This is a genomic window from Streptomyces corynorhini (genome assembly GCF_003346515.1).
Classification (GTDB): Bacteria; Actinomycetota; Actinomycetes; order Streptomycetales; family Streptomycetaceae; genus Streptomyces; species Streptomyces corynorhini.
On the sequence record NZ_QQNA01000035.1, the window covers coordinates 1 to 83,068 of the forward strand.

General features: G+C 71.1%; 75 protein-coding genes, 1 tRNA gene and 4 pseudogenes. 40 read left to right on the forward strand and 40 right to left on the reverse strand.

Annotation, left to right across the window (positions count from 1 at the left end; genetic code table 11):
- Positions 1 to 471: 471 nt before the first annotated feature.
- Complete coding sequence (locus DVH02_RS06140) at positions 472 to 1,398, forward strand: peptidoglycan-binding domain-containing protein (protein WP_147286012.1); 927 nt, start codon at positions 472 to 474, stop codon at positions 1,396 to 1,398.
- Positions 1,399 to 1,438: 40 nt separating this feature from the next.
- Here the strand turns inward: DVH02_RS06140 and DVH02_RS06145 are convergent, their stop codons facing one another.
- On the reverse strand, positions 1,439 to 2,215 hold the full coding sequence (locus DVH02_RS06145) for a class I SAM-dependent methyltransferase (RefSeq protein WP_114622668.1): 777 nt from the start codon (positions 2,213 to 2,215) through the stop codon (positions 1,439 to 1,441).
- A 472-nt stretch (positions 2,216 to 2,687) separates the two neighbouring features.
- On the opposite strand from DVH02_RS06145, the gene DVH02_RS06155 reads away from it, so the two are divergent.
- A complete protein-coding gene (locus tag DVH02_RS06155; protein ID WP_267899050.1) occupies positions 2,688 to 3,317 on the forward strand; it encodes an HAD-IA family hydrolase in 630 nt (209 codons plus the stop codon).
- Between the two features lie 131 nt (positions 3,318 to 3,448).
- Here the strand turns inward: DVH02_RS06155 and DVH02_RS06160 are convergent, their stop codons facing one another.
- Positions 3,449 to 4,186: an ABC transporter permease gene (locus tag DVH02_RS06160; RefSeq protein ID WP_114622669.1), complete on the reverse strand. Its 738-nt coding sequence runs from the start codon at positions 4,184 to 4,186 to the stop codon at positions 3,449 to 3,451.
- Positions 4,187 to 4,761: 575 nt separating this feature from the next.
- Between DVH02_RS06160 and DVH02_RS06165 the strand changes: the two genes are divergently transcribed.
- From DVH02_RS06165 to DVH02_RS06180, 4 genes are all read left to right on the forward strand, one after another.
- On the forward strand, positions 4,762 to 5,415 hold the full coding sequence (locus DVH02_RS06165; RefSeq protein WP_114622670.1) for an HNH endonuclease family protein: 654 nt from the start codon (positions 4,762 to 4,764) through the stop codon (positions 5,413 to 5,415).
- Positions 5,416 to 5,763: 348 nt separating this feature from the next.
- On the forward strand, positions 5,764 to 7,890 hold the full coding sequence (locus DVH02_RS06170) for an FAD/NAD(P)-binding protein (RefSeq protein ID WP_114622671.1): 2,127 nt from the start codon (positions 5,764 to 5,766) through the stop codon (positions 7,888 to 7,890).
- 67 nt (positions 7,891 to 7,957) lie between these two features.
- Complete coding sequence (locus tag DVH02_RS06175; protein ID WP_114622672.1) at positions 7,958 to 8,401, forward strand: DoxX family protein; 444 nt, start codon at positions 7,958 to 7,960, stop codon at positions 8,399 to 8,401.
- A 284-nt stretch (positions 8,402 to 8,685) separates the two neighbouring features.
- Positions 8,686 to 9,333: a DedA family protein gene (locus tag DVH02_RS06180; RefSeq protein WP_114622673.1), complete on the forward strand. Its 648-nt coding sequence runs from the start codon at positions 8,686 to 8,688 to the stop codon at positions 9,331 to 9,333.
- Positions 9,334 to 9,356: 23 nt separating this feature from the next.
- Here DVH02_RS06180 and DVH02_RS06185 read toward each other — a convergent pair whose 3' ends face one another.
- On the reverse strand, positions 9,357 to 9,842 hold the full coding sequence (locus DVH02_RS06185; RefSeq protein WP_114622674.1) for an Lrp/AsnC family transcriptional regulator: 486 nt from the start codon (positions 9,840 to 9,842) through the stop codon (positions 9,357 to 9,359).
- 202 nt (positions 9,843 to 10,044) lie between these two features.
- Between DVH02_RS06185 and DVH02_RS06190 the strand changes: the two genes are divergently transcribed.
- On the forward strand, positions 10,045 to 10,533 hold the full coding sequence (locus DVH02_RS06190) for a DUF2000 domain-containing protein (protein ID WP_114622675.1): 489 nt from the start codon (positions 10,045 to 10,047) through the stop codon (positions 10,531 to 10,533).
- A gap of 51 nt (positions 10,534 to 10,584) precedes the next feature.
- Here DVH02_RS06190 and DVH02_RS06195 read toward each other — a convergent pair whose 3' ends face one another.
- Complete coding sequence (locus tag DVH02_RS06195) at positions 10,585 to 10,827, reverse strand: DUF2277 domain-containing protein (RefSeq protein WP_114622676.1); 243 nt, start codon at positions 10,825 to 10,827, stop codon at positions 10,585 to 10,587.
- A gap of 26 nt (positions 10,828 to 10,853) precedes the next feature.
- Entirely contained in the window at positions 10,854 to 11,612 is a 759-nt protein-coding gene (locus DVH02_RS06200) for a GntR family transcriptional regulator (protein ID WP_114622677.1), read from the reverse strand.
- 303 nt (positions 11,613 to 11,915) lie between these two features.
- Here DVH02_RS06200 and DVH02_RS06205 point away from each other — a divergent pair, with 303 nt between their 5' ends.
- Positions 11,916 to 12,512 carry a hypothetical protein gene (locus DVH02_RS06205; protein ID WP_114622678.1) on the forward strand — a complete coding sequence of 199 codons (597 nt, stop codon included), beginning with the start codon at positions 11,916 to 11,918 and terminating at the stop codon, positions 12,510 to 12,512.
- Positions 12,513 to 12,644: 132 nt separating this feature from the next.
- On the opposite strand, the gene DVH02_RS06210 is transcribed toward DVH02_RS06205, so the two are convergent.
- Entirely contained in the window at positions 12,645 to 13,703 is a 1,059-nt protein-coding gene (locus DVH02_RS06210) for a LacI family DNA-binding transcriptional regulator (protein ID WP_114622679.1), read from the reverse strand.
- Positions 13,704 to 13,859: 156 nt separating this feature from the next.
- On the opposite strand from DVH02_RS06210, the gene DVH02_RS06215 reads away from it, so the two are divergent.
- The 6 genes from DVH02_RS06215 to DVH02_RS06240 all read left to right on the forward strand — a co-directional run bounded on the left by DVH02_RS06215 (position 13,860) and on the right by DVH02_RS06240 (position 22,041).
- Positions 13,860 to 15,158 carry an extracellular solute-binding protein gene (locus DVH02_RS06215; protein ID WP_114622680.1) on the forward strand — a complete coding sequence of 433 codons (1,299 nt, stop codon included), beginning with the start codon at positions 13,860 to 13,862 and terminating at the stop codon, positions 15,156 to 15,158.
- A 14-nt stretch (positions 15,159 to 15,172) separates the two neighbouring features.
- Entirely contained in the window at positions 15,173 to 16,120 is a 948-nt protein-coding gene (locus tag DVH02_RS06220; protein ID WP_114622733.1) for a carbohydrate ABC transporter permease, read from the forward strand.
- Between the two features lie 146 nt (positions 16,121 to 16,266).
- On the forward strand, positions 16,267 to 17,046 hold the full coding sequence (locus DVH02_RS06225; protein WP_114622734.1) for a carbohydrate ABC transporter permease: 780 nt from the start codon (positions 16,267 to 16,269) through the stop codon (positions 17,044 to 17,046).
- A gap of 224 nt (positions 17,047 to 17,270) precedes the next feature.
- A complete protein-coding gene (locus DVH02_RS06230) occupies positions 17,271 to 19,574 on the forward strand; it encodes a beta-xylosidase/alpha-l-arabinosidase (protein ID WP_233518069.1) in 2,304 nt (767 codons plus the stop codon).
- A gap of 324 nt (positions 19,575 to 19,898) precedes the next feature.
- Positions 19,899 to 21,611 carry a hypothetical protein gene (locus DVH02_RS06235; protein ID WP_114622681.1) on the forward strand — a complete coding sequence of 571 codons (1,713 nt, stop codon included), beginning with the start codon at positions 19,899 to 19,901 and terminating at the stop codon, positions 21,609 to 21,611.
- Positions 21,612 to 21,645: 34 nt separating this feature from the next.
- Entirely contained in the window at positions 21,646 to 22,041 is a 396-nt protein-coding gene (locus tag DVH02_RS06240) for a hypothetical protein (protein WP_114622682.1), read from the forward strand.
- 45 nt (positions 22,042 to 22,086) lie between these two features.
- Here DVH02_RS06240 and DVH02_RS06245 read toward each other — a convergent pair whose 3' ends face one another.
- Positions 22,087 to 22,452, reverse strand: a complete 366-nt coding sequence (locus DVH02_RS06245) for a hypothetical protein (RefSeq protein WP_147286013.1) — start codon at positions 22,450 to 22,452, stop codon at positions 22,087 to 22,089.
- A gap of 530 nt (positions 22,453 to 22,982) precedes the next feature.
- Between DVH02_RS06245 and DVH02_RS06250 the strand changes: the two genes are divergently transcribed.
- Positions 22,983 to 23,297, forward strand: coding sequence for a hypothetical protein (locus DVH02_RS06250; RefSeq protein WP_114622684.1), 315 nt, complete (start codon positions 22,983 to 22,985; stop codon positions 23,295 to 23,297).
- A 606-nt stretch (positions 23,298 to 23,903) separates the two neighbouring features.
- Here the strand turns inward: DVH02_RS06250 and DVH02_RS06255 are convergent.
- From DVH02_RS06255 to DVH02_RS06265, 3 genes are all read right to left on the reverse strand, one after another.
- Positions 23,904 to 24,368, reverse strand: coding sequence for a hypothetical protein (locus DVH02_RS06255; RefSeq protein WP_233518063.1), 465 nt, complete (start codon positions 24,366 to 24,368; stop codon positions 23,904 to 23,906).
- A gap of 134 nt (positions 24,369 to 24,502) precedes the next feature.
- A complete protein-coding gene (locus DVH02_RS06260) occupies positions 24,503 to 25,672 on the reverse strand; it encodes a DUF262 domain-containing protein (RefSeq protein ID WP_114622685.1) in 1,170 nt (389 codons plus the stop codon).
- A 446-nt stretch (positions 25,673 to 26,118) separates the two neighbouring features.
- Complete coding sequence (locus tag DVH02_RS06265) at positions 26,119 to 26,778, reverse strand: hypothetical protein (RefSeq protein ID WP_114622686.1); 660 nt, start codon at positions 26,776 to 26,778, stop codon at positions 26,119 to 26,121.
- Positions 26,779 to 26,804: 26 nt separating this feature from the next.
- On the opposite strand from DVH02_RS06265, the pseudogene DVH02_RS06270 reads away from it, so the two are divergent.
- A pseudogene (locus tag DVH02_RS06270) lies at positions 26,805 to 27,576 on the forward strand (GntR family transcriptional regulator).
- A 173-nt stretch (positions 27,577 to 27,749) separates the two neighbouring features.
- Positions 27,750 to 27,845 (forward strand): annotated as a pseudogene (locus DVH02_RS37245) (tyrosine-type recombinase/integrase); the annotation flags it as partial.
- A gap of 68 nt (positions 27,846 to 27,913) precedes the next feature.
- On the opposite strand, the gene DVH02_RS06275 reads toward DVH02_RS37245, so the two are convergent.
- A tRNA-Val gene (locus DVH02_RS06275) sits at positions 27,914 to 27,988 on the reverse strand.
- Positions 27,989 to 28,217: 229 nt separating this feature from the next.
- Between DVH02_RS06275 and DVH02_RS06280 the strand changes: the two genes are divergently transcribed.
- The 3 genes from DVH02_RS06280 to DVH02_RS06290 all read left to right on the forward strand — a co-directional run bounded on the left by DVH02_RS06280 (position 28,218) and on the right by DVH02_RS06290 (position 31,338).
- Positions 28,218 to 29,036: a DUF4097 family beta strand repeat-containing protein gene (locus DVH02_RS06280; protein ID WP_233518064.1), complete on the forward strand. Its 819-nt coding sequence runs from the start codon at positions 28,218 to 28,220 to the stop codon at positions 29,034 to 29,036.
- A 113-nt stretch (positions 29,037 to 29,149) separates the two neighbouring features.
- Positions 29,150 to 30,505: a hypothetical protein gene (locus DVH02_RS06285; RefSeq protein ID WP_114622687.1), complete on the forward strand. Its 1,356-nt coding sequence runs from the start codon at positions 29,150 to 29,152 to the stop codon at positions 30,503 to 30,505.
- Positions 30,506 to 30,708: 203 nt separating this feature from the next.
- Positions 30,709 to 31,338: a DUF4383 domain-containing protein gene (locus DVH02_RS06290; RefSeq protein WP_114622688.1), complete on the forward strand. Its 630-nt coding sequence runs from the start codon at positions 30,709 to 30,711 to the stop codon at positions 31,336 to 31,338.
- 264 nt (positions 31,339 to 31,602) lie between these two features.
- Here DVH02_RS06290 and DVH02_RS37090 read toward each other — a convergent pair.
- A pseudogene (locus tag DVH02_RS37090) lies at positions 31,603 to 32,235 on the reverse strand (LysR family transcriptional regulator); the annotation flags it as partial.
- A 282-nt stretch (positions 32,236 to 32,517) separates the two neighbouring features.
- Here DVH02_RS37090 and DVH02_RS06300 point away from each other — a divergent pair.
- The gene (locus DVH02_RS06300; RefSeq protein ID WP_114622689.1) at positions 32,518 to 32,742 is read left to right on the forward strand and encodes an FmdB family zinc ribbon protein; all 225 of its coding nucleotides are present in this window, start codon (positions 32,518 to 32,520) and stop codon (positions 32,740 to 32,742) included.
- Here DVH02_RS06300 and DVH02_RS06305 read toward each other — a convergent pair whose 3' ends face one another.
- The 3 genes from DVH02_RS06305 to DVH02_RS06315 form a co-directional block, all read right to left on the reverse strand.
- Positions 32,743 to 33,570 (reverse strand): HAD family hydrolase, encoded by an 828-nt coding sequence (locus DVH02_RS06305; protein ID WP_114622690.1) that lies wholly within the window; start codon positions 33,568 to 33,570, stop codon positions 32,743 to 32,745.
- Positions 33,567 to 36,101, reverse strand: coding sequence for a phosphoribosyltransferase (locus DVH02_RS06310; RefSeq protein ID WP_199566179.1), 2,535 nt, complete (start codon positions 36,099 to 36,101; stop codon positions 33,567 to 33,569). The genes DVH02_RS06305 and DVH02_RS06310 overlap by 4 nt, the downstream gene beginning before the upstream one ends.
- 68 nt (positions 36,102 to 36,169) lie before the next feature.
- A complete protein-coding gene (locus DVH02_RS06315) occupies positions 36,170 to 37,333 on the reverse strand; it encodes an HpcH/HpaI aldolase/citrate lyase family protein (RefSeq protein ID WP_114622692.1) in 1,164 nt (387 codons plus the stop codon).
- Positions 37,334 to 37,569: 236 nt separating this feature from the next.
- Between DVH02_RS06315 and DVH02_RS06320 the strand changes: the two genes are divergently transcribed.
- Positions 37,570 to 38,433: a TerD family protein gene (locus tag DVH02_RS06320; protein WP_114622693.1), complete on the forward strand. Its 864-nt coding sequence runs from the start codon at positions 37,570 to 37,572 to the stop codon at positions 38,431 to 38,433.
- Positions 38,434 to 38,467: 34 nt separating this feature from the next.
- Here the strand turns inward: DVH02_RS06320 and DVH02_RS06325 are convergent, their stop codons facing one another.
- The 6 genes from DVH02_RS06325 to DVH02_RS06350 all read right to left on the reverse strand — a co-directional run bounded on the left by DVH02_RS06325 (position 38,468) and on the right by DVH02_RS06350 (position 43,391).
- Positions 38,468 to 39,208, reverse strand: coding sequence for a TerD family protein (locus DVH02_RS06325; RefSeq protein WP_114622694.1), 741 nt, complete (start codon positions 39,206 to 39,208; stop codon positions 38,468 to 38,470).
- A gap of 164 nt (positions 39,209 to 39,372) precedes the next feature.
- Positions 39,373 to 40,512, reverse strand: coding sequence for a DUF475 domain-containing protein (locus DVH02_RS06330; RefSeq protein ID WP_114622695.1), 1,140 nt, complete (start codon positions 40,510 to 40,512; stop codon positions 39,373 to 39,375).
- A gap of 51 nt (positions 40,513 to 40,563) precedes the next feature.
- Positions 40,564 to 41,139 carry a TerD family protein gene (locus tag DVH02_RS06335; RefSeq protein WP_114622696.1) on the reverse strand — a complete coding sequence of 192 codons (576 nt, stop codon included), beginning with the start codon at positions 41,137 to 41,139 and terminating at the stop codon, positions 40,564 to 40,566.
- Positions 41,140 to 41,360: 221 nt separating this feature from the next.
- Positions 41,361 to 41,936, reverse strand: a complete 576-nt coding sequence (locus DVH02_RS06340; RefSeq protein ID WP_114622697.1) for a TerD family protein — start codon at positions 41,934 to 41,936, stop codon at positions 41,361 to 41,363.
- A 294-nt stretch (positions 41,937 to 42,230) separates the two neighbouring features.
- Complete coding sequence (locus DVH02_RS06345) at positions 42,231 to 42,698, reverse strand: peroxiredoxin (RefSeq protein ID WP_114622698.1); 468 nt, start codon at positions 42,696 to 42,698, stop codon at positions 42,231 to 42,233.
- Between the two features lie 255 nt (positions 42,699 to 42,953).
- A complete protein-coding gene (locus tag DVH02_RS06350; protein ID WP_114622699.1) occupies positions 42,954 to 43,391 on the reverse strand; it encodes a DUF3052 domain-containing protein in 438 nt (145 codons plus the stop codon).
- A gap of 399 nt (positions 43,392 to 43,790) precedes the next feature.
- Here DVH02_RS06350 and aceE point away from each other — a divergent pair, with 399 nt between their 5' ends.
- Complete coding sequence (gene aceE / locus DVH02_RS06360; RefSeq protein WP_114622701.1) at positions 43,791 to 46,523, forward strand: pyruvate dehydrogenase (acetyl-transferring), homodimeric type; 2,733 nt, start codon at positions 43,791 to 43,793, stop codon at positions 46,521 to 46,523.
- A gap of 128 nt (positions 46,524 to 46,651) precedes the next feature.
- On the opposite strand, the gene DVH02_RS06365 is transcribed toward aceE, so the two are convergent.
- Entirely contained in the window at positions 46,652 to 47,107 is a 456-nt protein-coding gene (locus DVH02_RS06365; protein WP_407697594.1) for a peptidase inhibitor family I36 protein, read from the reverse strand.
- Positions 47,108 to 47,741: 634 nt separating this feature from the next.
- Here DVH02_RS06365 and DVH02_RS06370 point away from each other — a divergent pair.
- The 6 genes from DVH02_RS06370 (at position 47,742) to DVH02_RS06400 (ending at position 54,757) form a co-directional block, all read left to right on the forward strand.
- Positions 47,742 to 48,947 (forward strand): alpha/beta hydrolase, encoded by a 1,206-nt coding sequence (locus tag DVH02_RS06370; protein ID WP_114622703.1) that lies wholly within the window; start codon positions 47,742 to 47,744, stop codon positions 48,945 to 48,947.
- A gap of 97 nt (positions 48,948 to 49,044) precedes the next feature.
- Positions 49,045 to 49,977 carry a DUF4429 domain-containing protein gene (locus DVH02_RS06375; protein ID WP_114622704.1) on the forward strand — a complete coding sequence of 311 codons (933 nt, stop codon included), beginning with the start codon at positions 49,045 to 49,047 and terminating at the stop codon, positions 49,975 to 49,977.
- A gap of 289 nt (positions 49,978 to 50,266) precedes the next feature.
- Complete coding sequence (locus DVH02_RS06385) at positions 50,267 to 51,577, forward strand: sensor histidine kinase (protein ID WP_114622705.1); 1,311 nt, start codon at positions 50,267 to 50,269, stop codon at positions 51,575 to 51,577.
- Positions 51,574 to 52,257 carry a response regulator gene (locus tag DVH02_RS06390; RefSeq protein WP_114622706.1) on the forward strand — a complete coding sequence of 228 codons (684 nt, stop codon included), beginning with the start codon at positions 51,574 to 51,576 and terminating at the stop codon, positions 52,255 to 52,257. Before DVH02_RS06385 ends, DVH02_RS06390 begins: the two co-directional genes overlap by 4 nt.
- 173 nt (positions 52,258 to 52,430) lie before the next feature.
- Positions 52,431 to 53,474: an alpha/beta hydrolase gene (locus DVH02_RS06395; protein WP_114622707.1), complete on the forward strand. Its 1,044-nt coding sequence runs from the start codon at positions 52,431 to 52,433 to the stop codon at positions 53,472 to 53,474.
- Entirely contained in the window at positions 53,471 to 54,757 is a 1,287-nt protein-coding gene (locus tag DVH02_RS06400) for an acyltransferase family protein (RefSeq protein WP_233518065.1), read from the forward strand. Before DVH02_RS06395 ends, DVH02_RS06400 begins: the two co-directional genes overlap by 4 nt.
- A gap of 100 nt (positions 54,758 to 54,857) precedes the next feature.
- Here DVH02_RS06400 and DVH02_RS06405 read toward each other — a convergent pair whose 3' ends face one another.
- On the reverse strand, positions 54,858 to 55,886 hold the full coding sequence (locus tag DVH02_RS06405) for an aldo/keto reductase (RefSeq protein WP_114622708.1): 1,029 nt from the start codon (positions 55,884 to 55,886) through the stop codon (positions 54,858 to 54,860).
- A 6-nt stretch (positions 55,887 to 55,892) separates the two neighbouring features.
- Complete coding sequence (locus tag DVH02_RS06410) at positions 55,893 to 56,357, reverse strand: MerR family transcriptional regulator (RefSeq protein ID WP_114622738.1); 465 nt, start codon at positions 56,355 to 56,357, stop codon at positions 55,893 to 55,895.
- Positions 56,358 to 56,526: 169 nt separating this feature from the next.
- Between DVH02_RS06410 and DVH02_RS06415 the strand changes: the two genes are divergently transcribed.
- Positions 56,527 to 57,351 carry a serine hydrolase domain-containing protein gene (locus DVH02_RS06415; protein ID WP_114622709.1) on the forward strand — a complete coding sequence of 275 codons (825 nt, stop codon included), beginning with the start codon at positions 56,527 to 56,529 and terminating at the stop codon, positions 57,349 to 57,351.
- A gap of 159 nt (positions 57,352 to 57,510) precedes the next feature.
- Here DVH02_RS06415 and DVH02_RS06425 read toward each other — a convergent pair whose 3' ends face one another.
- Positions 57,511 to 58,167 (reverse strand): pirin family protein, encoded by a 657-nt coding sequence (locus tag DVH02_RS06425; RefSeq protein ID WP_456113487.1) that lies wholly within the window; start codon positions 58,165 to 58,167, stop codon positions 57,511 to 57,513.
- A 42-nt stretch (positions 58,168 to 58,209) separates the two neighbouring features.
- Here DVH02_RS06425 and DVH02_RS06430 point away from each other — a divergent pair, with 42 nt between their 5' ends.
- The 8 genes from DVH02_RS06430 (at position 58,210) to DVH02_RS06465 (ending at position 66,159) form a co-directional block, all read left to right on the forward strand.
- On the forward strand, positions 58,210 to 59,415 hold the full coding sequence (locus DVH02_RS06430) for a PucR family transcriptional regulator (RefSeq protein WP_114622712.1): 1,206 nt from the start codon (positions 58,210 to 58,212) through the stop codon (positions 59,413 to 59,415).
- A gap of 90 nt (positions 59,416 to 59,505) precedes the next feature.
- The gene (locus DVH02_RS06435) at positions 59,506 to 60,447 is read left to right on the forward strand and encodes an ACP S-malonyltransferase (protein WP_199566182.1); all 942 of its coding nucleotides are present in this window, start codon (positions 59,506 to 59,508) and stop codon (positions 60,445 to 60,447) included.
- 13 nt (positions 60,448 to 60,460) lie between these two features.
- On the forward strand, positions 60,461 to 61,462 hold the full coding sequence (locus DVH02_RS06440) for a ketoacyl-ACP synthase III (protein WP_114622714.1): 1,002 nt from the start codon (positions 60,461 to 60,463) through the stop codon (positions 61,460 to 61,462).
- 78 nt (positions 61,463 to 61,540) lie between these two features.
- Positions 61,541 to 61,789 (forward strand): acyl carrier protein, encoded by a 249-nt coding sequence (locus DVH02_RS06445; protein ID WP_114622715.1) that lies wholly within the window; start codon positions 61,541 to 61,543, stop codon positions 61,787 to 61,789.
- 76 nt (positions 61,790 to 61,865) lie between these two features.
- Positions 61,866 to 63,128 (forward strand): beta-ketoacyl-ACP synthase II, encoded by a 1,263-nt coding sequence (fabF, locus tag DVH02_RS06450; RefSeq protein WP_114622716.1) that lies wholly within the window; start codon positions 61,866 to 61,868, stop codon positions 63,126 to 63,128.
- A gap of 201 nt (positions 63,129 to 63,329) precedes the next feature.
- Positions 63,330 to 63,851 carry a hypothetical protein gene (locus tag DVH02_RS06455; RefSeq protein WP_114622717.1) on the forward strand — a complete coding sequence of 174 codons (522 nt, stop codon included), beginning with the start codon at positions 63,330 to 63,332 and terminating at the stop codon, positions 63,849 to 63,851.
- Between the two features lie 15 nt (positions 63,852 to 63,866).
- Positions 63,867 to 65,660, forward strand: coding sequence for an alpha/beta hydrolase (locus DVH02_RS06460; protein ID WP_114622718.1), 1,794 nt, complete (start codon positions 63,867 to 63,869; stop codon positions 65,658 to 65,660).
- Positions 65,661 to 65,721: 61 nt separating this feature from the next.
- Positions 65,722 to 66,159: a hypothetical protein gene (locus tag DVH02_RS06465; protein ID WP_114622719.1), complete on the forward strand. Its 438-nt coding sequence runs from the start codon at positions 65,722 to 65,724 to the stop codon at positions 66,157 to 66,159.
- A gap of 38 nt (positions 66,160 to 66,197) precedes the next feature.
- Here DVH02_RS06465 and DVH02_RS06470 read toward each other — a convergent pair whose 3' ends face one another.
- Both DVH02_RS06470 and ltrA read right to left on the reverse strand, forming a co-directional pair.
- Positions 66,198 to 67,073, reverse strand: a complete 876-nt coding sequence (locus DVH02_RS06470) for an NAD(P)-dependent oxidoreductase (RefSeq protein ID WP_114622720.1) — start codon at positions 67,071 to 67,073, stop codon at positions 66,198 to 66,200.
- Positions 67,074 to 67,180: 107 nt separating this feature from the next.
- The gene (gene ltrA / locus DVH02_RS06475; RefSeq protein WP_199566180.1) at positions 67,181 to 68,548 is read right to left on the reverse strand and encodes a group II intron reverse transcriptase/maturase; all 1,368 of its coding nucleotides are present in this window, start codon (positions 68,546 to 68,548) and stop codon (positions 67,181 to 67,183) included.
- Between the two features lie 604 nt (positions 68,549 to 69,152).
- Here ltrA and DVH02_RS06480 point away from each other — a divergent pair.
- A complete protein-coding gene (locus DVH02_RS06480) occupies positions 69,153 to 70,838 on the forward strand; it encodes an FAD-dependent oxidoreductase (RefSeq protein WP_233518067.1) in 1,686 nt (561 codons plus the stop codon).
- 62 nt (positions 70,839 to 70,900) lie between these two features.
- Here the strand turns inward: DVH02_RS06480 and DVH02_RS06485 are convergent, their stop codons facing one another.
- A complete protein-coding gene (locus tag DVH02_RS06485) occupies positions 70,901 to 71,380 on the reverse strand; it encodes a GNAT family N-acetyltransferase (protein ID WP_114622722.1) in 480 nt (159 codons plus the stop codon).
- 242 nt (positions 71,381 to 71,622) lie between these two features.
- Here DVH02_RS06485 and DVH02_RS06490 point away from each other — a divergent pair.
- A pseudogene (locus DVH02_RS06490) lies at positions 71,623 to 72,225 on the forward strand (rhomboid-like protein); the annotation flags it as partial.
- Between the two features lie 161 nt (positions 72,226 to 72,386).
- On the opposite strand, the gene DVH02_RS06495 reads toward DVH02_RS06490, so the two are convergent.
- From DVH02_RS06495 to DVH02_RS06555, 12 genes are all read right to left on the reverse strand, one after another.
- Positions 72,387 to 73,034, reverse strand: coding sequence for a TetR/AcrR family transcriptional regulator (locus tag DVH02_RS06495; RefSeq protein WP_114622723.1), 648 nt, complete (start codon positions 73,032 to 73,034; stop codon positions 72,387 to 72,389).
- A gap of 396 nt (positions 73,035 to 73,430) precedes the next feature.
- The gene (locus DVH02_RS06500; protein ID WP_114622724.1) at positions 73,431 to 74,390 is read right to left on the reverse strand and encodes a hypothetical protein; all 960 of its coding nucleotides are present in this window, start codon (positions 74,388 to 74,390) and stop codon (positions 73,431 to 73,433) included.
- Positions 74,387 to 74,728, reverse strand: coding sequence for a PadR family transcriptional regulator (locus DVH02_RS06505; protein ID WP_114622725.1), 342 nt, complete (start codon positions 74,726 to 74,728; stop codon positions 74,387 to 74,389). The genes DVH02_RS06500 and DVH02_RS06505 overlap by 4 nt, the downstream gene beginning before the upstream one ends.
- Positions 74,729 to 74,866: 138 nt before the next feature.
- Positions 74,867 to 75,421, reverse strand: coding sequence for a PT domain-containing protein (locus DVH02_RS06515; RefSeq protein WP_325051332.1), 555 nt, complete (start codon positions 75,419 to 75,421; stop codon positions 74,867 to 74,869).
- 194 nt (positions 75,422 to 75,615) lie between these two features.
- Positions 75,616 to 76,863 carry a glycosyltransferase family 39 protein gene (locus tag DVH02_RS06520; protein WP_233518068.1) on the reverse strand — a complete coding sequence of 416 codons (1,248 nt, stop codon included), beginning with the start codon at positions 76,861 to 76,863 and terminating at the stop codon, positions 75,616 to 75,618.
- Between the two features lie 143 nt (positions 76,864 to 77,006).
- A complete protein-coding gene (locus DVH02_RS06525) occupies positions 77,007 to 77,675 on the reverse strand; it encodes a response regulator (protein WP_114622727.1) in 669 nt (222 codons plus the stop codon).
- The gene (locus DVH02_RS06530) at positions 77,663 to 78,826 is read right to left on the reverse strand and encodes a sensor histidine kinase (RefSeq protein ID WP_114622741.1); all 1,164 of its coding nucleotides are present in this window, start codon (positions 78,824 to 78,826) and stop codon (positions 77,663 to 77,665) included. Before DVH02_RS06530 ends, DVH02_RS06525 begins: the two co-directional genes overlap by 13 nt.
- 200 nt (positions 78,827 to 79,026) lie before the next feature.
- Positions 79,027 to 79,224 (reverse strand): ferredoxin, encoded by a 198-nt coding sequence (locus tag DVH02_RS06535; protein ID WP_114622742.1) that lies wholly within the window; start codon positions 79,222 to 79,224, stop codon positions 79,027 to 79,029.
- A 259-nt stretch (positions 79,225 to 79,483) separates the two neighbouring features.
- Positions 79,484 to 80,248: a response regulator transcription factor gene (locus DVH02_RS06540; protein WP_114622728.1), complete on the reverse strand. Its 765-nt coding sequence runs from the start codon at positions 80,246 to 80,248 to the stop codon at positions 79,484 to 79,486.
- Between the two features lie 53 nt (positions 80,249 to 80,301).
- Complete coding sequence (locus DVH02_RS06545; RefSeq protein ID WP_114622729.1) at positions 80,302 to 80,835, reverse strand: MarR family winged helix-turn-helix transcriptional regulator; 534 nt, start codon at positions 80,833 to 80,835, stop codon at positions 80,302 to 80,304.
- A 260-nt stretch (positions 80,836 to 81,095) separates the two neighbouring features.
- A complete protein-coding gene (locus DVH02_RS06550; protein ID WP_199566181.1) occupies positions 81,096 to 81,755 on the reverse strand; it encodes a TetR/AcrR family transcriptional regulator in 660 nt (219 codons plus the stop codon).
- 2 nt (positions 81,756 to 81,757) lie between these two features.
- On the reverse strand, positions 81,758 to 82,990 hold the full coding sequence (locus DVH02_RS06555; RefSeq protein WP_114622731.1) for a cytochrome P450: 1,233 nt from the start codon (positions 82,988 to 82,990) through the stop codon (positions 81,758 to 81,760).
- Positions 82,991 to 83,068: the final 78 nt, after the last annotated feature.

Here is an 83,068-nt window from a genome sequence, read left to right on the forward strand (position 1 = left end):
GCCCGTACTGCCCGTACTGCCCCTGCCATTCATAGCGTCCGTGCCATTCATGGCGTCCGTGCTGTTCGTACCGTCCGTGCTGCTCACTTCCTGAGCCATCGGGCATCGCTCGCTTCCTGCGGCCATCGGACGCCGACGTCGCTCGCCTGCCGAGTCGCGGGACGTCTCCTCGGGTCCGCCGGATTCCATCCTGGCCGCTGAGCCGGGTTATGGCCTGTCGAGGGGCGGGGCCGCGTGTGACCGGAGTTGGCCGGACGGTCACCCGTGTTTCGAACACACACTGCATAATCGTCGGCAGCCCGGTCGGCGGGCCAAGGGAGGGGACCCACGGTGACCGGACAGCTCTGTTCCGCCTGCGGCGTGCCACGGGCCGCGGAGGGCGGACCCGGCTGCGACTGCGCGGAGCAGGCGGCGCGGTCGTTACGGGCCGAGCGCTCCGCACAGGCCGCGGCGACCGAGGACTTCGACCCGTTGCGCGTACGGCCGTACGTACGGCTGCCCGCGGACGAGGGCCCGGACAGCGGCAGGCCGGTGCCCAAGGGGCTCCGCGCGACGGGCCCGCGGTCCTCGCTCACCCCGGAGAGACGGGGCGTCTCCGCCAAGCCCCCGGCCCCCGACCTGCACACGCCGCGGCCCAACCCGGCGCCGCTCAGGGCGGTGGTCATCGGCGCGGCGGCCGTGGTGATCGGGGTGGCGGCGATGGCCGTGGGCCTGTTCTCGGGCGACGACCGGGAGCCATGGGTGGCGCTGCCGGAGGAGACGAGCACCTGGCTGCCGTCGGGGGACGACGGGGAGAGCGACGGCTCGTCGTCCCCGGCCGTACCGCCGTCGGGCGTGTCCGGCGGGCAGGGCAGGGACACCACGGCGGGCGCGGCGGCCTCGCGGCCGGGGACGGGCGCGGCGGAGAAGTCCCCGGCCGCCTCTTCGTCGCCCGGCCGCCCCTCGCCCGCCTCCCCCGCCTCCGGGAAGCCGTCCGCCACAGCGGCCATCCCCGCGGCGACGGACACCGGCACACCGCGGTCCGCCCCGTTGGAGGACACCGTTCTGCGGGTCGGAGACTCGGGGCCGGAGGTCACGGGGCTTCAGCAGCGGCTGACGCGGCTGTGGCTGTTCACCGGGGAGGCCACCGGGCTGTACGACCAGGCCCTGGAGAGCGCCGTACGCGTCTACCAGTGGTCCCGGCAGCTCAGCGGCGACGCTCTGGGCGAGTACGGCCCTGATACGCGGCGCGCTTTGGAGGCGGAGACGGAACAGGGACAAGGGCAGGGACAAGGGCAGGGACAGGTGCAGGGACAGGTGCGGGAAAAGGACCAGGAAAAGGGGCGGGGGCAGGCGCAGGGACAGGTGCGGGACACGTTCCGGGCCGGACCCCAGGACCCCGGGTCCGGCCGCGCCTGAGCCGCTTTGTACAATGCTGAAACAAAGTGGCTCCGTCCGTTCACCCCTGACCGGCGGGCGGGGCCGCTTCTGTACGCGGTGACCGGACGACAGGGCGGCGGAACAGCGCCGCCCACAGGAACGCCGCACCGAAGAGCGGGGATCCGGCGGGCTCGTCACGCATCCGGCGCAGCTCGATCTCCGTCAGATCCGAGAAGATCCAGCGCAGCGACTCCGCCGTGTAGGCGAGACCGCCGACCGGGCCGGTCTCGCGGTAGAAATCCGCGTCCGGCGCCTCGTACCCCATGCCACCGGCCGCGAAGCAGGTGAGGGCGAGGTGGCCGCCGGGGGCGAGGAGGCGGTCGACGAGCGCGAGGTGGCTGACCCGGCGGTGCGGCGGCAGATGGTGGAAGCAGCCGGAGTCGCAGATCAGGTCGTACGGGCCGCCCAACTCCTCGGCGGTGAGGGCGAAGGCGTCGCGCCGCAGGAAGCGGACCTCGACCCCCGCCGCCCGCGCGCGCTCCCGCCCCCACGCGAGGGCGGTGGACGACAGATCCACGGCGTCCACCGCGAAACCCAGGGATGCGAGAGGGATGGCGTTGCGCCCGGGACCGCAGCCGAGGTCGAGGGCGCGGCCCGGGGCGATCAGGCCGCGTTCGACGTACGAGACGAGGCTCTCGTCGGGCTTGGCCACGAAGAACGGGACGGATTTGGCGCGGTCCGCGTAGAAGTCGTCCCACCAGGTTGCCGCGCCCGCCGACGACCGGTCGGCCGCCGGCGCGGACAAGCCGTCCAAAAGGTTCAGCACATCGTCGACGGTCCGTATTCTGCGGTCCATCCGGCCCCCTTCTCCGTAGGCTGGAATTTTATCCTGCGACAGAAGAAAAGAGCAGGCCAGAGGGGTTACGGACAGATCGAGGACGGCGGTGTGACCACTCGGTACACACGGGTCGACATCCACCCCCGCGACCAGGCCGCCGGGCCGCCGGTACCCCCGCCCGAGGCCGTCAGGGGGCCATTCCCGCTTCCGCCGGGCGCGGTTTTCCGTCCGAACTGGCGGAAGCCCCCTTTATTTTGTACCGTGACGGAACAAACACGCACGGGCCGCCGCGCACCCGGCCGTCCGGTCCCGACTGAAGGCGGTCACTTTGTCCAGCTCGACGAGTTCAGAGACCGTCGGCGCGCTCGGCGCACCCGGCACGTCCAGCACGTCCAGCACGTCCGGCGCGCTCGGCACGTCCAGCACGTCCGGCGCGCTCGGCACGTCCAGCGCACCTGGCACGTCCGGCGCGCTCGGCACATTCCGGGCCCTGCTCCTCGACATGGACGGCACCCTCGTCAACTCGGACGCCGCCGTGGAGCGCTCGTGGCGCGTCTGGGCGGACGAGCACGGCTTCACCATGGACGACGTCATGAAGGTCTCGCACGGTCGCCAGGCGCACGCCACCATGGCCGTACTCCTCCCGGACCGCCCGGTGGAACAGAACCTCGCCGACAACCGCGCCATGCTCGCCCGGGAGATCGCCGACACCGAGGGCGTGGTCCCGGTCCCCGGCGCCCCGGACTTCATGGCCGCCGTCGCGGACCTCCCGCACGCGCTCGTCACCTCGGCGGATGTCGCCCTGGCCGACGCCCGGATGCGCGCGGCGGACCTCCGCATGCCGAAGATCCGGGTCACGGCGGAGGACGTCGGCGCGAGCAAGCCCGACCCGGAGGGGTTCCTGCTCGGGGCGGCGACGCTGGGCGTCGATCCGCGCGACTGCGTGGTGTTCGAGGACTCCGAGGCGGGCATCCTGGCGGGGCGCGCGGCGGGGATGCGGGTGGTGGGCGTGGGAGCGCGCGCGGCGGCGATGTCCCCGGACGTCCACGTACCGGATCTCACGCACCTGCGCGTGGAGGCCCTGCCGACGGGCGAGATGGTGCTGCGCGTCCCGGCCTGACGCGCACGGCGGGCGGGCCGCTCCCCACCCGCCGCTCATTCCTCACCTCAACGCCCGCGCCTCACCCCACCGCTCACCCCTCACCTCAACGTCCACCCCTCACTCCTCACCCCTCCACGCCCCCTCACGCGTCACTCCTCGCGGTGCAGGCGTCCGCGCGCCACCAGCTCCAGCACCACGCTGACCGCCACCGCCTGCACCGCCATCAGCGCCACCAGCACGAACAGCTGCACCGCGCCCGCGAGTACGGGTGACGCGCCGCCCAGCAGCATCCCGACGAACGCCCCCGGCAGCGTCACGAGCCCCACCGTCCTGGTCTGGTCGAGCCCCGGCAGCAGCGCGTCCGAGGCGGCGGGCCTGGCCACCTCCATGCGGGCCTCGCGGTCCAGCAGTCCGAGCGCCATGCCCGCCTCGACCTCGCCCCGGCGCGCGTGCAGTTCGTCGAGGGCCCGGCGCCCGCTCAGTACGGTCGCGGTGAGCGCGCCGCCGATGAGGATGCCCGTGGTGGGGATCACGGCGATGCCCTTGGCCGGTACGACGCCGGTGAGCAGCAGGGCGGCCATCACCGGCGCCACACCCGCCGCGATCGGTACGGCCGCCCACCACCAGGTGCGGTTCGGCGTGACGCGCCGCCCGGCGGTCCGTACGGCGACGGCGTACATCAGCGCGACGAAGCCGAGCAGCGGCGGTACGGAGCCGATCACCCACCCGATCACCAGCGAGACCGCGCCGAGCTGCAGCGCGGCCCGCACCCCGGCGACGGCCATCTCCCGGCCCCGCCCGAGACGCGCGAGCGTGGCGACGGTCACGGCGACGACCAGCAGCAGGCCGAGCACGACCCCGAACGTGATATCGACCCGCAGCAGCACGCGCCCACTTTAGGCGGTGGCCAGCGGGCGACGACGCCCCGGCGGATCAGCCACGCCCGCACACCGGCCCCGCACAAACCGGTCCCTCGCAACCCGGACCCCGGAACCCGGACCTCGCAACCCGGACCTCGCAACCCGGCGCGGGTCCGCCGAAGACGACCGAAGACGACCGAAGACCGCCGAAGAGCACCGGGGAACACCGAAGACCGCCGAAGACCGCCGGGGAACACCGGCGCATCCCGTCACGCCGTGGCGTGCCGTTCCGCGCCCACGCGCCAACCTTGTCCGGTTAAGCGCCAATTGCTCACCCGTCAGATCGTCCCGGACGCCCCTCACCCCTTGATGTGACGTGCACATGTCGCCACGCTGTTACCTGGCACCCACTCCCCGGAAACCCACCGCCCCCAAGCTGGCGGCCGGGCCGGAGCGCCGCACGCCCCACACAGCACAGCGCCACCGCACCACGAAGCACCCACCACGAAGTCCCCACCACAGAGCCTCACCACAGAGTCCCCACCACGAAGTCCCCGCACCACACCGCCCTGTCAGATTCCCCCCACTTCAAGGGAGTTCGCATGTCACGTGTCTACGCGCGTCGAATGCCTCGCTTCGTCCTCCTTCTCCTCACGGCGGCCCTCGCGCTCGCCGCCACCCTGGTCACCGCCCCCGCGGCCCAGGCCGCCATGCCGACGCCGGTCGCCGCCTCCACGGCCCGCACGTACCTCGGCACGCTCACCGTGCAGGCGGAAGGTTCCTCCAGCGGTTACAGCCGCGATCTGTTCCCGCACTGGATCACCCAGTCGGGCACCTGCAACACCCGTGAGGTCGTCCTGAAGCGCGACGGCACGAACGTCGTCCAGGACTCCGCCTGCGCGGCCGTCAGCGGCAACTGGTACTCGGAGTACGACGGCGCGACCACCACCAGCTCCTCCAGCTTCGACATCGACCACATGGTCCCGCTCGCCGAGGCATGGCGTTCCGGCGCCAGCAGCTGGACCACCGCCCAGCGCCAGGCGTTCGCCAACGACCTGACCCGCCCCCAGCTCATCGCCGTCTCGGCCAGCTCCAACCGGTCCAAGGGCGACAGCGACCCGGCCAAGTGGCTGCCGTCGCGCACCGCCTACCAGTGCACGTACGTGAGGGCCTGGGTGCAGGTCAAGTACTACTACAAGCTCACTGTCGACTCCGCCGAGAAGACCGCGCTCACCAACGCGCTCAGCGGCTGCTGACCCGGCACTCCACCGCCCGCACCGCCCGCACCACTCGCACCACCCGTACTGCCCGTACTGCCCGTACCGGCCGTAGCGCTCCCCGCGCTGCACCGGCTCTCCGCTCCACCACCCGCAACCCCCCACAGCCCTCCGTAGGCGGTCCGTCACGCCTGCGGAGGGCACCAAGCGTCACGAAGCGGGGCAGGTTACAGCAGAGGCCCCGGACGCTCCGGCGACTCCGCGGCCGAGTGATCATTGCCACACCGCGTGATCCTTCCCCCAAGGGTTCGAACTCCTGGTGCACCAACGGCATGATGATGCGGACCATCCGCTTCCCGTACCCCCCATGCCCCGGGAGTCACAGCTTTGTCCGCTGCACGGCAGTCTCCGCCCCACTCGATCGCCGTCGTCGGCGCCGGACCCCGCGGCACCTCGGTTCTGGAAAGACTCTGCGCGTCCGTGCCCGAACTGGCGCCGGACATACCGCTGACCGTGCATCTGATAGACCCCGCTCCGCCGGGCGCCGGGCGCGTCTGGCGCACCGACCAGTCGCCCGAGCTGCTGATGAACACGGTGGCCTCGCAGGTGACCGTCTTCACCGATGAGAGCGTGACGTGCGAGGGCCCGATACGCCCAGGGCCGAGCCTGTACGAGTGGGCGGCGGCCCGTCCCGACGAGCGCCTCGGTCCGGACGACTACCCGACCCGCGCCGCGTACGGCCGCTATCTGGAGTGGGCCTTCCGCAGGACCGTGGAGGGGGCGCCGGATAACGTGACGGTCGAGGTGCACCGGGCGCTGGCGGTCCGTCTGGATGACGACGCCGTACGGCCCGTACCCGGCCCCCGGACGGAGCGGTCCGCGCACGACGCGGTCGATTCGGGCGAAGAGTCCCGGTCGTCCGCCCTGTACCGCCCGACCCAAACACTCACCCTCGACGATGGCACGACGATTTCCGGTCTCCGCGCCGTCATCCTCGCCCAGGGCCATCTACCGGTGGTTTCCGGCCAGAACCAGGCGACCTTCGCGGAGTACGCGGCACGCCACCGGCTGCGGTACCTGCCGCCCGCCAACCCCGCCGATGTCGATCTCTCGTCCGTCACCGCCGGCGAGCCGGTGCTGCTGCGCGGGCTGGGGCTGAATTTCTTCGATCACATGGCGCTCCTGACGGCGGGGCGCGGTGGCCTGTTCACACGTGACGCCGAGGGCGTGCTCGTATACCACCCGTCGGGACGGGAGCCGCAGCTGTACGCGGGGTCCCGGCGCGGGGTGCCTTACCAGGCGCGCGGGGACAACGCGAAGGGGCCCTCGGGGCGGCACGATCCGCTGGTGCTGACGCCGGACGTGATCGCGGTGTTCCGCAAGCGGGCGGACGAGGGCGACGCGCCGGACTTCCTGCGGGAGATATGGCCGCTGGTCGCCAAGGAGGTGGAGGCGGTGTTCTACGCCGCGCACCTGGGCGCGCGCGGCGAGAGCGCGGCGTGGCCCTCCGGCACCGTCGGCCGTTCGCCCGTACCGGCGACGGTCACGGGGACCGTTACGGGGACGGCGACGGCGACGGCGACGGCGACGGCCGGGCACGCGTGTTTCCTCTTCGGCGTTCCCGACTTCCTCGACCGCTTCCTCGCGGCGCCGCACGGCAGCCCGCAGGAGGCCGCCGTGCTGGACGACGCGGGGATCGCGGCGGCGGAGCGCTGGTCGTGGGAGCGGATCTCACGGCCGTTCGCCGCGGAGACCTTCCGCGACCCGGCCGACCACCGCGCCTGGCTGCTGGCCCATCTGCGCGAGGACGCGGCCCACGCCGTGCTCGGCAATCTGGCAGGTCCTGTGAAGGCGGCCCTCGACGTGCTGCGCGATCTGCGCAACGAGCTGCGGCAGATCGTGGACCACGCCGGGCTCTCCGGCACCTCCCGGCGCGACCATCTCGACCGGTGGTACACGCCGCTGAACGCGTTCCTCTCCATCGGGCCGCCGCGCCGCCGTATCGAGGAGATGGCCGCGCTGATCGAGGCGGGGGTGCTGGAGGTGATCGGCCCCAGGACGACCGTACGGACACAGGACGGCGTGTTCACCGCCGAATCGCCCGACGTACCCGGGTCGCTGGTGCGGGCGACGACGCTCGTGGAGGCGCGGCTGCCGGAACCGGACCTGCGGCGCAGCTGTGACCCGTTGCTCTCGCGACTGCTCAAGACCGGCCAGTGCCGGCCGCACGTACTTGATGGTTACGAGACCGGTGGACTGGACGTAACACGTCGGCCCTATTACCTGATCGACCGTCAAGGAATGCCGCACTCAAGGAGGTTCGCCATCGGCGTGCCGACCGAAGGGGTGCACTGGGTGACCGCGGCCGGGGCGCGGCCCGGCGTCGACTCGGTGATGCTCTCGGACACCGACGCGGTGGCCCGTGCCGGACTGCGAACGGGGGCGGCGGGGGAAGCGGAACGGACGACGCGAATTGATCCCCGACAAAATGTTGAACTTGCAAGCATAGATTAGGGCTGCCTAACGTTGGGGGCGGAACTTCTCATCGGTCCCGCCCCTGATCGAAGGAGTACAACCCCCCATGTCCACACGTCTTCAGCAGGCCCAGCCCTATGCGCTCGGTCTGTTCCGCATCGTCACCGGACTGCTCTTCCTCTGCCACGGAGCGTCCTCGCTCTTCGGCTACTTCGGCAAGGAAGCGGTGTCCGGCGGCACTTGGCCGGGCTGGTACGCGGCCGTCATCGAACTGGTCGGCGGCGCGCTCATCATGCTCGGCCTCGGCACCCGGGTGGCCGCGCTGATCAGCTCGGGCTCCATGGCGTACGCCTACTTCACCGTCCACCAGGAGAACGGCCTGTTCCCCATAGAGAACGGCGGCGAGCTGTCCGTCATGTTCTGCTGGGCGTTCCTGCTGATCGTCTTCACCGGTCCCGGGGCGCTGGCCCTGGACCAGCTGTTCACCTCGCGCGCCCCCGCCGAGGAAGCGCCGGAGGTACGGGACGGTCGCGAGGCCGTGTCCGCGTAACCGTTCCCGCGTAGCCGTATCCGCATAGCTGTTCCCGCACCGCCACCGCACCGCCACCGCACCGCCATCGCACGGCCACCGCACCGCCAGCGCACCGACCGCCCGGCCCGCCGCCCCCGGAGGGCCGGGCGATCGCCGTCTCGGCCCGCCCCCGCGTCGCCATGTCGTGCCCCGGTCACATCCTCCGTACCGCAGACGCGTACGCTGTATGGTTGCAGCCGCCACTGCCGCTCCCCCGCGATGGCCAGGCGCTGTCAACGGGACGACGGGCGGGAAGTGCAGAGGTGTTGGAGAGTCTGGGGTCGCTGACCGGCAGCCCATGGATCTACGCCGTCGTCGCCCTTTCCGTACTGCTGGACGTGTTCCTCCCCCTGCTGCCCAGCGGGGTCCTGGTCATCACGGCGGCCACGGCCGCCGCCGCCGGATCGACCACGGTCGCGGGCGCGGCCGGCAAGGTCGCGCAGGTGCCGCAGGAAGTGCCCTCGCTGCTCCTGGTGATGCTGTGCGCGTTCACCGCCTCCGTCCTCGGCGACCTGGTCGCTTTCCGGCTGGCCCGGCGCAGGGACGGCCGCGTGGCACGGACCATCGCGCGCTCGCGTCGGCTGACCACCGCGCAGGAGCGCCTGGGCAGCGCCCTCAGCGGCGGGGGCGGCGCCCTGGTCGTCCTCGCCCGCTTCGCCCCGGCGGGCCGCTCGGTGGTCTCCCTGAGCGCGGGCGTGGCGCACCGCAAGGTGAAGGAGTTCCTCCCCTGGTCGGCGCTTGCCGCCGTGGTCTGGACGGGCTACAGCGCGGGCCTCGGCTATCTCGGCGGCCAGTGGCTGGGCGCGTCGTGGTTCGGCACGGCCATATCCGTACTGGCCCTCTTCGCGGCGGGCTCCCTGGCGGCCTACTTCATCCGCCGCCCGAGCGGCCCGACGGCCTCACCTGCCTGAGCGGGCGCCCGTCCGGGGCGGCCTCACCGTCCCGAGCGGGGCCGACCGGGGCCCGCCGGTTCGATGGAGCGGGACTGGACGTGCTCGTAGGCCATGGTGGTCTGCACGTCGGCGACTTCGCGGCGCTCGGTGAGACGGTCGATGACGAAGGCGTACACGCTGTCGACGTCCGGGACGGCGATATGGATGAGGAAGTCGTGCGGGCCCGAGGTCACGAACAGGCCGATCACCTCGGGCAGTCGTGCCGCCCATTCCCGGAACCCCTCGATGACGGGGCGGGCCGGGGGCCGGATGCGCACCGAGATGAGCGCCTGGACGGGGCGGCCGGCCGCGTCGAGGTCCAGTACGGCGTGGTAGCCGGTGATCACACCGCGCTCGCGCAGCAGCCGTACCCGCTCCAGTGAGGTGGAGGGGGAGACCCCGGTCCTGGCGGCGAGGTCGCGGTTGGTCTGCCGTGCGTCGTTCTGCAGCTCCCGCAGAAGGGCCCGGTCCAGCGCGTCGAGTTCCATGAAGTCGACTTTATGGCGTACGAAGTCCGGCCGTTCCCCCCGGCTCCGTACGAATGCCGGGGATTTCCCCCGCCGGGCGCACCATGTCCGCCGAAACCCTCGAACCTCCGGCATCCGGCGAACGAAGTTCAGAACCGGCGCTGCGGATCCGTATGTCTGCCTAGCCTTTTCGCTATCTGACCGAACAAGCGAAGAGGATCACATGTCCGTGGCGAACGCTCCCGAGACGACGGCGGTCGGTTTCGCGCCCGAGGAGAGGGACTACTCCCTGTCCACCCGCCAGGCCCGGCTGAAGTGGGTCGTGGTCGTCAGCTCCGACCTTCCCCCAGGACGGGCCGCCAACGCCGCCATCTGCGCCGCCGCCCCCACCGCGGCCTCGGTCCCCGGCCTGCTGGGCGCCGAAGCCGCCGACGCGCGGGGCGCGGTGCACCCGGGTCTGCCCTGGGCAGGCTGTTCGGTGCTCGTCGCCGACCCCGCCACGCTGCGCGCCATCCGCGCCAAGGCGGTATCCCGCACCGACACCTTCGTCGCCGACGTCCCGGTCGCCGCGCAGAGCACCCGCGTCTACAGCGACTTCATCGCCGCGGTGGGCGAGTCCCTGACCGAAGACATCGACTACTGCGCGGTCAGCATCGTCGGCCCGCGCAACCGGGTCGACAAGATCGTCGGCAAGCTTCCCCTGATGCCCTGATGCCCTGAGCGTCGCGGCTCTGCGCCCCCGCGCCGGAGAGCCGCGACCGGCTCACCGCCCGTGGGCCCGGCTCTCGGCCGCACCCGCGCCCCGGACCTCGATCCCGTCCAGCAGCCGCGCGGTGGCAGCCGCGATCTCGTCCACGGCCCGCTCGAACACCTCCCGGTTGTGCGCGGCGGGCGCCCGGAAGCCGGAGACCTTGCGTACGTACTGAAGCGCGGCGGCCCGGATGTCCTCCTCGGTGGCCTCTTCGGGGAGGGCGGGCGGCCGGAGGGTCTTGATGCTGCGGCACATGCCTCCAGTGTGCCGCAGGCGACGGCCTACGCGTCGAAGTCGTACTCCAGGACGTACGACGCGGAGTCGAGCGTCATCTCATTGACCTCCACGACACGCCCGTCGGCGGCGAACGCGGTCCGGCAGACAAGCACGACGGGCGTGCCGGGCGCCAGGCCCAGTCGGCCCGTCTCGTCCTGGGAGGGCATCCGCGAGCGGACCTCTTCCCGGAAGTGCGCCGGAGCGAACCCCAGCTCCGCCAGGCGTGCGTACGTTCCGCCGGGCCCGGTGTCCCTCTCGGTGATCGCCGACCCGCCGACCAGCGCGGCGGGCAGCGAGCTGACCGCGAGCAGAACCGGCTTCCCGTCCAGCACGAACCGGCGCCTGCGCACGCACACCGCTTCACCCGTACCGATACCGAGCACCCGAGCGACCCCCTCCGCGGCGGGCTCCTCCGCGACGCTCAGCTGATCCACGACGAGCGTCCGGTCCCCGATGTCGGCAGACCAGACCGACAGCCCGGCACCCCACCGCTCCCGCGACAACCGCTCGACACCGCGTCGCCGCAGCGGCCGGAACGAGCGGACGAACACCCCGGCGCCCTTGCGCGACTCCGCGATTCCCTCGCTCTGCAGAAGTCCCAGCGCCTGACGCGCGGTCATGCGGGCCACGCCGTGGGTCGCCATGAGGTCGTTCTCGCCCGGCAGCCGGTCACCAGGGGCGTAGTCACCCGCGTGGATCGCGTCCCGGAGCGTGTCGGCGATGCGCTGGTACTTCGCCCGACGGTCAACGCCCTCGGTCGCCATACGTGAACCTCTTCCCTCTTCTCCAGACACCCTAGAACACGCCTGTGACCGCGCACTCCGGCCCCGCGACCGGAGCACGATCCCACACCGCTCACAAGAATTGACATCTCTAGAGATGTTGGGTTCACTTGGAGATACCTAGAGAGGTCAATTCGCCGGGCCACTCACGTGCCGCAGGGGAGTCGCTTCATGTCACCAGCCAAGTCAGCCACCTCGGGGGCAACCGCGCTCGAAGCGGCACATCAGGGGTTGGCAGCCCCGGCGCGGAAGCAGAACGTCCACGCATCACCCTCATCAGGGCCGGTGCCCTACATCACCAGATGGAGCGCGGAGAAGACGCCCGCCCTGCATGTCGTCGCCACCAGGGCCGGACGCATCGGCTACGCCGACGAGCGACCGTACGACCGCGACTCGGACGGCGTCCTGTGGACCCGCGTCCCCTCACTGCCCGGCAAGGGCCGGCCGGAGTTCGGCTCCGTGCACGCCCTGCGCCAGCAGCGGGCCATGCGGGAACTTCTCTGTCAGGTCTGCGGCCGGGCCGCCGACCGCGACGCGGACGGCGCGCTGTGGCTGCTGGGCGAGGACGCGGACGATCCCGCGTTCCGGGCCGCCGACATCACGACAACCCACCCGCCGCTGTGCCTGCCGTGCGCCCTGAAGTCCGTCCGCGCCTGCCCCCACCTGCGCGGACGCTACGTAGCCGTGCGGGCTCGACGCTGCGAACTCGCCGGAGTGAGGGGCGCGCTCTACCGGCCCGGCTTCCCCGCGCCGATCGCCGTGGGGGTCACCGGAGTCGCCTTCGGCGATCCCCGCATCCCCTGGGTCCGGGCCGGACAACTCGTGATGCGGCTGCGTGAATTCACCGTCACCAGCCTGGAACGGGGCCCCGTCGCACCGTGACCGTATGAGGCGCAAGACGCCCGTCCCGGGGTGGAGGGCCTGGACCGGACAGCCCCAGCTGTTCCGGGGGCGGGCCGCCGGGGACCGGCAGGTGTGTGCGGGCGAGCGGCCGGTGACGCCGCGCGGGCGCCGCTACCGCGCCGCGCCGCCCGCCGCCGGTTCCGCCGTGCTGTCCCGTACCACCAGCCTCGTGCCGAACTCGATGCGGGTGTCGGCCTGTTCCGCCCGGCCGGACTGGTCGGCGCGGTCCGCCCTGCGCAGCCGCAGCAGCATGCGGGCGGCCTCCTCGGCCATCTCGACGAGGGGCTGGTGGACGGTGGTGAGCGCCGGGCTGGACCACTGGGCGAGGGGGATGTCGTCGTACCCGACGACGGACAGGTCCTCCGGAATGCGCAGGCCGAGCACCCTGGCCGCCTCCAGGACGCCCAGTGCCTGGAGGTCGCTGCCCGCGAAGATGGCGGTCGGGCGGTCGTCGGCGCGCAGCAGCTCCATGGCGTGGGTGTGGCCGGACCGTACGTGGAAGTCGCCGAAGCGCACCAGCGCCGGGGCGGTCTCCAGACCCGCCATGCCCATGGCCGAGCGGAAGCCGTCCAGCCGCGCCAGCGAGCAGAGCATGTCCTCCGGGCCGGTGATGACGGCGATGCGGCGGTGGCCGAGTTCGATGAGGTGGCGGGTGGCGGCGAGGCCGCCGGCCCAGTTGGCCGAGCCGACGGACGGCACGTCGGGTTCCGGGTCGCCCGCCGGGTCGATGATGACGAACGGGATGGCGCGCGACCAGAGCTTCTTCTTGAGGTCGTCGGGGAGCGTGGAGAAGACGAGGACCACGCCGAGCGGGCGGCGGCGCAGGACGCCCTCGACCCAGTCGGCCCCCGGCGAGTGCCGGGTGCCGGTCTCGGTGAGGACGACGCTGAGGCCGGTCTCCTTGGCGACGCTCTGCACGCCCCGGATCAGCTCCATCGACCAGGTGCTGTCCAGCTCGTGGAAGACGATCTCGATGAGCGGCGCCTCCGGAGCGGCGGGCGCGGAACGGCGGTAGCCGTGCGTGTCGAGCAGCTCCTCGACCTTGATCCGGGTCGGCGCGGAGACATCGGGACGCCCGTTGAGGACTTTCGAAACTGTCGAAAGGGATACCCCGGCCTGCGAAGCCACCTGGGCCAGAGTGACCCGGCCCGCACTCGTCTCATCACGCATGGACTGAAGGATAGGCGCCGCTGGATGTCCGCCGGAAGTCGGTAACGGTTTGGCAGCGCGACGACCGCACTGTTGACCGCTTCGCGGGAGAGTCCTACGGTCACTCGCCAGATACTTTCGGCAAGGATGCCGATACTTTCGAGAGGTCGGTCGAAGATGATCCGTGCACGGTTTTCTCGAACGGCCGCCGTCGGCGTCACGCTCGCCCTGGGGCTGAGCCTGGCGGCCTGCGGCGGGGGCGGCAGCTCCTCGGGCGGTGACGGGGAGTTCCACGTACTCGTCTACGGCGACGCGACGAACAAGGTGGAGAAGCGGATCGTCGAGACCTTCAACAAGACCTCGAAGGTCAAGGCGGTCCTGGACACCGTCCCCGGGGCCGACTACCAGAAGAAGCTCCAGACGGTCATCTCCACCCCCAAGGCGCCCGACGTCTTCTTCAACTGGGGCGGCGGCTCCATCCAGCCGTTCGTCAAGTCGAACCTGCTGCTGCCGCTCGACGACCTGATAGCCAAGAACCCTGAGCTGAAGTCGAACTTCCTGCCGTCTGTCTTCAACACGGCGGAGGTGGACGGGAAGGCGTACGGCGTCCCGATGCGCGGCACCCAGCCCGTGCTGCTGTTCAGCAACAAGAAGGTGCTCGCGGACGCCGGGGCGACGACCCCGAAGACCTGGGACGAGCTGCTCGACGCGGTGAAGAAGATCAAGGCCAAGGGCGTCACCCCGATCGCGCTGGGCGGCGCCGACCAGTGGCCCACCCTGATGTGGTTCGAGTACCTGTACGACCGGGTGGCGGGCCCCGATCTGTTCAAGAACGCGCTCGCCGGCGACAAGGCCGCCTGGGAGAGCGCGGAGAGCAGGAAAGCGCTCGCCATGATCAAGGAGCTGGTCGACGCGGGCGCGTTCGGCACCAACTACGACTCGGTGAAGTACACCGACAACGGCTCCCCCGCCCTGCTCAGCACCGGCAAGGCCGGATTCGAGCTGATGGGGTCGTGGGCGTACTCCACCCAGCAGGAACTCAACCCCGACTTCGCCGCGAAGGACCTCGGCTACACCGGCTTCCCCACCGTCGAGGGCGGCAAGGGCGATCCGGCCGACATCGTCGGCAACACCAACAACTTCTACTCGGTGCTCAAGAAGACCAAGCACGCGGACGCGATCGGCGAGTTCCTCAAGCTCATGTACTCCGACGAGTTCGTCAAGGCGCAGCTGGCCATCGGCAACCTGCCCACCACCACGAACACCGCGAAGTTCCTGGACGCGTCCGACAACCCGGACTACCTGAAGTACCAGTTCGACCTCGTCGACAAGGCCACCTCGTTCCAGCTGTCGTGGAACCAGGCGTACCCGCCGGCCGCCGACGCCCCGATGATGCAGGCCATCCAGCAGTTCTTCAACGGCTCGATGGACGCCGACGCCTTCATCAAGGCCATGCAGGCCCTGTCCGCCAAGTGAGAGTGACGTCCGCCATGGTTGCTCTCACCACTCCGGTGAAAAGCGAAGGGCAGCGGCAACGCCCCCGGGCCGACCGGGGGCCCTCGGGCCATACGGTCGCCCGCCCGGGGATCGGCTGGGCCCTGCCCGCCGCGCTGTTCTTCACCCTGTTCGCGATCGTCCCGCTCGTCCTGGTCGCCGTGTTGTCCTTCGCGAGCTGGAACGGTCTCGAGGCGCCCCGGTTCGCGGGCCTCGACAACTGGACCGGGCTGCTCCACGACCCGGTGATGATCAAGAGTCTCTGGCTGAGTGTGCTGCTCACCGGCCTGGGCGTGGTCACCCAGACACCGCTGTCCATCCTGCTCGGGGTCTGGGCGGCCGGCCGGCAGCGCAACCGGGCTGTGCTGTCGGCGATCTTCTTCGTCCCGCTGCTGCTGTCCGCCACGGCCATCTCCGTCCTGTGGCGGGCGCTGCTCGATCCCAACTTCGGAGTGCCGGCGCAGGCGCGCTGGCTCTTCGGGGACGGCAATCTGCTGGGCTCGCGCACCGGGGCGATCTCGGTGCTCGTCCTGGTGGCGACCTGGCAGTTCACCCCGTTCCACGCGCTGATCTACCAGGGCGCGGCGCGGGCGGTCCCCGAGGTGCTCTACCAGGCGGCGGCGATCGACGGGGCGGGCCGCGTACGGCGGTTCTTCCACATCACGCTGCCGCAGCTGCGCAACTCGATCATCACGTCGGTGATCCTCATGGTGGTCGGCGGGCTCACCACCTTCGACACCGTGCTGATCCTGACGCAGGGCGGACCCGGTACGGACACCAGCATCAGCGCCTACTACATGTACCAGAAGGCCTTCCGGGAGTTCGACTTCGGCCAGGGCTCGGCCATCGCGCTGCTGCTGGTCGTGGTGGCCACGGTGATCTCGCTGATCGTGGTGCGGATCTCCGGCTACGACAAGATGGCCGGCACGAAGGAGGGCATGTGACGCCCCGTACCCCCGTCACGAAGACGCGGCCCGTCACGAAGGCGCGATCCGTCACGAAGGGACGGCCCGTCACGAAGACCCGACCCGTCACGAAAAGGCGGTCCGTCACGAAAGGCCGGCCCAACTACCTCGCGGGGTTCGGCGCCCTGCTCTGGCTGGGGCTGGTCGCGTTCCCGCTGTACGTGATGCTCGGCGCGACGGTCCAGAGTCGGCTGGAGTACAGCACGAACGGCCCGCTCTCGCTCCCCCGGTCCTTCTCGCTCTCCAACTACACGCAGGACTTCACCAACGGCTTCGGCCGCTACTTCCTCAACACCCTGATCGTCACCGGCAGTGTGGTGGCGATCGTGCTGCTGCTCGTCCCGCCGCTGGCCTTCTCGATCATCCGGAGCCGCAGCCGGGGCAGTGTGCGGATCTTCCGGCTCTTCCTGCTCGGGCTGGCGATCCCGGCCCAGGCCGTGATCGTCCCGATGTTCTACGTGATCAGCAAGGCCGGGCTCTACGACAACCTCATCGGGGTCATCCTGCCGACGGCGGCGTTCTGTCTGCCCGTCTGCGCGCTCATCCTCACCGGAACGATGCGCGACATCACCGGCGAACTGTTCGAGGCCATGGCCATCGACGGCGCCACCACCCGCCGCGTCTTCTTCCAGCTCGTCGTCCCGCTCTCCCGGGGCGGGCTGGCGACCATCGTGGTGTTCTCCGCGCTCCAGGCGTGGAACGGCTTCCTGTTCCCGCTGGTGCTCACCCAGTCCGAGGAGACCAAGGTGCTCACCCTCGGGCTCTACAACTTCCAGACCGAACACGGGATCGACATCCCCGGTCTGCTGGCCGCCGTGGTCCTGTCCACGGTGCCCGTCCTGCTCGTCTACCTGTTCGCCCGCCGTGCCCTGGTCCAGGGGCTCATGGGGGTCGGAGGAAAGTGATCGCCCACATGAGCACCCGAGCCGACACCACCGGCACCACCACCGGCACCACCACCGGCACCACCGGTCCCACCACCGGCACCACCGAAACCACCACCAGCACCACCGACGCCACGAGTCCGACCGATGCCACGAGTCCCACCGACGCCACCAACACCACCGACGCCCCGGCGGACTCCACCGCCGCCGCGCGGGCCCGGCGCGTCGAGGAGCTGATCGCCGCGATGACGCCGGAGGAGAAGCTCGCCCAGCTGTACGGGCTGTGGGCGGGCGCCTCCGCCGACGGCGCCGAAGTCGCCCCGCACCAGCACGAGATGGAGGCACCGCCCACCCTGGACGAGCTGCTCCCCCACGGCCTGGGGCAGCTGACCCGGCCGTTCGGCACGGTCCCGGTCGATCCGGCCCTGGGGGCGCTGTCCCTGATGCGTACGCAGGAACGCGTCGTCGCCGCGAACCGCTTCGGGATCCCGGCCATGGCCCACGACGAGTGCCTCGCCGGGTTCGCGGCGTGGGGGGCCACCACGTACCCCGTACCGCTCTCCTGGGGCGCCTCCTTCGACCCGGAGCTGGTACGGGAGATGGCGGGCGCGATCGGTCGCGACATGCGGTCGGTGGGGCTGCACCAGGGGCTGGCGCCCGTGCTCGACGTGGTCCGCGACGCGCGTTGGGGACGGGTCGAGGAGACCATCGGCGAGGACCCCTACCTGGTGGGGACCGTCGCCACGGCGTACGTCCAGGGCCTGGAGTCCGCCGGGATCGTCGCGACGCTCAAACACTTCGCCGGATACTCGGCCTCGCGCGGGGCACGCAATCTCGCGCCCGTGAGCATGGGCGTCAGGGAGCTGGCCGATGTCATCCTGCCGCCGTTCGAGATGGCGGTGCGGGAGAGCGGCGTACGGTCGGTGATGCACGCGTACAACGACATCGACGGTGTCCCGTGCGCGGCCAACGAGGAGTTGCTGACCGGGCTGCTGCGGGAGGTCTGGGGCTTCGAGGGCACCGTGGTGGCCGACTACTTCGGGGTCGGTTTCCTGAAGACCCTGCACGGGGTGGCGGGCGACTGGGCCGAGGCGGCGGTCGCGGCGCTCGGCGCGGGCGTGGACGTGGAGCTGCCGACCGTCAAGACGTTCGGGGAGCCGCTGCGCGAGGCGGTGGCGGCGGGGCGGCTGCCGATCGGGACCATCGACCGGGCGCTGCGCCGCGTCCTGACCCAGAAGGCCGGACTCGGGCTGCTCGACCCGGAGTGGACACCGCGCCCAACCTCCCTCACCGGAAGGGAAGTCGGCGACACGAACGCGCTGCGCGGCTCCGTCTCGCTGGACTCCCCCGCGCACCGGGACATCTCCCGGCGGCTCGCCGAGCGCTCGGTGATCCTGCTCCGCAACGACGGCACGCTGCCGCTGGCGGGCGGCCCGGCGCGGATCGCGGTGATCGGCCCGCAGGCGGCCACCCCGACGGCGGTGCTCGGCTGCTACTCCTTCCCCGTCCATGTCGGCGCCCAGCACCCCACCGTCCCGGTGGGCGTCGAACTTCCCACGCTGTACGAGGCGTTGGCGGCGGAGTTCCCGGGCGCCGAGGTGGTCTCGGTGGCCGGTACGGACGTCGACAGCGGCGCCACGGACGGCTTCGCCGAGGCCGTACGGGTGGCCCGGGACGCGGATGTCGTGATCGTCGCCCTGGGCGACAGGGCCGGCCTCTTCGGGCGCGGCACCAGCGGCGAGGGCTGCGACGCGCCGAGCATGGAACTGCCGGGCAGTCAGCGGCAGTTGCTGGACACACTGCTCGACGCGGTGAGCGGGAGCGGCACACCGCTGGTGGTGACCCTGCTGGCCGGACGGCCCTACGCGCTGGGCCCGGCCGCGACCCGGGCGGCGGCCGTCGTGCAGTCCTTCTTCCCCGGCCAGGAGGGCACCCCGGCGCTGGCACGGGTGCTCAGCGGCCGGGTCGAACCCTCGGGGCGGCTCCCGGTGAGCGTCCCCCGGCTGGCGGGCACCCAGCCGTCCACGTATCTGGCCGCGCCGCTGGCGCGGGCGAGCGACGTCTCCAACATCGACCCGACCCCCGAATTCGCCTTCGGGCACGGGCTGTCGTACACCTCGTTCACCTGGTCGGAGCTGACGGCGGACGCGAGCGCGGCCACGGACGGCACGGTGGAGCTGTCCTTCACCGTGCGCAACACGGGTGATCGGGCGGGCACCGAGGTGGTGCAGCTCTATCTGCACGACCCCGTCGCCTCGGTCGTGCAGCCGGTCCAGCGCCTGATCGGCTACGCGCGGCTGCCGCTGGCCCCGGACGAGCGGGCGCGGGTCGCGGTGAGCGTCCCGGCCGACCTCGCCTCCTTCACCGGCCGGGCGGGGCACCGTGTGGTCGAACCGGGCGCGCTGGAGCTGCGGTTGGCGGCCTCCAGTGAGGACGTACGGCTCACCGCCGCCGTCACCCTGACCGGTCCCGTACGGCAGGTCGACCACACGAGGAGGCTGCACGCGCGGTTCACCGCCGCGCGGGACCGGGATGCGCACCTGCGCTGAGCACCACCCCGCACGCCCCCTCGCCCCCACGTACGTACGTCTGTGCGTGGGGGCGGCGTCGTTTTCCGGGCACCGTACAAGGGCACAACCCAGGGGTATCAGGGGCGCGGGGCACGGCAACACGGGACGCGGGGACGCGGGGGGGGCATCATGAGTGGACCGCCGACGGACAGAGGCGAGGGCGCGCGGGATCCGGAGAGTGCGGCGGACGCGGCGGACGCGGCGGACCGGCAGGGCGAGCCGTACCCGGAGGACGACCCTGCGGACCGCCCTCCGGACGACCCTGCGGATGACGCTGCGGATGGCACTCGGACATCCTTCGTGGTGAATCCCCGGCAGGCGCTCGCGTATCAGAACTCCGCCACCCGCTATCTGTGCACCGGCGTACGCCTCTACGAGGACTTCGCGCGCAGGGCGGTGGACCAGGCCCGGTACGAACGGATCAGGTCCCGCGCCCCTTCGTACGGCGTAGACCTCGACGAGGTACGCGCGCACGCCGAGGCGTCGCTGCGCGATCTGCGCGTACGGGACCGCTGGGTGAGCGCGGCGTTCGTGCTCTCGCTGCTCGTGGCACCGGTGGCGACCGTCATGTACACCCTCTTCTCCGCGGCGCTCAGCGCCGGTTCGGGGATGGCCACGAGCGCGGGCACCGCGGGTATCCCGGCCGCCGGCCTCCGGCGGACGGCGGCCGGGCGGCGGCGCGGCGAGCGGGCGGGTCCCGCCCCGGTGGCCAAGCCGCGGGACTCCCGTTTCGTGGCCCTCGCACGCCCCCTGGTCACCCACGTCATGGTGCTGATCCTGGCCTGCTGGCTGGGGCGGATGTTCCTGTGGTCGCCGCCGGGTGTGCTGAGGTACGTGGTGGCCGCGGCGCTGCTGATCTGCTGCCCCTGGTACTGCGTCTGGAAGCAGCGCGACGCCGCCTGGACCGCCGTACGGGAACAGCTGCGCCCGGGGGTCCAGCGGGCCACGAAGGGGTCGGGCGACGACGCCAACCTGATCGTCTACAGCGGCTACTCGCCGTTCGTGGGGGCGGGCGCTCCCTTCACGTCCTGGTCCTTCGCGAACCGGCTGGTGCCGCGGGACTGGAAGCCGGGCAGCGGCGAACAGCCCCCGGCGGTGCCGTTCGGCTCGTCGGAGCTGGTGGAGCGGCTCCGCGCGGACCTCACGGAACTGGGTTCGCGGTCCCCGGTGTCGGCGGACGGCATCGCGGGACTGAAGGTCGCGGAGAAGGTCTTCGTCCACGGCACCGCGCTGTTCGACACCTCACGGATCCCCCGGTCGGAGCTGTGGCCGGGCAGCGGATCGCCGGGCAGGAAGCGCCCCGCGGACCGGCTGCCCGAGGAGCGGATCACGGCCGCGCGCGGGCTGGTCGACGGCCCCGTACGACACTGCCTGAGCGTCCAGATCCGCAGCTGGGACACCGACCTGATCCTCACCGTGTTCGTACAGGTCTCGGTCGACGCGGGCACGCTCTATCTCCAGTCCGACAGCAGGGTACTGGCCCCGGTCCAGGAGGAGTTCCGGGTGGCCGACTCGCTGCAGGCGGCCGAGAGCGAGGAGGAGGCGACCCGGCGGGCCGCCGAGTCGGTCCTCGCGACGGGCGGTGTGCTGCTGGCCTCGGTCCCCAACGTGCTGTCCGAACTGGGGGCGGCGGGCCGGCTGGAGCGGTGGGAGGAGGAGCAGCGCTGGGCCATCGAGCGCGACAAGCGCTACGACTTCGGGGCGCGGGCGAGCCTGCGGGAGGAGGCCGCCTCCCCGAACTACCGGAACTTCTTCCAGTTCGTGGATGTGACCAGGACCGGCAAACAGGTCGAGTTGCGGGTGCTCGGCGCGGTGCTGAACTTCCTCGCCGAGCACGGCCTCGACATCAGCGACCTCGACGCGCGCAGGACGACGATCCTGAACAACGGCGTGATGATGTACGGCGGTTCCGTGACGGGCAGTATCGCGGCCGGAGCGGGGGCGACGGCTTCGGCGACGACGACGGGCCGGGGCCCGGGTCCGGCCGGGAGCGACGCGGGTAAGGGCACGGACTGACCCGGGGACGACGACGCGACGAGGGGATCTTTCCATGGGCGAGGGCCCGCAGGTGAACGAGGGAATCGTACTGAGCGGCAACGCGCGGGTGAGCGGGAGCGCCCTGGCGGCGGGCCGGAACGCCTCGGCGACCGCGCACCACACGGCCGGCGCGACGGGCGCCGAAGCCGCCGACGCCGTACGCGCGGCCCTGGACGCCGTCGGCGAGCTGAGGCGCCTCCTCGCGGACGCCGAACTGCCGCCCGGTCAAAGGCGACAGGCGCGCGACGAGACGGACGCGATCAGGGACGAGCTGTCCTCGGACGACGTGGACCCGGGCCGCATCGTCGGCCGCCTGGAGCGCCTGCGCACCCTACTGGGCAGCGCGACGGGGCTGCTGGGGCTGGTGGCCGAGGCCCAGGAGAGCGTGCGGGCGATCGCGGGCGGCTGACCGCCCCGGACCCGGGGCCCCTGTCGGACGGCGGGATCCCCGGGCTCAGGTGTTGAAGGGCCGCAGGCGCACGAGGGCGGTGTCCCCCTCCCCGTCCTCCACGCTCACGTCGATCGCCACCGCGCCGCCCTCGGCGGGCGGATCCAGCGTGATACCGGCGCAGGCGTCGGCCTCCTCGTCGACGCACCGCGCCGTCAACTCCGTCCCGGGGTAGGCCGAGGCCAGCCAGGTGTCGAAGTCGGCCCGCGGGACACGAATGCGGATGTCGTAGTACGTGTCCAGCGCCCCCGCCACCACGCACTCGGCCTCGCTCGCCCCGGCCGGAAGCCCACGCAGGCCGGCGAAGTCCAGGGCCTCCTCGCACGGCACCGATGCCGCCTCCCTGCCCGTACCCGAGTCCCTCTCGGCCACAACCGACGACGCACCGCATCCCGCCGATGTCAGCGCCACTGCCAGCATGCCGCCCAACACCAGAACCCGTCGCATACGCTCCCTCTCCGGCCCACCCCACGCCCCCGGAAGGACGCACACCCACGGACCATGGTTGCGCCCGCCACGTCCGGGCCGGTCCACCCCGGGGGAGACTGCCGACGGACCGGGATCGGCACCCCTCCGGCGGGTGTCCGCGCGGCAGTCGGCCGGGGCGAGCTCTGACGCACCGCTCACGCGGAAGGCCCCGGACGACGGGTCCGGGGCTTTCCGCGGATTCCCTGCGCGGGTTCCGAACCAGGTCGAAACCCTGGTTGTCCCCGTGGGCGCGGACGGTTCCGAACCGCCGACATCTGTTTTGCAAGTTCGGTCACCCCTCGGCACTGGCGGTCGGTCGTCCGGCTGTGCCGTTCTTGCCGGACCGTCGAGAAGTGCTGGCGTCCGACACCGTTGATGTCACACATGGATGTCGGCACGGTGCGATCGCGGACGCCCGCTGGCACGATGGCCCCGTGACTGACCTGGAGCGCATCCGAGCGGAGCGCGTGGCCTACTTCCGAGCACTCGATGAGAGCGCCACCGTGCGGCACCACTTCCACCATGCTGACGAAGACGGCGGCCTGTGGTACTTCGAGGCAGTCGCCGACCAAGGCGAGTTGACCGTCATCAAGCAAGCCGAGCTGACTCCGGCCGGCCAGCTCCACCGCTACGACTGGGAGCACTTGGAGGACGCGCGCGGCTTCCTGACAGACCAGGCGCTCTACCCTGAAGATGACCCGGTGGAGACCATCTCGGCCGAGGAGTTCCAACGTGTGTGGACTCGGTGAGCAGACCTGACAGCCATCTCGGAGCGAGGTGTGGTGGCTTAGGGTCTGACCTACGGTAAGCCGACTTTTGAGTCTGTCCGCCGCGGTCCCCGTCGGCAGCAGCGGTTTGCCGTGAGTTCCCGATCTCTCTGGCGCGGTTGCGGCACGGGGAAGACCTTATCCGTAGCTCCACGGGGAACTGTCAACGACATTCGTACAGGCGCCTGATGGCCTCAGAGGGCGTAGCGGGCCACGCCCGGTTGCTGAGGTTGGTACCGCAGCCTCTGGCCGACACTCGAATTCCGCTTAGGCGGGGGCGGGCCCCGCGGAGTTCCCAACCTGCTTCGCGCGGCGCGAAGCGCCAAACGCTCCCGTCGCGGCACTGCCGGTATCGGCCCGAAGGGGCGATGCTGACCGAGCCCAGAACCTCAGCCCTGCCGCAGAACGAGTCAGGCATGAGCCCTGGCAGAGGGGCTGCCCCATCAGGAACCACACCCGGAGAATCCCGCGGTTCGGCTGTGGCACCCCTCAGGAACGATCGGCATCGACCCGCAGCCTCTTCGTCCCGAAGCAACTCGGGTGGGGGCTGCCCCTTCAGTTGCTCGGCCACGCCGTTGATCACTGCAGTCACATCAAGATCGTTCCCTCTGAGGCCGGCCGGGATGTGCGCGGATCAATACGGAGCCCGAGATGCCGGTCCAGCTGGCTGCGCAGACGCGCAGAAGCCCCACGCAGAGTCCCGAGTTGTCTCACGTCCGCCGTCGCAAGTTCTGTCCGTCCTGCCAGTGCCAGCACAGCGGCATAGGGTCGTTCGCCTTCGGCGAGCTTCGCCGCCACGGCGTCACGGACGGCTCGCAGCACTGCGTGGTCGGCACTCGGATGCTCCGCCAGCAGGTGGAGGAGCCTGTTGTCGTTCCACGTACTGTCATGGGCCGTGCTCAGTACCAGCAGCGTGCCGGGCGCCGTGGAGGGATTGGCGGCCAGCGCCTGCCAGACGAAGGGGTATGAACAACGCGAGAGTCGATGCAGGACGGCGGTGTCGTTCTCAGCATGCGCCAGTTCGAGGTAGTCGGCAGGGGTGTGCACGGGCATGGCCCCTCAGGATCGTCGGAGCGATCATCCTGCCATCAGGCTCGGTCGACCGCGTGCGGGGCTCTGACCGCAACGGTCGAAGATCGCTTACAGGACAACCCTTAGTGAATCCTGGAGTTCACGAGTGTCCGCACTTACTCCCCCAGAGAGAATACTCTTTGCCCAACCTCAAACATGTGAGGGATGCGCAGCTCTGCCGACTTCCCTGCGCCTGCCCGGCTACGGAATGTCTCATCTTTCCAGACGTTCTGCGCCCTCTGGCGTAGGAGCCGCGGTCGAACTCCATCTTCCAGCTGTTTCCACTGTTCATAATTTAGGCCCAACCCAGTCGTTACCGCCTCGAAGGCGGAAACCGTGAATCTTCCACTATGCTTGGACTTCGCAACATCATAACGCTTAAAAGATGACTCCCCGAGTGCTTCATTCAGCCAGGAAAAGATATCCATGAAGCGTGCATATTCGAAATCTTGATCGAAATCATCAGATTCGATGAAGTGACGCATTCGAGAAGTTAGAAACTCGCCAACGTCAGAAAGACCAGAGAGGTCAGACCGATGAGCGGTAACAACGGAGAGATAGCGCAGGGCAAGTTCAACTCCATAAGCCTCCTCTTCCTGTCGTTCAGTAATACTGACGGTCTGCTCGAACGCAGGGGTTGAGGCCAGCGACTGGAGCCATCTATAGAAAATGGGATCCAGCATTACAGCAAGGCAGTTTCGAGCCTCTTGCTCGGAAAGATGGGCACCGCTATTTAGCCGCTGAAACAGGTCGAACTTAGCTTGTTCATCGCTTGTATGCTCGACGATCTGGAAATCGAGCCGAGCACGCTTGAAGAAGCGCCGTTGGGCTTCCGAGAGAACGGTGAAACCTTCAGCCTCGCATGGAGTCACTGCCTCACCCCATACCACCCCCTCAAGGCTTTTCAGATAGTCTCCGGCCGTAAGAGGGTCGGGAGCATCCAGCACACCATCATCCCTTCGCAGCGCACCCATGAATCGGAACAGAGTGGACAGTCGCTGAACTCCATCCACAACATCCCAAACGCCATCTTTACGAGCAGCAACAAAAATGGGCGGGATAGGAATACCAAGGAAGACGCTCTCGATCAGACGGGACTGCTGTCGAATTCCCCACCGGAAGATCCTCTGGAATTCCGGGTGAATTTCAAGATCTGAATTATCGTACATGGATAGCGCTTCATTGATAGCCATGCTGTACCGATCGGTATGGATCTCACGAGAACGCTCCACGATTTCTTCCTGCAATCCCACCTGGTCCTCCTTGAACGTCAGCTGCTTCGACATGCGGCCCCCTCCCCTATCGCCCTACTGCAACAGTATGGACTGCGTCTCGGTTGCCCGGGGCGCTGTTGGCTAAGGTGCGGAGCCAGATAGCTAGATCGGTGGAGCGGGTTTGGCCGGTGGCCTGCCCGACCTGGGGTCGAGCATGATCAGGGGACCGTACGCTGGTTGGGAACTCGGGCAGGCTTTGAGCTCTCCTCAATGTGCACGAGTGGCCCCTGCTCTTGCCCGATGCGGAACCCGGACCGGGGAGGTGGCTAAAGCCGTGGAGTCGAACGGCCTCAGCCACGACGCACCTCTTTCTCTGGCATCAGGCGGCTGATCGCTGTGCGCGCGGCACGGGCGCCGGCTCGGCTGGAGCGGGGCGGAGGCAGGAACGCAGGCCCGGCCGGAGGTCGGGCCGCGCGCTGTGAGCGGAGCGAGCCGCCTTGAAACTGTAGAGAAAGTTGTTACTCACGCTGTTCTTGGGGCTGGGCGTACTTCTCCATGCAGGCTGGGAGGTTGATGCCTTGGCGGGTCGACAGCTTGAGGAAGCGGACCGGGTGGGCGGTCCATTGGATGGTGGTGCGGTTGTCGTGGACGGTGAGGGTGCAGGGCTCGCCCTTGGTGAGCGCTTGGAGGACGTCTTGGTGGCCGTCGGACAACCAGGCCCATGTCTCGGTGAAGGCGTCGTCGTCCAAGGCTGAGGCGATCGTGCGGGTGGCGATTCGGATCCAGCGGGCGGTTTGATGCGCGGTCTTGACGTCAAGGGAGCCGAGTAGCTTTCGGCCCTGGCCCGTTGCCGAGTCGTGGGTCCAGCATTCGCATCGGAAACCGCCGGTGAACAGGCTCGCAGGTTTGACATCGGGTGCCTCCCGCCGGGCGGGCGGAGAGCACATAGCGGGTGGTGTCGTCTGAGAGGGTGAGTACGTAGGTCTGGCCGTGGCCAGGGTGGTGCGGGCTCGTTCGTGTTCGGCTTCGTCGGTGAGCCAGTGGTGGCCCGGCTGCGCGTACCGCTGGCCGAGTTGCTGGGTGACATCCGCGTCGGCGTACGTCACCTTCGGGGTCGTGTCGCTGCCGCCGGCGTCGGTGACGGAGATGGACACCACGCGCTCGGAGAGGGCAAGCACGACGTGGAAGAGTTCTCCCTTCCGGCGTGCTCGGCTCGCTGGACCCGACCAGCGACCGTGCGGTGTTCCGACAGATCGCCGACCGGCTCCGCGAAGCGATCGACCAGGGGAGTTTCCCCGAAGGGGCGAAGCTGCCTTCGGAATCGGAGCTGGTCGAGCACTTCGGCGTCTCCCGTATGACCGTGCGCAACGCGCTCTCGATGCTCCAGAGCGAAGGGCTCGTCTCGTCCGAACACGGCAGGGGCGTCTTCGTCCGGCCGCGCCCGCCCGTTCGCCGTCTGGCTTCGGACCGGTTCGCCCGGCGCCACCGGGAGCAGGGGAAGTCCGCGTTCATCGTGGAGGCCGACGCGGCCGGCAGCCGCCCGGAGGTTGACAACCTGGAGGTCAAGGAGGAGCGGCCCACGGCTGATGTGTCCGCCCGGCTGGGTGCTCCGCGGCGGGTACCGGCCCGGCGCCGCCGGTATCTGCTGGACGGGCGGCCGGTCGAATTCGCCGTGTCGTACCTGCCACTCGACCTGGCCCGCGATACCCCGACCGCCCAGCCCAACCCCGGTCCCGGTCCCGGTGGTATCTACGCCCGGCTCGAAGAACTCGGTCACCACCTCGACCACATCGAGGAGGAGATCCGGGCAGGCATGCCCTCGCCGCAGGAGGTCAAGACACTTCAACTCGCCTCCGGCGTACCGGTCATCCACCTGATCCGTACCGCGTTCGACACCAAAGCCGCGCCGTGGAGGTTGCGACAACGTCATGGCCGCCGACACCTACGTGCTGAGTTACCAGCTGCCCGCAACGTAACGGCCGGAAGGGCACGAGATGCTGACGAACCCTCCGGGGGGGGAACGCACTTCTCAGAACTCGAACACACCAACCCGCATACTCGTATAGACGAACGGGCATCCGGGTCGAGGTTGATCCGAGGACCGGTGAGGCGCTGATGAAGGTCGGCGTCGTGTACATCGATGAGGGCGATGAACATCTACGCCCATGTCGTCCAGGACACGCAGCGCGAGGCCGTGAGCCACCTGGACCGGATACGTAAGCGGCAGCGTCCCGACCGTGGGTGACCGCGCCCGTGGATGTCAGAAGGAGATGTCAAAGGCCCCCAACCATGATCGGTTAGGGGCCTTTGCACTGGTGGGCGCGGACGGTTTCGAACCGCCGACATCTGCTTTGTAAGAGCAGCGCTCTACCCCTGAGCTACGCACCCGTGGATGAGGGAACAGCGTACATGGCGGGCGGAGCACCGCCGCACACCGCGGCGGGCGCTGTCCGGCGCGCTGTGCGGGCAGGGGGGATAGCCCCACCCCGGACAGGGTGGGCGGCCGGATCGGGATCCGGGGCTCTCGTTCGTAGGGTGAAGGCGCCAACACGCACGGGCAGCACGTACGGGCAGCACGTACGGGCACAGCACGCACGAACAATCAGGGGGACCCAACGTGGCCGGAAGCCGGAACCGCACGCGCGCGCTCATCGCCGCGGGAGCGGTCGTCGTCGCGATGACGGCGAGCGGGTGCGGGAGCGATCCGTCGGGCGCTCCCGTGGAGAAGAAGTCGTTCGACCTCGCCGGGAAGTCGCTGACCGTCGAGGCGGGCAACACGGAGATCGCGCTCGCCCCCGCCGATGTGAAGGACGTCGAGGTGGCGCGGCAGATCGACGGCTGGGTGTTCGCCGGGAGCGGGCCGAAGGGCGTGTGGAAGATGGACGGTGACACGCTCACCCTCAAGGTGAAGTGCTCAGGCGTCGTGAGCGACTGTTCCGCGCGCCACGAGGTGAAGGTGCCGCGCGGGGTCGCGGTGACGGTGCGCGGGGACAACGGGAAGGTGACCGCGGCCGGGTTCGACACCGCCCTCAAGGTGACGTCGGAGAACGGCTCGGTGGACGTCGAGGACTCCAGCGGGCCGCTCGACCTCAAGAACGACAACGGCGCCATCACCGCGCGCGGAATCTCCTCGAAGGCCGTGACCGCGAGGACGGAGAACGGTTCGGTACGGCTCGGGCTGACCGAGGTGCCCGACCGGGTGGACGCAGGCAGCGACAACGGGGGGATCACGATCGAGCTGCCCACGACCGGCGCGGACGGTGCGGACAGCACGGACGGCGCGGACGGCGCGGACGGCCCGGACGTGTCGTACGCCGTGACGACGTCCAGCGACAACGGCTCCATCCACGTGGACGTGCCGGAGGACGGGAACAGCGGCCATGTGGTGAAGGCCCGCAGCGGCAACGGGAAGATCACCGTGCGAACCGCGAACTGACCGGCCCGTGTGTTCGTCACTACCTGGTGGGACAATGAACCAGGCGATGACGGATCTCGGCACGGGAGAGGGATGTGACGGCGACACACGCCCACGCGCGACCGCACGCACGAATGAGAGCGAGAGCGAAGACGCGCGCCGCGGGTGGTGTTCTCACGGATGTCCTCACGCTGATGCTGCTTCCGGTGCCCCTGCTGGTGGCCACCGCGCCCGCCGCCTTCGCGGGCGGCGGGACCCGGCGCTGGTTCGGCGGCCGGGCCGAGAGTCTGCGGGCCGACGCCCAGGCCGCGAAGGACGCGGCGGCGGCGGCCTTCTACGAGCTGGACACGGCCCAGCGCGACCTGCGGATCTCCATCGAGACGATCACGGCCGTGGACGGTTCTCCCCCGGCCCGCAAGGCCGCCGGTGACTTCACCGCGCTGGGGCAGCGGATCGACGAGGCCAGCCACGGCTACATCGAGGCGGTGGACGCGCACGACCTGGAGCGCGACGACCTGGAGGCGTCGGCCGCGTCCACGGCGCGCGACGAGCTGACGGCGGCCAAGGACGCGCTGAACCGGGTCAAGAGCGACCTCGACCGGTTCGCCCAGGGGCTCGGGCCGCTGCTCGACAAGGCGGAGACGCAGCTCGCACGGCTCGCCCCCGCCGTCGAGCGGGCGCGGGCGGGGCTGCTGGCCGCGAGCAACGCGCTGGACGAGGTGCGCGGCGCCGGACTGCGGGCGGACGATCTCGCCGCCCGGCTCGCGGCGCTGGGCCCGGAACTCACCAAGCTCAACCAGGGCGCGGGGCAGCACGGCGTGCCGGAGACGATCCGCCGCGCCGAGCAGGTCCTGCACGCCGCCGACGCGGTACGGGCGGAGGCGGCGCGGCTGCCCGAGCGGGCCAGGGAGATCGACCGGCGGCTGGTCTCGCTCCGTACCCGTGCCCAGGCCCTGACGACGCGGGCCGGCTCGGTCGACCCGGTCCTCAGCGAGCTGCGGCGCCGCTTCTCCGCCGCCTGCTGGCAGGACCTCCAGCAGGTCCCGGAGCAGGCGGCGAGCAGCGTCCGGCAGGCCGAGGAGAAGCTCGAACAGGCCGGCAAGGCGCGCGAGGAGCAGCGCTGGGCCGACGCGACCTCGCGGCTCAGTACGGCGCGCGCGCTGCTGAACGATACGGACGAGGCGGTGTCGGCCGCCGGCGACCGGCTGCGGCGGCTGAACGCCGTGGCGAAGGATCCGCAACAGGAGATCGACCGTACGCGCTTCGCGCTCAGGGACGCCCAGCGCCTGGCCATGGCCGGGCGGCACACCCCCGAGCCGCGGCACGCCCGTCCGCTGGACGACTCCGTGGCCAGGCTGGACCGGGCGGTCGCGGCGCTGGAGGGCCGGCACCCCGACTACTGGCAGTTCCTGACCGAGACGGAGGCGGTACGGAACACCGCCGCCCGGGTCGTCTCGGACATCCGCGAGGAGCGGGGCACGGGAGGCTGAGCGACCCGGCCGGTGGGGCGGGCCCGGGAGCCGTTCCCGCCGGGCGCGGGAGCCGTTCCCGCCGGGCGCGGGGTGGCCGCGGGCCGCCGGGCCCGCCCTCGGCGCGATTTTGTCGACTTGTCTCCCTGCCGGGCCGGGCGGATCCTTGAGGCAGCGCACGCGACACGCGACACCCATCGCCCGCCCAAGGAGGCCCGCCCCCCATGGCCACCCGAGCGACACCTCCCGCAGTCGTACGGCACGATCCGCCGCCCTACCCCAGCCACGAGTACCGGCAGCAGGCCCGGCGCACCCGGCGTCGGCGGCGCCGCGTCATGATCGACTCGCAGCTCCCGCTCGACCACCACCTGAACCAGGTCTACCGCATCGGCGCGGGCCTGATGGGGCTCGTCCTGATCGCCTTCGGCATCCTCGGGCTGGTCGACAAGATCGGCTTCTTCGGCACCGGCGGACAGCGGGTCGCCGGCCTCAACGCGAACGGCACCCTCAGCGTGCTGTCCATCTGTGTCGGTCTGCTGCTGCTCATCGGCATGGCGATCGGCGGCAATATCGCCTCGACCCTGAATCTGGTCTTCGGCGTCCTCTTCATCGCCAGCGGATTCGTCAATCTCGCCCTGCTGGATACCGGCTACAACTTCCTCGCCTTCCATATCCAGAATGTCCTCTTCAGCTTCGTGGTCGGTCTGCTGCTGATGTTCTTCGGAATGTACGGACGGGTCAGCGGCAGACTCCCGCACGAGAATCCGTACTGGCGCGCCCGCCACCCCGAGGAGGCCGACCGCGAGGACCGCGCCCGCACCACGCGGCGCCATGGCCCCTCCGCCGTACGGTGAAAGCCCACCGCAACGTCCACCGCCATCCCGCCGCCCCGGCCGCACCCGCCGCCATTGACCCGAGCGTGCGAGACGGATCCCGATTCGGTGGCGACTGATCCGGACGGGGCGGAAGGCGTCCCGGTCCGCGGTGGCCCGGAATCGGTCAGTGACCTCCGTGCGGGGCTGTACGGGAGGATCGGACCGATACGCGACGCTCTCCTCCGTCTTACGCGCGGTCTCGGTCTTCGAGGCGGTGCAGAGTTCGGTGGTACGCCGGACTCCATGGGCGACCAACTGCGCGTCGAGCAGGAAGGGATGGCCCGCGTACGGCATCGCGCGGAATCGCTCGACATCGACGGGGCCCGTCAGCTCGGGGTTGTCCCGGTCGCCGACCAGGACGTAGCGGTCCTCGAACAGAACGGCGCGCGGCAGTTTCGTGAGCGCGTCGGACAGCCCCATGGGGCAGATGAGGAGATCGATGGCGGCCCGTCTGAGCCGCTCCTCGAAATCCTCGGCGAACGACACCACTTTGACGCGTATGCCGGGGGCTTCGGGGGCCAGGGCGGCGAGCAGTGGTTTCAGCAGCACCATGGTCACGTAGTCGCTGGTCATGATGGTGAACGTCCGCTCGACGGAGGCCGGTTCGAAGGTGTCGTGCCGGCCCAGGACGGACTCGGCGGCGGCCATCAGGTCCCGTACGGGGTCGACGAGCGACTCCGCCAGCGCCGACAGTGTGTACTCCCGTCCGGCGCGGACGAGCAGCGGGTCGCCGAAGTGTCTGCGCAGTCGGCCGAGCGCCGAACTCATCGCGGACTGCCCGAGGGAGAGCCGCTCGGCGGCCCGGGTCACATGGCGTTCGGTCAGCAGCGCGTCCAGGGCCGGCAGCAGATTCAGGTCCACATTGGTCAGCGCCATGTCCGGTTCCCGTCCTCACCGCGTCGCGCGGCCGCCCGCCCCCGCGTCCGCGTCCGCGCGTCCGCGGCCCGTCCATGGACGGACCCACCCGCTGGACGGGCCCACCATCGGACGGACCCACCACCGGACGGACCACCCGCTGGACGGGCCCACCACCGGACGGACCCACCACCGGACGGACCCGCCGTACCTCCTGGGCCAGCGAGAATACCCGCGGCGTCAGAAGCTGCCCGCCGGTGCGGACCCGGTCACGCGGGCGGCCGTCTGGCCTATCCTGAGCGCATGCCTCGCTACGAGTACCGCTGCCGCTCCTGTGGTGACACCTTCGAGCTGAGCCGCCCGATGGCGCAGTCCTCGGCGCCCGCGTCCTGCCCCGAGGGACACGACGACACCGTGAAGCTGCTCTCCACCGTCGCGGTCGGCGGCTCCGCGAAGGGCGGCGCCCCCGCCCCGGCCGCCGGGGGCGGCGCGGGAGGCGGCTGCTGCGGGGGCGGCTGCTGCGGCTGATCAGCCGGACGCGGCGGCGGCCAGTCGGCGCAGTATCGCCTCGCCCGCCGCGGCGCCCGTCTCGCGCAACGCCTCCACGTGCGGCGCGCTCCAGCCCGCGTCGGCCAGCTCCCCGTGGCCCGGCCGCCATCCCCGGTCGGCCGCCAGCAGCAGATCCGCGTCGAGGAGCGAGTCCCCGGCGGCGAGGGTGCGCGTCGCGCCGGTCCTGCGGGCCACCTCGCGCATCGCGGCGCTCTTGGTGAGCGGGCGCGGTACGGCGTAGATCTTCCGGCCCTGGAGCGAGACCGTCCAGCCGCGCTCCCCCGCCCACCCGGCCAGCTCCGTCACCCAGTCCGCGGGCAACAGCGCGCGGTCGACCACCAGATAGGCGAAGAGGTCCTCCGCGATCCGCTCCTTGAGCAGCCACGCGGGGTCGGCGGCGGTCAGCAGATGGTCACGGACCTCGGCGAGCGGCGCGCACTCGTCGGCCAGCCGGGCGGCCACCGTACGCCGCCAGTCGAGGTCGGACTCCCCGTCGACCAGCAGATGTCCACCGTTGGCGCAGATCGCGAACCGCGGTGCGGGGCCCGGCAGATGGATACGGCCGTACTGCTCGCGCGTGCGCGTCGTCGTCGGTACGAAGACGGTCGTACGGGCCAGCCGGTCGAGCAGGGCGGCGGCCGTCTCCGTCAGATACGACAGCGGTCGGCCCTCGTACACCTCGACGCAGAGCAGCCGGGGCGCCTCGGCGTCGGCCACGGCGAGCCGGAGCGCGGCGGCCGAGTAGATGAGCGTGCGGTCGAGGTCGCTGGCGACCAGCGTGCGCGTGGTGGGTGCGGCGGCGGTCACGGCGCGGCCACCGCCTTGCCGTCGGCGCCCGTGGCGCCGCGCGTGTACCGGGGGTGGATCAGTCCGACACAGGTGTACGGGAGGCCGTCGACCTCCTCGACCGGTACGCCGCGCTGCTCGGCGAGCAGCCGTACGTGGGCGAGGTCGGCGCCCGCGCCGCGCCGGGCGAGGATCTTCCAGGGGACGCGCCGCAGCAGGACGCGGGTGGTCTCGCCGACGCCCGGCTTGACGAGGTTCACGTCGTGGATGCCGTACTCCTCGCTGATCCGCTCGACGGCCGCCCAGCCCTCCCAGGTGGGCGCCCGGTCCGCCGCGAGCATCTCCTTGGCCTCGGTGTCCACCGCGTCGGCGACCTCGTCGAAACGGGCGGCCACGGTCTCCAGGAAGTGGCCGGAGACATCGGCTCCGGCCAGTTCGCGGTAGTGCTTCGCGCCGTGGAAGTCGTCGCGTCCGACCAGGTCGGCGCGGAGCACCGTACGGGAAATCAGCCCGGAGACGGTGGAGTTGAGGCAGGCGGAGGGGATCAGGAAATCCTCGCGGGTGCCGTACGTGCGTACGCAGCCGCCCGGGTCGGCGAGGACGGCGATCCCGGGGTCGAAGCCGCGGCCGGCCGGCAGGCCGTGGGCGTCGTTGAACTCGGCGAGCGCCTCGGCCAGTTCGCGGGTGATGGCTCCCTTGCCGGTCCAGCCGTCCACGAAGACGACGTCGGCGGGGTCGTGGTGGGCGGCCAGCCAGCGCAGCGCGTTGGCGTCGACGCCCCGGCCGCGCACGATCGAGAGGGCGTAGTGCGGCAGGTCGAGGCCGTGGCGGTGCTGCGCCCAGCGGCGCATCAGCACCCCGACGGGGGTACCGGCGCGGGCCAGCGACACCAGCACGGGCCGGGGCGGGCGTTCGGCGAGGACCGTCTCGGTGACGGTACCGACGGCGCGGGCGATCCGGGCCGCCGAGGTCTCCAGGGCCGACGCGAAGAGCCGCTGGTAGCGGTCGCTGGGCTGGTACTCGACGGGGAGCGATTCGGCGTAGTGCGCGCCGCCGCTCTGGATCGCCTCCTCGCGCTCCTCGGTCGGGGCCTCCAGCTCGACGTCGGACAGGTCCTGGAGCAGCCAGCCGACGTCGTCGGGCGCGTAGGAGGAGAAGGCGGGGCCGCGGAGGGGCTCGGGCAGCATGGGGGGTTCCTGGGATCGGTGGGGGGCACGCCGGGAGTTCCGCCCGTCGCGCGGGCCGGGGAGGGCGTACGCCGGGAGGTACGAGGGGACGGTGGCCAGTACGACGCGCGGTATGTGCGCGGCGAGGCGGGCCAGCAGCCCGTCGGGGGCGTGCAGTTCGGGCGAGTCCCCCAGGGAGTCGACGACGGCCACGACGGCGTCGAACCCGCCGCCCGCCACGTTGTACGCGTACCGGTCGCCGGTCCGGTCCGCCGCGTCGAGGGCCGCCGTGTCGTGCGCGGGGAAGACGAGGCGGCTGCGTATCGCGTACCCGGGGTCGTCGACGGCGAGCACGGGCGAGCGGGTCGTGGTCGAGTACCGCACCTCGACGCCGTCCGCTCCGCGCTCCAGCGCCTCCGCCAGCCGCAGCGGGGCGTACATCAGCTCCTCGAAGCCCAGCACCAGTACGCGCCGGACGCCGGGCCCCAGGGCGGCGGCGATGTCCGCCGCCATCGCGGGCAGTGCGGACTCCAGCCGGTCCCGGTGGTCCGGGGTGAAGCCGTGCCGGCCGCCGTCGGGGACTCCGGCGGGCCAGTCGAGGGCGACCCGGGAGACGGCGGACGGGACGGACGGGGCGTACGGGACGGGCGGGGCGACAGGCACGGCGGTCCCGGCCGGCACGGCAGACGCGCGCTCGTGCTCCGCCACCAGCTCGCGGCCCCTCTCCAGCACCCCGTCCGGCAGCCTGACCGTCCCGGAGGCGAGCGTCACCAGATCGACGCGGGCGCCGATCTCGGCGGCGAACTCCGCGAGCCGCCCCTGGTCGGCGGTCGAGCGCATGTCGACCAGCGCGACGATCACGTACCAGGCGCGCGGATAGCGCCCGTGCAGCGCGCGGACCGTGTTGAGCACGGTGTTGCCCGTGGAGAACTCGTCGTCGACCAGGACCAGCGGCCCGTCCGTGCCGAGCAGCCCGGGGTCCTCCGGCAGCAGCAGGTGCGAGGTGGCGTGGGAGTGCGACTCCTCGAAGCCGCCCGCCCGCCGGACCCCGGGCACCGGGCGGCGCGTGGAGTGGAGGTACGGGGCGTGCCGCACCCCGTCGGCGACCGCGTGGCCGAGGCCGGTGGCGGTCTCCGCGTATCCGAGCACCACCGCGCGCTCCGTGTCCGCGCCGAGCAGCTCCGCCACGCGCTCGCCGAGTCCGACGCCGGTGCCGTATACGACGCCGGGGCGCTGGGGCACGTGTTTGCCGAGCACATTCGAGACAAGGAGGTGCGCTCGCTTGGGGTTGCGGCGCAGCGCGAGACCCAGCAGCTCGCGCAGCTCCTCGCCCCCGGCGAGTTCGATGCCGAGCCGCTCGGCGACCCATGTACCGGTCCACACCATGGTGGCGCTCTCTTCTCTCGACGTGTTCGGCGGTGGAGTGCGCGTCCGCCCTGTCTCCTCGCGGGCGTTCACTCCCCGAGGCCCGCCGCGAGCAGCTCCACGAACCCGACGTCCTCGCGCGCGACGCCGAAGACCTCGGCGCGGCGCAGCGTGCGTTCGGCCCAGGCGCGGTGGGGTTTCACCTCGTTCATCTTGTTCGTGTAGGCGGAGCGCAGCACTCCGCCGCCGTCGCGCTCGGGCCGCAGGATGTCCTGGGCGTCGCTGAACTCCTCGTGGCTGACGACCGAGAGGGCGTGCACGGGCGGCACGTGGGAGGGGTGGATGCAGGTCTTGCCCTGGAGTCCGTTGGCCCGGTCCAGCTCGATCTCGCGCAGCAGCCCGTCGAGGTCGTGCTCGATGAGGTTCGCCCGCAGCTCCTCCGCGCGGCCCTCCATGAAGGGGCTGCGGCGCAGCTGGGGCTTGAACATGCGCTCCTGGGCACGGAAGTACTCCCAGACCGGGCCGGTGATCGTGAAGCCGGAGCCGTCGGCGCGCCCCAGCACGTTGACGACGTCCGCGATGACGGCGGCCACGATGCGTACGTCGTAGGCGGTCATGTCGGGCGACCGGCGCAGGCCGTACGCCGAGCAGAAGTCGGTGACGCCGAGGCGCAGCGCGAGCACCCGGTCGCGGTGTTTGTCGACGGCGGCGGCGATGCCGGTGAGCGTGCGGGTCCTGGTCTCCAGGTGGAGCAGTTCGGGCGATTCGAGGACCGGCATGGCGTACAGGGGGCGGCCACAGGCGCTCTCCGCCTCCGTGAGGGCCTCCAGGAAGGGGATGCCGCGCTCCTCGGTGAACTTGGGGAGTACGAATCCGGACAGCAGCCGCACGCAGGAGCCGAGCCTGCGCACCAGGTCGGATATTTGTTCGGGCTCGCGGACGCGGATGAACAGCAGTGGGGTCGGGCCCCCGCGCCGGTCGAGTTCGGCGAACTGCCGCACGAGGTTGGTCTCGGCGTCCGGCACCTCGGAGTCGTGGATGGAGTCCTCCAGGCAGAGCACCATGGAGACGACGCCGCGCCCGGCCTGTTTCCGTACGTCGTCCCCGAGTCGGGGCCGGGTCGCGGGGCTGTAGAGCGTCGCGCCGAGGGCGGCGGAGAGCAGCGGTGCGGGGGAGTCGGCGGTGAACTCGCACGGCTCCTGATGGAACAGGCCCTCTCGGGCAGTGGGCGGGATATGCCCGAAATGACGCATTTTAATCCCCCGTGCTGCCAGGACGGCCCATCGGTCAGGTGGCCGGTAATAGTACGTACGAGCGGGTGTCAAGAGTTCCCCGGGTCGGTGAATTCCCGGTAACTCGTCCACATCCCGCCCCCGCGGTCCCCTCGGGCACCACCGCCCCACGGGCACGGCGGTCCAGGGGCGCTCGCGGCGTGCCGGGCGGGGACCCGCGTTGTCCGCGGGGGGTCGGGGAAGGCAGGATGATTCGTATGACGCACGCGATGCTCAAGGGCTCGAACGTCCCGCTCGACGCCATGGCCGTACGTGCCGTGCTGCACTGGACCCCCGGCCCGGGGGTGCCCGACGTGGACGCGTCCGCCCTGCTGCTCGGCGCCGGCGGCCGGGTACGTTCCGACGAGGACTTCGTCTTCTACAACCAGCCGCGCCATCCGTCGGGACTGGTGCGGCGGCTGCCGAAGAAGCAGGTCGGCGAGGCGCTGACCGACACCGTCGAGGCCGATCTCACCGGGCTGGACCCGTCGGTCGACCAAGTGGTGCTCGCGGCATCGTCGGACGGGGCGAGCTTCCAGCACGTGGACGACCTGCGCATCCTGCTGTACGACGCGGGCTCGGCCGACGGCGAGCCGCTGGCCGCCTTCGAGGTACGGCCGGAGACCGGCGAGGAGAACGCGATCATCTGCGGTGAGCTGTACCGGCGCGGGGACGGCTGGAAGTTCCGGGCGGTGGGACAGGGCTACCCGACCGGCCTGGTCGGCCTGGCCACGGCCTTCGGTATCTCGGTGGACGACTCGGAGCAGCCGGGAGAGAGCGACGAGGCGGGCTCCTCGGCCGACGCCCCCACCAGCCTCATCCCGGTCCCGGACCTCGCGGCGGCGGCGGCACCCGCCGCGCCGCCCGCGCCTGAGCTGCCTCCCGCGCAACCGGCGGCGCCGCCCGCCTACGGCTACCCGCAGCCGGCCCTGCCCGCGGCCCCGCCGCCGTACGGCTATCCGCAGCCGGTGTCGGCGCCGCGCCCCGGGTACGGCTATCCGCAGCCGGCGCTCGCCGCCGCGCCCGCCCCCGATCCGAACTTCCGGCTGCCCCCGATGGGGCCGCAGTTCCTGCGGCAGTGAGCGGGCGGCCGGGCCGGGGCATCGCCTCGGGCGCTCAGGTCTTCGTCTTGAAACCGCGCCCCCACTGCAGTCCCCAGCCGTAGAGCCGGTCCAGCTCGCCCTGGAAGCCGTAGACGTACCTCACCTCACGGCGCACGACCAGCTCACCCTTGACGTTGTCCACGGAGAACACCGCGCAGGAGCGGGCCTGCGGCTCGTGCTCGTCGAGATCGATCTCTATCCGCGGGCCGCTGCTCGGATACATCGTGATGTGCGCGTGCGTCCGGTCGAACGCGGGCGTCTGGTCGTAGATGTAGACGAAGAACAGCAGCCGCTTGATGTTCTCCCGCTGGTCGAGGTTGACGTAGATCGTCTCGCCCGAGCCCGCGCCGAACCGGTCGTCGCCGCTGGCCTTGATGTACGGCGGCCCGTTGAGATCACCGAGGAGGTCGCCGAGCGGCTGCACCACGCCCTTGCTGCCGTCGGTCAGCTCGTACATGCAGCCCAGGTCGAGGTCCACGTTGACGACGCCCTGGGTGTGCGCCTGGACGACCTCCGGCTTGAAGAGCTTGAGCGGATTGCTCAGCAGCCGGCCCTTCTGCCGCGATCGCTGTCCGATGTCCGACGTACGCATCTGCCAGGAGAGGTTGACCCGCAGATTGCCGGTCGCCGCGCCCTGCTTGGTCAGCGAGACCGTCGGGTGACGCTTGGTCAGCTCGATGGAGTTGGACGCGGCGTTGCCGATGTCGAACTGTGATGCCCTTTGCCCACCCAGCAGGTTGTCCCAGAAGGCCATGCCCGTCCCACCCCTGTTCCTTCGACTCGTCATCAACGACACGGACCGACGGGGCGGTCCTCGGGCTCACGCCGATCGACCGCCCCGTGAGAGCGTTCCCTCAATTTCCCCGTCGTCACCCTCCCGGAGCACCGGCTCACGGGAGGGCTCACCGGAGCACTCGGTCAGACGTGGAGCGCCGTCTTGTCGCCGTCGGCGTCCTTGTCCCCGCCCTCGGCCTCCAGCGCCTTGTTGCGGCGCACGGAGGACCAGAAGGCGGCGGCGATGAGGAGGACACCGACCAGACCCGTGATGATCTCGTTGATGGAGTGCTCGATGGTGATGAGCAGGATCGCGGCCAGCGCACCGATCGCGTAGTGCGCACCGTGCTCCAGGTAGACGTAGTCGTCCAGGGTTCCCTCGCGGACCAGGTAGACCGTGAGCGAGCGGACGTACATCGCTCCGATGCCCAGACCCAGCGCCATCCAGAAGATGTGGTTCGTGATGGCGAAGGCGCCGATGACGCCGTCGAAGGAGAAGGAGGCGTCCAGGACTTCGAGGTACAGGAAGAGGAAGAACGCGGCCTTCCCGGCCATCCCGACCGCGGTGACCTTCTTGCCCTCGGCCTTGGCCTTCTCCTCCTCCTCGTGCTCCCGCTCCTCGTCCTCCTCCAGCTTGTCCTCGAAGTAGCCGGAGAGACCGCCCACCACGAGATACGTGATCAGACCGGCGATGCCCGCGAGGAGCACGGTGGCCGACTTGTCCTGGTACCCGGTGCTGGTGTGCGCGTCGGTCGCGAAGGTCATCGCCGCGACGAGCAGAACGATCAGCGCGACACAGACCGACAGCATGTCGACCTTGCCGAGCTTGGCCAGCGGGCGCTCCAGCCAGCCCAGCCACTTGATGTCCCGCTCCTCGAAGATGAAGTCCAGGAAGATCATCAGCAGGAACATGCCGCCGAAGGCGGCGATCGCCGGATGCGCGTCGGTGACGAGGTCCTCGTACCGGCCCGGGTTCTGCACCGCCAGTTCGACGGCCTCGATGGGCCCCACCTTGGCGCTGATGGCCACGATGACGACGGGGAACACCAGCCGCATACCGAAGACGGCGATGAGGACACCGACCGTGAGGAAGATCTTCTGCCAGAAGGCATTCATCTTCTTCAGGATCCCGGCGTTGACCACCGCGTTGTCGAACGACAGCGAGATCTCCAGGACCGACAGGATCAGCACGATCCCGAACGCCTGCCACCCCCACTGCCAGGCGGCGAAGGCGAGGCCGAGCGCCGTGACGGCGAACGACCAGCCGAAGGTTTTCAGGATCACTGGCTACCCCATTTTGCGATTAACGGGATTTCCCCCGTGCAGAGCACTGCTTTACGAAACGTTGACCCCGAAGTCTAGGGCGATGCCCCGCAGTCCTGACGCGTACCCCTGCCCAACCGCACGGAACTTCCACTCGCCCCCGTAGCGGTACAGCTCGCCGAAGATCATCGCGGTTTCGGTGGAGGCGTCCTCGCTCAGGTCGTACCGCGCGAGTTCCTGCCCGTCCGCCTGATTGACCACGCGAATGAAGGCATTGGCGACCTGCCCGAACGTCTGGCCCCGATTGTCGGCGTCATGGATCGAGACCGGGAAAACGATCTTGTCGCAGTGGGCCGGAACGCTGGAGAGATCGACGATGATCGACTCGTCGTCACCCTCACCCTCGCCGGTCAGATTGTCGCCGGTGTGTTCGACGGAACCGTCCGGGCTGGTCAGGTTGTTGTAGAAGACGAACCATTCGTCGCCCATCACGCGGCCGTTCTGGCAGAGCAGCGCGCTGGCGTCGAGGTCGAAGTCGGCTCCGGTGGTGGAGCGCGCGTCCCAGCCGAGCCCGACCAGCACCTGGGTGAGGTTCGGCGCGGCCTTGGAGAGGGAGACATTGCCTCCCTTGGCGAGTGTGACGCCCATGATGGTGAGTCCTCCCCGAGGTGATGTGGTGATGTGCGTGCGTCAGAACGCGTCTGGCGTCCTGCCCGCTCCCGGGCCGATCATGCGAGCGGCCCCGGTCTCCGATCGGCGGCGGTGCGCCTCGGCACGGAACGTGTTCGGCGCCGCACGCGCGGTGCGGCGCCGGGCACGGAGAAGGACGGGCCCGGGGCGCGCGGGCCCCTGGCCTCCTTCGAGGCGGCTCAGACGTTGACGCCGAAGTCCTGCGCGATGCCGCGCAGACCCGAGGCGTAGCCCTGGCCGATCGCGCGGAACTTCCACTCCGCGCCGTTGCGGTACAGCTCGCCGAAGACCATCGCGGTCTCCGTCGAGGCGTCCTCCGTGAGGTCGTAGCGCGCCAGCTCGTTGTTGTCGGCCTGGTTGACGACGCGGATGTAGGCGTTGCGCACCTGGCCGAAGGACTGCTGGCGGCTCTCCGCCTCGTAGATCGAGACGGGGAAGACGATCTTGTCGACGTCGGCGGGGACCGCGGCCAGATTGACCTTGATCGCCTCGTCGTCGCCCTCGCCCTCACCCGTGAGGTTGTCACCCGTGTGCTCGACGGAGCCGTCGGGGCTCTTGAGGTTGTTGAAGAAGACGAAGTTTCCGTCGGCGGCGACCTTGCCCTCGGTGTTCGTCAGCAGAGCGCTGGCGTCGAGGTCGAAGTCACTGCCGGTGGTGGTGCGTGCGTCCCAGCCCAGACCCACGGTGACCGCGGTCAGGTTGGGCGCGGCCTTGGTCAGCGAGACGTTTCCGCCCTTGCTGAGACTGACTCCCACGAGTCCTCCTAATGGTTTCCCGGGGCCGGCGGGCGAGCCGGGCGCCCCTCGGTGCGTTGCCACTCGATCAACGTCTGGATCCTAGTGACCGGTTCCCCGATACGACACGATTTCGACGGCCGGGCGAGGAGAGAAGACCCGGCGAAGAGCGAAGGAGGAGACAAGGCGAGGCGGGAGGAGGCACGGGAGGAACGAACCGCGACCGGCACCCGCCGCGGTCACCGGCGCTCCGCGGTCACCGGTACTCCGGTACTCCGGTACTCCGCGCCACCGGTGCTCCGTGGCCACCGGTGCTCAGAGCGCGGCCAGGGCCTTGAGGTACTCGTCCGGGTCCCGGGCGTCCGGCAGATCGTTGACGACGCGCCAGCGCACGACGCCGGCCTTGTCGACGAGGAAGGTCCCGCGCACCGCGCACCCCTTCTCCTCGTCGAAGACGCCGTAGGCGCGCGAGACCTCGCCGTGCGGCCAGAAGTCCGACAGCAGCGGGTACTCCAGCCCCTCCTGTTCGCCGAAGACGCGCAGGGTGTGGATGGAGTCGTTGGAGACGGCGAGGAGCTGGGTGTCGTCGTTGACGAACGCGGACAGCCGGTCGCGCAGAGCGCTCAGCTCGCCGGTACAGACGCCCGTGAAGGCGAAGGGGTAGAAGACCAGCACGACGTTCCTGGCCTCTCCCGGTGCGCGCAGGTCGGACAGCCGCACGGTCCGTCCGTGGTTGTCCTTGAGGGTGAAGTCGGGGGCGGCGGCGCCCACCTCGATCGCCATGCGGGCACGTCCTTCCCGGGTGCGGCTCGGCTGTCGCCGTCCACCCTAACGACCCGGCGCGCGCTCCATCGGGCAGCCGGGCCCGACGACCTGGCGCGGCTGCCCGCTGCCGGGCGGGCTCCGTGTCGCGCACCGGGCCGTCAGCCACAGGGCCCCCACCGACGGAGATCGGCAGGGGCCCTCAAGGCTGCGTGCTGGGCCGGGGGCGTGGGCCCCGGGCCGCTGCGTCTTGCGCGCTCGTAGCGGCGCTCGGAGTCAGCGCTTGGACTTCGCCGCCTTGGGCGTGACGAGCCGGCTGCCGGCCCAGTCCTTGGCGACGCTGGCGCTCTTGGTCTGGGACAGACCCGCCGTCTGGGACGCCTCGTTGATGTCGCTCGGTTCGACGTAGCCGTCACGGCCCGTCTTGGGCGTCAGCAGCCAGATCACGCCGCCGTCCTCGATCAAACCGATGGCGTCCACCAGCGCGTCCGTAAGGTCGCCGTCCTCGTCACGGAACCAGAGCAGGACGGCGTCGGCCACGTCCTCATAGTCCTCGTCGACGAGCTCCTGGCCGATGATGGCCTCGATGGACTCGCGGAGCTCCTGCTCGACGTCGTCGTCGTAGCCGATCTCCTGGACCACCTGTCCGGGTTCGAACCCAAGCCTCGCGGCAAGGTTGGTCCGTTCCTCCGCGTGGTCCGCGGTCGCGCTCACGGATTGCCTCCTGATCATGTTTTGGAAAAATGCTTCGGCCGCGCGCGTACGCGGGGCATTGGCCGTAGTCCACACGGGCGGAGCGGATCGCGCAAGTACCCGGCCACAGAGACCGCCGAAACTGTGACGATCCGGGCGCCTTCGTCGCATCTCCTGCCACTTCGCCCCCATCCGCTGTGGCACAGGCCATACACTTCCTCCTTCTTTGCCATGTTATGCCGTTTCGGTACGTCAATCAGACCCGAACGACCGAACGGAACACATGGTCGGGTTGAGCGTAAGGTTGCGATTTGAACTGGCGCGAGTGTGAGTTACCCCTCGGTAGAGCTGACGTTCTCCGCCGGGGCGGTCCACGATGGACGTGACGTACGTCCCCCTCCCCGAACAGTGAGGAAAAGCGTGGCTTCCGGATCCGATCGCAACCCGATCATCATTGGCGGCCTTCCCAGCCAGGTCCCGGACTTCGATCCCGAAGAGACCCAGGAATGGCTCGACTCGCTCGACGCCGCGGTCGACGAGCGCGGCCGTGAGCGCGCCCGATACCTGATGCTCCGGCTGATCGAGCGCGCACGCGAGAAGCGTGTCGCCGTCCCCGAGATGCGCAGTACGGACTACGTCAACACCATCGCCACCAGGGACGAGCCGTTCTTCCCCGGCAACGAGGAGATCGAGCGCAAGGTCCTCAACGCCACCCGGTGGAACGCCGCCGTGATGGTGTCGCGCGCGCAGCGTCCCGGGATCGGCGTCGGCGGCCACATCGCCACCTTCGCCTCCTCCGCCTCCCTGTACGACGTGGGCTTCAATCACTTCTTCCGGGGCAAGGACGGCGGCGACGGCGGCGACCAGATCTTCTTCCAGGGCCACGCCTCCCCCGGTATCTACGCCCGCGCCTTCCTGCTCGACCGGCTGAGCGAGACACAGCTCGACGCGTTCCGCCAGGAGAAGTCGAAGGCCCCGTACGGGCTGTCCAGCTATCCGCATCCACGGCTGATGCCGGACTTCTGGGAGTTCCCGACGGTCTCGATGGGCCTCGGCCCGCTGGGCGCCATCTACCAGGCGCGGATGAACCGCTATCTGAAGGCGCGCTCCATCGCCGACACCTCCGCTTCGCACGTCTGGGCGTACCTCGGCGACGGTGAGATGGACGAGCCCGAGTCGCTGGGCCAGCTCTCCATCGCCGCCCGCGAGGGCCTGGACAACCTGACCTTCGTGGTGAACTGCAACCTCCAGCGCCTCGACGGCCCGGTGCGCGGCAACGGCAAGATCGTCCAGGAGCTGGAGTCGCAGTTCCGGGGCGCCGGCTGGAACGTCATCAAGCTGGTCTGGGACCGCTCCTGGGACCCGCTGCTCGCACAGGACCGCGACGGGGTGCTGGTCAACCGGCTGAACACCACGCCGGACGGGCAGTTCCAGACGTACGCCACCGAGACCGGCGCCTATATCCGCCGGCACTTCTTCGGCGACGACCAGCGGCTGCGCGCCATGGTCGAGAACATGTCCGACGACCAGATCCTGCATCTGGGCCGCGGCGGTCACGACCACAAGAAGGTCTACGCGGCGTACGCGGCGGCCAAGGCCCACAAGGGCCAGCCGACGGTGATCCTGGCGCAGACGGTCAAGGGCTGGACCCTCGGGCCGAACTTCGAGGGCCGCAACGCGACCCACCAGATGAAGAAGCTCACCGTCGCCGACCTCAAGGGCTTCCGGGACCGGCTGCACCTGCCGATCTCCGACCGGGAGCTGGAGGACGGCGCGCCGCCGTACTACCACCCCGGCAAGGACTCGGAAGAGATCCAGTACATGCACGACCGGCGCAGGTCGCTGGGCGGGTACGTACCGACCCGCGTGGTGCGGGCGAAGCCGCTGACGCTGCCCGGGGACACGGCGTACGCGGCGGTGCGGAAGGGATCGGGGCAGCAGTCGATCGCCACCACGATGGCGTTCGTGCGGCTGCTCAAGGACCTGATGCGGGACAAGGAGATCGGCCGGCGTTTCGTGCTGATCGCCCCGGACGAGTACCGCACCTTCGGGATGGACTCGTTCTTCCCGAGCGCCAAGATCTACAACCCGCTGGGCCAGCAGTACGAGTCCGTCGACCGTGAGCTGCTGCTCGCGTACAAGGAGTCGCCGACCGGGCAGATGCTGCACGACGGCATCTCCGAGGCCGGGTGCACGGCGTCGCTGATCGCGGCGGGCTCCTCGTACGCCACGCACGGCGAGCCGCTGATCCCGGTGTACGTCTTCTACTCCATGTTCGGTTTCCAGCGGACCGGCGATCAGTTCTGGCAGATGGCCGACCAGCTGGCGCGCGGCTTCGTCCTCGGCGCGACCGCCGGGCGTACGACGCTGACCGGCGAGGGCCTCCAGCACGCGGACGGCCACTCCCAGCTGCTGGCCTCGACCAACCCGGCGTGTGTGGCGTACGACCCCGCCTACGGCTTCGAGATCGCGCACATCGTCAAGGACGGTCTGCGCCGGATGTACGGGCCCGACAGCGAGGACGTCTTCTACTACCTGACCGTCTACAACGAGCCGATCCAGCACCCGGCCGAGCCCGCCGATGCCGACGTGGACGGCATCGTCAAGGGCATCCACCTCTTCCGGCGGGGCGAGGCCGGTGCGCTCCCGGCGCAGATCATGGCGTCCGGCGTGGCGGTGCCGTGGGCGGTCGAGGCGCAGCGGATCCTCGCCGAGGAGTGGAACGTCAGGGCGGACGTCTGGTCGGCGACGTCCTGGAACGAGCTGCGCCGGGAGGCCGTGGACGTGGAGCGGCACAACCTGCTGCATCCGGAGGAGGAGCAGCGCGTGCCGTATGTGACGCGCAAACTCTCCGGTGCGCAGGGGCCGTTCGTGGCGGTCTCCGACTGGATGCGCTCCGTTCCCGACCAGATCGCGCGCTGGGTACCGGGGCGGTACCAGTCGCTGGGCGCCGACGGTTTCGGTTTCGCCGACACGCGGGGCGCGGCCCGCAGGTACTTCCACATCGACGCGCAGTCGATCGTGCTCGCGGTGCTGACCGAGCTGGCAGGAGAGGGCAAGGTCGACCGTTCGGCGCTGAAGCAGGCGGTGGACCGCTACCAGCTCCTGGACGCGTCGGCGGCGCACCCGGGCGCGGCGGGCGGCGACGCCTGACAGGGCGAGCAGGAGGGACAGGGCGAGCAGGGGGAGCACAGCAAGCGGAATGAGCGGGGCGAGCAGGGCGCGTAGTGGAGTGCGGGGGCGGTGGGCTCGTGGAGCCGGCCGCCCCCGCTTCCCGTTCCTCACCTCTCCCAGATCTTGAAGGCGCGTACGCGGTAGGGCGAGCGCGGCGTCCAGGTGCCGCCGCCCGGGTCGCCCGGATACGTCTCGAACTGCCCGGTGGTCCCGCATTCGGCGGACTGATAGGTGGTGACGGGCCGCCCGGTGCGGTTGGCCAGGGAGTGGACGGAGACGCCCGCAGGGAGCGGGACGCAGCTGTCGATATCGGTGTCGGACAGCTCGTGCGTATGCCGTACCCCCTTGAAGTCCTCCTGCTCCCAGAGGCACAGCTCGCCGGGGGCGCACTGCCCGAGCCGGGCCGGAGCGGCGTTCGCGGGCGGCTGCGGCAGCAGCGCGGTGAGGGCCAGTGCCCCGACGGCGACGGCCCTCACCGCACCCGACGAGGTGAGCCGTGCGGTGAGCGCCGAGGCCAGGGGCGAGGTCAGCGATGAGGTGAGCGATGAGGTGAGTGTGGACATGAGCCCGGACATGGACGTGGTGCGGCGCATCTCGGATCAACCCCCGTGTCGTACGAAATCGGTCATCCCCACCCTGACCTGCGCAGCGGCACCACCGGAAGGGGGTGGCACCGCCCTCCACCCTGATAGGCGACCGGCCCGCCGGAACCTTTCAGCGGCCCTCGGAGCGGCCTGAGGTTGACGTCGGGTCATCCCCCCGCTGACGTGGCGAGGGCACCCTTCGGCCGCTCGCGACCGCAGGAACGCCGCGATCCGTCAGCGGAACGACATGAACCGCCTTCGCCGCCGGTACGGCATCACCGAGAGTGACCAGAACGCGAAGGCGACTCGGCCGCACTCCCTGCCGAGAAGCACAGGACCGATCTGTTGACCAGGACCCGTTCGGATGAATTTCCACCGACCGTACGAGCAGGCCCGCGCCCTCGCCCCGCGCCCGCCCCCGTGACCCGCCGAAGCCCGCCGCCACAAGGCCGCGGCGGCCCGCGGCGGCCCGCCGCGGCCTTTCCGCGACGCGTCGGAGCGTGCACCGGGGCTGTACGACGGGTTAGGTTACCGGCGCTTTAATCCCGTCCCGCGGGTGATCTCCCTCACCCTCGTCGCGAGGCCCTCCGTGTGCCCTCTAGGCTGGTGGACAGTGAATTCCTTCGAGTCATCCCCCACGCTCAACGCCTGGCGCGCCGTCCTCGCGCTCGCCGTGGTGTTCGTGCTGCTGACGACGACCGGCTGGACCGCCGTGGCGAACCACCGCGGTCCCCGCGAGCCGCTGAAAGTCGCGCTCAGCGCGTGGGAGAAGGGTCGGATAGGCGCACGCCACCTCCCGTCGCCCAGCGCGCCGCCCCGCCTGCTGGCCGCGTTCTTCGCCTCGCTCGACGCCGCGCAGCGCGCCGCCCTGGCCGCGAAGTACCCGCTCGTCGTCGGCAATCTCAACGGCGCCCCGGTCACCCTGCGCTACCAGGCGAACCGGCTGGCGCTGAAGCAGGCGCGCGAGGCCGACGAGGAGCGCGCCCACGACGGCAGACTGTCGAGCGACGGCCGGCTGCTGGCGACCCGGCGCATGCAGCGCTACGAGTCGATGCTCGGCGGCGACCGGCAGATCCTCGCGTTCGACCCGTCGGGCAACGGCCGGGTCGCCGAAGTGCTCGGCGACCTCGACCACGCCGAGCGGGTCTCGGTCGTCGTACCGGGCGTCGACACGAACATGCTGACCTTCGAGAAGTCCGACAACTGGTACACGGCCCCGGCGGGCATGGCCGAGTCCCTGTACGCGGCCGAGCGCGCCGTCTCCCCCCGCACGTCCACGGCGGTCATCGCCTGGGCCGACTACACCTCGCCCGCCGGGCTCGGCATGGACGCGGCGATCGGCAAGCTCGCCGAGGACGGCGCCGTACGGCTCACCGCGCTCACCGCCGCGCTGCCGGGCACGTCGCGGGTCTCCCTCTTCTGCCACAGCTACGGCTCCGTGGTGTGCGGTGTCGCCGCGCGCTCCCTGCCCGCCCGGGTCACCGATGTGGCCGTCGCGGGCAGCCCGGGGATGCGGGTCGGCAACGCGGCGCAGCTGCGCACGGCCGCGCACGTCTGGGCCATGCGGGACGGCGACGACTGGATCCAGGACGTGCCGTATCTCGCGGTGGGCGGCCTCGGCCACGGCGCCGACCCGGTGGCCAGGGGCTTCGGGGCCCGGGTCGTCTCGGCGTACGGAGCCGTCGGGCACACCGGCTACTTCAAGCCGGGCACCGAGAGCCTCGACAACTTCGCGGACATCGGCGTCGCCTCCTACCAGGCGGTGAGCTGCGCCGACGGCGGCGCGGGCTGCCGGAGCGGAATCGCGTCCGACGGCTGACCCGGCGGCCCGCCACCGGCCCCGGGCACCGACGCGCGTAGAAATCCGCGCGCCCGGCCGGGGGACGCCGCAGCGCGCGCCGCCTACGATGAGGCACATGGGTGATGTGCTGACGGGGATCCATGCCACCTGGGAGTTCGAGAGCGACTCCGTGCTCATCCGCTTCGAACGGGGGCTCAGAACACCGAAGCTGTTCCAGGCGCTGGGGGCGCTCGGCGAACGCCGTATCCCCCACGAAGCGCTGGAGTCGGTGACGCTCGCTCCCGGCAAGCGCGGCACGGTGGTGCTGCACGCCGTGCCGCGAGCGGGCGCCGACCCGCTGGCGGAGGCCGCCGCGGGCCAGCTCAGGCAGAGCGTCGACCCGTACCGGCTGGTGCTGCCCGCGGAGCGCGAGCCGCTGGCCGCGTACTTCGCCGACGAGCTGCGCTCGGCGCTGTCCAGGGAGCGGACGCCGGATCGCGAGGAGCCGGCCGAGCGCTATCTGGTGGCCGCGCCCGAGCCTCCGCTGCACTTCAAGGCGTACGACGGCAAGGCGTCCTTCGACGGCGAGCGGGTGCTGTTCCGCTGGTTCAGGACCGGGGCGTCCTCCGCGAAGTGGAAGGCGGGCGACCAGGACATCCCGGTCGCGGACCTCCAGGGGGTCGAGTGGCGCTCCCCCGACCGCCTCGACGGCTATCTGCGGCTGCTGCGCCGCGACGGTACGCCGCCGGTGCCGTCCGCGCCCGGCCGGACCGGCGCTGCCGACGGTACGGACGCGGTCACCCGGCCCGACCACGATCCGGCGGCCGTCGTCTTCGGGCTCGGCTACGGCCCGGTGCACGAGTCGCTGCCGTTCGCGGCGGCCGTCCTGGAGGCGATCCAGGGCAGCACGGCCGGCAGCCGCGCGGCCGTCCCGGTCCTGGCGGCGGCGCGCCGCGACCCGGCGGACGTCGCGGACTCGATCCGGCACCTCGGGGATCTGCACGAGGCGGGGCTGGTGACGGACGAGGAGTTCTCGGCGAAGAAGGCGGAGCTGCTGGCCGAGCTGTGACGCGGCGCCGTGTGTGTGGGACCGGCGGGGCACGTCATACCTCGGTATGACCTCCCCCGCCGGTCCCCGGTATGACGTTTCCGAGCGCCGTGCTCCCTAGGCCGTGGCTGACAAATAGCGCCGTCCGCCCGTAGGGCGGGGCTCGCGGCGTCTGGTGCGTGCGATCGCAAGGCGGAGGATCGCCCGTGTACTGGACGTACTCGGGCGACTCCGACAACGCAGCGAGCGTGCGTGCCAGACGCCGCGAGCCAGGCGGGATTTGTCAGACACGGCCTAGGCTGGACCGGCCATGAATCGTCTCTCTCCCGCCACGCCGACGGCCCTCGCCCGGCCGCTGGCCGCGCTGCGTCTGCTCACCGGCGCCCTCTTCACGCCCGCCCGCTCCACCGAGCCGCTCCTCGCGCACGCGCCCCGGCGGTGGCAGCGCGTCGCTCCGTTCGCCGTCACCCTCGTCTTCGCCACCACGCTGCTGCCGGTCACCGCCACCGTCCTCAGCCAGGTCTACGGGCTCGGCGGCGGCTGGGCGGGGGCGCTGGCCATCAGCCAGGCCGCGCCGCTGGTGCTCGCCGTGACCCGGCCGCTCCAGGCGTGGTGGATCATCTTCGCCTCTGATGTGATCGGCGGCATCCTGCTCCAGAGCGTGGCCGGAGTCGCCGCCGGACGGCCCTGGCCGTGGACGCCGATGGTCATCGTCGGCTACCTGGTGCTGATGATCTGCCTCGGGCTGCGCGAATCGCGCCGTACCCTGCTCGCCGTCTGGCTCGCCACCGGCTTCGCCGGTGCCTTCTTCGCGGTCATCGCGCAGCCCGGCGGGGACGGCGACGGCGGCAACCACGTCCTGCTGACCGTCCTCAGCGGGGCGTTCCTGCTCGTCACCGCCGCCCTGCGCGAACGCGGCGACGCGCAGCGCAGGCTGGCCGAGCAGGAGACCATCAGCGAGGGCGAGCGGGCCCGGCGGACGCTGCTGGAGGAGCGCACCCGGATCGCGCGGGAGCTGCACGACGTCGTGGCGCACCACATGTCGATGATCACCGTGCAGGCGGACTCGGCGCCGTTCCGGATCGAGGGGCTGCCGCCCAGCGCCCAGGAGGAGTTCGCCACGATCGCCGCGAGCGCGCGGGAGTCCCTGACGGAGATGCGGCGGCTGCTCGCCGTGCTCCGCAGCGACGGCGCCGACGCGGAACGAGCGCCGCAGCCCGGCCTCGACCGGGTGCAGCAGCTGGTGGAGGCGACGGTACGGGCCGGGGTACCGGCCGAGTTGTCGCTCCCCGCCGGTCTGGGCCCCGTACCGCCCGCGGTGGACCTGTCCGCGTACCGCATCGTGCAGGAGGCGCTGGCCAACGTGGTGCGGCACGCGGCGGGTGCGCGGACCCGGGTGTCGGTGCTCGCCCAGGACGGCTGGCTGACCGTGCTGATCGTCAACGGCCCTGCCGCCGGTCGCAGTTCGCTGTGGGAGAGCGCGGGGACCGGACACGGGCTGGTGGGGATGCGGGAGCGCGTACGGTTGACGGGCGGCACGCTGGACACCGGGCCGCTGCCCGACGGGGGCTTCCGGGTCGCGGCACGGCTCCCGCTCACCGCCCGGAAGGACGTCCCTTGACCATCCGCGTGATCATCGTCGACGACCAGGCCATGGTGCGCGCGGGGTTCGCCGCGCTGCTCTCCGCGCAGGCCGACATCGATGTGGTCGGTGAGGCTCCCGACGGGCGCGCGGGAGTGGCGGTCAGCCGCTCCGCGCACCCCGATGTGGTGCTGATGGACGTGCGCATGCCGGAGATGGACGGACTGGCCGCCGCCCGGGAGCTGTTGAGCCCGCCGCCCGGAGTGGTCCATCTGCCGAAGGTGCTGATGCTGACCACCTTCGACGTGGACGACTACGTGTACGAGGCGCTGCGCGCAGGCGCGTCCGGGTTCCTCCTCAAGGACGCTCCGCCCGCCGACCTGATCGCGGCGGTACGGATCGTCGCGGCCGGGGAGGCGCTGCTCGCGCCGTCCGTGACCCGGCGGCTGATCGCCGACTTCGCCCAGCAGCGCCCCGCCCCGCGCCGGGAGCGCTCGCAGCGGCTGCGCGGGCTGACGCCGCGCGAGACGGAGGTGCTGGAGCTGATCGCCCGGGGCCTGTCCAACCAGGAGATCGCCGCCCGGCTGGTGGTCGCCGAGCAGACGGTGAAGACCCATATCGGCCGGGTGCTGTCCAAGCTGGGGCTGCGCGACCGGGCGCAGGTCGTGATCTTCGCGTACGAGTCGGGGCTGGTCACGCCGGGCGACGCGACGGCCTGACGCCGTACCGGTCCCCGTACTCGTACCGGTAAGGCTACGCGTCCGGGGACCGGTACCGGTGATACCCCGGTATCACCCGGCAGTTGGCCCCCCGGGGTGACGCCCGGCCGCACACCCTCTTCCTACCTTCCTCCTCACCACCCCGTGGAACGAGCAGGAAGAGGGAGACGGACATGCGCCGTTACGAAAGGACCCTGGCCGCCGCCGTGCTGGCGACGGCCGTGGTCGCGGGAACGGCGGGCTGGGCGTCCGGCGACACGCAGCGCGCGGTGACCGGGCCGCCGCCCGGCAGCGCGGCCTGGCGCGCCGACACCTCGCTCGGCCGGACGCTGCCCGATCCGGCCACCGCGCCGCCCGGCCGGGTGGCCGCGTTCTTCGATGGGCTGACGCAACGTCAGAAAGGCTCCCTGGTACGGCGTCACCCGCTCGTCGTCGGCAATCTCGACGGCGCGCCGGTCGCCCTTCGGTACGCGGCCAACGCGCGGGCGATCCGCGCCGAGCACAGTCCCCGCTACGAACGGCTCGCGGCGCCCGGTCGGCACATCCTCGCCTTCGATCCCCGGGGCCGGGGTCAAGTGGCCGAAGTGTACGGGGACTTGGCGACGGCCCGCCGGGTGTCCGTCGTCGTGCCAGGCGCCGACATCGACGCGGCGAGCTTCGACCGTACGAAGAACCCGTACGGCACGCCCGCCGGTATGGCCGCCGCGCTGCGGGAGGCGACGAACGACCGTACCGCCGTGGTCGCCTGGACCGGTTACACCACCCCGGTCGGGGTCGGTCTGGACGCGGCCACCGGGGATCTCGCGGAGGCGGGGGCCGGACGGCTGGTCCGGTTCACCCGGGGGCTCGCGGCGGTCGGCGCCCACCGGCCGGTGCTGTTCTGCCACAGCTACGGCTCGGTGGTGTGCGGGCTGGCGGCCCACGAGGTGAACGCCTCCGACATCGTGGTGTACGGCTCCCCCGGGATGCGCGCCGCCGATGTGGCGGGGCTGCGGACCGACGCCCGCGTCTGGGCCGCCAAGGACGCGTCCGACTGGATCTCCAAGGTCCCGAACGTCGAGTTCGCCGGGCTCGGCCACGGCGCCGACCCGGCGGGCCCCGGCTTCGGCGCCCGCCGGGTGCCCGCCTCGCTGGCCCGGGGCCACACCGGCTACTTCGCGCCCGGCACCGACTCGCTGCGCGCCTTCGCCGCCATCGCGGAAGGAACGCTCCGATGACGATCGCGATGGCGAAGACGGAGACGGAGACGGAGCCGGCCACGAAGACGGAGACGGCCACGAAGACGGTCACGAAGTTCGCCGCGGTGGCCGGGGCGATCGAGGCGCGCACCCCCGCCCACCGCGACCGCGCGATCGACGGTCTGCGCGCCCTCGCGCTGCTCGCCGTACCCACCGGGCACTGGCTGCTCGGCGGCTTCACGCTCGACGGCGACGGCGCGTTGCACAACGCGAGCCCGCTCGCCGTCTTCGGCGGCCTCGCGCCCGTCAGCTGGGTCCTCCAGATGCTGGGGATCTTCTTCCTGGTCGGCGGGTACGCGTCCGCCCTCTCGTACCGCCGCCGGAAGTCCACGACCGGTGCCTGGCTGCGGCAGCGGCTGGTGCGGCTGGGCAGGCCGGTGCTCGGGGTGACGGCGGTCTGGGCGGTGCTGCTCCCGGCGCTGTACGCGCTGGGCGTGCCCGGCACCACGCTGCGGACCGGCACGACGCTGGTGATCCAGCCGCTCTGGTTCGTCGGCGTGTACGTGGTGGTGACCGCGCTGACCCCCTACTGTGTGCGTACCGCGCGCCGACTGGGCGTCTGGGCGGCGGCCCCGCTGCTGGGGAGCGTCGCGGTGGTGGACTTCCTGCGGTACGGGCCGTACGCGCAGGACGTGCCGTCCTGGCTGAGCGTGCTGAACATCCTGCCGGGCTGGCTCTTCGCGTACCAGCTGGGCGTCGCCTGGGGCGAGGGACGGATCGGCCGGCGCGACGCGCGCGCCCTGCTCGTCGGCGGCGCGCTGCTGTTCGCGGCGCTGCTGGCCCTCTTCCACTACCCGGCGTCGATGGTCGGGGTGCCCGGCGAGGCGCGCACCAACTCCCATCCGCCGTCGCTGCTGGTCCTCGCCCTGGCCGCCGCGCAGAGCGGTGCGGCGATCCTGCTGCGCGACCGGATCGGGGCGCTGCTGCGGCGGCCCGCGCTGTGGGCGCCTGTGGTGGTCGTCAATCTGTCGGCGATGACGATCCTGTGCTGGCACCAGACGGCGATGCTGGCCGCCGCCGTGCCCGGCGCCGCGCTGGGCGGCGCGGTGACCGGGCTGACCACGGCGCCCGACTCGGTGGGCTGGATCGTGGCCCGGCTGGCGTGGCTGCCGCTCTTCGCCGCCCTGCTCGTCCTCATCGGGGGCCGCGCCCGCGCCTTCGACGGGCCGTGGGCGGCGGGCACCCGGGCGGCGCGGGCCCGCCGCGCGGCAGCGGGGCTGCTGGCGGCGGGCTTCGCGGTGTACGTGGTGAATTCCTACTGAGCCGGACCGCCCGGTCCACGCCGCGCCTCGGGACGCCGGGCCCCGCGGGACCCGAACCCCGACGCCGGGACGCGCTCGGCCCGGGACGCGGGACGCGGGGTTACGCGCGACCGGCCGAGGTGAAGGTCATGTCGGCGTAGCGGTCGCCCGAGACCCGGCCGGCGATCGGCTCCAGGAGCCGCATCTCGCTCTCGGTGAGGATCAGATGCGTCGCGCCCACGTTCTCCTCGATCCGGGTCCGCCTGCGGGTGCCCGGGATGGGTACGACCGCCAGTCCGTGCAGCGGCGCCTGCTGCTGCACCCAGGCCAGCGCGACCTGGCCCGGGGTGGCGCCGCGCCCCTCGGCGATCTTCTTTACGGGTTCGAGCAGCGCGGCGTTGGCCGCCGCGTTGTCCCCGGTGAAGCGGGGCTGCCGGCGGCGGAAGTCGTCGGCGGTCAGCTCCTGGTCGGCGTGGACGAACGCGCCGGTCAGGAAGCCCCGGCCGAGCGGGGAGTACGGCACGAGCGCGACGCCCAGCTCGGCGGCGGCGGGTACGGCGTTCGCCTCGACGTCGCGGCTGAACAGCGACCACTCGGACTGCAGGGCGGTGATCGGGTGCACGGCGTGCGCGGCCCGCAGCTCGCCGCCGGTGACCTCGCTCAGGCCCAGGTACTTGACCTTGCCCTCGGTCACCAGCTCGGCCATGGCGCCGACCGTCTCCTCGATGGGCACGTTCACATCGCGGCGGTGCATGTAGTAGAGGTCGATCTCGTCCACGCCGAGGCGCTGGAGGCTGGCCTCGACGCACTGCCGGATGTACGGGCGGTCGTTGCGGATGACCCGCCGGGTGGGGTCGGCCGGGTCGACGCCCAGGGCGAACTTCGTCGCGAGGACGATCTCGTCGCGGTGTGCCTTGGCGAACGGCGCGAGGAACTTCTCGTTCTCCCCGTCGCCGTACACGTCCGCCGTGTCGTACAGGGTGACGCCCAGCTCCAGCGCGCGTTCCAGCGTGGCGCGCGCCTCGTCGGCGTCGGTAGGCCCGTACCACGCGCTCATGCCCATGCAGCCGAGCCCCTGGGAGCCGACCTCGGGCCCGCCGACGCCGAGGCGTACCTTCTCGATCCCGCTGTCACTCTTGTTGTCGCTCATCAGGATTCAGAGCCTCTCCGACGCCCGGTGGGCATCCGCGTAAAAACTGATCTTGTGGTCGAGTACGGCAACCGTGTCCCGCAGCTCCGCGATCCGGTTCAGGACATCGCCCCGGGTCCGCTCCAGCAGCTCCCGGCGCTCCTCGAACGTCTCGTCGCCTACCCGGATCAGCTCGGCGTACCGGACCATGTCCGCGACGGGCATCCCGGTCAGCCGCAGCTTGGTGACGAAGGACAGCCAGTTCAGGTCCCTGTTGCGGAACCTGCGCTGGCCGGTGTGGGACCTGTCGACGTGCGGCATCAGGCCGATGCGCTCGTACCAGCGCAGGGTGTGCGCGGTGAGGCCGGTGAGCGCGGCGACCTCACTGATCGTGTACTGATCGTCACCGTCGGCGCGTGGATACCTGGGCGGCGCGGCACAGGACCGCGCGGCTTCCGTCCGTACCGGGCTGCTCTCGTCGATCAGGGTCATGTCTTCCACGCTAAATCCTTCGAGTGCACTCGAAGCAAGCGGAAAGGACATGTCTTCACGGCGTGACCCGGCCGCGTCACCGGCCGCGTCACAGGCCGCGTCACCTGGCGCGGGTCCCGCCCCGAGGCCGGACGGCGCTCCTTCGAAGGCAGGGCCTAGGCTCGTCGCCATGCAGAGCCTGACGATGATCGAGAACTGGCCCGTCCCCACCGCCGCTGCCGCCGTCGTGCGGGCGGACGGTACCGTCGTCGGATCGTACGGCCCGACGTCGCGGCCGTTCCCGCTCGCCTCCGTGACCAAGCCGCTGACCGCCTACGCGGTGCTGGTGGCGTACGAGGAGGGCGCCGTCGAGCTGGACGAGCCGGCCGGGCCCGAGGGGGCCACCGTCCGGCATCTGCTCGCGCACACCAGCGGGCTGGCCTTCGACGAGCACCGCGCCGTCGGCGCTCCCGGCACCCGCAGGCTCTACTCGAACGCCGGGTTCGAGGTGCTCGGCGCGCATGTCGCCGAGGTGACCGGGATCCCGTTCGCCGACTATCTGCGCGAGGCGGTGCTCGAACCGCTGGGCATGGCGTCGACCTCCCTGACGGCGGACGGTTCGCCCGCCAGGGACGGCGTGTCGACCGTGGACGATCTGGTCAGGTTCGCCGCCGAACTCCAGGCGCCCCGGCTGCTGGACGCGCGTACGGTGCTGGAGGCCATGACCGTCGTCCACCCCGGGCTCTCCGGGGTGCTGCCGGGCTACGGGCACCAGAAGAACAACGACTGGGGGCTGGGCTTCGAGATCCGGGACACCAAGTCCCCGCACTGGACGGGCGCTTCGTCCTCGCCGCACACGTTCGGGCACTTCGGCCAGTGCGGCACGTTCCTGTGGGTCGACCCGGAGGCGGGCGCGGCCTGCGTGGCGCTGGCCGACCGGCCCTTCGGGCCGTGGGCGATCGAGGCGTGGCCGCCGTTCACGGACGCGGTGCTGGCGGAGCTGCGCACGGCCTGACGCTCCCGGCCCGACAGGCACGGCCGGCACACACGGCTGGCGCTCACGGCCCGGCACGCGGCGACCCGGTACACGGCGGCCCGGCACGCGGCGGCCCGGCACGCGGCGGCCCGGCACGCGGCGGCCCGGCACCTCCAGCTGACGCCGCCCGGCCGCCGGTCAGCCCGGCAGCTCCCAGAGCAGCGCCTCCGCGCCCGCCGGGCCCGCCACCAGCTCCGGTCCCGCCCCGCCCGTGATCCGGGCCGAGTCGCCGGGCCCCAGAAGCTCCCCGTCGAGCCGGGCGCCGCCGCGCACCACATGGAGGTACACGTACGGCGCCCCGGGCAGGGCGCGGCGCTCGCCCGCGCCCGGACGCCACACGCGCAGGGCCGCCCCGGCCCGTTCCACGGGGTACGGCACCGCGTCGCGGACGCCCCGTACCACCTCGTACTCCGGCTCGCCGCCCGGTTCCAGGGGCGTGAGCCACATCTGTACGAAGACCAGCGGCTCCTGGCAGTCGTTGCGCTCCACGTGCCGTACCCCGGAGGCGGATCCGAGCCGCTGGAGGTCGCCCGCGCGCACCACGGTGGCGTGGCCCGCCGAGTCGCGGTGGGTCAGCTCACCGGTCACCACCCAGGTGACGATCTCGGTGTGGCTGTGCGGGTGTTCGTCAAAACCCGCGCCGGGCGCGAGGCGCTCCTCGTTGCAGGCGAGAAGCGCGCCGAAGCGCAGGTTGTCCGGGTCGTAGAAACGCCCGAAGGAGAAGGCGTGCAGGGATTCGACGCCTGCCGCCGCGTCGCCCCCCGCGTACCGCTGGGCCGCGTGCCGTACGAGAATCACAGCCACACCGTAGCCCCGGGCCCGCACCCTCCCGTCCCGATGAGGCAGTCTTGTCCCGTGCCAGAAGCCTCGAACGAACCCCTTCCGCATCCGCATCCCGCGACCCTGCGGCGACTGGAGCGGTCCTCCGGCCGGCTCGCCGCGGACGCCATCGCCCGCATGGACGAGACGCTGCCGTGGTACCGGGCGATGCCGCCGGAGAACCGTTCGTGGATCGGGCTGGTCGCCCAGGCGGGGATCGCCGCGTTCACCGAGTGGTTCCGGCATCCGGAGACCCCGCAGGCGATCTCGACCGATGTCTTCGGTACGGCGCCGCGCGAGCTGACGCGGGCGATCACTTTGCGCCAGACCGTGGAGATGGTGCGTACCTCGATCGAGGTCATGGAGAGCGCGGTCGGCGAGGTCGCCGCGCCGGGCGACGAGTCCGTGCTGCGCGAGGCGCTGCTGGTCTACGCGCGGGAGATCGCCTTCGCGACCGCCCAGGTGTACGCGCAGGCCGCCGAGGCACGCGGCGCGTGGGACGCGCGGCTGGAGTCGCTGGTCGTCAACGCGGTGCTCTCAGGCGAGGCGGACGAGGGCACGATCTCGCGGGCGGCGGCCCTCGGCTGGAACTCCCCGGAACACGTCTGCGTACTGCTCGGCACCGCCCCCGACGGGGACAGCGAGCTGACGGTGGAGGCGATCCGCCGGGCCTCCCGGCACGCCAAGCTCCAGGTGCTCACGGGCGTGCTGGGCAACCGGCTCGTGGTGATCGCCGGAGGCAGCGACAATCCGCTCCAGGTGGCCAAGGCGCTGATCGGCCCGTACGCGGCCGGTGCCGTCGTGGCGGGTCCCGTGGTGCCCGATCTGCTGGCCGCGACGAAGTCGGCGCAGGCCGCCGCAGCCGGGCTCAAAGCGTGTTTCGCCTGGCAGGACGCGCCGCGTCCGGTCCTCGCGGACGATCTGCTGCCGGAGCGCGCGATCGCCTCCGATCCTGCCGCGCGCGAGCAGCTGGTGGAGGAGATCTACAGACCGCTGGAGGAGGCCGGGTCGGCGCTGCTGGAGACTCTGAGTGTCTATCTGGAGCAGGCGAGCAGCCTGGAGGGCGCCGCGCGGATGCTCTTCGTCCATCCCAACACCGTGCGCTACCGGCTCCGACGTGTGACTGACGTCACCGGGTGGTCACCGTCCGACGTCAGGTCGGCGTTCACACTGAGGATCGCTCTGATTCTGGGGCGCTTGGCCGACGGCGATCCACGGTCATAGACTTTTTGTCGTACTCCAACAATTCCCCCAGCGGTTCTTCGTTCCCCTCCCCACGGGCGGCGGGGACCGTCTACAGGAGAGAGTGTGAGTGTGCTCGTACTCGTCGCTCCCGGCCAAGGCGCTCAGACGCCCGGCTTCCTGACTCCCTGGCTCGATCTGCCCGGTGCCGAAGCCCGGCTGCGGGCCTGGTCGGCCGCGCTCGACGTCGATCTGGTCCACTACGGCACGAAAGCCGACGCGGACGAGATCCGCGACACCTCGGTCGCCCAGCCGCTGCTGGTGGCCGCCGCGCTGCTGTCGGCGCGTCAGCTCTTCCCCGCCACCGAGGACGTCGTGCGTGACGTGGGCGTCACGGCGGGCCACAGCGTCGGCGAGCTGGCCGCGACGGCGCTCGCCGGGGTCCTGGACGACGACGCCGCGATGCGGCTCGTGCGGGTGCGCGCGCTGGCGATGGCCGAGGCCGCGGCCGCCGCGCAGACCGGTATGTCGGCGCTGCTCGGCGGCGCCCCCGACACCACGCTCGCGCATCTCGACCGGCTCGGTCTGACGCCGGCGAACGTGAACGGCGCCGGTCAGATCGTCGCCGCGGGCACGCTCGAACAGCTCGCCGCGCTCGCCGAGGACAAGCCGGAGGGCGTACGGCGCGTGGTCGCGCTGAAGGTCGCCGGGGCGTTCCACACCAGCCACATGGCGCCCGCGGTCGCCGCCCTCGAAGCGGCCGCCGCGCCGCTGACGCCCGCCGACCCGCTCGTACCGTACGTTTCCAACAGCGACGGGCGGGCCGTCGCCACCGGACCCGAGGTGCTGAACCGACTGGTCGGTCAGATCGCCAACCCGGTGCGCTGGGACCTGTGCATGGAGACCTTCCAGGCGCGCGGCGTGACCGCACTGCTCGAACTGTGCCCCGGTGGCACCCTCACCGGCATCGCGAAGCGCGCGCTGCCGGGAGTGAAGACCCTCGCGCTGAAGACCCCCGACGACCTCGACGCCGCCCGCGCGCTGATCGCCGAACACTCCTCCACGGCTGAATAGGAGCCAGAGAGCAATGTCGAAGATCAAGCCCGGCAAGGGCGCTCCGTACGCGCGGATCATGGGGGTGGGCGGCTACCGCCCGACCCGGGTCGTGCCCAACGAGGTGATCCTCGAAACGATCGACTCGTCCGACGAGTGGATCCGCTCCCGTTCCGGTATCGCCAGCCGCCACTGGGCCTCCCCCGAGGAGACCGTCGCCGCGATGTCCATCGAGGCGTCCGGCAAGGCCATCGCGGACGCGGGGATCACCCCGGAGCAGATCGGTGGCGTGATCGTCTCCACCGTCTCGCACTTCAAGCAGACCCCCGCCGTCGCGACGGAGATCGCGGACCGGATCGGCGCGGGCCGGCCCGCCGCGTTCGACATCTCCGCGGGCTGCGCCGGCTTCGGCTACGGCCTGACCCTGGCCAAGGGCATGGTCGTGGACGGATCGGCCGAATACGTGCTGGTCATCGGCGTGGAGCGGCTCTCCGACCTGACCGACCTGGAGGACCGCGCGACGGCCTTCCTGTTCGGTGACGGCGCGGGCGCCGTGGTCGTCGGACCGGCGAAGGAGCCGATGATCGGCCCCACGGTCTGGGGATCCGAGGGCGACAAGTCGGACACCATCAAGCAGACCGTGCCGTGGGACGACTACCGTGAGGGCAGGCCGGAGAAGTTTCCGGCCATCACCCAGGAAGGCCAGGCGGTCTTCCGCTGGGCCGTCTTCGAGATGGCGAAGGTCGCCCAGCAGGCGCTGGACGCCGCCGGAATCACCTCGGATGAACTGGATGTCTTCATTCCGCACCAGGCCAATATGCGGATCATCGACTCGATGGTGAAGACACTCAAGCTGCCGGAGAGCGTCACGGTCGCGCGTGACGTGGAGACCACCGGCAACACGTCGGCCGCCTCGATCCCGCTCGCGATGGAGCGGCTCCTGGCGACCGGTCAGGCGAGGAGCGGCGACACCGCGCTCATCATCGGCTTCGGGGCGGGTCTCGTCTACGCCGCGACGGTCGTTACCCTCCCCTAGGCACCGGATCCGTCCGGAGCCCGCAACCGCTGTTCCCTATCACCCTCATATCCTCCGCTTACTACAAAGGAGCGCCCCATGGCCTTCACCCAGGAACAGATCGTCGAGGGTCTCGGCGAGATCGTCAACGAGATCGCCGGCATCCCGGCGGAGGACGTCCAGCTGGACAAGTCCTTCACCGACGACCTGGACGTCGACTCGCTGTCCATGGTCGAGGTCGTCGTCGCCGCCGAAGAGCGCTTCGACGTCAAGATCCCGGACGACGACGTCAAGAACCTGAAGACGGTCGGCGACGCCGCCGACTACATCGCGAAGCACCAGTCCTGACCCGACAGCGCGGCTGACGCCACCCGGTGGTGGCGCCGTAAATTCAGCACCCTCTACACGTGGAGAAAGAATTCCAGTGAGCCCGACCAATCGCACCGTGGTCGTCACCGGTATCGGCGCAACCACACCACTGGGTGGCGACAGCGTCTCGACCTGGGAAGGTCTGCTCGCGGGCCGCTCCGGGGTACGCACCCTGGAAGGCGAGCGTTTCGAGACCCTCCCGGTCCGCATCGCCGCCACCGCCGCCGTGGACCCGGGCGAGGTACTGCCCCGTCCGCTCGCGCGCAAGCTGGACCGCTCGGCGCAGTTCGCGCTGATCGCGGCCCGCGAGGCGTGGGCCGACGCGGGCTTCACCGCGCGCGCCGGTGAGGACACCTCGGTCGACGCGGACCGGCTCGGGACCGTGATCGCCTCCGGCATCGGCGGCGTGACCACCCTGCTCGACCAGTACGACGTGCTCAAGGAGCGCGGTGAGCGCCGCGTCTCCCCGCACACCGTGCCGATGCTGATGCCCAACAGCCCCTCCGCCAACGTCAGCCTGGAGGTGGGCGCCCGCGCGGGCGTGCACACCCCGGTCTCCGCCTGCGCGTCGGGCGCCGAGGCCGTCGGCTACGCCGTGGAGATGATCCGTACTGGCCGGGCCGACGTCGTCGTCGCCGGTGGTACGGAAGCGGCCATCCACCCGCTGCCCATGGCGGCGTTCGCCAACATGATGGCGATGTCCAAGAACAACGAGCACCCCACCGAGGCGTCCCGCCCGTACGACACGGGCCGTGACGGTTTCGTCATGGGCGAGGGCTCGGGCGTCGTCGTCCTGGAGTCCGCGGAACACGCGGCCAAGCGGGGCGCGCGCGTCTACTGCGAGATCCTGGGCCAGGGCCTGTCCTCCGACGCCCACCACATCGCCCAGCCCGAGCCCACCGGCCGCGGCATCGCGAAGGCCATGCAGAACCTGCTCGACTCGTCGGACCTCAAGCCCGCCGAGATCGCGCACCTCAACGCCCACGCGACCTCCACGCCGCAGGGCGACGTCGCCGAGATCAAGGCGCTGCGCCGGGTCCTGGGCGACGACCTCGACCATGTCGCGATCTCGGCGACGAAGTCGATGACCGGCCATCTCCTGGGCGGCGCGGGCGGCGTCGAGACGGTCGCCACCGCTCTCGCCCTGTACCACCGCACGGCCCCGCCGACGATCAACATCGACCACCTCGACGAGGAGGTCGACGCGGACGTCGTGCGCGGCGAGGCCCGTACGCTCCCGAGCGGCACGATCGCGGCTATCAACAACTCGTTCGGCTTCGGCGGCCACAACGTGGTGCTGGCGCTGCGCACGGTGTGATCCGACCGCACGGACCGAACGGACCGTACCGACCGAACGGACCGAACGGACCGAACGGAAGTGCCCGGCAGGGGATTCTCTCCCTGCCGGGCACTTTCGTCTGAGCAGCGGGCTCACCCGCTCACCCCACCCGTCCGTGACGGACGGCGGCTCACGTCGTTGCCACAGTGAACGCACGACAAGCCGGGGGTTGAGCGGGGAATGACATCGTTCGAGACGGAGTGGACGCGGCTCAAGCAGGACGCCGCGACCCGTTCCGTCCGCAGGCTCGCGAGCGCCGACGCGGCGGCGGCCGGGGGCGGCTCAGGCGACGTGAAGTCGACGAAGTCCGCGTGGACGGCTGCGGGGAACGGGGTCGGCGGGCTGAGGGCCGGTATCACCGAGGCCCGGAGCGCGCTGGACCGGGGCCAGGAGGGCCTGCGGACGGCGGGTGGCGTGGGGAGCGCGGCGGCCCAGGCGGTGGTCTTCCGTTCCTGGGACGCCTACTTGAAGAAGGTGTCGGGCCGGTGTACCGCCCTCGCGCAGCAGTTACGGACGGCGGGCAGCGACCTGCACGGGAGCGACAAGGCCGTCGAGCAGGACTTCGCCCGGCTGAGGGCCGCGTACGAGGACACCCCCGCCGTCGGCGGCAGGGACAGCGCCAGTAGCGGTGCGAGTGGCAGTGGCAGTGGCAGTAGCCGTGCCACTGGCTGTGCCAGTAGCAGTGGCGACGGAGACCGGTGACCGGTGACCCGACCGATGGACTTCACCACGCTCAAGTCCCTCAAGCCCTCGGCGTACGAGGACGCGGCGGGCGGATACCAGGCCGCCGTCGCCATGGCCTCCCGGACGAAGGACGAGATCGAGAACGGCATCGCGGCGGCGCTGCGCGGATCGCTCAGGGGCGAGGCGGCCGAGGCGGCGCTGCGTGAACTGGGCCAGCTGCGAAAGAACTTCCACTACATCCAGATCGAGTGCGGCCTGGTCAGCACGGCGCTACGGGCCTTCGCGGCGGATGTGCTCCCGGCGAAGCGGAAACTGGACGCGGCCGTCGCGGACGCCGTGGCCCGCGCGTTCACGGTCGGCCCCGGCGGTTCGGTCGGCTATCCGGCGGCGGGTGCCGAGGTCGACGGCCGACTCCCCAAGGGCGGCGCCGCGAACGGCACCACCGACGAAACGGCCCGCGCCGTCAACCGCCAGGCGGCCGGCTTCGACCCCAACCCGAACCTCGCGTACGCGCAGGACTGCGCGGACCGCATCGCCTCGGCCATCGAGGAGGCCACCGCGGTCGACCGGAAATGGGCCCCGCACCTGCGCCGCCTGGAAGCGGACGACGACCTGACGGTCTCGGCGGCGGACCTGGCGGACGCCGCGGACGACATGGACAACCTGCGCGGTGCCGCGGCGTCGTACCTGGACGACCTCAAGGCCCCTCCGAAGGACGCCACCCCGGAGGCGAACGCCGCCTGGTGGCACGCCCTCACCCCCGAGGAACAGGCCGACTACCTGGCCCTCTTCCCCGACCGCGTCGGCGCCATGGACGGCCTCCCATCCGACGTCCGCGACGAGGCGAACCGTACGGTGCTGGACGAGAGGCGCGGGCGGTACCAACTGGAGCTGGACGCGATCCCGCCGGAGCCCGCCGACAGGCTGAGGGCGCTGGGCCCGGATGTGGTGGCGTACTCGGACGAGTGGCTCGCCTGGCGCGACAAGTACAAGGACCGGAAGGAGCATCTGGAAGCCTCGCTCAAGGGGATGGACGCCATTCAGGCGAGGTTCGACCGCACCGGGAGCGGCTTACCAGAGGCTTACCTGCTCGGCTTCGACCCAGAAGCAAACGGAGACGGCCGGGTCATCCTGGCCAACGGAAACCCGGACACCGCCGACCATACGGCGATTTACGTTCCTGGCACGAAATCCAAGCTGTCGAGAATCGGTGACGGCGACACCTTTGGTGATCTTGGTCGTAGCGAACGGCTTTGGGCTACGAGTCAAAGCATGGCTCCGGACAGACGCATCTCAACCATCACGTGGCTCGACTATGACGCCCCTGACGACATCCCGCATGCGACGATGAGCTCATACTCCGACAAAGGTGGGCCGACACTGCGTGAGTTCCTCGACGGCAACAAGACGGCTCACGAATATTCGACAGGCAGTTCTGCTCACACCACGGTGATCGGCCACAGCTACGGCAGCACGGTGGTGGGAGTCGCAACCCGGTCGGGCGGCATGCTGGACGGTTCCATGGCTGATGACATCGTCGTAGCAGGAAGTCCCGGCATGCGAGTGGACCGCGCCGCCGATCTCGGACTCCGCCCCGGACACGTGTGGGCCATGGGAGCCTCCTGGGACGATCAAGTCGTTCGGCAGGGAGGGCGTTTAGTAGGACTCGGAGACAACTTGACGATCCCTACGGACGAGTCCTTCGGCGGAAACATCGTGGAGAGCGACTCCACGGACCACAGCGGCTTCTGGAACAGAAATTCCACTAGCCTCCGAAACCAGGCCGCCGTCGTTACCGAAAATTTCGAGAAGGTGGAACTTGAATAAGGTAACGGCCATTCCGGCCGTGCTGGCGTGCGCACTACTAGCCACAGCGGGGTGTACAGACATGAAGGATTTCGAAGTTCCTGTTCGCGACGCGGAGAAGGTCCAGCAGGCGACAGAGCGCAAATCCAGCCAGATCATGGAGCTGCTCGGCATGAAAGGGAAGCTCACCCAGTCCGGCGCGTTGCCCTCACCGTGTTCGGAAGACGGCTCCGAGAGTGGCACGCTCCAGGCGTACCACCCCTGGAGCGTATACGGTGTGCCCAACGAAGAGTTGACATCGGCAATGGGTCGACTCCGCGAGAGGCTCCCGAAAAACGGCTGGCGAATCATCAAGGAGGGACCGGACGGAACCGCGTCCAAAGCTCCACAGATCGTCGCCGACTCGACGGACAAAGAGTTCTCTGCCGACATCAGGCTGTCCGTCGAACCTGCCGGAAGCGACAAGACCTCGCTGATCGAAGTCACCGTCGTTTCCGCCTGCTTCCGGAAGCAGAAGTAGCGCATCCAGCACCGGGGAGCGGCGCCCCGCGCCGCCCCTCACCCGTCAAAGCTGGCGAAATACGTCGCCGCCATATCCTCCTCCCCGTGCCCCTGCTCCTCCGCCCTCCGGAACCGTTCCGCCGCGGCCGACGCCAGGTCCAGGCGTACGCCCTGCGCGGCGCCGGCGGCGACGATGAGGCGGGCGTCCTTGGCGGCGGTGGTGACCGAGAAGCTCGGGGTGTAGTCCTCGTTCAGGATCGCCGCGGACTTGGCGTGCAGGTAGCCGCAGTCCAGCGCCCCGCCCGCCATCGCGTCCAGAAAGTGGCGCGGGTCGACGTCGAGGCCCCTCGCCAGGGCCATGGCCTCCGCCGCGCCGTTGGTGAGGGTGAGGACCCAGCCGTTGCAGACCAGCTTCAGCCGGCTGGCGGCGCCCGTGGAGCCGTCCTCCGCGAGCCAGACCGTACGGTTGCCGACCGCGTCCAGGACGGTGGCCAGCGGGGCGCGCGCCTGCTCGGGGCCCGCCGCCAGGATCAGCAGGTCGCCGCTCTCGGCCGGGGCCCTGGTGCCCAGGACGGGCGCGTCGACGAAGACCAGGCCGTGGTGGCGGGCGAGGTCGGCCAGCGGGGCGACGGCCTCGACGCCCGTCGTGGTCGACTGGAGCCAGACGGCGCCCGGTCGCAGCCCCGGCGAGGCGGCCGTCATCGCCTCCAGGACGGCCGGACCGTCGTACAGCATGGTGAGGATCACATCGGCGCCGGTCACCGCCTCGGCGGGCGTCGCGGCGGGCGTCGCGCCGTCGGCGGCGAGGGCTTCGGCCTTGGCGGGGGTACGGTTCCAGACGCGGACGTCGTGTCCAGTGCGGCAGAGGTTGCGGGCCATCGCGGCGCCCATGATGCCGGCGCCGAGGACGGCCACGGTCGGTCGTTCAGTCATTGGTAGTCAGGGGCGCGGTGCTCTTTCGAGCCCGTTTCCCCATTCCCCTTTCAATCCGTGCGTGCGGTTTTCCCGCACACGGCTTACCGATGATCTTCCTGACAGGGTTACGCAGCCTTCGGATATCGAACAGAGCCACGCAGTTGGTACAGGCCGTGCCCGTTGAACCACTCGTCGGTCCATTCCTTGCGCTGTCCGGCTCGCAGGTTGCGTCCGCGTTTCTTAACCATAAGCCTGCGGAGCCGCCACACCACGTAATCGTCAACAGTTCGGAACTTCCCGGCGGCATTCCCGGTTCGGAAGTAGTTTCCCCAGCCGCGCAGGACTGGATTCAGATCCGCGATAACATCACGGATATCCCATCCCGACCGACGGCGGTCAGTCCGTTCCCGGACCTTGTCCCGGAGTCTCTTCATCGCCGCTTTCGACGGCCAGCGGTGCAGGTAGAAGCGGACCGTGCCGTACTTCTCCCACGACCGGCCCGAAAAGCGAGCCCTGAAGTGGCAGCCGAGGAAGTCGAGTCCTTCCCGGCCCTCTCTGAGGTCAACTACCTTCGTCTTGTCCGGGTGCAGTTGCAGCCCCAGCGATCCAAGGATTTCCCCGACCGCTTCCAGAGCAGCCCTGGCCTGGCGATCCGACCGGCACAGGACGACTCCGTCGTCCGCGTACCGAACCAGCTCACCCACTCCTCGCCTCATCAGCTCGGAATCCAGAACATGCAGGTAGATATTGGCCAGCAAGGGCGAGATCACCCCGCCCTGAGGTGTCCCGGCGACCGTCCGCCGAACCTCGCCGTCCACCATCACACCCGCCTGCAACCACAGACGGACCAGCTTGAGAACCCTGCGATCCGACACCCGGCGCCCCACTTCGACAAGGAGCCGGTCATGGCTGATCTCGTCGAAGAAGCTTCGGATGTCGAATTCCACAACAAAGCGGCATCCCTTGGCGAAGCCGACTCTGAGCCGCTCCATCGCCTGCGTCGCCGACCGTTTCGGACGGAATCCATACGAGCACGGGGAGAATCCCGCCTCGAACACCGGCTCCAAAACAATCTTCGCCGCCTGCTGCGCCACCCTGTCACGAACCGCAGGAATTCCCAGCGGCCTCACACCGCCTCGCGGTTTCGGGATATCCACACGCCTGGCGGGCGCGGGACGATACGTGCCCGCACGCAGAGAAACCTGGAGTTCACCGAGCATCCGCCCAACTCCGTATTCTTTCTCCACGAATGACAGGGTGACCCGATCCACCCCGGCACTTCCTCTGTTGGCCCGGACCCGCTCCCACGCCTCCCACAGCACATCACCTCTGTGGATACGGTCGTACAGGGCGTGGAAACGCCGCTCCGGCGACTGCTTGGCCGCAGCCCATAGCCCGCGTTGAAGTTTTCGCACTTTCGAGACGGACACACGTCCGTCCACTACAACGGGATTTGTCCCGTCGAGGTTGTTGTGCCGGGTGGTCCCGGCCATGCCCTCGCGCTTACCCTCGCTACAGACGTGATCAAAGTGAGGGCCCTTTCCTCCCGGCGCGTTATGTTGCACGCCGATCAGCGGTACTACGGCCCCCTCGGACTCCCGCTGCCCTCCGGACGATTTCACCATCGGCTTATACGTCCGGTCTCTTGCCCGATGTCAGGCGTGGTCAGACGGGTCTCTCCTGTTCCGGCCCAGACTGTGCACACGTGCCGCCCTCCATACCCCGGGAGAACCCCGGAGGCTGACCCCGGAACAGGGCCTCCAGGACATGACCTTCGCCCTGCCATGACGGGCTCGGCTTCTCCGTTGTTGGTGTGACGAGGCTGCAAGGTTCGCTTCACGCTACGGCCCGCGTGCTTGCTCCCTCCAAAGAGGCTCTTGACATCCCGCTCAGCCCGCCGCGTCTCCACGACGAACCGGGACCTGCTACCGGGCACTCCGGTGTCTACCCGGACGGGACTTCCACCCGCAAGCCTGGACCAGCTTTCAGGACGCAACACGGCACCACCCTAACCGAACAACGTTCGTGTTGACACGAACAATGTTCTTACGTAGAACGGTGTTCATGAACAACGACGCGCATCAGGAAGATCAAGAAGTGGGGAAAGCGACGCGGGAGGAGGTGCGGAGGGAGGCGCGGAAGGAGGCGCGGACCGTCGACGTGACCGTGGTCGGAGCGGGGCCGGTGGGTCTCCTGCTCGCCGCCGAGCTGGCGCTCGCCGGGGCGACGGTGCACGTCCTTGAGCGACGGACCGAACCGGACACGGCACTGAAGGCGCAGGGCATCAACATGCCGACGGCCGAGGCGCTCGACCGCCGCGGCCTGCTGCCCGCCGCCGAGGCCGTACAGCGGGAGACGCTCAAGCGTGTCGGACCGTTCGGCCCCGCGGCCGACGGCCGCGGGGCGCCCGGCGCGGGCCAACGGGCGCCCTGGTCCCGGTTCACCGGGCACTTCGCGGGCATGGTCCTCGACCCCGACCTCGTGGACTGGTCCGATCCGGACCTCGCCGCGCACACCGCGGCCGGAGGCGCGCGGATGGTGCCGCAGCGTGAGCTGGAGGCGCTGCTCGCCGAGCACGCCGCGCGGCTCGGCGTGACGGTGCGCCGCGGTGTGGAGGTCACCGCGCTGGAGGACACCGGCGACGGCGTGGTCGTCGGCACTTCCGCCGGTACGGTGCGCACCGGGTGGCTGGTCGGGTGCGACGGCGGGCACAGCGCCGTACGCCGCCTCGCGGGCATCGGCTTCCCCGGCACCGACCCCGAGATCGTCGGGTACCAGGCGGTCGCCGACATCGCCGACCCGGAGACGCTCACGGACGGCTGGACGTGGTCGCCCGAGGGCGTGTACCGCTACGGGCCCCAGCCCGGCCGGGTGGCCACCGTCGAGTTCGGTGTCACGCCCGCCGACCGGTCGGCACCGGTCAGCCTCGATGAGGTGCAGGGCAGTCTGCGCCGCGTCTCGGGCACCGACGTCACACTGACCGCGCTGCGCGCCGTCCCGACCCGCTGGAGCGACCACACCCGCCAGGCCGCGGCCTACCGGTCGGGGCGGGTGCTGCTGGCCGGTGACGCCGCGCACGTACACCCGCCGTTCGGCGGCCAGGGGCTCAACCTCGGCGCCGGTGACGCGATGAACCTCGGGTGGAAGCTCGGCGCCGTGCTCGCCGGGTGGGCGCCCGAAGGGCTGCTGGACACCTACGACACCGAGCGCCGTCCCCTCGGCGCCTGGGTGCTGGACTGGACGCGGGCCCAGATCGGGGTGTTGCGCGGGGACGCCAAGTCGGCGGCGCTGCGAGGGATCGTGGCCGATCTGCTGAGCACGCGGGACGGCACGACGTACGCGGTCAAGAAGATCTCCGGAGTCGACCAGCGCGTCGACCTGTCGGGCGGGCTGCCCGGCGGCCCGCCCTGCGCCCCTTCGGGCGACCATCCGCTGGTCGGCAGGCTCGTCCCCGACCTGTGGCTGGCGGACGCGTCGCGGCTGGCCGACCACGGGCACGGCGGCGGATTCCTGCTGCTCGACCGCACTCGGGACGGCGCGTTCGCCCGTACCGCCTCGGCCTGGGCGGATCGGGTGCGCAGCGTGACCGACGACGACCACGCGACACCGACCGGGGGTCCGGTCGGGGTTCCGACCGGGGTGCTGGTACGGCCGGACGGGGTGGTGGCCTGGGCCTTCTCCGACGACGACGGCGCCGCCGACAGCAGCAGCAGCAGCGCCCGCGCCAGCAGCGGCATCACCGGCCTCGAAGCCGCGCTGCTCCGGTGGGCAGGCATGCCGTAATCCTGACCTGAGCACCGGCCGGTGGGCCGAGATCCCGGCCGGGCGCGGGCACGGCTCGCCTCCTACCGTCCGCCCCCGCCCAGCGCCGCCAGCGCCTCGTCCGTCAGCCGGAAGACCGTCCACTCGTCCTGCGGCAGCGCGCCCAGGGCGCGGTAGAACGCGATCGACGGCTCGTTCCAGTTCAGTACGGACCACTCCAGGCGCCCGTAGCCGCGCTCCCCGCAGATCCGCGCCAACTCGGCGAGCAGCGCCTTTCCGTGGCCGCCGCCCCGGCGGTCGGGGCGTACGTACAGGTCCTCCAGGTAGATGCCGTGGACCCCGCGCCAGGTCGAGAAGTTGAGGAACCAGAGCGCGAAGCCGACCGGCTCGCCTTCGTCCGTCTCGGCGAGGTGCGCGTACGCGGCCGGGTGCGGGCCGAAGAGTGCCTCGTGGAGCTGGGCCTCGGTCGCGCGCGCCTCTTCGGACGCCTTCTCATACTCCGCCAGCTCCTGGATCATCGTGTGGATCACGGGGACATCGGCGGCGGTCGCGGTACGAATCATGGCCCCAGCCTGCCCGTTTCCCCGGCTGTCGCGCCAGCGGCCGTCCGGCATCGGCGCCGTACGGGGAACACGGCCGCCGTACGGGAAGCAGCCGCGCGCGTACGCCGTACATCGAAAAGCCGGGAGCCGCGGCTCCCGGCGGGGCGCGGCCCGGCGCTCCGTCGTACGTCGACCGTGTTTCCGCGAGCGCCACCGGAATGTCAATCACGGATTCGGTCCTGGAGCCGTGGGTGAATCACCCCATGCGCCGCTTCCTCCACACGGTCCGCGTCTGGATCACGAGCGCCCCCGGCACCTATCTCTGGCTGGCGGCCCTCTTCGTCACGACCGTCGCCCTGCACCGGATGTCACCGGATTTCGAGGAGGACTTCCTGCGCCAGCGCTCGACCAACATCCACGAGCTGTCGACCAGTCCCCTGCGGGTGCTGATCTCCAGCGCCTTCTGGATCGACGGCGGCAGCTGGCTCCCGTACGCCGTGCTCTACACGGTCTTCCACGCCCCGGCCGAGCACTGGCTCGGTACGCCGCGCTGGCTCGCGGTCGTCGCGCTGGCGCACGTCGGCGCGACGCTGATCAGCGAGGGTGTGCTGAGCTGGGCCGTGCACCACGACCACGCACCGCAGTCGGCGGTCAACACGCTGGACATCGGGGTCAGTTACGCGCTCGCGGGGGTGATCGGCGTGCTGACGTACCGGGTGCCCAGGCCCTGGCACCTGCCGTATCTCGGCGCCGTCCTGATCTTCTTCGGCATCCCGCTGATCACCGGCCCTACCTTCACCGACCTCGGCCACTTCAGCGCGGTCCTGATCGGGCTCGCCTGCTACCCGATCGCGCGCGGAAGGGGACGGGGCCGCGGAAGGGGACAGGGGCCGGGGCTCGGGCTCCGGCCGGTGCGCGGCGCGGGGCGGGGGACGGACCGGAGGACGGAGCGCGACCGCCGCCGCGGCACGGCAGGGGCGGCGTGGCCGGGCAGGACGGCGCGGACGCGGATCGCGGCGCGCGGCGCCTAACGCGTGGCGTACGCGCGGATGAACGCGTGGACCCCGTCGACCATGGCCCGGCGGAACGTCTCCGGGTCGGCGTGATCGGGGACCGGTTGGCGCTCGTAGGCCAACAGGACGGTCAGCGCGAAGAAGTGACCGGCGGCCAGGGACGGGTCGTCGGTGTCCAGGAGCCCCGAGTCGGCGAAGTGGCCGATGCGTTCGGCTGTCATCTCCTCCGTCGGCGCCGTCACGAGATCGTCCTCGGTCGTCGGCGTCCGCAGGCGCTCCTGGGCGACGAGGCCGAACACGGCGGCGTAGTGCGCGGAGTGCATCGTCGAGCCGACGTCTATCGCGAACGCGGCGAGCGCCTTCTCCAGCTGCGGCACCGTGGTGATCCCCGCGTCGTCCGCGAGGTGTTCGTCGATCGCGCGGCGCACCGCGATGGTCACCGAGTCGGACGCGTCCGCGAGGATGGCCAGGAAGAGACGCCGCTTGTCGCCGAAGTAGTCGTACACCGTGCGCTTCGACACCTCGGCGCGGGCCGCTACGGCGTCCATGCTGACGCGGTCGACTCCCTGGCGCAGGAAGAGGTCACGCGCGGCGTCGAGGATGGCCGTCCGCTTCGCCGGGGACCCCTCGCGTACCGCCTTCTCCGTACCCGCAGTGCTCATCACGCCTCCGTGCGCAGGCTACACCAGCGGGTTTCCCCGTCACACTGCACGGCGCGGTGCACGGCGCGGTGCACGACCAGCGGGCTTACGCGCGTGCAGGCATACGGGCTTACGGGCTTACGGCCCGCCGTCGGAGTCGCGTGCGCGGCCGAGCGGCCACCACGCCGAGAACGCCGAGAACGCCGAGCGCCGAGCGCCGAGCGCCGCGCACCGCGCACCGCGCACCGCGCGAAACGTACGCGGCGACGAGGACGCCTGGCAGCAGCGCGAGGGTCGTGGTCCGGAAGCGCTGCACTCATGACGGGCGATCAGGTCACCGGCGGCCGGACCGGCGAGTTCGGCCGCGCCCGGGAACGGCGCGGGTCCGCGATGTCCCTGTCCGAGGAGCGCCCGGCCCTATCCCAGGAGCGCCCGGCCCTGCCGACGCTGGGCGGCGATCGCCAGGGCCGGGAGGGGGGCGATCAGGAGGAGCAGGACGACCAGATCGGGCAGGGACTCCATGAGCCCGCTCGGCCGGACGACGATCGCCTGGACACGGACGAACGCGAACGCCGCGACGGGGATCAGCCACCGGTAGTCGCCGGTCGCGGCCGTCGCCACCCACGCGGCGAGCAGCGCGCCGACTTCGAGGACGAACAGGCCCCGCTGGAAGGCCGGACTGACGGCGGTGATGTGCAGGCTCCCGGCCACGGACATGGCGAGCGCGACGGGGACCAGCCAGCGGTACGAGTGGCGCCGCAACCGACCGGGACGGCGGGCCGCCGCCAGCACGGCGCACGCGGCGCACAGCATGCCGGACAGCACCAGGTCACGGGCTGTCATCGGGGCGCCGAGCCCGTAGTAGCCCAGGCCCGCCTTGCCCTCGTCGCCGAAGACCGTGTTGTCGTTGAACGTGGCGCCCGCCCAGACCATCGTCACCGCGACCGGCAGCGCGAGCCACGCCTTGCCGCGCAGCAGGGCGATCAGGCAGACCAGCGGCAGCAGCCCGTACGGCAGGAGCCGGGTCCCGCCGGGGCCCCGCGCCCACGGGTACCAGCCGGAGAAACGGAAGGCGATGGCGTGTCGGCCGGGGTCGATGTGCAGCGCCCAGTGCCAGACATCCTGCAGATACGGCACCAGCGCCAGCGCGGCGAGGACGAGAGCGGCCAGTTGGACACCGTCCCGCCACCACGGCCCGCCCGTGTCGTCGACGACGGCGCGGGCGCGGGCCTCCACCCCGGCGCGCGCCAGGGCGACGACCTCGCGCGGCGGGGGCCAGGAGCGGCCGGGATACGCCTCGGCCAGGCAGGTCAGCAGCTCCTCCCCCTGCCGGGAACGGGAGGACCTGGGGTACGCGGCGAGCAGCAGACGGTTCATGCCGGGGCCGCCCCGGCATCCCGCGAGCGGCCGATGACGAAGGCCGCCGCCTGCCGCATCCGCAGTGCCTCGCGGCCGAGGGCCTCGGTGCCGTCCTGGGTGAGCCGGTAGTAGCGCCGCGCCCGCCCGTCCACGATCTCCTCGTGGTCGGCTGCCACCAGTCCGGCCCGCTCCATCCGTTCCAGCGCGCCGTAGAGCGTGCCGACGGCGATCCGCAGCCGCCCGTCGGTGGCCCGCTCGGCGGCCTTGATGATGCCGTAGCCGTGCAGCGGGCCGTCCATGAGCGCGGCGAGGATGAAGTACTGCGATTCCGTCAGGGACGGACTCTGGCGTGTCATACGCCGAGCATATATCGAGCTGCGAAATATGCTCGGCGACGCTCCCCTGGACCGGCCTCGGACCGGCCTCGGACCGGCCCTGGACCGGCCCTGGACGGGTCTACGGGGAGAGAGGAACTCTCCGGGGCCGGGGCCAGCTCAGTCCGGGGCCTGACCCGAGCGGCCGTCGGCAGGCCCGGCAGTCGGACCGGCATTCGGGCCGGTGGTCGGACCGGCAGTCGGATCGGTGGTCGGACCGGCAGTCGGATCGGTGGCCGGATCGGTGGCCGGACCGCCGAACCTCACTCCGGTGAAGTCCCGTCCCATGACGATGTGCCCGTGGTGCACCCCGCCGCTGACCGTGTTGTACACGGCGGATACCGGCCGGTCGTCCGGCAGCGGGGCCAACTCGTCCAGCAGCACGCGCAGTTCCGCCGCAGCGGCGGGGTCGGCGCGCAGCACGCCGCGCAGCCTCGCGCGCCAGAGGGCCTCCACATCGGCGGCGGCCTCCTCGTCGGCCTCGGCGCGGGCGGTGGTCAGCTCCCGCCGGGAGAGCCGCAGTTCCTCCTCGGCGGCGCTCTCCGCGCTCTCGTCGCCGCCCCTGGCGAGGAAGCGCGCCAGCCGCTGCCGCCCCTGCGTCCAGGCGTCCGAGACCATGAGGCCGACGAGCGTCGTGGCCCCCGACGCCGCCAGTGCCGCCAACTCGGCTTCCATCGCTCCCCCTTGTCCTGCGGAATCCGCCGCGAAGTCCGCGCGACGCCCCTGCCGAGTCCGCGCGACGCCCCTCGCGACGTTCACCGTGCGTTCCACCGTAGACACGCTTCGGAGCTTTGGGTAGCGGGCCCGCTCCCCCACCGCCAGGCCGCCGCTTCCCCCTTGTCGCCGCCCCTTCCCTCTTGTCGCCATCTCTACGGCGGGCCGGAACCGTTGAGCCAGAAGGCCCCGTACAGCGCGGAGGAGAGCGCGAGGAGCGTGACGAGCGCCGCCGACAGCGCGGCCGGGCGCTTCGCGAGCCACGCCGCACCCGGGATGAGCAGCGCGAAGGCCGGCAGCAGCAGCCGGGGCTTCGAGCCGAAGTAGCCGGAGGAGCAGAGCGCGAGCAGCACGATCGAGCCGGTGTAGACCCGCAGCGCCAGCGGGACGGCGGGCCGTCCTTCGACGTCCTTGAACCCCCGCGCGTAGACCCAGCACAGCAGCCCGACTCCGGCCAGCAGCAGCACCCCCGCCACGAAGGCGGGCCCCGTCAGCAGATCCACGGTGAACCGCGCGAAGGCGACACCGCCGTCGAAGCCGTTCCCCCAGCCGCCCTGGACCCGGAGATAGCCCCACGGGCTTCCGGTGGTGAGGCCCACCCAGAGGAAGAAGGCGAGGAAGCCGAGCGGGGCCAGCAGCGCGCCCACCACGTCGCCTGCGCGCGGGCGCCCGCGTTCCGTACGGCACTCGTACGCCACCGCCGCCCACAGCGCGACCGCGACCGCCAGTCCGACGGGCCGGGCGAGCCCGGCGAGCAGCGCCAGCACCCCGGCGGCAGGCCGGTGCCGCGCACGCGTGAGGAGGAGCGACCATACGGCCAGCGCCGTGAAGAGGGATTCGCTGTACGCCATGGACTGGACGACGGCGACGGGCACGGACGCCCAGAGGGCCACCGTGAGCAGGGCGGCGCGCGGCCCGTACACGTCCTCCGCCAGGAAGAAGATCCCGGCGGCGGCCAGCACCGAGCAGACCGCGCTGATCAGCAGCCCGGCGTCCGCGTGGTCCACCGGGAGGACGGCCGCCACGCCGCCCTCCAGCCAGGGCAGCAGCGGGAAGAACGCCTTGCTGGAGAGCGTGCGGCCGTCGGGCGCGGCGACTTCGAAGCCGTAGCCGTGTTCGACGATCTGTACGTACCAGAGCGAATCCCAGCGGGCGGAGAGCAGCGTGTACGCGTCCTTGCCACGGGCGTTCGACCACACGGCCAGCACCGCGAGGCCGAGCAGGCGGATGGCGACGAAGCACGCGAGGGCGGGCGCGGCGCGGCGCAGCGCGTCGGCGAGGAAGGGGAAGCGGCTCGCGTGCGCGGGCTCGTGCGCGTGCGCGGGCTCGTGGGCGGGCGCGGGCTCGTGCGCGCCCGCGCTCTTACGCGCGCGCGGGCGGCGGATCTGTCCGTCGCTGTTCACCTGCGCACCCGATCCAGCCTCGTTTCCCCAAGGCCGGCTGTGCTGTCACCCCCGCGCCCCTGCGCCGCGTCCGTGGTGCGGCAGCGCGACGGGGCCCCAAGCTCCGGCTGTGCGTACCGATTTGGGGCCCCGACCGGAACACACTACCTCGGCGGCCCGGACGGGCCCCAGACCTTGTTCAGATAGGTCAGCACCGCCTGGACCCGCCGGTGGCCGCTGTCGCTCGGGGGGAGGTCCAGCTTCAGGAAGACGTTGCCGATGTGCTTGCTGACGGCCCGTTCCGTGATGACCAGGGTCCTGCCGATCGTGGTGTTGTCGTGGCCCTCGGCCATCAGTTTGAGGACCTCGCCCTCGCGCGGGGTCAGCGAGTCCAGGGGCGAGTCACCGCGCCGGGTGAGGAGTTCGGTCACCACCTCGGGGTCGAGCGCCGTGCCGCCCGCCGTGACCCGGTCCAGCGCGTCGAGGAACTCGTCGACGCGGCCCACCCGGTCCTTGAGCAGATAGCCGACGCCCCGCGCGCCGCCGCCCAGCAGTTCGGCGGCGTACGACTCCTCGACGTACTGCGAGAGGACGAGCACCGGCAGCCCGGGAATCTCGGCGCGCGCGGCGAGCGCGGCGCGCAGCCCCTCGTCGCGGAAGCCGGGCGGCATCCGGACGTCGAGCACGGCGACGTCGGGGCGGTGGGTGAGCAGCGCGGGCAGCACCTCGGGCCCGGTGCTCACGACGGCCACCACCTCGTGCCCGGCGGAGGAGAGCAGCAGGACGAGCCCTTCCCGCAGCAGGGCATGGTCCTCGGCGATCACCACACGCACGGCAGCTCCGCTTCGATGACGGTAGGTCCCCCGGCGGGGCTGGTGACGGCGACGGTGCCGTCGAGCGCGGCGACGCGGCGGCGCAGGCCGACCAGGCCGGTGCCGCCCGCCGCGTCGGCCCCGCCCCTGCCTTCGTCGCGCACCCGTACCCGCAGCGCCGTGGCGGTGCGGGCGAGCCGGACCTCGGCGCGGTCGGAGCCGCTGTGTTTCGCGGCGTTGGTGAGGGTCTCGGCGACGACGAAGTACGCGGCGGCCTCGACGGCCGCCGGGGCGCGCGGGCCGTTCCCCGAGTCGCTGAGCCCTTCGGCGCTCACGGTGACGTGGAGGCCGCTGCTGGCGGCGAGCGCCCGGACGGCTCCGGCGAGGCCCCGGTCGGTGAGGATCGGCGGGTGGATGCCGCGCACGACGTGGCGCAGCTCGGTCAGCGCCTCCTCGGCCTGGTCCTGCGCGTCGTCGAGCAGCCTGCGCGCGGCGGCCGGGTCGCGGTCGTAGGCGCGTTTCGCCAGCCCGATGCGCATGGAGAGCGACACCAGTCTGGCCTGCGTACCGTCGTGCAGATCGCGTTCGATCCGGCGCAGTTCGGCGCCGTGGGCGGCGATCGCCCCGGCCCGGGTCTCGGTCAGCTCCTCGACGCGCTCGACGAGCAGGGCCTTGGGCGAGGGCTTGAGCAGGGCGGTCGACCAGGCGGCGTCGAGGTCGGCGAGCCGGCCGATCAGCGGGAGCACGAGGGCCCGGCGGCGCAGCAGCCCGCACCAGAGGCCGTCGAGCACCAGCCCCAGCGGCCACAGTGCCAACAGCGGCAGGAAGAGGAGGATGCCGTAGGCGTAGTGGGCGGCCATCCAGCGCAGGTCGGCGTAGCTGCCGGGGTCGTGGGTGACCGTGCGCAGCCGGGCCCGGAGCGGGCCCGTGACCGGCAGGTACGCCTCCGGGATCTCGCGGCCCGTCCATTGGGCCACCCGGCGCCGCTTGGCCCCGGCTATCCGCCGTACCAGCAGCACCGTCTCGGGCAGCAGTCCGGCGCCGACCACAACGAGGGTGGCGACGGCGGTGAACAGCAGCACGGTGATGAAGAGGTACGAGCCGAAGGTCAGCGCCGCCACGGCGGCGAGCTGGGCGGTGGCGCGCGCCGCCTGTCGTACCGTCTTCCGCATGCCGGTCATTTTAGGTACGTCTCGCCCATCGCTGCGGTGAGGCAGATCTCGCCCATCGGTGCGGCCGGTCGGTGCGCCCGGGACCGGTGCGGCCGGTCGGTGCGCCCGGCCGGTGCGCCCGTCGGGGCGGCCGGGCGGGCGCGCGTACGGGGGTGACCGGCGCGCGGGTGACCGGCGCGGGTGACCGGCGCGGGTCCGTGCTACTTCTCCACCAGCCGGATCGCGGCCGCCGGGCAGATGGCGGCGGCCTCGCGCACCTCTTCGTGCAGCTCGGCGCCGGGGTGCTCGTTGAGCACGACGGCCACCCCGTCCTCGTCGCGCTGGTCGAAGACGTCGGGGGCGGCCATGACGCACTGCCCCGCCGCGACGCACTTCGGCTCGTCGAGTTCCACTCGCATGTCGACACTCATGATCTTCTCCTCGGTGGGGGTGCTCCCGTAGGGGAGCCGTGAGGGTGACGCGGGCCGTCCGGCGCTCGTCGTCCGGCACCGGAGAGGGCCGGGACGGGTCCAGGACAGGGCCGGGTCCAAGACGGGGCCGGGACCAGGACGGGGCCGGGACCCATGCAACCGGACCGGGCTGACGCCTTCCGGCCGGTTACCTGACCGCAAGCGGACGTGACGGGGATCACGTATCGGGGGTGGGTGGGCCGGGCGGTCAGATTCCGAGCCAGTAGCCGAAGCCCTTACGGGTGTGGATCAGGGGCGGGTCCTCCTGGTTGACCTTGCGGCGGAGACGGGAGACGAGTTTCTCGATGGCGTTGTCGGCGCGGTCCTCGCCCCAGACGTGCCGGCAGATCTGCTCCTTGGAGAGGACCTGTTCCGCGTGGAGCAGCAGATGGCGCAGGAGCCGGTACTCGGCGGGGGTGAGGTCGAGGGTGCGCCTGCCCCGGTGCGCGCGGCACGTGTTGTCGTCCAGGGTGAGATCGCCGAAATGCGGGGCCGCGCCGTGCCGGCTCTCGTGGTGCCGGGTGCGCAGCAACGTCTGGGCGCGGGCGAGGACTTCGGCGACGCGGAAGGGTTTGACGACGTAGTCGGAGACCCCGGGGCCGAGGCCGGGGGCCAGGCTGTCGAGGGACTCGCAGGCGGTGAGGAAGAGCAGCGGCGGCCGGTCGGCGACGGGGAGCCGGGGGTAGCCGGAGAAGTGCTTGAGGTCCTCCAGCCCCATGTCGAGGACGACGAGATCGGCCGGGTGTTCGACGAGGCGGGTGAGCGCCTCGGGGCCGGATCCGGCGGTGGCGATGCGGTAACCGGCCAGTTCCATGGTGGTGGAGAGGAGTTCGACGGTGGGAGGGTCGTCGCCGACGATCAGGACGCGTCGCCCCTCGCCACGGGGCGGCGCGGGCGTCCAGGCTCCCCCGTACCCGGGAGTCGCCCCGTCGGCGTTCGCGTACCTGGGTTTCTCGCTGATTTTCCCGTACATGGAAGGACCGTTCGTATAGGGCTGGCACTCCGCCATCGGGGGCTCCCGTGCGCTCAGCGGGGGTCCGCCGCCCCGGCGTGGCCGCCCGTGCCGTTGAGGAAGTCTTCCCCCGCGCCGCTGAGGAAGTCGTCGACCATGCGGCGGAAGAGGGTGGCGAGCTGGTGGAGTTCTTCGGGTGTCCAGTCGCCGAGGGCGAGTTGCATGCCCCGTCGGCTGGCCTGGCGGACGCGGTCGACGGCGTCCTGTCCTGTGGGGGTGAGGCGGATGTGCTGGGCGCGGCGGTCGTCGGGGTCGGGGACGCGGGTGACGTATCCGGCCTTCTGGAGCTGCTGGACCTGGCGGGTGATGTGGGACGCCTCGACGCCGAGCCGTCCGGCCAGCTCGCTGGGGCGCAGCGCGTCGGAGTCGGCCACCGCCCGCAGCAGCGCCACGGCCGCGCGGTCCAGCGGGACACCGGCCAGGGCCATCAGACGCTCGTGCTGCCGCACCCGGTTGGTGAGGTAGGCGATGTGGGTGAGGGACTGCTCGATCGTGATGATGTCGACCGGTACGGGGACGGGGGCGGTGGGCTGCGACGAGGGGGACATGCGCACTACTTTACCATCTACTTGCTTGACTCAAGTAAGTCACTTGTGGTTGCCTGAGTCAAGTAAGCGTACGACCCGGCGACCGGGACCGGTATTCCGACCCGACCGGTATCCCAACCGGTGCCCCCCGGCCCACAGACCGGGACCGTCCCGAGCGGAGGCGGTCCCGCGGCGCCGTCCCCGTGGGGACGGAGGTACGGCGCGGCCCCGGGCCCGGCCCGCGGAGCCTCATGGGTTCCGCGGGCCGGGCCCGGGAGCGATCACCGGGAACGCGCGCCGTCGGTGAGGGGCGCCAGCCAGAGCCCGACCAGCGCGTCGACCAGACCGTCGGCCGCCTGGCGCCAGGAGGAGCGGACCGTACCCGTGCCGTCGGCCAGCGCGCGTTCCCGCTCGGCGCACATGTGCAGGATCAGCTGACGCGACATCATCCCGCGCTCGGCCTGTGCCTCGGGCGGCAGCTGTGGCAGGGCCCGGTTGAAGCCGTCCACGATCCCCTGGAGAGCGGGCGAGGTGAGCGACTCCTCGATCATGCTGTCGCGCAGCGCGGGGTCCGTCATCGCCTGCGCGCAGAACCTGCCGTACCAGGTGGGGCTGCCCAGCGCCTCCAGGTGGTCGGTGATCGGGTGCACCAGACACGACACCCAGACCCGGACGTCGGTGGAGTCGCCCGCCTCGGCCAGCCGCCGTTCCCGCGCCCGTTCGATCTGTACGGCGTGCTTCCGGGCGATGGCCCGCACCAGATCGGCCTTGGTGCCGAAGTGGTAGCCGACCGCCGCGTTGTTCCCCTGCCCGGCCGCCTCGCTGACCTGGCGGTTGGACACCGCGTACACCCCGCGCTCCGCGAACAGCCGCTCCGCCGCGGTCAGGATCAGCTCCCGCGTCGCGCTGACCTGTTCGGCCCGTACGGTCCCGCCTGCCATGCTCACCATCTCACCGGGACTTCACGCAACCCGCCGACCACCAGTCCCTCAAGAGGTCGCAGGTCCTCCACCCTGACAGCGAGTTCGAGCGTGGGCAGCCGACGCAGCAGCACGTCCAGCACGGCCTGCAGCTCGGTACGGGCCAGCGCCTGACCGATGCAGGAGTGCGCCCCGGCGCCGAACGCCAGATGGACGTTGGGTGTGCGGCCGAGCGACATCTCCCCGGCACCGTCGAAAGCCTTCTCGTCCCGGTTGGCCGAACCCATGCTGCACATCACGGTGGTGCCGCGCGGCAGCACGACCCCGGCCACCTCGGTGTCCTCCCCAATGTATCGCGGCATGCCGATGCCGGGGTTGGCGTCGAGCCGCAGCACCTCCTCCACCGCGGAGCGCACCAGCGACCGGTCGGCGAGCAGCTGTTCCCAGCGGCTCCGGTCGGCCAGCAGCATGGCCGCCATCTTCCCGATCATGTTGGCCGTCGTCTCGTGGCCCGCGATCAGCAGCGCCAGTCCGGTGGCCACCAGCTCCTTGTCGGACATGCGGTGGCCGTCGGCGCCGGTGGCGGCCATCAGCTCGCAGAGCAGATCGTCGCCCGGCTCGGCCCGCTTGGCGGCGATGTGCGCACTCATGTACGCGCCGAAGTCGGCCTGCGCCGCGTCGACCTCCGCCTGGGTGTAGCGGGTCAGATTGAGCAGGGCGTCGGACCAGCGGGCGAACCTGTCCCGGTCGGAGTCGGGCACCCCGAGCAGATCGCAGATCACCCACACCGGCAGCGGGAAGCCCACCGCGGCCTTCAGATCCGCCGGTCGGCCGGACTCCACCATGGCGTCGATCATGGCGTCGATCAGCTGGTCGGCCATCGCCTCCATGCCCGGCCGCAGCGCGGCCATGCGTTTGGCCGTGAACCACTTGCTGATCATCCGCCGCCACTGCTGGTGCGCGTCGCCGCCCTGCGGGATCGTCCGCGCCATCTCGCTGTTGAACACACCGCCCGACTCGGTGTCGGAGAGCCGGGCCGCGTCGTCGGCGTCCAGCTGCCGGGTGAACCGCGGGTCGGACAGCACCTGCTTGACGTCCTCGTACCGCGTCAGCAGCGACGCCTCGTCCCCGCTGGGCAGCTTCACCCGGGCCACCGGGCAGCCCTGCCGCAGCCGCGCCCAGTCCGCCGGGGGCTCCAGCGCGGAATCACTGGACAGCGGGTAGCTGAGGACCTGCTCGCCGTGGTCCTGGCTCATCGTGTCTCCTCGGGTCGAGTCCGTTGGGGGGAGGGAGAGTTGAGGGGGAGAGTTGAGGGGTGCCTCTATGTCCTTCGT

What these genes read in the sequence shown, in the direction of transcription:
- DVH02_RS06145 (WP_114622668.1), bottom strand. Translation starts at nt 2,215, where the DNA reads ATGGACCGCAGAATACGGACCGTCGACGATGTGCTGAACCTTTTGGAC.
- DVH02_RS06165 (WP_114622670.1), top strand. Translation starts at nt 4,762, where the DNA reads ATGTCACGTGTCTACGCGCGTCGAATGCCTCGCTTCGTCCTCCTTCTC.
- DVH02_RS06175 (WP_114622672.1), top strand. Translation starts at nt 7,958, where the DNA reads ATGTCCACACGTCTTCAGCAGGCCCAGCCCTATGCGCTCGGTCTGTTC.
- DVH02_RS06185 (WP_114622674.1), bottom strand. Translation starts at nt 9,842, where the DNA reads ATGGAACTCGACGCGCTGGACCGGGCCCTTCTGCGGGAGCTGCAGAAC.
- DVH02_RS06190 (WP_114622675.1), top strand. Translation starts at nt 10,045, where the DNA reads ATGTCCGTGGCGAACGCTCCCGAGACGACGGCGGTCGGTTTCGCGCCC.
- DVH02_RS06195 (WP_114622676.1), bottom strand. Translation starts at nt 10,827, where the DNA reads ATGTGCCGCAGCATCAAGACCCTCCGGCCGCCCGCCCTCCCCGAAGAG.
- DVH02_RS06200 (WP_114622677.1), bottom strand. Translation starts at nt 11,612, where the DNA reads ATGGCGACCGAGGGCGTTGACCGTCGGGCGAAGTACCAGCGCATCGCC.
- DVH02_RS06210 (WP_114622679.1), bottom strand. Translation starts at nt 13,703, where the DNA reads ATGCGTGATGAGACGAGTGCGGGCCGGGTCACTCTGGCCCAGGTGGCT.
- DVH02_RS06215 (WP_114622680.1), top strand. Translation starts at nt 13,860, where the DNA reads ATGATCCGTGCACGGTTTTCTCGAACGGCCGCCGTCGGCGTCACGCTC.
- DVH02_RS06220 (WP_114622733.1), top strand. Translation starts at nt 15,173, where the DNA reads ATGGTTGCTCTCACCACTCCGGTGAAAAGCGAAGGGCAGCGGCAACGC.
- DVH02_RS06230 (WP_233518069.1), top strand. Translation starts at nt 17,271, where the DNA reads ATGACGCCGGAGGAGAAGCTCGCCCAGCTGTACGGGCTGTGGGCGGGC.
- DVH02_RS06240 (WP_114622682.1), top strand. Translation starts at nt 21,646, where the DNA reads ATGGGCGAGGGCCCGCAGGTGAACGAGGGAATCGTACTGAGCGGCAAC.
- DVH02_RS06255 (WP_233518063.1), bottom strand. Translation starts at nt 24,368, where the DNA reads ATGCCCGTGCACACCCCTGCCGACTACCTCGAACTGGCGCATGCTGAG.
- DVH02_RS06260 (WP_114622685.1), bottom strand. Translation starts at nt 25,672, where the DNA reads ATGTCGAAGCAGCTGACGTTCAAGGAGGACCAGGTGGGATTGCAGGAA.
- DVH02_RS06285 (WP_114622687.1), top strand. Translation starts at nt 29,150, where the DNA reads ATGAGAGCGAGAGCGAAGACGCGCGCCGCGGGTGGTGTTCTCACGGAT.
- DVH02_RS06290 (WP_114622688.1), top strand. Translation starts at nt 30,709, where the DNA reads ATGGCCACCCGAGCGACACCTCCCGCAGTCGTACGGCACGATCCGCCG.
- DVH02_RS06300 (WP_114622689.1), top strand. Translation starts at nt 32,518, where the DNA reads ATGCCTCGCTACGAGTACCGCTGCCGCTCCTGTGGTGACACCTTCGAG.
- DVH02_RS06310 (WP_199566179.1), bottom strand. Translation starts at nt 36,101, where the DNA reads ATGGTGTGGACCGGTACATGGGTCGCCGAGCGGCTCGGCATCGAACTC.
- DVH02_RS06315 (WP_114622692.1), bottom strand. Translation starts at nt 37,333, where the DNA reads ATGCGTCATTTCGGGCATATCCCGCCCACTGCCCGAGAGGGCCTGTTC.
- DVH02_RS06320 (WP_114622693.1), top strand. Translation starts at nt 37,570, where the DNA reads ATGACGCACGCGATGCTCAAGGGCTCGAACGTCCCGCTCGACGCCATG.
- DVH02_RS06325 (WP_114622694.1), bottom strand. Translation starts at nt 39,208, where the DNA reads ATGGCCTTCTGGGACAACCTGCTGGGTGGGCAAAGGGCATCACAGTTC.
- DVH02_RS06335 (WP_114622696.1), bottom strand. Translation starts at nt 41,139, where the DNA reads ATGGGCGTCACACTCGCCAAGGGAGGCAATGTCTCCCTCTCCAAGGCC.
- DVH02_RS06345 (WP_114622698.1), bottom strand. Translation starts at nt 42,698, where the DNA reads ATGGCGATCGAGGTGGGCGCCGCCGCCCCCGACTTCACCCTCAAGGAC.
- DVH02_RS06365 (WP_407697594.1), bottom strand. Translation starts at nt 47,107, where the DNA reads ATGTCCACACTCACCTCATCGCTCACCTCATCGCTGACCTCGCCCCTG.
- DVH02_RS06375 (WP_114622704.1), top strand. Translation starts at nt 49,045, where the DNA reads ATGGGTGATGTGCTGACGGGGATCCATGCCACCTGGGAGTTCGAGAGC.
- DVH02_RS06385 (WP_114622705.1), top strand. Translation starts at nt 50,267, where the DNA reads ATGAATCGTCTCTCTCCCGCCACGCCGACGGCCCTCGCCCGGCCGCTG.
- DVH02_RS06395 (WP_114622707.1), top strand. Translation starts at nt 52,431, where the DNA reads ATGCGCCGTTACGAAAGGACCCTGGCCGCCGCCGTGCTGGCGACGGCC.
- DVH02_RS06400 (WP_233518065.1), top strand. Translation starts at nt 53,471, where the DNA reads ATGACGATCGCGATGGCGAAGACGGAGACGGAGACGGAGCCGGCCACG.
- DVH02_RS06405 (WP_114622708.1), bottom strand. Translation starts at nt 55,886, where the DNA reads ATGAGCGACAACAAGAGTGACAGCGGGATCGAGAAGGTACGCCTCGGC.
- DVH02_RS06410 (WP_114622738.1), bottom strand. Translation starts at nt 56,357, where the DNA reads ATGACCCTGATCGACGAGAGCAGCCCGGTACGGACGGAAGCCGCGCGG.
- DVH02_RS06415 (WP_114622709.1), top strand. Translation starts at nt 56,527, where the DNA reads ATGCAGAGCCTGACGATGATCGAGAACTGGCCCGTCCCCACCGCCGCT.
- DVH02_RS06430 (WP_114622712.1), top strand. Translation starts at nt 58,210, where the DNA reads ATGAGGCAGTCTTGTCCCGTGCCAGAAGCCTCGAACGAACCCCTTCCG.
- DVH02_RS06440 (WP_114622714.1), top strand. Translation starts at nt 60,461, where the DNA reads ATGTCGAAGATCAAGCCCGGCAAGGGCGCTCCGTACGCGCGGATCATG.
- DVH02_RS06445 (WP_114622715.1), top strand. Translation starts at nt 61,541, where the DNA reads ATGGCCTTCACCCAGGAACAGATCGTCGAGGGTCTCGGCGAGATCGTC.
- DVH02_RS06455 (WP_114622717.1), top strand. Translation starts at nt 63,330, where the DNA reads ATGACATCGTTCGAGACGGAGTGGACGCGGCTCAAGCAGGACGCCGCG.
- DVH02_RS06460 (WP_114622718.1), top strand. Translation starts at nt 63,867, where the DNA reads ATGGACTTCACCACGCTCAAGTCCCTCAAGCCCTCGGCGTACGAGGAC.
- DVH02_RS06465 (WP_114622719.1), top strand. Translation starts at nt 65,722, where the DNA reads ATGAAGGATTTCGAAGTTCCTGTTCGCGACGCGGAGAAGGTCCAGCAG.
- DVH02_RS06470 (WP_114622720.1), bottom strand. Translation starts at nt 67,073, where the DNA reads ATGACTGAACGACCGACCGTGGCCGTCCTCGGCGCCGGCATCATGGGC.
- ltrA (WP_199566180.1), bottom strand. Translation starts at nt 68,548, where the DNA reads ATGGCCGGGACCACCCGGCACAACAACCTCGACGGGACAAATCCCGTT.
- DVH02_RS06485 (WP_114622722.1), bottom strand. Translation starts at nt 71,380, where the DNA reads ATGATTCGTACCGCGACCGCCGCCGATGTCCCCGTGATCCACACGATG.
- DVH02_RS06495 (WP_114622723.1), bottom strand. Translation starts at nt 73,034, where the DNA reads ATGAGCACTGCGGGTACGGAGAAGGCGGTACGCGAGGGGTCCCCGGCG.
- DVH02_RS06500 (WP_114622724.1), bottom strand. Translation starts at nt 74,390, where the DNA reads ATGAACCGTCTGCTGCTCGCCGCGTACCCCAGGTCCTCCCGTTCCCGG.
- DVH02_RS06505 (WP_114622725.1), bottom strand. Translation starts at nt 74,728, where the DNA reads ATGACACGCCAGAGTCCGTCCCTGACGGAATCGCAGTACTTCATCCTC.
- DVH02_RS06515 (WP_325051332.1), bottom strand. Translation starts at nt 75,421, where the DNA reads ATGGAAGCCGAGTTGGCGGCACTGGCGGCGTCGGGGGCCACGACGCTC.
- DVH02_RS06530 (WP_114622741.1), bottom strand. Translation starts at nt 78,826, where the DNA reads ATGCGGAAGACGGTACGACAGGCGGCGCGCGCCACCGCCCAGCTCGCC.
- DVH02_RS06535 (WP_114622742.1), bottom strand. Translation starts at nt 79,224, where the DNA reads ATGCGAGTGGAACTCGACGAGCCGAAGTGCGTCGCGGCGGGGCAGTGC.
- DVH02_RS06540 (WP_114622728.1), bottom strand. Translation starts at nt 80,248, where the DNA reads ATGTACGGGAAAATCAGCGAGAAACCCAGGTACGCGAACGCCGACGGG.
- DVH02_RS06545 (WP_114622729.1), bottom strand. Translation starts at nt 80,835, where the DNA reads ATGTCCCCCTCGTCGCAGCCCACCGCCCCCGTCCCCGTACCGGTCGAC.
- DVH02_RS06550 (WP_199566181.1), bottom strand. Translation starts at nt 81,755, where the DNA reads ATGGCAGGCGGGACCGTACGGGCCGAACAGGTCAGCGCGACGCGGGAG.
- DVH02_RS06555 (WP_114622731.1), bottom strand. Translation starts at nt 82,990, where the DNA reads ATGAGCCAGGACCACGGCGAGCAGGTCCTCAGCTACCCGCTGTCCAGT.